Here is a 115,343-nt window from a genome sequence, read left to right as displayed (position 1 = left end):
CCCCGATCCGCCCGTGGCCGATGGCGGTGGTCAACAGGTGCGGCTTGACGATGTCGCCACCGGCGAAATGCTTGTCGCGCCCCTTGACCTTGTAAGGCCCCTCGATGTCGATGAACCCGCGTTCGTTGGCGAACCCCTCCAGCCCGCTGAAATCACCCATCTGGCCGATCGCGGCGATTATGATATCGGCCTCTATCTCAAATTCCGTGCCTTCCACCGGCTCGGGCACCATCCCCTTCATGGTGCATTCGCACATCCGCAACCCCGTGGCGCGGCCTTGCGCATCCTTGATCACCTCCAGCGGCATCACCCCGCCGCGCAGGTCGATCCCCTCGCGCTTGGCGTCGTCGCGCTCGCGCTCGGCCGCCGTCATCTGATCAATCGGAAACAGCGAGGTCAGCGTCGCCTGCATCCCCTCACGGGTCAGGCTTGAGGCCACATCATGGCTGGTAAAATCAATCACCGTGCCGTCATTGCGCTCGGGAATCCCCGGATGGGTGATATGGCCCAAACGGCGCGCCACGCTGGCCACGTCGATCGAGGTATCGCCCCCACCTACAACCACGACTTTCTGAGCCGTCCCAAATACATAGCCCTCGTTGAACGCATCGAGAAATTCGATCCCGTTGATACAGTTCTCGGTGCCTTCCCAGCCCGGAACAGGCAGCGGGCGACCGTTCTGCGCGCCAATCGCCCAATAGATCGCATCAAAGGCCGCTTCCAGCTTCTCGATGCTCACGTCCTCACCGATCCGCGTGCTCAAATGCACATCGACCCCCATGTCGATGATCCGCCCAATCTCGCTCTCAAGCATGTCGCGCGGCGTGCGATAGCCCGGAATACCATAGCGCATCATCCCGCCCAGATGCTCATGCGCCTCGAAAATCGACACCTCATGGCCATCAAGGCGCAGGAAATACGCCGCCGACAAACCCGCCGGCCCGCCCCCGATCACCGCCACCTTGCGCCCCGTCGCCACCCCCGGCGCACCCATTTTCACGCCATTCTGATTGGCCCAGTCGCCGACATATTGCTCGACCGCGTTGATCCCAACATAGTCATCCACCTCGTTGCGATTGCAGCCTGCTTCGCAAGGCGCGGGACAAACCCGCCCCATGGTGGCCGGAAACGGATTGGCCTGCGCCATCCGCTGAAACGCATATTCCTGCCACGCCATACCCTCGACCGGCGGCTTGTCCATGCCGCGCGCAATCGCCAGCCAGCCGCGAATTTCATGCCCCGAAGGACAGGCCCCCTGGCACGGCGGCGTCTTGTGCACATAGGTCGGGCATTTATAGGAGGTGTCTGCGACAAAAATCTTCTCTTCCAGATCCCAATCCGCCGGAGTCTCGCCCTCCTCAAAGCGGCGAAAAGTCAGCTTGCGCTCGGTGCTCAGGTCATTCATCTCTCTCTCCTCCAACGGCCGTGCCGCTCTTACGCGGCCTCGGTGTCGTCCTCATTGTCCTCGTCCCCGGTTTCCTGCCCGGTCAGAATGATCGCATTGGAAACCAGCTGATGCACCGAAACGATGCTGTCCATTTCATAGCCATAAGCCGGCATCACCTTGGAAAACTGGGTTTTGCAGATCGCACATATCGCCGCCATGTGGGTGACCCCATGATCCTCCGTCACCTGTTGCAGCGCCGTCATCCGTGGGCTCGCGCCCTTCTTGCGCAACTCCATCAGATCGTCGGTCAGCAATCCGCCGCCCCCGCCACAACACAGGGTCGACTCGTGCGTGGTGTCGCGGTCCATGTCGAAATAATGGTTGCACACCGCCTTGATCACATTGCGCGGCAATTCAAACTGCCCGCCGGGCTCGTCCCCCATCCGGCTGCCCCGCGCCACATTGCAACTGTCGTGATAAGTCAGGCGGATATGATCGTTGCGGGATTTGTCGAAAACGAATGTACCCTTCTCGATCTCGCCCCAGGTAAACTCCATGATATGCTGCGGCACAGGGTAATTCTGATCAAGAAAATCAAACGGTCCCGCCAGCGTGTTGAGGAAGCTATACGCCACCCGCCACGCATGCCCGCATTCGCCAAAAACGATCCGCTTGACCCCCAGATCCTCCGCCGCCTTGCGAATCCGCAACGCGATCTCGCGCATGTTCTCGTAAGAGCCAATGAACAACCCGAAATTCGCCGCTTCCGAGGCATAGGACGACAGCGTCCAGCTCACCCCTGCCTCGTGAAACACCTTGGCATAACCCAAAAGCCCCTCGATATGCGGCTCGGCAAAGAAATCCGCAGACGGCGTGATCAATAGAATATCCGCGCCCTTTTCATCCAGCGGCAGGCGCACCGAAATCCCGGTGTCCTCCTCCAGATCTTCCTCCAGATCCTCCAGCGTCGCGCGCAGCGCCTTGGGGTTCAGCCCGAGGTTGTTGCCGACATCCTTGACCTTGCCGATGATCTCGTTGGAGTATTTCTGACCGATCCCGACGCAATCCATGATCTCGCGCGCCGCCATGGTTATTTCGGCCGTATCAATGCCATAGGGGCAAAACACCGAACAGCGGCGGCATTCACTGCACTGATGGTAATAGGAATACCATTCGTTGAGCACATCCTCGGTCAAATCCCGCGCGCCCACCAGCTTGGGGAAATATTTGCCCGCAAAAGTGAAATAGCGCCTATAGACCGAGCGCAGCAAATCCTGACGCGCAACCGGCATATTTTTCGGATCGCCCGTGCCGAGAAAATAGTGACACTTGTCGGTGCAGGCCCCGCATTTCACACAAGTATCAAGATAAACCTGAAACGCCCGGTTTTTCTCGCCCAGATCCTTCATCTTGGCCAGCGCGACCTCATGCCAGTTTTCCACCAACTCACCGGGAAAGCCCAACTTCTCCTGATGCTCGGGCGCCGCGCGAAACGGCTCCAACCCCGCCATTGCCCCGCATTTCAGCCGCGGAATCTCCAACGGATGGTTCATTTTGACAGGATCCTCGCCACCATCCGCCATTCGCCTAACCCTCCAGCTTCTTTGCCCAGGGCGCGATGTGGCGCACCTCGCGCGAGTTATCGACCTGGTTGCGCGTCGGGCTGAAGAACACGCCCGGCGCATGCAACAGCTTGGAAATCGGGAAAACAATTATCAACAACGCCACCGCACCGAGATGAACCAGCAAAATCGGATCACCGGGCAATGTCTCGATACGTAACCGCAACAGCCCCAACATGAAGGCCTTCACCGCCAAAATGTCGGTATGCACCACGAACCGCATCATCATGCCCGACCCGACGATCAACACCAACAGCGCCAGCATCAGATGATCGCTCGGCGCGGTGATATAGCGGATCCGCTCGACCGATAGGCGCCGCGCCCACAGGCCCAATAGCCCGATCAGCATGGCAAAGGCGCCGTAGGTGCCGATGGGTTGCGCCAGCGCCACCCACCACCACACATCAAAGGTGAAATAACGGATATGACGAATGAGAACTAACCACATCCCCATGTGAAACAGCCAACCAAACAGCCAGATCCACTTGTTGCTTTTGAACAGGCTCTCAAAGAACACCACCTCGCGAAACATCCGCAAAACCACGCCGCCCGTGCTTGTCGGTGCCGGCGTGGTGGGGATTTTCAGCGGCGCGGGCGTGCGCGCATATTTGCGGATTTTCGCCCCCACGCCCACGACCAAAACCACGGTCGCGACCCAGAATAATATGGCGTAAAGCACAGAAATCACGCGGACTCCTCCCGTCCAATTCACGCAAGACCCTGAATTTCAAAGCCTTTTACCTGGTCAGCCTCCCAACTGACCAGACGTGCCCATCCCCTCAGACACAGCCCGTCGGCTTGGGCAGACCGGCAATCTTGCAGGCTTGCTTGGCCGGGCCATAGGGGAAAAGTTCGTACATATACTTGTTGTTGCCCACGTCCGGCCCCATCGACTTTTTGATCGCCTTGATCAGAACCCGTACCGCAGGCGCGATCTGATATTCCTCGTAATACTCCCGCAAGAAATTCACGACGGCCCAGTGTTCCTCGGTCATGTCTATGTCTTCACTGTCGGCAATCACCTGCGCCAAATCCGTGCTCCAATCGGACAGCGTCGTGATATAGCCCTCTTCGTCATGCTCAATGGTCACGCCGTTTACGTCGTATGACATGCTTTTATTCTCCTCACATTCGCCCCCGCGGGGCTGTTCCTTCAAAGCCAGGATTGCGTCCGGTCCGTTTCGGCCACCAGATCGACAAATCCATCATATCCCACAGGCGCAACGCCCTCTATAAGTCGCCCTGCGTTAAGCCCGCGCGCCGCCAGATCCTCGGCCAGCACATGAATCCGCACCGCCCCGGCCCGCGCCGCGACCGCCTCGGATAGGCTGGTGCCCGCCAAGCCGCCATAAACTCCGTCTTCGATCATCAAAATCGCATCGCCGTCCTGCGCATGCCCAAGACAACTCAAAAGCGTCTGTGTGGCGAAGGGCGATTTGTTCACCGTATGAAGCGTTGCCATGTCCCGTCCCCCCTCTAAAAGCTCAGCACGACATCTTGATCGGCCATCACATCGGCCATCTCGGCGCGGCTGATGATGCGGATACTAGGCTTTTCAGCCCAGTCATCATCTTCATCCTCATACATGATCTGCTGAAGATCATCTTCGGACAGCCCACGTTCCTCCAGGCTCTCTTTCTCGACGAAAAACTTGGTCACGTCATAATCACCCAACGCCCGGAACGTGGGCGAGAAGTTCTTGACGCCAATGCCCTCGGTGTTCTGCCCGCGGGTCAGCTGAAACACCCCGTCATCAAGGAAGGCCAGCGAAACATCCTGCTCAAACGCCGCCCCGATCAACACCACTTCCAGAGATTCCAGCGCATAGATCGTGCCATAAGGCGCCTTGCGGTTCACATAGAGGAATTTCTTGGTCGTCATCGCTCTTCCCCCTCAGTCACCGAACGTCACCAGACGGTCCGTCTGGATTCCCATTTCAATCAATTGCCCCAGCCCCGAAATCCGAAAACCCTCGGCGATATTGTCGGCGTCCTTGCCCTGTCGCTTGGCCTCGTTTTCGTCCAGAACCCCACGGCGTTGCGCAGCAGCAATGCACACCACCAGATCAGTGCCATGTTCCGCCGCCAACTCGGTCCAGTTCTTCTGGATATTGCGCTCGTCCTGCGGCGGCACCGACAGGCGCGTGCCGACATTCACACCGTCATGATAAAAGAACACGCGCGGCACCTCATGGCCCTTCGCAATCGCGGCTTTCACAAAGCGATAGGCCGTGTCCGCCGCCTGATGCGTATACGGCCCCTCGCTGATCACTACTCCAATTTTCACCTGTATTTTCCTCGTCTCAGAAGTGGACATGCGCCGATGTATTCATCGTTTTGCGCGCTCCGGTCCAGGTGTCGATATGATGCTTGGTAAAGGCCAGCCCGGTCATCTCGAAGAACCGGTTCCAACCGATCCGCTCGATCCATTCGCCCATCCGTTCCCAATGCTTGGCGTCCTTCTTATAGGCCTGCACGATGGTCTTGACGACCTCAACAACCTCGGGCCAATGCGGCGCGTTGTTGGGCAGGTTGGCCACGGCCAGCTTGTGGAACGTCGGCTTCGAGCGTGCATTCGAATGCTTGCCCCCCACCCAGATCGCAATCTTGGTGGATTCGTCGCTGTTGATCTGCATCGGCGGGCATGGCGGATAACATGCCCCGCAGCAGACGCATTTCTTTTCGTCGATCTCAAGCGAAGGCTTGCCATTCACCATCGCCGGCCTGATCGCCGCCACCGGGCAGCGCGCCACGACAGCAGGGCGTTCGCAGACATTGGCCACCAGATCGTGGTTGATCTTTGGCGGCTTGGTATACTGCACGTTCACCGCGATATCGCCCTGCCCGCCACAGTTGATCTGACAGCAGGACGTGGTGATACGCACCCGGTTGGGCATCTTCTCCTGAATGAACTCTTCATGCAGCAGGTCCATCAGCCCCTTGACCACGCCCGACGCATCGGTGCCCGGAATGTCACAATGCAGCCAGCCTTGGGTGTGGCTGATCATCGTCACAGAAGCCCCGGTGCCGCCCACCGGAAAGCCCGCTCCGGTCAACGCCTCCACCAGTGGTGCCACCTTCGCTTCATCCGCCACCATGAATTCAATGTTTGAACGGGTGGTAAATCGCACATGCCCATCGGCATATTCATCGCCGATGTCACACAGCTTGCGAATGGTGAACACATCCATCTGCCGCTGTGTCCCGGCGCGCACGGTCCAGATTTCATCGCCCGATTTCGAGACATGGTGCAGCACCCCAGGGCGCGGCCTGTCATGCCAGTCCCAGTTGCCATAATTCTTCTTCATCACCGGATGCATGTAAGAAAACGGGTCGGGAACCCCCACCTCGTCGGGCATCCGCGGCTTCACTCTCTCGGTTGTCGTCATGTTCTTTCCTCCCACGTACCCGTCCGAACCTCCCGGACCCGGCAACGCCTCCTCATTCCTCTAACGAACCCGCCTAATCGGCGCCGATCTGAAGCCCGGCCTCACGCGCCTTGCGCTCGAACCATTTCGCGGCCTCGGTGTCGAAATCATCGGTGCGCACATAGCTCGACGTGCGCGGGTGGTTGACCATGTTGGGATCAACATCAATGTCCAGCGCATCCAGAAACGCCGGTAGCCCGATCCGGTCAATCGTCTCACCCACCCGCTCATGCTCCAGCGCGTTATCGGCAAAAAACTCAACCACGTTCTCCGCGAACTCTTCCAGCTTCTCAAAATCCTCGTCACTCTCAAGCTTCATGAACGGCACCACCATGATGCCCATCAGATCGCCGATCTTCAGGCTCCGCTTGCCGCCGATCATGATCGAAACGCCGCGATCGTCGCCGGGCGAAAGCGCCTTGGTCATGACGTTGATGCAATGCATACAGCGCACGCAGCTGGGGTTGTCGATTTCCAGCGTATCATCATCATTCAGCGAAATCGCCCGCGTCGGGCACATGTTTACAACCGTGTCGATGGTATATTTGCGGCCCTTCTCGGCCACATGTTCCTTCACCTTCTCCTGATTGATCTTGATCTCGTCGCGCCATGTCCCGATCACCGCGAAATCGGCCCGATGCACCGCGTTCACGCAATCATTGGCACAGCCCGAGAACTTGAACTTGAACTTATAGGGAAGCGCCGGGCGATGCATCTCGTCCAAGAGCTTGTTGATGATGGTGCGGTGCGCGCGCACCTCGTCATAACAGCTCTGCTCACAACGCGCGTGGCCAACGCACGACATCGCCGTGCGAAGCGCCGGACCCGCCCCACCCAGATCAAAGCCGATCTTGTTGAGCGCATCAAACGCCTTCTGGGTGTTTTCGGTGCTGCACCCCTGAAACATGATATCGCCCGACTGGCCATGAAACGCGATCAGCCCCGAGCCATGCTCCTCCCAGATATCGCAAAACTTGCGCAGAATATCGGTGTCATAGTGGTTCCCCGCCGGCGGCATCACCCTGAGCGTATGAAACTCGCGTGATTCGGGAAATCTGTCGGCCACTTCGGAAAACCGCGGGATGATCCCACCGCCATACCCGAATACAGAAACCGTGCCGCCCTTCCAGAATCCCAGCCGCTTTTCATAAGAATGGTTAAGCTGCCCCAACAGGTCATTCATGATCTTGCGGTTGTTGTCCGAGCCCTCATCGCGCAGCTTTTTCAATCCGGTGACAAAGCTCGGCCAAGGGCCATCTTCCAACTGATCAAGTTGCGGCGTCGGATGAACATCCTTGCCATCTACGGTTTGTTTCGCGTCGCTATCCTTCATGGAATCCTCCCAGATTGACCTCAGCGCGCAGCGGCGCGGCCTTTCCCCGGGGTGCCGTTGGTTTGAGCCCCTCCTCGAACCCAACCACAGGCCTCTCCCCGAAGCCGCGTCAGCATAGCATGTGCTCTTTCTATCTATACATTAGGATAAACGAATGTAAAAAATTATTGCACATAAGGTGTAGAATATTCAGCAACCACCGCCCGGCTTGGGCATCAATATTCGGTCAAAGCACAAGGAAACGCCAGCCAGATGCAAACACAACCCGTTGAAAACACAAGTTTTAACTGGAAGGCGTTTGAGGATGACCATAGCTACCGCGCATGGCGTGCGACAAAATTGACCAATGCGGAAAATTGCCTCTCCCTGCCGCCCGTAGAGGTGGGTGACCTCTCAAATCCCACCGAATCTGAGCATCGCGAGATCATCGCACGCTGCCAAAACAACAATTTCGCGCTCTATTCCAGCCCGTCTTTCAACGACGATTCCGCCCAGCGCCGCGCCCTGCGCCGCTTCGCCGACGCGTTCGGGATGCGCATCGCCGAGACCCACCGCTCGGGCGGCGATCACGGCATCGTCGCGCTTCGGGTTTCGGATGCTCCGTCGCAGCGTGACTATATCCCCTATTCGACCCGCGCGATGAACTGGCACACCGATGGCTACTATAACGCGCCCGAAAACCGCATCTCGGGTTTCGCGCTGCATTGCTTCGCCCAAGGCGCGGATGGCGGCACCAACGACATTCTCGATCCCGAAATCCTCTATATCCGCCTGCGCGACAAGAACCCCGAATGGCTGGCCGCACTGATGCACCCGCAAGCAATGTCGATCCCCGAAAATGTCGAAGCCGACGGCGCGGTGCGTCGGGTCTCAAACGGCCCGGTATTCTACCCCGATCCGGACACCGGGCGGATGCAAATGCGCTATACCGCGCGTACCCGCTCGATCAACTGGCGCAACGATCCAGCCACGCTTGCCGCTGAAGCCTGGCTGCGCGACACTCTGGCCCAAGGCGATCCGCTGGCAGTACGCGTGCGCCTCGCCCCCGGCATGGGCGTGCTCAACAACAACGTGCTGCACAATCGTACCCCCTTCCACAATGGTCCCGACGCGGCACAGGAACGCGTTATCTTCCGGGTCCGCTTTCACAACCGCATAGGAGAGAAATGATGGCACGCCTTAGCGACCTCATCATCGGCCACCCCGAAGTCACCAGCTTTGCCGAGCTGGAAAAGCTGGTGCAGCATCTCGGTGGCTCGGGCGAAATGTTCATGGAATTCGATCTCAAACCCGACTACCGCGACACGCCCAAGAAGTGGGAATGGAAGCTCGAAGCCGCCTTCACAAGGGGCCTCGACTATGACTGATTCCGAAAGCTACCGCGACATCGCCACACTCGATCTGCCCTATTCGCGCAAGGCAGTCGTGCGCGAGGTGCGCTTTGAAAGCGGCATGGTCATGACCCGGCTGATCTTGCGCGAAGGCAAACGCATCACCCAAGTCGATCTCGATGGCCCAAGCGCAAAAGCCCTCGCTGCTGCGTTATTTGAGGGTGCAGAAATATCCGCGACCGATCAGTGACCCGCGCGTGCGAGCGGCCCTTGCCGCAATCAACGGATCGTCATCACCACACTCGAAGAGCCACAGATCTTGTGCCCGCTTCCGCGTCGTCCGGCAGCCGTTTTGGATGATGATCAGCCACTCCCGCCGCGCGCTGCGTTAACCGAATTGCGCGCGGCACCATACGCCAGCGTATGTCATACGCTTGGCAGCCGGGCGACAGCCGGGGATCACCCCGCCAAATCGCCCGCCTTTTCCCTGTTAACCCGTCGGGACGGTGCCCTTATAAACAGGCCATAATCAGCGCTTTGGTATTCTCAGCCGTCATCTTTACCGGGTTTCCGCCAACGCTCGGATCTGCCAACGCCGAGGCAGTCAACGCGTCGAGATCGGGACCGTTCACCCCCAATTCGGATAGGTTGCGCGGGATGCCAAGCGCGCTGTTCAGCTCGCCAATAAACCCGTGAAACCCGTCAAAGCCCCCTGATATTCCAAGGAAATTCGCCAGCTCCTCAATCCGACCCTCAATCGCTGCGCGATTGAATGTCAGCACCTGCTGCATGACCACCGCATTGGTTGTGCCGTGATGCGTGCCAAACACCGCCCCGATGGGGTGCGAAATCGCATGAATCGCACCCAGGCCTTTCTGGAAAGCCACCGCCCCCATCGCCGCCGCCGCCAGCATGTTGGCACGCGCGTCGAGGTCGCTGCCATTCTCGTAAGCCCTTGGAAGGTAAGTCTTTACCAGCCGCATCCCTTCAATCGCAATGCCCTGACTCATCGGGTGGAAATGGGGCGAGCAATAGGCCTCAAGGCAATGAGCAAAAGCATCCATCCCGGTGCCTGCCGTGATCGGCTTCGGCATCCCCACGGTCAGTTCCGGATCGCTGATAACGATGCCCGGCAACACCTTGGGATGAAAGATGATTTTCTTCTCATGGGTCACCGAATTGGTGATCACGCTGGCCCGGCCAACTTCCGAACCTGTGCCTGCGGTCGTGGGCACCGCGATGATCGGCGCAATCGCATCACTGTCTGCACGGGTCCACCAATCACCAACGTCCTCATAATCCCAAACAGGCCGCGTTTGCCCCGCCATAAAGGCCACCATTTTGCCCAGATCAAGACCTGAACCGCCGCCAAAAGCAATCACGCCATCATGGCCACCCGCCTTGTAAGCCTTTACACCGGCCTCCAAATTTTTCTCGTTCGGGTTCGGGTCAACCTCGGAAAACATCGCGCGCCCCAGGCCCGCGGCCTCCATCAGATCAAGCGTTGCCGCCGTGATGGGCAGGCCCGCCAACCCGCGATCCGTCACCAAGAGCGGGCGCTTCATCCCAAGCGCCGCACAAGCCGCGCCAATCTCGCCAATACGCCCTGCGCCAAAGCGGATAGCCGTGGGGTAGGACCAGTTTGCCGTCAACGTCATGTCAGTTTCCTCAGATGATAAGATTTGGGCCGTGTCAGATTGTGATAGCCGATCACGGAAAGCCCGCCGCCCCGGCCTGTATTCTTACACCCCGTCCAGCACAAGCCGGGATCGAGATAATCGGCACGGTTCATGAAAACCGTCCCGGTTTCAAGGGCTTGGCCAATGCGTTCGGCGCGGGCGATATCGTTGGTCCACAGCGAAGCCGTCAGCCCGAATTCGCTGTCATTCATCAGACGCAGGGCTTCGTGATCATCCTTAACCGGCATGATGCCGACCACCGGGCCAAAGCTTTCCTCGCGCATCACCCGCATGGAATGATCCACGTTCACAAGGATCTGCGGCATCAGATATGCGCCGCCATCCTGCGGGAAAAGCGCCGGATCAATCAGCGTCTTCGCACCTGCCGCTACTGCCTCTTGGGTCTGCGCACGCACCTGATCGGCAAAGCGCGCCTGCGCCATCGGGCCAAGGGTCGTGGCCTCGTCCAACGGATTGCCCAGCTTATAGCCAGAGACGATCCCGACCGCCTTTTCGACGAAGGCATCAAACAAGCTCTCAGCCACGTAAATCCGTTCGATCCCGCAACAACATTGCCCGGAATTGAACATCGCCCCGTCGATCAGCGTCTCGACCGCAGCATCTAGATCGGCATCCTCCATCACATAGCCCGGATCCTTGCCGCCCAATTCCAGCCCCACAGCGGTAAATGTGCCCGCCGCCGCGCGCTCGATCGCACGGCCCCCACCAACAGAGCCCGTGAAGTTAACGAAGCCGAAACTTCCCTCGGCGATCATCTCCGCAGTCAGATCATGAGACAGGAAAACGTTCGAGAATACATCTTCGGGTATGCCTGCCGCGTGAAACGCCTCGGCCATACGTTCACCGACAAGCGGCGTTTGGCTGGCATGTTTCAACATCACGGCATTCCCGGCAATCAGCGCCGGAGCCACCGTGTTGATTGCAGTCATATAGGGATAATTCCAAGGCGCCACCACCAGCACCAAGCCATGTGGTTCACGCGCGATATAGCGTTTGAAATCGCCTGAATCTTCCAGCTCGATCGGCGCCAGCGCATCTTTCGCAATATCGGCCATATAGCTGGCGCGTTCGTTGAACCCGCCGAACTCACCGCCATAGCGAATGGGCCGCCCCATCTGCCAAGCCAACTCGGGAACGATCTCGTCGTTCATCTTGCCAACCAACTCAACGCCGGTACGCACCAGCGCAATCCGCTCTGCAAGCGACCGCGCCGCCCAGGCCTTCTGCGCTGCCTTGGCGCGCTCAACCGCAGCACGCGCCGCATCTTGGTCCAACACCGGGCGCTCGGCGTAGACCGAGCCGTCAATCGGTGAAATACACTTGATCGTTTTCGTCATCTTCATGCCTTCTCAAAGCCGCGGGCGATTTCCCAATCGGTCACCACCCGGTCGAATTCTTCCAATTCCCAAGCTGCACATCGGGTGTAGTGATCTACCACACCATCGCCCAAGGCCTCGCACAACATCTTGGATTTACTCAATGTTTGCATAGCATCGCGCAGCGAAGTGGGAATTTCCCCTGCCCCCTTCGCCTCATAGACATCCCCCTTGGTCGGCGGGGCAAGCTCAAGCCCTTCCTCGATCCCGGCCAGCCCCGAGGCAAGCTGCGTCGCCATCGCCAGATAGGGGTTGATGTCTGACCCACCAATCCGGCATTCCATCCGCACCGCCTTGGTTCCCGCGCCGCATACCCGGAATCCGGCGGTGCGATTATCGACAGACCAAACTGTTTTGGTCGGCGCAAAAGTACCTTTTGCAAAGCGCTTATAGCTATTGACGTAAGGTGCCAGAAAGAAGGTCACGTCCGGTGCATATTTGATCAGCCCCGCCATATAGCTCTTCATCATGTCCGACATGCCGTATTCGCCTTCGGGGTCATGAAACGCATTCTTGCCCTCCTTCCAAAGCGATTGATGCACATGGCTTGATGAGCCAACTCTGTCACGATGCCATTTCGGCAGGAACGATGCCGAAACGCCATTCTGCCAAGCGATCTCCTTCGTCGCGTGTTTGGCGACGGTGTGATACTCGGCGCAATCCATCGCAGGGGCGTATCTGATGTTCAACTCCTCCTGCCCGGCCTCGGCCTCGCCCTTGGAGTTCTCCACTGGAATGCCTGCTGCATAAAGATGATTGCGCAAAGGGCGCATGATGCGCTCTTCCTTGGTGGTCTGTAGGATATGGTAATCTTCGTTATAGGCGCTGATCGGGGTCAGGTTGCGATATCCCGCGCGCCCGTTTTCTTCATAACTCCCTTCAAACAGGAAGAATTCCAGCTCGGTCGCCATCATCGGCGTCAGGCCCATTTTTTCTGCCCGCGCCACCTGTTTCTTCAAGATTGCGCGCGGCGAATGCGGCACCTCTTCATGGGTGTGGTGATCAAGCACATCGCACAACACCATCGCCGTTCCCTCAAGCCACGGCATCGGGCGGATCGTCGCGAGGTCAGGCTTCATTACATAGTCGCCATAGCCAGATTCCCAACTGGTCGCGGCATAGCCGTCCGGCGTCGCCATCTCCAAATCGGTCGCCAACAGATAGTTGCAACAATGGGTCTCTTCCCAGGCACTCTCAACAAAATGCTGCGCCAGAAAACGCTTGCCCAAAAGCCGCCCTTGCATATCAACCAGACAGACCAGAACGGTGTCGATCGTGCCGTCGGCCACTGCCGTTTTCAGTTCATCAAAACTCATCGCACCGGGCATGTGCCGCGCTCCCCATTGTCATCTTTCACACTGCGGCCCCGGGCTTGAACCGGGGCCGCAGCCTTGTCTCTCACAGCCCCAGCACAGACGCCAGAGCCCTTATTTCAAGGCCTCAGCCGTAACGATACGGGCGGCCCGACTTGGCCATCACTTCGTTGTATTCCTTGATCTTGCCGACAACCTTGGCCTTGGTTTCCGACTCGGCCGCGATTTCATCCCAGAATTCCTTGGCCGCCTCTTCAACCTGCGCCCATTCTGCATCAGGAATCGCCGTTAGCTGCATTTTCGGCCCATTGACACGAAGCGCAGCTTCCCCGCCCCAATACCACCATTGACGGTAATAATGGCTCGACTCCGAACAGACCAAGAGCAGCTCTTTTAGGTGATCCGGCAACTCATTCCAGCGCTCCATATTGGCAAAGAAATGTCCGATCCACGCACCCGAAATATTGTTGGTCAGGAAATAGTTGGTCACATCGGCCCAACCCACAGTGTAATCCTCGGTGATGCCCGACCATGCGATTCCGTCAAGTTCGCCAGTCTGCACCGCGACCTCAATATCCTCCCAAGGGAGGGTCACAGGCACCACGCCGAATTTCGACATGAAACGCCCGGCAGTCGGAAATGTGAACACCCGCTTGCCCTTGAGATCCGCGAGGCTGTTGATCGGCTCTTTGGTCGCAAAATGGCACGGGTCCCAGGCACCTGCCGAGATGTGCTTGACGCCCACTTTGGCGTATTCTTCCTCCCAGATTTCCTTCAGCCCGTATTGGTTGAACAACACCGGCACATCGAGGCTGTAGCGCAGGGCGAACGGGAAATAGCCGCCAAACACGGTCACTTCCGTGGGCGACGCCATGGAATCGTCATCCGATTGCACCGCATCAATCGTGCCCTTCTGCATGGCGCGGAAAAGCTCACCTGTGGGCACCAGTTGATCGGCGTAATAGAGTTCGATCTCCATTTCGTCGCCGGCAATCTTGTTGAACTGGTCAATCGCGGGTTTGCACACATGCTCGCCCAGCGCGGCGCCAGCATAGGTCTGCATCCGCCACTTGATCTTGGATTGCGCCAATGCGGGCGTGGCCAAAGCTACTGGCCCGGCAACCGCCGCACCTTTGAGAAACTTGCGTCTGGTAGTCATCACTTTTCTCCTTGTCAGTTCTGTCGAAGATTATCTGCGTCCCCTGCGTTAGGGATCTCTTGGTTATTTTCCATAAATATAGTTGGGCAGCCAAAGCGCGATCTGCGGGAACACCATGATAAGCGTCAACGCCAGTACCATGACCATCACGAAAGGTGTGATTGAAGCGTAGATATCGCGCAGTGTAATCTCGGGTGGTGCCATCGCCCGCATCAAAAACAGGTTATAGCCAAAGGGCGGTGTCATATAGGCGATCTGGGTGGTGATCGTATAAAGCACACCATACCAGATCAGATCAAAACCAAGCGCGTCCACCAGCGGAATATAAAGCGGCGCAACAATCACCAGCATCGCGGTATCATCCAGAAACGTACCCATCAGAAGGAAGCTCAACTGCATCAGGATCAGGATCATCCAAGGATCAAGCATCAGGCGCTCGGTAAACAGATCCTCAATCGCTTTCACCGCACCCAGCCCATCAAACACCGCGCCAAAGCCCATCGCGGCCAAAATGATCCACATGAACATGCACGAAATCGCCAGCGTTTGACGCACCGATGTTTCAAACACTTTGCGCGTCATCCTGCGCTTCAGAACAGCCGCCAGGAAAGCCGTCATCGCCCCAATGGCCGAGCTTTCTACGAGCGAGGTCCAGCCATTCACGAAAGGCACCATCATTGCCGCAAAAATGGCCAACGGCAAAAGGCCCGCGCTCAACAACCGCAGCTTTTCTGCGGTGCTTACATCCTCGCGATCCTCCGGCGGCAGAACCGGTCCCAGCTTTGGATTGATCCGGCAACGGACATAGATATAGAGGATGAACATCCCCGCCATCATCAGGCCCGGCACGATCCCGGCCAGCCACAATTGTCCCACCGGCTGGCGTGCAATCATCGCATAAAGCACCAGAACCACCGAGGGCGGCACCAGGATGCCAAGGCTCGATCCGGCCTGAATCACACCCGTAACCATGCGCTTGTCATAACCGCGTTTAAGCAATTCCGGCAAAGCGATGGTGGCCCCGATGGCCATGCCCGCCACCGAAAGGCCGTTCATCGCCGAAATCAGAACCATCAGGCCAATCGTGCCAATCGCCAGTCCACCGCTTACCGGCCCCATCCAGACATGAAACATCTTGTAGAGGTCGTCGGCGATCCGGCTTTCGCTCAACACATAGCCCATGAAAATAAACATCGGCAGGGTCAAAAGCGGATACCATTTCATCAGCTTCATTGCCGAAGAAAACGCGATATCGCTACCGCCCGTACCCCAGAGCATCAGAGCCGCCGCTGCCCCCACGCCACCAATCGCACCAAACACACGCTGACCGGTAAACAGCATCAGCATCATTGATGAGAACATGAAAATGGCAATCATCTCATAGGACATCAGGCTTCCTCACCGCGCAGACGCAGGATGTCCTTGAGAAGCTCAGATACCGCCTGCAACAGCATCAGAAATACACCGATGCACATCACCAGTTTAATTGGCCATAGCATCGGCCGCCAAGCTGTAGGGCTTCGTTCCAGATAGCCCAGCATCTCTTTGGCGCCCTCGATCCCGCCGGTAAGAAACGCCCAAAGAAATTGCCCCCAGAATGCAAATGGAGCGTCGCCGAAATAGCCCAGAGAATAGGCCGTGGACCCCACCGCGCCATAGAAAAGCACGCCAAGATAAAACAGCAAAAACAAAACGGTAAACGCATCGAACCAGGCTTTTCGCCGGGTCGTCCAGTTATGATAGAACAGGTCCATACGCACGTTCGCGCCCAGCTGGATCGAATACGGCCCGCCTAACATGTAATAGGCCACCATCGCGAACTGGGCGATTTCCAATGTCCAGAAGGACGGCAGGAAAAAGGTCTTGGAAATCGACGACCACAGCAGCACTGCAATCATCAGGAATATCCCGTACATCACCATCCGGCCAAGACGATAGTTGACCGCATCGACGACCCGAATATAGCCGCGCATTACGCTCATGACAGGGCCTCGCCCTCGGCATGACTATGCGCAGCAGATGTTATCCATTCGCCCAGCAATCGGGCCAGTTCCGCGCGATCCTGCGGCGCTGCCAGCAGATCATTGCGCACTTCGATCATCACGTTCAGTAATCCATTTGGCAGGGCATGTCGCTGCAATGTATGGGTGACCCCATCCTCAGGCCCATAGGGTGAATTGCGCACAACACGCCATCGCCCCTGCCGCCCCGCAGATGTCAGCATTGCATCCGCCATGCGCGCATCCTCGTCGTGCAGGATGCCGATCTCGGTATCACGCACTTGTCCATTATAGACTGGCGTAAAGCTATGCACCGTCACCAGAACCGGCGCTTCATCCCGCCCACCGATCAACTCCTCCAGCGCCGTATGAAACGGGTGGTAAACTCCGTCAGCCCGGTCTTTCAGCGCCTGTTCCGACAGCTTCGCGTTGCCCGGGATGTCGTAAATTTCGCTCTTTTGTGGCACCGCACCAAGGGAATCGGGCGGTCGATTGCAATCATAAACCAACCGCGAAATCCCCCCCGCCAGCAACGGCGCATGCAGCCGTTCTGAAAGGCACCGCGCCAATTCCAAAGCGCCGGGGTCCCAAGCGATATGGGCCTCGCGCAACGCCTCAGACAGCCCCAAACCTTGGAATACTTCAGGGATAAGGGCGCTTGCATGTTCGCAAACCAACACAAAGGGGCTTCGCGCAGTTTCCCGCTCGATAAAATAGGCGTTGTCGCTCCACTCGACCGTCAAGACCAGCCCCTCCATTAGCACCGATGCAAATCAATCCGCGGGTCTTGTCCAGGCACCGCATCGACTCACATGCTTCGCCAAAGAGTCGGACAGGCGCCCAAAGCTGTCAACGGAATTCTGTAAAATTTGCTTCACTCAGTTTTGTTTCGTCACTATTGTTCCAGAAATGGACAATTCAACAGAAACCATCCCGGAAAAGCTTGCGCGGCTCGATGAAAGCCTGACTCGCGCAGAACGCCAGCTTGCCCAAAGCATTCTGGGCAATTTTCCGTTTTCCGGACTTGGCTCGATCACCAAGGTGGCTGAGGAAGCCGATGTCTCCACCCCAACGGTTGTAAGGATGGTCAAGAAACTGGGGTTCACAGGCTACCCCGAGTTTCAAAAACGCCTGCGCGAAGAATTGGAAGCAATCGTCAGCACGCCGATCACCAAGCATGACAGCTGGGCCAGCGGAGCGCCACAAGAGCATATCCTCAACCGTTTTACCGAGGCCGTCTTCGGTAATATTCGCAGCACGATCGAACAGGTCAAGCTGGACGATTTCGAGCGTTTCTGCTCGTTATTGGGTGATCCGGACCGAACGGTTCACATTGTTGGCGGACGGATCACCCGCACTCTGGCGGATTACCTCTTTTTGCATCTTCAGGTGATGCGCCCGGAAGTGATTTTCATCCCTTCCAATGCCAACACCTGGCCGCACTACCTTCTCGACGTGAAGCCCGAGGATGTGGTCGTCGTCTTCGACGTTCGACGCTACGAGAACACAACCCTCAAGCTGGCCGAAACCGCGGCGGAAAAGGGCGCAAAGATTCTATTGTTCACCGATCAATGGCGCTCGCCGATCCATGCGCATGCAGATTGCACACTTTACGCACGCATCGCGGTGCCATCGGCCTGGGATTCGAACGTAACTTCGCTCTTGCTGCTCGAAATTCTACTTGCCGAATTGCAACAGCGCGATTGGGAAGGCTCACGCGAGCGGATGACCAATCTCGAACAGATGTTTGACAAGACGCGGTTCTTTCGAAAGTTCCAATAGCGCGACGGAGAATCAATAACTTCCTCGCAGACCCTTCAAAACGAAAAGCTGTTTCATGAACCTGCTGAAATCGGCAAAAAGTTTTTCAACGCGATAAAAGCCCGTAGGTATTTGGCAATGGTTGAAGCGAGTATGTTGTCACGGGCGGTCCGTCGCCCGTACAGATCGGAGAGCCAAATCCTTCTCTTTGAATTGCCTGGATCCGGACCCCAAGCCCCGATGGCAAGCAAAACGCTCCCCGTGCGAAACCCCTTCCAGGGTTGCCTATATTCAGGGTTTCGATCACTCTAAACTGCCAGCTCGCCTCGGTCATGTGGCTTTGCGGCCTCTTTGGTTTGCGCAAGACTGTGAGGCAGCGGTTTTGAATACCTAAAAACCCTCTTCTATGAGACGTATGGAACAGGGTACTTCATCGTGGGAGAAAGACGCCTTGTTTATCCAGGTAGCAATTCAAGGCAGCACCATCCCATCCGAGGTTTGCAAAAATGTCTTCGATGCGCTCAGGAAATCAGGTTTGATCAATTCATCAAAACATACAATAGCCGAACAGCGACCCAACTTGGTCGGCCTTATGATTGGGCAAATCGGTAGGAACATTCCATGGCGCCGTTAGTTTTCCGGAGCGTGAATTCCAAGTCTTGCCGACAACCTTTGTGCAAGGTCGGCACCTAGCATGACCTTGAACATTTTCAGAGATCACAACGGCAACAGTTTCGACGTCAGGCCGGACTATGTGGCGCGCTTCTTGATTATTGCAGCTGTCTGCTTGATCTTTGCTTCATCGGGCCTGATCTTAAAGCCGCTTCATACCAGCCAGTATGAAATCATGCGTGGCGGGGGCGCGGCGATGGTTCTATTGCTGTTGAACGGTCGCCGCTATTGGCCGGCAGTTTTTCTTGGATTCGTCGCAGCGCAGTTGTTGCAGTATTGGCGGGTTTCGTTCAACGCCCCGGCGGACAAGCTGATCTACGCCAACCTCTTGATTGCGTTTTCAACAACCTTTCAGGCCGTTCTTGGCGCCACGCTGATGCGGCGCCTATTTGGATATCCACTCCATTTTCGCAATGCCCGAGAGTTGTTCTGTTGCCTGGCCTTGATCGGCCCGGTGATTTGTCTGATCACAGCAACGGTCGGCGTTGCCGTTCTGACCTATATCGGCATTGCCGTGGTGTCGATGCGAACATGGGTGACATGGTGGATCGGAGACATCATCGGCGTCTATATGGCCGCCTTTATCGTGCTGCTTGGCCCTTGGACCAATCAAACTTCCATTGTTTGGAAAAGCGAAGCCTTACCACGCTACCGCGCCACCGCCGCGGTCTATCTGAGCCTGTCGATCCTGCTGACTTTAGGTTCATGGACCACCCTCAATCACGCCATAACCCGTAATATCGAGGAAGAGTTCCTGTCAGAAGTAGAAGTCAAAGAAACCGAGTTACGCCATCGGATTGAACGCAATCGCCTAGCCGCCGAAGGTATGGTTGGGCTCCTACAGGCATCCGAGACCGTTACAGATGGTGAGTGGCGAACATTCGTTGATTTTCTTGACCTTCCGAAAGAGTACCAGGGTTTGGAAGCAATCGGCCTGATCGATATTGCCAACCAGAATGACCGCATGGTTTCGCGAAACGCCGGTCATTCCGAAGCGGTCGAACTTGAAACGTTGAGAATCAGACACAGCAGGCCGCGCGATTCCTCTCCTGGCACCGCAGACCAAACCATCACGCTTGATAAGACTCTGGCTCTGGCCGCCGCCGAGTCCCGCGACAGCGCAAAGCCCGTTATCATTACAACGAATACGAATAAATCGGGCACTGATAATGGTGCGAATTTCCTAGTTCTGCACCCTATTTACAAGATCAATTCCACACTCGACACAGTCGAGCAGCGAAGGTCTGCAAACAAAGGCTGGGTCTTCGCAAGACTTGACGCTGACGCGTTGATCAAAGGCCTTTCCTCAGCTCACGAAGTGGTTTCCGTGCTGTCAGTCAGCGACACAACCGGCATCAGTCGTCACAATTTGATATATTATGATCCTGACCAGCCCAGCGAGGGTACGTTAGCCGCATATCGTCTCACCCGCGCAATACCAGTGTTCAACACGAGTTGGACTATCACCTGGGGAGAGCAACCTGCCTTTCGTGGCCAACAGAATAAATATGAGGCGGCGATCATCGGGTTAAGCGGGATTGCATTCACATTGCTTCTCGCGGCTTTCCTGATGTCGCGCGAGCGGGTGACACAGACAGTTCAGAAAACCGTTCAACTGCGCACACAGGAGTTGGCCACACAGGTCAACGAGAACCTTTCGATCATCGAAAGTGCAATCGCCAATATCGCTGTGCTGGACGGGAACGGAATCATCCTGAGTGTGAACCAGGCGATTTCCCAGCTGTTAGGCCGCCCTCGCGATGAAATTATCGGTCGTTCCGTGACGCTCTTCATCAAGGGCGCACTCGACGAGCATCTTGCCGACGCCAAAGTAGGCTCCACAATCCGAAAAGCCGTCAGTATCAGAAACAACGATGGTCACGTGGTCGTGCTGGAACTGGAGGTAAATTCATGGACAACGGATACGGGAGAGCTGCGCCATACGATCCTGCTTCATGACATTACTCAGATGCACCATACGATGGAGCAGTTGTCGCGCACCCAGCAACGGTTGGATGTCGCTCTTTCAGGTGCAAACATCGGCATCTTCGAACTTGATGGCGAGATGGCAGTAGCCGAGGCATCACCAACTTGGGCAGCGGTAATGGGGTTCAGCCCGGAGGCAGCAGCCTTTTCCGTCAAGGAATGGAGCGACCGTGTGCATCCCGACGACCTTCCCATAGTCCAGGCCCGCTTCCGAGCGTGCGCAGAAGGGCTCTCCGAACGGTCCATCTCGGAATACCGGGTTCGCAATGCGGACGGCGCTTGGCACTGGATGCGCACAGAAGCCGTGGCAATAGATAGAGACAGCGAACACGCCACCGCTCGCATCGTTGGAGTGACAATGGACATCACGGAAATCAAGAAAATTGACGAAGCAAAGAAGAATTTCGTGGCGACGGTCAGCCATGAACTACGCACGCCATTGACGTCAATCAAGGGATCGATCCAGTTGTTGTTGGGCACCATGCAACGAGATCTTCCCGAGAAAGCCCAACACCTGATTTCAATCGCGAACAGAAACTGCGACCGGCTGGTCTATTTGGTCAACGACCTTCTCGATCTTGAGAAACTCGCGTCCGGCAAGACAGAGTTCCATATCCAAATCGCAGAGGCCCGAACTCTCGTTCAACGATCGATCTCGGAAAGCCAGCCGTATGCGGAAAAATTCGGGGTTCATTTCCAGTTCTCGCCACCCGATGCCGCTCTGCACGTGGCCGTCGACGCGGGCAGGTTTCAACAAATCATGGCGAACCTTCTGTCCAACGCTGCAAAGTTTTCCTCACAGGGCGCCACTATTCAAATCAGTATCAAACAACAACGCAAACGCGTTCGGGTTTCCGTAGCAAATACCGGGGCCGGCGTTCCCGTTGCCTTCCAAAATCGTATTTTTCGCCCGTTTTCTCAGGCAGACTCCTCTGCGGCGCGGCGCAATGAGGGCAGCGGTCTGGGGCTGAACATTTCCAAGCAGATAGTCGAACGAATGGGCGGCGAAATCGGGTTTGTTTCTGAACCGGGAAAAATGACAACCTTCTGGTTCACCTTGCCGTTGGTGGACACTGACGACAGCGCCATTGAACCGCTTTGAACGCAAGAACAGTATCGCGCTTCCCTCCTTTCGCTATAAGGCGGCTTCGCACCATCTGCTCAGGTTGACATAGCCCTCACCTCTCCATTCGAAAGAAACGCTTGGCCTCTCTTCGAAGTTCATGAAAGACATTTTCTAGCAATGAACGACTTTCTGCCGACGACCGGGAAGCCTAGTCAGAAATTTTGAAAAATCGTTTGTATCACCCAAACAGACCGAGATCCCAAGGTCTAGATCGTCACGCCTTGAACGACCATCAAGGCAGGCTCACCGTAGTAGGCCAAACCCGGACATGTCGCGACCCAAGGCTCCCGCCAGATCCTCTATCGAGTCATAGCCAAGTTCCAACGCATAGTGAGGATTATGCACATGGATGCCCGGATCGGCCTTGATAAACTTCCAATTGTAAGCCGCCTTGAGAAGTCGCGGCGTGAAATCGGAATATGCGACCGGTCGACCTTCAACTATATCTGGCCGGCCATCTGCGTTGGCATCGGCAAAGAAGTAAGGATAGCGCGAGCCATCATAAACGATGGGTTTACCGGCAACTTCCGCTGCATAATCCTGGATCAACATCATCAGAAGATCGGCGTTGGCGCTGATATCGTGGTAAATGCCCTTTTTAGTGTTCCCGCTGCCGTCATAGCTCTGACGCGCGATGCGGATCGTCTTGGGGTCGCCGGATTGGTGGCAGGTCAAACAGGTTTCCTCGGACACGCTAAGTTCATGCGGTTCATGACACGAGACACATGTGGCAACCGGTTTCGCATGATCAAAGCGACCGGAATAGGTCTTGCCCGGATACTGATAGCCAAGGCCCGCATAGCCGCCAAGATTGGTCGCCGCAGCAATCTTGTAGTGCGGGTTCACAAAGCGCAACTCGCTGCTTCCAACATCTTCCGCCTTGCCTGCGACGGCTTTCTCTACGCTCGCGCCGCTGGCCCGACCCTGATGGCATGTGAAGCAGGATGCCTCACCGCTGTTGACCGGATGCATACTTCCCGACGGAAGCGCGACTTCGGCAATCTGCGACATCCCCGCATTGTGGCATGTTTCGCAGTCGACAACCCCACCTATCGGAAAGGGCTCTTTTGACAAACCCTTCGGGTTACCGTCCAGGCCGTGGTACGCCCGAAAACCAACACCAGAATGGCAGATGGCACACTCCGGGGGTATCGCGCCCTCATCGTTCCAGTGCGTAAAAGCTTCTGATGCGGCGTCCGCATGTCCCGACCGTGCCCATGCTGCGATTGCCTTCGCATTCGGGATAGAGATGCTTTCGGGTGAAAACGGCCCGCTTTTCGGCATCTTGAACATCGGTTCGCCAGATTCGACAGACTGCTGGGCCGCACTTCCTCTGGGTTCAAGATTGATACCGATCCCGAACAGGGTGGCGAATGCGAAAATGGTGAGGATTACCTTTGCGGCGCGGCGCATCATGTCTCATACCTTCACTTGAAGTCGGCGTCCCGAAACGCCTACTATACTATTACGCGATCACGGGGCCACAAACAATATTGGGCTCCAGGTGGACTTTCGGCGGAGCTATCTTTGTGCTTTGGAGACGCCAGACAGGCTTGACAGTTGATGTCCGAGGCTCCGTGCCTGCGGCAGACAGCTTGGTGGAACGCATAACCACGGAAGAAGCAGCACTCGGGGCGTCGACAGACGACGATCTGCGCATAACGATGCTGGTCAAGGAAGGCCAACTCGTTGCGCAGGGCGCACCGATCTTGGGGCTGCGCCATCACCCCGAAATCGTCCAGGTGGCACCGATGGCCGGGCGCATCGCTTCGATTGATCTCGCTCCCGGCAGGCGATTGTCCGAAATACGATTGTTTCGAGAAGATGAAGCCGGACGCCACCAACATTCAATACAGGCGGCTCAAACAGACGATGCCGCGCTGCGCTCGCTTCTGATGCAAAGTGCGCTGTGGCTTACATTCCGGTCGCGCCCCTTCGGGCGTTCGCCGCTACCCGACGAGACGCCAGCAGCCATCTTTGTCATGGGGTTTGATACGAAACCGCTGGCACCCGATCCGACCCTTGCCGTCAAGGATCGCGAAGAGCATGTCGCGATCGGCATCTCTCACCTGCTGCGGTTGACCACGGGGCCAGTCTATCTATGTCAGGGCGGGAAAGCGCACGAAGGTTTCCGCGAAGTCGCCCCCCATGAGCGGCTCCAGAAGGTGAACGCAACCAAGCTCCACCCTTGGGGATTGCCCGGGTTTCTCGTCCACCGGCATCATCCGGCGACATTGTCGCGACCAATCTGGGACATTCACCTGGAAGATGTGGCAGGCATTGGCGCGCTTCTTGAAACCGGTCTCGTGCCGGAAACACGGCTTGTTTCCATAGGCGGGCCCGGCGTGACCGAGCCACGGCTTGTACACTGCCAACCTGGCGCAGATTTGCGCAGCCTCTGTCATGGCCGCATATCGCCCGGGCCGCACGCCGTGCTGTCTGGATCCCTGTTAGAGGGCCGAAAGGCGCGCTGGTTGGGAACGCGAGACCGCCAAGTCAGCGTGCTGAACGCTGCGGGAACCCAGCCGCCCATGCACTGGCTGCTATCTGCGCTGAAGCGCGCATCGCGTCCCCGCCCCATCATCCCGACGGCCGCCGTCGAACACGCCCTTGGTGGCGCCCTACCGGCCATGGCGATGCTGCGCGCCTTGGAGGTCGGCGACCGGGAAACGGCCGTGCGGCTCGGCGCGCTGTCCCTTGTCGGTGAAGACCTCACGCTCGCCGACTATGTGACCTGTGCCGAACCGCGCCATTCGACTCTTCTCCACCACATGCTGTGTGCAATCGCCGAGGAAGAAGCCGCATGATCCGAGGTGTCTGGGATCGGGAAACCGTGGCGCTGTTGCTGCTTTGTGCAAGTCTGCCCATTGCCATAACATGGCTTCTGGCCGATGGCTGGGGCGCGGTGGCAAGACTTGTCTTCGTCGCGCTTTGTATCGGCATGTGGCAACTGATCTGGATGTTGGCGCGCGCGCAACCGCCATCCATTGCCGTTTTGGTCACTGCACTGACCACAGCCATCCTCGCCCCGGAGCAGTTGAGCGCGCTGCAACTCGTGCTGGGTGTCAGCCTTGGGATCGTGTTTGGCGAGTTGGCCTTTGGCGGTTGGGGGCGCAACATTCTCAACCCGGCGACAGTGACACTGGCAATTCTTGGCTTTGGCTTTCCCGCGGCACCCTGGCCGGAACTGCCGATTCAGCTGGGTTGGGCGGCCATTCCAACAGCGCTTATCGCGGCCCTGTTCGGGGTGGCCTCAATACGCCTGCTGTTCGGTGCCGGCGTGGTTTTTGCCGCCGCAATGTATCTCGAGCCGGGCCTGCTGGCGATCTGGCCTGCGCTGCTTCTCGTCCTCATTCTGCTAGTTGCCGATCCTGTCGCCAGCGCATCAACGCCGTTGGGTACGTGGGCGAACGGCGCCCTCTACGCAGGGCTCGTCGTGATGTTTCACGCGACCTGGCAGGACTCGTCAGCCGTGCAAATGGCTGTATCCGCGGCGCTGCTCGTCTCGCTTGCCATGCCGCTAGTCGATGAAATCATCGTGTCCATTTGGGTCGCACGAAGGAGGCGCAAACTTGACTAATCTGAATCCGATTTCCGCTTGGCAACGCCTGCTGGCGCAACCCAACGAAAGCCGCGCCAAAACGATCGTAGTTGCCTTTCTGCTGTCTGCGGTCTGTGCCGTGCTGGTAACTGCGGCAACAGTCTATCTTCGCCCCATCCAAACACAGAACCGCGCGGCCGAAGAGCAGCTTCGACTGGATCGTCTGTTGTCGTCTATCCCCGGCATGGCAGATATCGTCGCCGACGCCGGCGGCAACGCACTGACCTCCGTAATCGTTGATCTTGAAAATGGGCGTGCAGCCGAGGGCTTGACGACACAAGCACTTCAGGGCGCTCTCGACGACCCGCAGAATTGGACGCAACTTGCCCCGGAACAGGACACCGCAGGCATCGGCGCGCGCCCCGACATCGCGCAGATCTTCATCTTGCGCCAAGACGACCGGATCTCGCTCCTGATCCTTCCGATCCTCGGTTCGGGTTACAATGGCCCGATCCGTGCAATGCTCGCTCTGCGCGGCGACATGAACACCATTGCAGGCCTGACAATCACCGACCAATCGGAAACACCCGGTCTTGGCGCACGAATTGAAGAGGCCGAATGGCAGTCCCAGTTTGCAGGCAAAAAGATTGCCGATGACAAGGGAACGCTCCGCTTCTCGGTGGCCCGCGCGTCGGCGAATACCGAATACGAAGTTGATGGCATTACCGGTGCGACCCGGACCAGCAACGCAATCACGCGCATGGTCCGATTCTGGGTTGGTCCCAAGGGCTATGGGCCGCTTATCGACGCCGTCCGACGCGGGGAGTTCTGAGCCATGGCGGAACAAGCGCGCTATTGGAAACGACTGACAGACCCACTAATTCGGCAAAACCCCGTCACGCTACAAATTCTCGGGATCTGCTCGGCGCTCGCCGTTACCACAACGCTGGACACGGCGTTGACAATGTCTGCGTCGTTGATCGTCGTGATCGTGGCCTCGGCGGGCATCGTCAGCCTGATCCGGCGACACATCCCGAGCACGATCCGCCTGATTGTTCAAATCCTGATCGTCGCGTCGCTGGTAATCGTAATCGACCAGATTCTTCAGGCGTATTTCTTTGATATCAGCCAACGCCTGTCGGTCTATGTCAGCCTGATCACCACGAACTGCCTCGTGCTTGGACGCACGGAATCTTTCGCGCGTAACAACCCGCCGCTGGCGTCGATGATCGACGCTCTGGGTAACGGCCTCGGTTACGCGCTGGTACTTACCATCATCGCGGCGATACGTGAGCTGTTCGGGACAGGTCGGTTGCTCGGTTATCAGTTCATTCCTACCGTAGATCAGGGCGGCTGGTTCGAACCGTTAAACCTGATGCTGCTGGCACCAAGCGCCTTTTTTCTACTGGGTGGTCTCGTCTGGGCGGTCCGCTCGATCTGGCGCGAGCAAGCTGAACCGCCCGCATTCGAGGCCCCGACAACCGAGGAGACACGGCCATGAGCGGCTCGGTCGAGATCTTCCTGCGTGCAATGTTCGTCGACAACATGCCACTGACCCTGTTTCTGGGGCTGTGTACCTTCCTGGCGCTTTCGCGGCGCACTGAATCGGCGGTTGGGCTCGGCGTTGCGATGATTATCGTCCTTGGCATCACCGTTCCGCTGAACAACCTGATCTATAACGGGTTTCTTGCCCCCGGCGCGCTAACCTGGGCCGGGTATGGCGCCCTCGATCTTTCTTATCTGTCTCTTATCGCTTTCATAGGCGTGATCGCGGCGACCGTTCAATTGATCGAGATGCTGCTCGACCGGTTCTTGCCCACTGTCCATGCTTCCTTTGGCGTCTTCCTACCGTTGTTGACCGTGCAATGCGCAATCCTCGCGGGTAGCCTGTTCATGGTCGAGCGGCGCTATGACTTCATCGAATCGGTGGCCTTTGGCCTTGGCAGCGGCGCGGGTTTTGCGCTTGCTGTCATACTCTTGGGTGCGCTTCGAGCACGGCTGGCCTATGCTGACATGCCCGAGGGATTGCGTGGCCTCGGCATCGCTTTCATCATGGCCGGCCTCATGTCCCTCGGGTTTGCGGCATTTGCACAAATGGTCGCGATATGATCGAAATCGCCGTCGGAAGCCTGCTGCTGATCCTGCTCGTCCTGCTGCTGACAGTGGGACTCTTGGTTGCACGCAATGCGCTCGTCCCTCAGGAATCGCTCGTCGTAACCATCAACGGCGACACCCGTATCGACGCCGCGCGCGGCGATGTCCTGTTGTCGGTGCTGCATAAAGCGGGCGTTGCGGTTCCCGCAGCCTGCGGCGGCAAGGGGACTTGCGGGCTTTGCCGTGTCGAGGTGACGGGCGGAGGCGCGGGCCAGCCAGTGGCGACCGAGCGCGGTATCCTGTCACCCCACGAGCGCAAGGTTCATATCCGGCTGGCCTGTCAGGTCAATCTGCGCGGGGCGGTAGACGTGTCAATCGCGGCCGGGGTTCTGGAAGCGGACAGCTTTAACTGCCGGGTGCGCTCGAATCGAATGCTGGCTCCGCTGATCCGCGAACTCGTGCTCGATCTTCCAGTGGGAAAAGAAATTGATTTCCGCGCGGGCGCCTACATGCAGCTGCGCGCGCCTGCCTACGATCTGGATTTCTCCCGGCTCGACATTCCCAACCGGTTTATTGAAACGTGGCGGGTGTCTGGCTGGAGCGAACTGAAGGGCAGCTCTGACACACCCGTCAGCCGCGCCTATTCCATCGCAAACCGGCCCGAGGACGCTGGCAGCCTCGTGTTCAATATCCGCCTCGCGGTGCCGCCCGCAGGTCAGGAAAACGAAATTCCTCCGGGTGTCGTGTCGTCCTACCTGTTTTCTCTGCAAGACGGCGATACCGTCGCCGTGGCCGGTCCATTCGGCGAATTCCATGCACAGCCTACGCACAAGGATATGGTGTTCATCGGCGGCGGCGTCGGGATGGCGCCTTTGCGCGCGTTGATCCACGAACAGATCGGCCAGGGATCCACTCGGCGGATGTTCTATTTCTACGGCGCGCGAACCGCCGCCGATCTGTTTTATGTCGACGAGTTCGAACGGATCGCCGCCAATCACCCAACCTTTTCCTGGACACCGGCCCTGTCCGATCCGGCGCCGGGGGATCGCTGGACGGGTGAGACGGGCTTTATCCACGAAACTGTGCGCAAAGGTATGTCTGCCCACCCTGCCCCGGAAGACTGCGAATACTACCTCTGCGGGCCACCAGTCATGATTTCGGCCGTTATCGCGACGCTTGAGCGGCTGGGTGTCGAACGCCGCTTCATCTTCAACGACGATTTCGGGACGTAAGCCATGACAATTGCCCGCCGATCCTTCACATCAACACACCCAATAGGGACGCCACGGTCGGCATCGATGCAGGCGTCCTTGCATGAGGCGCCCCAATGGAATTGATCCTGTCCATCGGTATCTTCCTTCTCGTCTTTGGCGGGCTGGCGCTTGGCTTGTTGATCAGGGGGCGTCCACCACAGACGTCGTGCGGGGGCCTTTCCTGCCTGCCCGAGAGCAGATGCGACGGATGCCCGCACCGCAAAAAACTGGAGCACGGAAATGACTGAGGAGCGAATCTCGTCTATCATGCAGACCGACTTCCTGCGCCTGACCCCCGAGACCCCGATACGCGAGGCCACTGCATACTTGGCATCGGGAAACATATCGGCGGCACCTGTTGTCGACACGGCGGGACAGCTGATCGGTATCCTTACCGAGAAGGACTGCTTTCGTCCCGCTCTGAACGCGAGCTATTACCAGCAGTGGAACGGGACCGTGGCCGAACGAATGAGCACCGAGATTGCCACGATAGAGTCCGAAACCGATTTCGTCACGGCCGCTGAAGTATTCCTTGAGCGGTCGTTCCGGACCTATCCGGTTATTCGTAACGGTGAACTCGTCGGGATGCTTGACCGCGCGGACCTTCTAAAGGTCTTCCTTCGCTTTGGCTAAAGCGTTTCAAGGCACCCCCCTAAGCGCAGTTTGATTGATACGCTTCAGGGTAACGTGCGTCCCGCATGCAACCAGAAATTAATTCTGGTCAGCTTTTGCCCTTCCATGGCACCAGAAGGTTCTCAGCTTTGCTCATCAAGATATCAATAGCAAAGCCGATAACGCCGATCAGGATGATCCCCATCAACACAATGTCGGTCAGTTGGAATTTCGAAGCGACCATGATCATCATGCCCGCCCCCTCCGACGCAGCAACAAGCTCAGCAGCAACAACGGTCCCCCAACATACCCCCATTGCCACCCTCGCCCCGGTGAAAATCTCGGGCAATGAATTGGGCATGATGACATAGCGCATGATCTGAAACTTGCTTGCGCCAAGTGAGTATGCTGCGTGGACTTTTGAGATATTCACGCCTGATACGCCTGCCCTGGCAGCAATCGCCATGATCCAGAGTGAAGCAAGGAACAACAGGATGATCTTGCCGGTTTCACCGATACCGAACCAGATGATGACCAAGGGAATCAACGCCAGCGGTGGAACCGGCCGCATGAATTCGACGATCGGTTCAAACCAGCCGCGAAACCAGTTGGACAATCCCATCGCGTAACCCAACGGGATACCCAGAAGCGCACCAAAGAAGAACCCGGCAATCACCCGAAACAACGAATAGCCCAGGTGCTTCCACAGGGTACTATTGCGGTATCCCTCGTCGGCAATCTCAACGAGCCGGGCAACCACCGCCTCTGGCGGAGGTAACCAGATGGGTTCCATTTGCAAACCTGAGGGTGGAGAAAAGTTGATTGCACCCTTGTCGGTCAGGGTGAAGCGGCCGGCAGGTGTCTTTATTTCACCATCCTGATTTATTGCCGTCCCGTCGATAGCCACAACATGCGCACCGTCCTTACGCGAGACCTCGTCGTTTATATCAAACAGGATTGTTGTCGAGCGCGAGGCGTTCATCGCCACAGCGTCGTTCTTGGCGATGCCGTCACCCGGATCGACATCGAATTTGGTGGCGGTTTCACCGAAATTGAAGACGCGGACCTGCACAGTGGCATCGTCGCGCACGCCGTCCGTCGTCTCTATCGTATATGTGAACGAGGTGTCACCCACGAACGGGCCAGGTGCATGAAGGAATCCCGGCACCCATGCAGAGCCTGTAAACGACCCCCAGATGAGAAAGATTGTCACGACCGACACGATTGAAGCGATCCGGTTCGATGTAACAGCGCTTTCATCGCCGAAAGTGACGGTTTTCAGCGACGTATAGTCGTGCACCGTACGCTGTACGAGGAAACGAACGACCAGAAATGAAAGCGCGAAAATCGCCAGATAGACGCCGAGGATGAATATCCCGATCATTGTGTGTCCCCCGTGCGGCCCATGATTTCTTCCTCCATGTCCCAGATCATTTCGAGGATTTCTTCGCGTGTTTCGGCATAGCCCTTTGCTTGTTTGACTTCGCGCAGATCTGCATCAACCCCCATGTCGGCAAAAGGTAGGTTGTATTCCTTGTGAATGCGTCCGGGGCGAGGCGCCATGACCAACAGACGTTCCCCGAGCAAAATAGCCTCTTCAACCGAGTGGGTGATGAGGATGATGGTTTTCCCGGTTTCTTTCCAGAGTTTGAGAACAAGCCCCTGCATCTTCTCTCGCGTCAACGCATCTAGCGCGCCAAGCGGTTCGTCCATCAAGATCACATCGGGATCGTTGGCAAGGCAGCGGGCCAAAGCCACGCGCTGTTGCATACCACCGGACAGTTCATAGATTGCCTTATCCTTGAAATCACCCAATCCAGTGACATCAAGCAAGTGATCCACATGTGCGCCCCATTGGGCCTCTTTCTGGCCCTTCATACGCGGCCCAAAGCTGACATTTCCCCGGACGTCCATCCATTCGAACAATGCACCTTGCTGGAACACCATGCCACGTTCAGCGTCGGGGCCGATAACCGTGTGCCCGTTCAGTATGATCTGACCTTCGGTCGGCGCAAGAAAACCGGCGACGATATTCAACAACGTTGTCTTGCCACAACCGGACGGACCCAACACGCTAAGAAGTTCGCCGGTATTGAGTTCCAACGACACGTCTTTAAGTGCCTGTACGTGAGAGCCGTTCGGAAGGTCAAACCGCATTGAAATATTTTCGATTGAAAGCGTGGACATGAGGCCTCCGGAGCTGCTCGTAAGGAACGATGGCACAAGCTTAAACCAACTTGTGCCATCGCCAATAGGGCTACTTACATGCCGCCGACAGCAGACAACGGACCCGTGTTCACAGCGTTCTCGTAAGTTGCAAGAGCACTATCGATAGACCCGGCTTCAACAAAAACGTCTGCGACGCCTTTCATGAAGTTCTGTGCATTGCCACCCAGCCAAGTGGCGCCCAGTTGCTCTTCGACGGTCGGGAAGTTGAAGGTCGACATTGTTTCCATGGTCGCAGTCTCGTCCATGCCGGCATCTTTGGCGATATGCGGCAGCATTTCGGCATGGTTGGCCGGATCGGCCCACATCGCGTTTGCGTCTGCCGTCACTTTAAGGAACTTGCTCACCATGTCGCCGTTCTCGGCCACCCAGCCAGCCGGTCCTGTCGTCGCATCGAAAACGAGAATACCGAGTTCGGTTTTCTCGGCACCGGTGATCAGGATGTTGCCATGTTCAAGCGCACGGCGCAGCGAACCACCCCAGCCGCAGAACATGTCGACCGCACCTTGCGCGATTGCCGCCGCGCCATCGGGCGGGTCCATGTCGACCACATCCATAGTGGCAACATCAACGCCGAAATGGCTCATCTGCTTGAGAAAGCCGTAGTGCGCGGCAGTGCCGAGCGGAACCGCGACTTTTTTGCCCGCAAGCTCTCCGGCGTTGGTTTTGTCGATCTCAAGCTCGGACCGCACGACGCAGTTGTCGTTGTCGGCATAAGATACCGCCACGTCGAGAATTTGCAGATCCTGACCGGCCGAAGTTGCCACGACAAAGGGCGGCACACCTTGGCTGACGGACAGATGAACGTCGCCGGACGCCATTGCGGCCGACATTTTGACGCCGCTTTCGAAACTAACCCAGTTGATGTCGACGCCGAGGGCTTCTTCGTAGGTGCCCATCTGTTTGGCGTATTCAAATGGCATTGGCCATTCAAGAAAATACGCAACGGTGATTTCTTCGGACATAGCCTGAGACGCGCCAAACAGCGTGGCCCCTGCCGATAGCGCGGCAATCATTGCATTTCTGGTTTTCGATTTCATAGTTTACTCCCTTTGGATTTGTTGAGCCGTCTACCTTGCTGGCAGTTTGGCTGTTATGTTCAGTTGGCCCAGTATCAACAGCGTGCCAGGTGCCCCAGGAGAGTCTCCTCTTTATCGCGGTTTTCAGACTTCCCTGAATGTGATAGCACATCTTGGCCTGTTGCGGTGTCCTTTCGATTGCGGTTCATGCGCGGTGCACTCTGGGCTGGAAGGCTTCCACAGTTTTCGGATCTGTTAGACGCAATTCTTTCAATTTCGAGTTTTTGAGATCATTATTCTCATGAGTTGCGAGAAATGCGACAACTTCGAAGGACATCAGGACCGCCCTCATGCCACAAAAATCCGCCCGCAAAGATCTGAGTCTGAAGTGGTTGGAACTGTTCCAGATCTGCGCGCAAAAAGGCTCCTTACAAGCAGCCGCTCAAGAGACCGGTCTCACCGTCAGTACCGTTTCACATCATCTTCGCAATCTTGAAGACCACCTGGGGGTCGAACTGTTCAACCATTCCCGCAGGCCGATGGTGCCAACCAAGAAGGGGCAGGTATTTCTGCGAAACATCGAAGATGCCCTGTATTCCATACGCAAAGCCGTGGCAGAAGCTTCTGCCGACAGCATTTCCGAAGCGAGCTATCTGAGGCTCGGCACGATCGAGGATTTTGACAGCGATATCATACCCGAACTGGCCGTATACTTGTCCAGAAACAGGCCGCTATGCGATTTTTTGTACCACACGGATTCCAGCCACACGATCATCGAGATGCTGCGCAACCGTCAACTGGATCTTGGTATCGCCAGTATCCCAAGCGAGCAGTTTCGCGACCTGCAAGATCGTCCGTTGCTGCATGATCCATATGTTCTGGTTCTTCCGTTGAACTTCGCGCAATCGATACCGGATATCATGGAAGGACGAGCGAAACTCCCGTTTCTGCGATTCTCCAGCAATCTGGTCATCGCCCGTCAGATCGAATCCCACCTAGGTCGCTCGGGCATTTCTGCGCCGCACAGGTTTGAATGCGCGAACAACCAGACATTGATGGCGATGGTGGCCGCAGGGGCCGGTTGGACGATTTCCACCCCACTGCTGTTTTCGCGCGCCAAAAGGTTTCAGACCTCGCTTCGGATGCACCGTTTTCCGAAAAAAGACTTTGGTCGCACGCTGGCGCTCATCAAGACACCCGATTGTTCCCGGTCGTTGTTCGAACTCGTCGATGACAAGGTGCGCACCCTGGTGAGCACGCACGCAATTGCTCCGATCCATCAGAGCTACCCGTGGCTTGCGGAAAGCTTCAAGCTTATCACCTGAAGTCTTAGCGCCCCGATATCTGTCGGGAATTGGCCCAGCTGCTTTGCGCGCGCGAATGGGGGCCAGGGCATTCGGCGATCAGGATACGACATGACCCGGTTTGTAAGAGTTATTGATATGTAACATGTGATTTTTTCTGAACACTAACTGCGAGATTGCGATAAACGGCAATGCGCGACCCTATCATCATTGATGCTTGCTGGAGACCAATTCAATGAAATCGCGCACCAAAGTTGTTGTCATCGGCGGCGGCATTGCCGGTTGCTCGACGCTTTATCACCTCACACAGGAAGGCTGGAGCGATGTCGTTCTGGTCGAGCGCAACGAGCTGACCTCGGGCACCACTTGGCATTCAGCCGCCCAGGTGACGAATTTCGGCGGCAACCAGACAATGGTGGGGCTCAAGACGCATTCGATCAATCTCTACAAGGAACTGGCGGACGACCCGGAATACCCGATCAATTACCACCACGGCGATGGTGGCATCCGGTTGGCCAATACCGAAGCGCAGATGCAGGGGTACCGCCACTTTGCCTCGATGGCGCGCGGGATGGATGTGCATCTTGAGGTGATTGATGCCGAGGAATGCGCCCATCGTCACCCGCTGATCTCAACCGATAATCTCTTGGGCGGGCTATGGGATCCTCTCGATGGCGATATCGACCCCGCGCAGCTTTGCCAGGCGCTGGCGCGTCGCGCCCGCAGAGCTGGAGCCGAAGTCTATCGTAACACACCGGTAACCGCGCTGACCCAGTACAAGGACGACACCTGGACCGTTCACACCGTACATGGCGACATCGATTGCGATATCGTGGTGAATGCCTGCGGCTACCGGGTGAACGAGGTGGGCGCGATGATGGGTGTGCATCATCCCGTCGCCTCGATGGAACATCAATATTTCCTCACCGAGGAAATTCCGGCGATCAAGGAGGCGGGCCATCGAATGCCGCTCTTGCGCTGTCCGATCTCGGACTATTACTGCCGTCAGGAAAAGAACGGCCTTCTGGTCGGTTTTTATGAGCAAGACTGCAAGACCTGGGGCATGGACGGGATCGACCCAAAATTCGTCAATGCCCTGTGCCCCGACGATCTCGATCGTGTCACCGACGTGTTGGAAGGCGCCTTCGAGCGGATGCCCGCGCTAATGGAGGTGGGCATCCACACCATCGTCAATGGCCCGATCACCTATACCATTGACGGCGCGCCGCTGGTCGGCCCGATTCCCGGCAAGTGCAACGCTTTCTGTATCATCGGTCTGCGCGCGGGATTGGGCGAAGGCGGCGGGCATGGCTGGCTTCTTGCGCAACAAATCGTGCATGGCGAAGCGTGCTTTGACACCTGGGTGATCGACCCGCGCCGCTTTACGGGTCACGCCAATGTCGAACTGACTGCGCTCAAGGCAATCGAGGACTATCAAAACGAGTTCCGCTTCCACTTCCCACACGAACACCGCCCAGCGGGCCGTCCGGCCAAAACCACGCCGCTCACGCCCATCCTTGCCGCCGAAGGGGCGGAATTCACAGTCGTGAACGGATGGGAGCGCGTCGAATACATCAAGCCCACTCCCGATTTTCACCCCACGCTCAGCTTCAATTTCGACGAAGCCTTCGACGTGGTCGCCGCCGAGGTCAGGAATGTGCAGGAGAATGTTGGCCTCTGCGAGGTCAATGGCTTCAACCGGTTCGAAATCACCGGCGCAGACCGGCATACGTTTCTCGACCGCATGTTCTGCGGCGCCGTGACCAAGCGCAACGGGCGCGTCGGGCTCGGCTACCTGCTTAACCATCACGGCATGGTCAAGGGCGAGGCGACGGTGGCCAACCTGCCCGCCAGCGACCGCGGACCGGAACGTGTTTGGTATGGCTCGGCCGCAGCGAGCGAATTCCACGACATGGATTGGTTGCAAACGCATCTTGAGGATGGCGAAGACGTCACGATCCGCAGTCTTACCAACGATCAGACCATCTTGGTTCTTGCGGGGCCCAAGGCTCGGGACGTGCTTGCGGCCTGTTCGCGCGGCGACTGGTCGCGCGAGGCTTTTCCCTGGCTCAGCGTTCGCGAATGCTACATCGGCTTTGCGCCCGCCACCGTGCTCGGCGTCAGCTTCTCGGGCGAATTGGCCTATGAAATCCACGTGCCCAATGCCTCGCTCTACGCTGCCTATCTGGCGCTGCGTAGGGCCGGCAAAACGCATGGACTCAAGCTTTTCGGGGCGCGTGCGGTTGAGTCGATGCGGATGGAGAAAGGCTTCATGCACTGGAAGGCCGACCTCATCACCGAATTCGACCCTTTCGAGACCTCTCTCGACCGTTTCGTTAAGGCCGAGAAGGGTGATTTCATCGGCAAGGAGGCCCTGCTGAAACTCCGTGAAGAGGGGCAGCGCAAGAAGCTGGTAACGCTCAAGGTCGATGCCACCCACGCGCCCGCCCATAGCGGTGCTTCCTTGATGCAGGGTAACACGGTGATCGGCACCGTAACCTCGGGGGATTGGGGCCATCGGGTTGCCCTCAATCTGGCTTATGCCTTCGTCGATCCGGAACACGCCGCTCCAGGCAAAACCATGCAGCTGGACTTCTATGGTAACCTGGTCGGCGTCGAAGTGATCGAACCCTCGCCTTACGATCCCGCCTATACCCGGATGCGTGGATGAGCGCGCCATGACGAGGAGTGAGGTCATCATGCCGGTCGAACAAACTGCCCTGCCTTCGACGAAGCCTCTATCGCCTGTAGCTTCGCCAGCCCCTCGGTTCTATCATATGTCCCTAAGTTCGGCATTTCACCTTCACGGCGTCGCACCCGGCTCTCAGCCGGTACTGCCTCTCGCATCCCGGCCCCTATAACCACAAGGATCCTACCATGCACCTCTCCCGTTTCCCGCGCGTTCACCTCGCCCATCTGCCCACACCGCTGGAGCCGATGAAGCGCCTGTCCAAGGAACTGGGCGTTGAGCTCTGGATCAAGCGCGATGATTGTACCGGGATGTCGACCGGCGGCAACAAGACCCGCAAGCTGGAATTCCTGATGGCCGAGGCGCTTGAACAAGGCGCCGACATGGTGATGACCCAGGGCGCGACCCAGACAAACCACGGGCGCCAGACAGCGGCCTATGCCGCCAAGCTGGGGCTCGATTGTCATATCCTGCTTGAAGATCGCACCGGCTATGGCGACGCCAATTACAATACCAACGGCAACGTGCTGTTGGATCACCTGCATGGCGCAACGACCCAGAAATTTCCTGGCGGCCATGATATGCCCGCAGAAATGGAGCGTGCGGCGGAAAAGAAGCGCGCCGAGGGGCGCCGCGTCTATGTCATCCCCGGTGGCGGATCGAACCCGACCGGCGCGCTTGGCTATGTGAACTGCGCCTTCGAGCTGCTTGGTCAGGTAAATGACGCAGGCCTCAAGATCGACCGCCTGGTGCATGCCACCGGGTCGTCAGGCACCCAAGCGGGCCTTGTCACCGGCATGTGCGCGATGAACGCGCAGATCCCCGTACTGGGCATCGGCACCCGCGCGCCGCAGCCAAAACAGGAACAGATGGTTTATGATCTGGCGTGCAAGACCGCCGAGAAGCTGAGTTGCGCCGGAGTGGTCAAGCGCGACGACGTGATGGCCAACACCGACTACGTCGGCGAAGGCTATGGCCTGCCTACCGACAGTGGTATCGAGGCGATCCGCATGTTTGCCGAGCTTGAAGGCATCCTTCTGGATCCCTGCTATTCGGCCAAGGGCGCAGCCGGCCTGATTGATCTGGCGCGCAAGGGCGCGTTCAAGGGCGAGCGGGTTGTCTTCCTGCACACCGGTGGCGCGGCGGCTCTGGGCGGCTATGATTTCGCCTTCGATAACGCCGACCGTTGGGTCACGCTGTAAGAATGGACGTTGTCGTGGTTCCCACGCTCCTCGACATGCGCCTGTCGTCAGGTGTGTCCAACGATGGCTGGGCGCTGGTCTGCAAATTGATCGTTGCAACGTTCAGCGAGGTCACGCCATGACCCGCAATGTCGTCGGCATTCTGGGGGGCATGGGCCCCGAGGCGACCATCCTGCTGCAGCAACGGGTATTGGCCACGGTAAAGGCAAGGGATGACGCCGATCACATTCCACTCCTGATCGATATGAACCCACAGGTGCCCTCGCGGATTGCACATCTGATCGAAGGCACCGGCAGCGATCCTGCGCCGGTCTTGTCCGATATGGCCCGGCGGCTCGAGACCGCCGGGGCCACAGCACTTAGCATCCCTTGCAACACGGCCCACCACTATGCGCGCCAGATCGAGGCGGCAGTCTCCATTCCACTCCTGAACATGGTCGACCTCGCGGTGGCCCGCGCCGCGCAATGCCTCCCAAGCGGCGCAAGCATCGGCTTTCTTGCTTCACCGGCGGTTCAACTGGCCGGCATATTCGACCAGGCCCTTGAACGGCAAAGGCTCACGGCTCTCTGGCCGGAAAACGCCGACCTGATGCTTGGTGCAATCCGCGACATCAAGGCCAACGGCGCCACGCCCGACGCACACCGCACTCTGACGAGCGCAGCAAACGAACTGGCGGACAAAGGCGCGGCGCTTGTCCTTGTCGCCTGCTCCGAATTCTCGCTGCTCGCCCCCAACCTGTCCTCTGCCGTTGCGATCATCGACACCATCGACGTGCTGGCCGACGCGATACATGCGCACTCCCTAATGAAATCGAGGTGACAAATGGCAATCACTTACCTGAAATCAGCCGATCCTCGCCCCGAAATCGAAAACAAGGATATTCGCGATATCGTCGCCATCATGCTGGCCAATATCGAGCGCAACGGCGAGGCGGCAGTGCGCGATTACGCCGAAAAACTCGATGGCTGGACCGGCGAGATCGCTCTGTCGCACGACGCCCGCAAAGCTGCATGTGAACGTGTGCCCGAAAGTCTCAAGGAAGACATCCGCTTTGCCCACGCCAATATCCGCCGCTTTGCAGAGGCGCAAAAGGCGACGATGGGCGAATGCGAAATCGAAGTAATGCCGGGCCTGATCGCCGGTCAGAAGCAAATCCCGGTGTCGAGCGCAGGGTGCTACGTGCCGGGCGGCCGCTATAGCCACATCGCCAGCGCGTTGATGACGATTACCACGGCCAAGGTCGCAGGCGTGCAGCACATCACCGCCGTATCGCCAACACGTCCCAACGTCGGCATCCCCGACGCCATTGTCTTTGCGATGGACCTGTGCGGTGCCGACCTGATCCTGAACCTTGGAGGTGTGCAGGGTATCATGGCAATGGCAAAGGGATTTTTCGGCGGTAAGCCAGCAGATATCCTTGTTGGCCCCGGCAACAGCTATGTCGCCGAGGCCAAACGAATGCTTTTTGGCGAAGTGGGTATCGACATGTTTGCAGGCCCCACAGATTCCCTGATCATTGCCGATCACACCGCCTCTGCCGAAATCGTCGCCTGGGACTTGGTCAGCCAAGCCGAACACGGCATCGACAGTCCCGTGTGGCTTGTGTCGACCGACAGCGCTTTGGCCGAAGGCGTCCTCAACCGCGTCTCAGCACTGATCGACAGCCTGCCCGACTCCAACGCCGCCGCTGCCCGCATCGCCTGGGACGAGCGTGCCGAAGTGATCCTCTGTGACAGCCGGGAAGAGGCTGCCGAGGTCGCGGACCGTTACGCCCCCGAACACTTGCAGGTGCAGGCCACTGACCTAGACTGGTGGCTGGGCCGGCTTTCGGCCTATGGCTCGCTGTTTCTGGGCAAGGAAACCACTGTGGCCTTCGGGGACAAGACATCGGGGCCAAACCATGTGCTCCCGACCAGCGGCGCTGCGCGCTATACTGGCGGCCTGTCAGTGCACAAATTCACCAAGACGGTGACATGGCAGCGCTGCAACGGGATCGCTTCGCACGAGTTGGCCCTGCGCACTGCCCGGATCAGCCGGGTCGAAGGAATGGAAGGTCACGCCCGATCTGCGGAATTGCGCCTACATTCCCAGGCTGCCAGAAAGAACACTGCCCAGCAATAACCGCTTGGGCAAAGCCACATTGTGCGCCACTTCATCCTTATCTCAGGTATGAACGGGAACGCCTTAGCGGCCAAGAATGCGCATGGTGAGCCGCGCAAGCCGTCCGAAAGGCGGCCCCAAGCGTTCGAAAGTGTTAAAAAAACCTGGCTTGTAAACCGCCCGGACATGGCTGAGACGGAGAAAACCATCTTTGCCATGATAAGCCCCGATACCACTTGCCCCAACCCCGCCAAAAGGCAGCGTATTTTGTGCAATGTGCAAAAGCGTGCCGTTCAACGTCACCCCACCTGAAATCGCCCCGTCAAGTATCTTTTCTTGCGTCGCTCGATCATTCGAAAATGCATAAAGTGCAAGCGGGCGGGCGCGCGCATTGATGAATGCGAGCGCCTCATCAAGATCTCGATAAGGCACTATCGGCAAGATCGGTCCGAAAATCTCCTCGCTCAACAGGAGCGAGTCTTCGGGTGTGTCCAGCACAATCGTCGGGACAAGCTTTGCCCCACCCTCTGCCCCCTTCGGCTGCAAAACCCGCGCACCAGCGTGCTGCGCTGCTTCAAGAGCCGCATCAAGCCGGTCGCGATGGCGTTGACTGATTATGTTACTGTATTGGGTATTGCTTTGCAGGCTGGGATAGGCCTGTTCAATCTTGGCAAGAAGGACGCGCGCAAGCTCGTCGACTGACGCGGCAGGTGCCAGAACATAATCCGGGGCGATGCAGGTTTGACCTGCGTTGGTAAACTTGCCCAGAATAATTGACCGTGCTGCCTTGTCGAGCGCGTAATTCGGCCCGACTATTGCCGGTGATTTACCGCCAAGTTCCAGCGTAACCGGAGTCAGATTTCGCCCTGCCGCCTGCATTACCTTTTGTCCAACCGCCGTCGAGCCGGTGAAGACGAGATGGTCGAAAGGCAAGGCGGTGAAGGCCTCGGCCACCTCAACACCGCCGGTCACGACAACAACCTCATCGTCGGCAAAGGCCACCGCGATCAGCCGCTTTAGCAACTCCGCGAATGCAGGAGTCAGTTCGGAGGGTTTGATGATGGCGCGGTTTCCGGCTGCAAGCGCATCGACCAGTGGGCCAAGGGCAAGCAATAGCGGGTAATTCCAAGGCGAAACGATACCGATGATACCCAGCGGCTCATGGCGCACCCAGGCCCGCGCCGGCTGAAATGTCAGCGCCACAGAGCGTCGCTTGTCGCGCATCCATCGCCCTAAATGGCGCGATGCGTGACGGACGGCTTGCAACAGAGGCACAATCTCCATCAGTTCTGTCTCTTCGCGCGCCCGCCCGCCGAAATCGGCATCAATGGCACGCGCGATCTCGGCGCGGTTTTCGACCACCAGTCGCGTCAGCGCGGCCAACCGCCGCCTGCGGGTCTCAGCATCGACAACACGCTCGTGCCGCGTCGCCGCATGCACCCGCTCGAAACTAAGTTGCAGGTCGTTGAACATGCGCTTGCTTCCTTTGATGTGGGGCTGACCATTTACTAGCTCGATAACAGCAACAGCGCCAGCAGGACTCGAAACGGCCAGCACCCTCAAAGCCGCACCGCCAGGAACATGGTTGGCAATGGAATCGGTGGATCATCCCATGGTCGGGCCCGTCATCGCAAACAGTCAGACAAGGCAGCGGCGGGCCACATCGCATCACTGCCCGATAGAAAATGCAGCATTGACACAAGCGGCATTCACAGAAAGACGAAGATTGAAATCTATCAAACCATTGGCTGCAAACCCTCGCTGCCCACTGGTTTCGATATCTGGTTTCCGGCGCGCCCCACTGTCGACCTGGGGCAGCTTGAGGCTGGCGCTGACATAGCCACGACGGGAGTGAACACGAGATGACGGGAAAAATGAAGGTTTATCAAGCGATTGCCCGTGCAACCCGCGACCAGGGGGTTGATACGATGTTTGGATTGATGGGCGACGCCAACCTGTTCATGGTGGACAGCTTTGTGCGGGACTGTGACGGGCGATTTGTCCCCTCGGCACATGAGGGTAGTTCGGTGCTAATGGCACTGGCCTATGCCCATGTCGCGGAAAAGGTTGGTGTTGCGACGGTGACACATGGCCCGGCGCTGACCAATTGCATGACCGCGCTGACAGAAGGCGTGCGCGGACATATCCCCATCGTGCTGCTTGCCGGGGATACACCGGTGGCTAACCCGCGTCATTTGCAAAGCATCGACCAACGTGAGGTCGTCAAGGCCACCGGCGCGGGATTCGAGCAATTGCGTACGCCTGACACCGTTGGCATGGATGTCGCGCGCGCCTTTTATCGCGCACAGGTCGAACGTCGCCCAATCGTGCTGAATTTGCCGTCCGATTTCATGTGGCAGGAAGTGAGTCATACATCTCAAGTACTCGACGTTTTCACCGCACCGGGCGGCGTGGCCCAGGGCGACATTCTCGACGAGGCCATCGGCATGATTGCCTCGGCGCGCCGCCCGTTGATCCTGGCCGGTGGCGGCGCTGTAGGTGCGCGCGATCAGCTGATCCGCCTCGCCGACAGGCTGGAAGCCCCGCTTGCCACGACGCTGAAGGCCAAGGGTTTGTTCAACAAACACCCCTACAACATCGACATTTTCGGCACACTTTCCACCCCGGCCGCTTATGAATTGATTGCCCAATCCGATTGCATTGTCTGTTTCGGAACCGGGTTGCATGACTTCACGACCGATCGCGGTAAGCTGATGAAGGACAAGCGGATCGTCCAGGTGGATATCGAGCCAACCGCCATCGGCGGTGGCCTGCATCCCGACGCCGCACTTGTGGCCGATGCCGGACTGACAGCCGAGACCATACTCTATTGGCTGGATCAGGCAGAGATCGCGCCAAGCGGCTTCACCCGCGAATTGGATATCGAAGTGCTCACGGCCCACCCCGTAGGAGCGGATAAGACAGCCGATGGCTTTGTGAACTTTGTCCAGGCTCTAGAACGACTTGAAAAGGCGTTGCCTAAGAATCGTGTCCTCGTCACCGATGGCGGGCGGTTCATGACCGAAGTCTGGTGCCGCATCTCCGCTCCCGATCCACAAAGCTTCGTTGTCACAGCAAATTTCGGTTCCATCGGGCTTGGCTTGCCGGAAGCCATCGGCGCGGGTGTTGCCGTTCCGGACAGGCCCGTGGTGGTCTTTTGCGGCGATGGCGGCTTCATGATGGGCGGAATCAACGAATTCAACACTGCCGTGCGCCTTGGGCTTGATCTCATTGTCATTGTTGCAAACGACTCCGCCTATGGAGCTGAACATATCCAGTTTCTCGACCGGAAAATGGACCCGAGCCTGACTGAATTCCACTGGCCTTCGTTCGCTGACATCGCCAGATCGCTTGGTGGACAAGGGATCGAAGTCCATTCGAATGCAGAACTCGAAACCGCGCTTGCAGCGATTGAGCACCGGAAGGCCCCTGTTCTCATCGAACTCCGGCTCGACCCGCACGACCTGCCACGTATGCGTATCTGAAGGGCGGTCGTAGGGCTACGCCACCCCTATGTTGAAAACCCTTGGCATGGCGGCCTAATCAATGGCTTTGTTGACGGCATGGATGCGGTAGAACGCAACCTTCGTAACTTACCTCGGCTCTGGTGTTGCGCTTGAAGGGCATCGTGCCGACAGGCTGCCTCAACGCCGGAACGGTTCGATCGCATCGGCCGAAAGCGCATACCCAATATCGGCGAGCCTAGTGCTGGTCGAGGCCGTCCCGAACATCCCGATGACGTTGACCGCCTCGAACAAATCCGTGCTTTTGTAAGGCGTGCCGGTGGTCACAAAAACCAGCTGGTTCGCCGGCGGTGGTGGCACGTGGATACATGCACCAACATAGGGCACCAAAATGAAGGCCGTGACCCCTGCCCCGGTCGTATCCAGCGGAACCATATACCCCGGAATGCGCACGATCTTGCCATTGTAATCGGTGCGGACACCGGAAGATTGCGGCTGCTGCGATCGAACCATCGCCATTTCGTCATGCGGAATGATCCCCATCCCCTGAAGCGTCTGGGTGATGTTCTCCTGTCCGGGCGGGATCAGATCGGACCAGTCGAGATCGATAAAATCTTCGCGGGCCATTGATGCAGCGGGAAGGCCCAACATTGCCGCGAGGGCAGTCATGAACAGGCGCCGATCAGAGTGCATCAAATCCATGGTCAACTTATTTCCATTCATAGAGTTCGATGAGGTCCGCGCGCATGCTATACCCGATGTCGGCCAGATTGGTGCTGATCGGGTCGACCATGATCGTCCCTGTCACCCAAACTGGTTCAAACATCACTTGCGCATTCCACGGGCGCTTTGACGTGACAAACACCAGTTGGTTCGGGGGCGGGGGTGGGACATGGATGCAAGCCCCTGCGTAGGGCACAAGGATGAATTCCGTGACGCCGCTGCCGCTTGTCTGAAGGGGCAACATAAATCCGGGCATTCGCACTTGGGCGCCGTTAAGCGCCGTGACAAAACGGTTGGCATTCTTGTCAAAAACAGGTCGCCAGATGTCATTTGCTTCATCCAACATCCCTTCGCCGATGATCTCGGCAGGCGGAACACCTTCGGGGATAAGGTCGGCCCATCCGATTTGTTGCACGGATCTCGCGGCAACAGGGTTGGCCAGCGCCAGAGCCGACAAGGCGACCAAGCCTGACATGGCCATGCGGCGTGTCGTTTGCATCTGTTCCCTCCTGCTCAAATCAGGTTCTGGCGGTCATCCCATCGCTTAGTGAAAGGCGATAGGCTCTGATTGCGGGAAACAGGCTTGTTAAGGCTGCGGCAACAATGACGCCCCCCACCACAAGCCCCTCCCGCGATGAAAGTGGCTCTATCGGCAAATATAGACCAAATGCGGCATCGACATAAGGCTGCATGACCCACATTCCCCCGTAGAGCAGCAAGATGCCGAACAAGGCTGCAAGGACCGCCATCAACACCGCCTCCAGCATGAGCATACCCATAATCGTCACCGGGCGCGCGCCCACCGCACGCAGGATCGCCATCTCACGGCGCCGCTCGTTCAGGCCCGAGAAAATCATCGCCGCCATGCCCAGCAAGGCGGTGGCCACTACCATACCCGAGACCCCGACAAGAGCCGTTTCCGCAATGCCAACGGTGCCCCAAAGCTCCTGCAATGCGACACCGGGTAGAACGGCCAATAGCGGTTCCTTCGAGTATTGGTTGATGCTGCGTTGCAGGGCAAAAATCTGAAGGCGGGATTTTACGCCGATCATGGCAGCGGTGATGGCGCCAGGGGTCAGATCCATCTGCCGGATTTCATCCGGGGGCGTCATCTGACCGGGAACCTGCGCACCGCTTTGCCAATCGACATGAATGGCCTCGATCGCCTCAAGGCTGACGATCACAGTCCGATCGACCGGCGTGCCTGTCTTGGCAAGGATGCCCGAAACCCGAAACGGCTGGTTATCGTGGCTCACGAAGGACGCAAGACCGTGTGCCACGACTAACGGCTCATCGACCGTATATCCAAGCGTCGCAGCCACGTCGGCCCCGATCACTGCATCGAACAGATCGTCGAAAGCACGGCCCTCGGCGAATTCCAAAGCCCTGCCGCCGCGGTATTTGTAGCGTTCGAAATATTCCGTCGTCGTGCCCATCACGCGGAACTGCCTGTGGCTGTCCCCCAAGGATATTGGTACGATCCAATCTACTTCCGGTCGCGCAGCGATGTCGAGATAGCTGTCCCACGTGACGTTATTGGTCGCGTTGCCGATGCGGAACACCGAATAAAGCAACAGTTGAACTGATCCAGACCGCGCGCCCACAATCAGGTCAGTGTCTGAAATCGTATCACCAAAACTCGCCTTGGCACCGGTACGCACTTTCTCCACTCCCAGGAAAAGGGCAACCGACAGGGCGATTGAAAAAATTGTCAGCCCGACGGTCAGACGGCGCGCGATGAGGCTGCGCAGAGCAAGATGCAACAGTATCATGCGGCGGCCTTGCGGGTGAGAGTCGCAATGTCTTTCATGGAGACACTGCGATCAAAGCGGGTGGCCAGCCGTTCATCATGGCTCACCATTAAAAGCGTCGATCCGGCGACCGCACATTGAGCAAAGAGCAGATCGAGGAAATTCGCCTGCGATCCGGCATCAAGCGCGGATGTGGGTTCATCCGCAATAATCAACGAAGGTGCGCCGATGAGGGCACGTGCAACCGCCACCCGCTGTTGTTGGCCGACGCTGAGGCGGTCCGCAGTGGCGGATGTCACAGCATCCCGCGCGAGACCAAGTGCATCGGTCAGGGTAAGGGCGGCAGCACGTGCATCTCCTGCCCGGGCACGCCGTTCGGGCGCGAAATGCAGCGGCAGCAGGATATTGTCCATGGGCGAGGCGTAAGGCAGCAAGTTGAACTGCTGGAACACGATCCCGATTTTCTCGGCGCGAAAGCGGTCCCGCGTGGCCGCGCGCATTGATGCCATTTCAATGCCGTCAACCCGGATTGAGCCCCGTTGGGCCGCATTGATACCACAGATCAGAGACAGAAGGGTCGACTTCCCCGACCCGCTTTCCCCCAGCAATAATACACGCTCGCCCCGTTTAAGGGCAAAGCCGGGAACGGTAAGGCCGAAAGCATCGCGTCCGGCCCAGAAAAACTCCACCTGATTGAGGCTCAGGGCGTCTTTTGTCGCTGTTGTGTCAGTCACCTCGCATCCTCGTCAGATCAGCCCCGAAAGGTCGACCATGGGAGCTTCGCGCACGACGTCAAAACCTTGCGAGCCTTTGTCAGAGATCATTTGCACATCGACCTCTAGCGCATTCGGGAAAGTTTCAAAGTAGGCGAATTCAATATGGTCGATGGCGCTTGGATCAGTGCAGCTCAACAGATACTCTGCGTGAAATTCGGTATGTTTCGCACCCTCGACTTCTGCGTGATCGTCAGGTTCCTCATGCGCGTGGTTTTCCTCAGCATGGTCCTCATGGGTATGGTCCTTGTGGGCATCGTCATGATCATGATCATGCGCCTCATCCTCCCCGTGATGCTCGTCAATCAGGCCCGCGCTCGCTGAGGTCACTGCGCAACCTGCCGCGGCAGGCAGAACAAAAAGCGACAGCGGCTTTGATAGTTCAGCAATCGCCGCGTCCAGTTTAGCGCGGTCTTCTGCCGTTTTGGCCTCATACTCAAAACCCACGATGTCAGCACCGGGCGCTTCCAGCTCCATCGCGACCTGTGTGCCCTCAATAGCAATATTGAGCGCGGAGTGTCCGTGCTCATGCGCGCCAAGCTCCCGTGTCTCCTGCGCAAAAACTGCGGTGGGAACCAAAAGTGCGAAGATCAATGCTGCGTTTTTCATCGGGGTATCTCCGTGCCGGGTGATGAGCGGAAAGTGGGAAATTAGGTGGACGTGCGAAGGCTTCCGACGATGCTGAGCATTGCAAAAACCAAGGCGGCAACACATACAATGGACGGCCCTGCGGGTGTATCAAATACATAGGCCGCCCGCAGCCCGACCAGTGCCGAGACACTGCCGATGGCTGCCGCCACCACGGCCATGCCTTCGGGTGTGCGGCTTAATGGGCGTGCGGCTGCGGCAGGAATGATCAACATCGCAGCGATCAGCAGAACGCCGACGACCTTGATCGCAACAGCAACAGTAATAGCAAGCGCAAGCGTCAGAACGAGCTGTTCACGCTTGGGGTCGATCCCGCTGGCATAGGCCAAGTCCTCATTCAACGTCGCGGTCAACAGAGCCGACCAGCGCCAGCCGATCAGCGCCACGACCAGCGCCGCACCGCCCCAGATCACCGCAAGATCAGTGCGCGACACGGCCAGGATGTCACCGAAAAGATAGGCCATCAGATCAATCCGGATGCCCGACAGGAACGACACTGCCACCAAGCCAAAGGCAAGCGCCGAATGTGCCAACACACCCAAAAGCGTGTCCATGGCATAGCCACGCCCTGTCAGCAGGTTCACCGTCAGCGCCATGACAAGCGCGATCACCAAGGCACCTGCGAATACCGAGATTGACAGCGCTAACGAGAGAGCAATGCCCAGGATCGCGGCATGTGCCGTCGCGTCGCCAAAATAGGCCATGCGCCGCCAGACGACGAAACAGCCCAGTGGGGCCGCGGCCAGTGCTACACCGACCCCGGCGAGAGTTGCGCGCATCATGAAATCATCCAGCATTATTCGGCGGCCTCTGTTTGGGTATGCCCGCATGTGTCATGCGAATGGTGTTCGTGATCATGATCATGGCGGTAAAGCGCCAGCGCGCCCATCGTGCCCGAGCCGAACAGCGCGCGATACTCGGGCGCAGACGCCACGACCTCGGGCGTGCCTTCGCAGCACACATGACCGTTAAGGCAGATCACTCGATCAGATGCGCTCATCACCACATGCAATTCATGGCTGATCATCAAAACTGCGCAACCCGTCTCGCGACGCACCGTTTCAATCTGTTGATAAAACGCGGCAGAACCAGGTTGATCAAGGCCTTGTGTCGCCTCATCCAAGAGCAATATCTGCGGCTTGCCGATCAGGGCCCGCGCCAGCAAGACCCGTTGAAACTGCCCGCCAGAGAGCCGCGACATCTGCGCCTTGGCAAGATCCGGCACTCCGGCTTGCTTGAGCGCAGCCTCAATCTCGACAGCTGCCACACCGCGCGGCAGGGCAAGAAAACGCGCGACGGTCATTGGTAGGGTCGGATCAATATGCAGCCTTTGCGGGACATAACCCAGCCGGACATTCGCGCCGTGTTTCACCCGCCCCTTTGCGGGCTTCACAGCCCCAATGATGGCGCGCAAAAGGCTGGTTTTACCCGACCCGTTTGGGCCGACGATGGTCACGATCTCACCAGCATCGACGCTCAGCGACACGTTTGAAAGCACGATATTGGCACCGTAGCGGATGCTCAGGTTTTCAACTTCAATAAGGCTCATGCGTCTGCCTTTTCAGCACAGCCGGGGCAGACGCCCTCCGCCTCGACCACTGTGCGTTCAATCCTGAAACCGGTTGCTTTTGCAGCCGATGTCAAAGCGCTGCGGCTGGTTTCCGATTGTGCTTCGGCGACAGAGTCGCAAAGGCGGCAAATCATGAAAGCCGGCGCGTGGATCTGGTCGGGATGTGCACAAGCGATAAAGGCATTAAGCCGCTCGATCTTGTGGGCAAGCCCGTGTGTCACCAGAAAATCAAGCGCACGGTAAGCGACCGGCGGCTGCGATCCAAAGCCTGCATCGCGCAACCGGTCGAGGATAACATATGCCCCAAGCGCCCTGTGCTCTTGCAGCAGTATTTCCAGCACCTTCCGACGCACAGGTGTAAACCGCAACCCGTCATCCGCACAGCGCGTTTCGGCGGCCAACAGCCCATCGGCAACGCAAGCCGCATGATCATGCCGCTCAAAACCGAGAGGGGCTTCGGGAGAAATATTCGAAGGGCCACTTGTCATGTTATTACGTTTCTCGTATGGAAGATGTAATGTTATATAATCACGTGGAAGTCACAATGTCCAGAACACTCCTGCCCATTTCCCTCGCTGCTGCTTTGATCGGCAGCACAGCCTTTGCCGAAGCGCCAAGCGTAGCTGTTGATATAGCGCCTGTCCATTCGCTGGTCGCGCGCGTGATGGAGGGCGTAGGAACCCCGAATCTAATCGTTCAACAAGGCGCCAGCCCGCATGAATACGCACTGCGCCCCTCCGAGGCAACCGCGCTGCAAGAGGCTGATCTGGTCTTTTGGGTGAGTGCGGACCTGTCGCCTTGGCTGGAGGGCGCGATAGATACGCTGGCCGCCGATGCTTCGGCAACCGAACTTTTGGAAACTGACGGGACGATTAGACTGGGTTTCCGCGAAGGCGCATTGTTCGAAAAGCACTCACACAGCGCAGAGGCGCATGACGACGCGGATCATGATGACCATTCCGAAGAGGACCATGATCACGACGACCATGCGGAACACGGCGACCATGATGACCATGATGACCATGATGACCATGAAGGACACGACCATGGCAAACATGATTCTCACGCATGGCTCTCGCCGCAAAACGCCTCTAACTGGCTGAATGTGATCGCAGCCCAGCTTTCGACCGCTGATCCGGACAACGCAGGTACTTACTTTGCAAATGCCGCCGCAGGCCGCGCAGAACTTGACGCGGTAATCACCGAAGTCAATGCGATGCTTGAACCCCTGCGCGGTGGTCGTTTCATCGTTTTTCATGATGCCTACCAGTATTTCGAAAATGATTTCGACTTCCCCGCTGCAGGCGCTATTTCGGTCAGCGATGCCTCTGATCCTAGCCCGGCGCGTATCGCTGAAATCCGCGAGAGAATTTCCGCCGAAGGCATCGATTGCGTTCTTGCCGAGCCGCAATTCAACCCAGGCCTTGTCACAACGGTTCTGGATGGGTCTGATGCGAAAACTGCGGTTATCGATCCCTTGGGTTCCGATCTGGAACTAGGCCCTGCGCTCTACCCCCGAGTCATCCGCAATCTCGCGGCATCGCTTGCGGAATGCCTATAATCCGCAACCTACACCTCTGCTTTAGGGGACGTGCCTCATCAATGACGCCAAGGCACGTCCCCCTTCAGCGCTCATCATCAGCATCGCCGGTGGGCTGATCACAATCCTCAGCATCGGCATATTGCTGCCACACCTGCGATGATTTGCTCTTTTTACACAATATCGTTATGTCATAACATTCTATAAGTATTTGCCCGTGAGTAGACTTCGAAATGACCTCTGACGCTTCACGCACCGATACCCGTTTACCTGTCACTTTGCTGACGGGATTTCTTGGCGCAGGAAAGACCACGCTCTTAAGTGCTGTTCTTCAAGCGACGGGCGGACCCAAGCTTGGCTCGATACGCTGGTCGCACTGCGCGGTCCCAACATTTTGAGAGTAAAGGGGATTGTGTTTCTTGAAGGGATTGGAACGCCCTTCGTCTTCCATGGCGTGCAGCATATCTTTGATCCACCCGTCCCCCTGCTCGACTGGCCCAGCGGCGACCGTTGCTCACGCATCGTGGTGATTGCCCGCGACATGACCCGCCCTGAACTGGCGCGCAGTCTCGATATGCTGCGCGGTCACGCGAGACGCGCTGGTGCTGGTTCTCGACCCGATTTCCGTCCTGAGGATGCAACATGACACGCAATCTTGGTGCAACGACAATAAAACGTCGCCAAAGGGCCGCCGATCCAATGGCGGCCTATGACGCGCTTCCACCTGTCCTGCGTCGTTGGCTCGCCGATGCTGCGTTGCCTTGGTCGCCTGTATCCTGCCGCCGCATTTGGCTCGTCGCACGCGCAAACGGCGACGGTGACGCGGAGGTGCTCGCCCGTCTTGACCGCGCAGAGCGCAAGACGCTCTCCCGCGATCGTTTCACTCAATCCCATCTTGCAAACACTTGATCACCACCCGGTAAAAGGAACACAAACACTCCTCAACTCGCCGCCGCCGTGCACGGTGCACTGGCTATTAACGCCGTGCCCGTCTGGGCCGACGATGGATTGGTCACATGGCGCATCTTCGTCGCAGACCACACCTCGCCGACAATCACAGCCATCGACCTCAATGCGCCAGACCAGTATTGGACGTTAAACGTCGCAGGACCGGCAAAGCTCTATCCGTCGGCAGACAAGGCGCTGGTCGTCGCTGCTCAATCTCACAACGAGCAGGTCGAATTCCTGAGCGGCGGTTTGTCTCCCGACAACCATGGCGATCATGCAGGTATCGAGGTAACCGAGCCAACCCATATCGGCACAATCCAATGGCCGCGCCCGTTCCATATCGTCAACCACAGCGGAGCGGTTGCGATCACCCTCAACAAGGGCCAGCCACGCATCCATCATCGGTGAAAACGCAATTATCAACGGCGATTTGGCCGGGCAGCAGGATCCCATGAGCGTCGCGTATCACGGTTTCGTGGCGGATATGGGGGGCTATCTCGTAAATTCCGTCCCCAAGCAAGAGTCGACGGAGGAAGACAAAGCACCGCCGCGCGTCGGTATCAGCAGCATCAAAGCCGACGGCGCCGATGGGCAAAACGCACCCATGCGCCGGTCCCTTCCGAAGGGAAATCAGGACCGGCGAGACCTATACGTTGTAAAGAGGTCCCAGAACGCCAGCAGTACCGTGAGAGCTATGACCGCTCCAAGATCCAGGCGCGGCACATGGAAAATGAGAATGCCGAGGAAACCTACCAGCACGAGAAACGCGAAGACCGCAATATTCTATTCATTTTTCAATTCCCGTCATCGAGGGTTTCAAGATGTGTCGCCAACCACCGTGCTGTTCGCAGCAGCCGTGCATCATCACCGAGCCGCCCGACAAGCTGCACACCCATTGGCATGCCGTTTTCTGCGGTAAACACAGGCAGTGTGACGGCAGGCATGCCGCTAAGGGTCCATATCCCATTAAACACAGAACTCCCCGTATCGTCCAACCCCTCCGGAGCAGGGCCAAGAGCCGCCGGACACAAGATTGCGTCGCAGCGGGCAAACACTGCATCCATCCCTGCATTGATCAGTTCGCGCCAGTCCAATGCAGCAATATAGTCGCGCGCAAGAACTGATTTCCCTTGGTCAATCGCGGTTTTCAGTTTGTCCGGCATCAGGTCGCGCCCGCGCCGCTCCAACCCATAGTAGCATTTTGCCATCTCGGCAAAATTGATACGCTCGCGGATAGCAGCAACCTCGTCCAGATCGGGCCAGGAGACCTCGAAGCATTGCTCCCCCAACAGGGCAACCAAATCCTCGGTTGCAGCGATCATCTGCGGGTCCGCCTGCTCCCAGCCCGGCAATTTTGCAAACGCAAAAACAGGGCTAACTGGCGCTTTGGATTGGGCGACATCCAGCAAACGTGGCATCGCCACAAGCTCGCTTGCCCGGTCCGCCGGATCATGGCCTGCCAGGATCTCCGCCAGAAGCGCACAATCCTCGACGCTGCGTCCAAACACCCCGACGGTATCGAGAAACGGCGATTGCGGAAGGATACCGGTTCGCGGAATCAAGTCGAATGTAGGCTTAAGGCCGACGATACCACAGAAAGCAGCAGGTCTGATACCCAGAACGCCAAAACGCTTGCTGGTGACCTGCCGTCCAACCATGAAATCGGGTGACCAGAACGTCCATTGTCCGGACCTTACCATCGCGTCACCCTCGGCACCGCGCCGTGCTGCTCCGAGCATGCACAGGATGGCAATCTCAGCCGTAGCATCGGACAGAACGTCTGGCGTGTTCGTAACCACGACCCCTGCCACTTTTGCGGCGGCAAGATCGACATGATCTGTACCCACCGAGTGATTCGCGATTATCTTGAGCCTTGGTCCAATTGCATCGACCACTTCGGCACTGAAGTGCTCTGAATGACAGGGCAGAACCGCGTCCACCTCACGGCATGCCGCAATCAGTTCGTCGCTGGAAACGACCCTGTCGTCGTCATTGAGCACGACATCATAATCATGCGCTGCCCTCTGTTCGACAATTGGTCGCAACCTACGCGTAATCAGCGGTTTGGCTTTGGCGATCTTCATGTCCTTGCATCGGCTGGGGTGTTGATCTGTTTCGGATTACTGATGGGCCAGTGCGTGTTAGCCCATGTATCGCAAGCGTTTGATAAGCGACGATGCACCCCAGCGCCCACCACCCATTTTCTGTACGTCCTTGTAAAACTGATCTTCCAGCGCCGTGACCGGCAGACTGGCCCCCGTTTCATCCGCAGTATCGAGGCAAATGCCCAGAGCCATGCGCATCAAATCTACTGCAAACCCGTGTTAGAATTGATCCGCCAGCATGGTCTCATAGCGGTTCGACATCTGCCAGCTACCTGCGGCTCCCTGGCTGATCACCTCGACCACTGCGGCCCCGTCCAGCCCTGCCTTCTCACCAAAGTGCAGCGCCTCAGACAGACCCTGCACCAAACCCGCAATGGCAATCTGGTTGCTCATCTTAGTGATCTGTCCAGCGCCCGACTCCCCAATCCTTCTGCAGATTCGGGCATAGGCTGCGATTGCCGACTCTGCTGCTTCATACTGCGCGTTGTCGCCACCGCACATCACCGAAAGCACTCCATTTTCTGCGCCTGCCTGCCCACCGGAGACTGGCGCATCGACAAAGCCGATTCCAAGCTTTTTCAGCCGCAGCGAACATCTCACGCGTGACTGCCGCAGGAACTGTGGTGTGATCTACGAAGATCGAACCGGTCGCCATGCCCGCAAAAGCCCCGTCAGGGCCGATGCAGACGTCGCGCAGATCATCGTCATTGCCCACACACGCCGTGACAAAATCAGCGCCCTCCGCCGCCTCCCGCGGCGTGGCGGCCATCGCACCTTGGCGCTCAGCCACCCAAGCTTCCGCCGTGGCCATCGTGCGGTTATAGACTGTGACCTCATGCCCATTGGCAGCTAGGTGCCCCGCCATCGAATAGCCCATTCCACCAAGACCCAAAAATGCCAATTTTTGCCATCGATCATATCCTCCCGCAAACCTCGTTCGTATGATTCTTGTCCAGCTACGGGGATGAATGCGAGCGGGTAGGATAAACTTCTCTGTAGCGACCAACACCTCCGCGCCTTGAAAATTAGGTGCAGGCAGTTCACAGTCCGCCACCACAAACACGTATCACCAAACCTCACGTTCCGCCTGTTTGCGCGATAAATACACTTAAGCCGTCGGGCTCAGGTTGGCTCGTTGTTCGACAAACGCATACCTGTCGGCCCGCAAAGCGGAGTGGCGCGCCATTTCTACAAAATCATCAAAGTCAGGTTTGCACGACGCAAGGCTGTCCATAGATTTGTTGCGCTTGCGTTCCAGCTCTCGACTTATTCAAGCAACTTTTCGTTCGAAGGCCGTGCGGACCCGTCACCGAAACCTTGAGCCGGGAGCGTTGCCAACGCAGCGCAACAATTAGATGTCGCGGACGCTTCGAGAAAAGCTCTTAACTCGTATTTACCTCGAAACGCTTTCATCAGACAATCTAATCAAGGTCGTGCGGAAATAGACTTCATCATGGCCGCATTTTCCCGGATCAATCGCTTGGACGCCATCCCTGGCTCGGAACCCCAAACCGCAATCCAGCGATAAAACACTGGTGTCAGAAACAGGGTAAAGACAGTGGCAAAACCAAGCCCACCAACGATGACCCAACCGACCGCGATACGCGCCTCCGCTCCCGCACCAGACGTCAAGATCAGGGGGAGGCCACCAAAAACAGTCGATACCATCGTCATCATCACCGGGCGGATGCGCAGACGCAGAGCGTCACGGATGGCGCTGTCGATATCCTGACCTGCCTCGCGCAGTTGATTGGCAAATTCAACAATCAGAATACCGTTCTTGGACATAACCCCGATCAGCATCACCAAACCAATCTGGCTATAGTAATTCAGCGATCCACCCGTCAGCGAAATTGCCAGAAGCGCCGCGGCGAGGCCAAACGGGACCGTCAACATGATGACAACTGCACTGGCTATGCTTTCAAACTGTGCGGCCAGCACCAGAAACACAACCACGAAAGCCATGCCAAACACCAGATACATACCCATCTGGCCGTCTGTCAGGGTCGCAGCTTCGCCAGTGAAAATGATACCCATCCCGTCGGGCAGCCGCTCCGCCGCAATATCGGTCAGGCGCGCCATTGAAGTTCCAAGATCAACACCTTGTCCAAGGTTGGCTTGAACCGAAACAGCAAGCGATCCACCCTGACGCTCGATTTCCGACTGACTGACGACCGGCACCAGCGTTGCAGCAGCCGAAAGCGGGATATAAGCGCCATCCGGCAAACGTAGAAAGATCGATTCAAGGTCTGAAGGGTCGTTGATCGGAGGGCCGCCCGGCACAACGTTTACGTCGGTTTCGGTGTCATCTTCAAACACTGTAACGGCGATATTTCCTTGAACCATAGCACTTACAGTCTGGGCGATTTCCGCCTCGCTCAAGCCAAAAACACGGGTCATATCCGGGTCCACCCGCAACTCGTATTGCGCCTGCACGCTGTCGTTGGAAAGTTGCGGGTTAATGAAGGTTTCGTCAGCCGACATCGCCGCAACCAGATCGTCGGCGGCATTTGTCATGGCCTCAACATCCGTACCAGTGACAGCAAATTGCAAGCCACGCCCAGCACCCCGGATATTCAGGCTGTTGGTCGATCTGGCACTGACCTGAACACCCGGCACATCTGAAAGTTGCTTGCTAACTTCTGTGATGATTTCTTGCTGGCTTCGCTCTCGCTCGCTCCAATCAGGCAGGCGCACGATGATAAGGGCGTTGGTCCCCCCCCAAATGCCAATGATACTTTGGACCGCCCTGACTTCTCCGCTTTCGTAGTAAGGTTTCAGGATCGCTTCGACCTGCGAAACCTGAGTTTCAAGATACTCAACCGTGGTGTCAGATGCACCCCGCGCCTGGATCAGGAAAAATCCCCGATCTTCATCGGGCGTAATGCTGGAAGATAGCGTTCCGGCGGCACCAACCGCAATGAATGCAAAGCCGGTAGCGACTGCCAGAACGATCAATGGCGTGCGAATTGCCCAATCCATTACCGCATCAAAGCCACGCGAAAGAGCGCCGGGTTTGTCTGGCACATTTGCTCGTTTCGGGTCGGGTTTACCGGGATCCAGGAACGCGGCAAGCACGGGCGTCAGTGTCAGCGCCGTAATGGACGACAAAGTCACTGCGAATGCCAAAACAAAGCCAAACTCGCTGAACACGCCGCCCGCCTGCCCCGGCAGAAAAGAGATCGGAATGAAAACAGCAGCCAGCGTCGCAGTGGTCGAGATGACGGCGAAGAAAACTTCATTTGTGCCGGCTGCGGCGGCAGCAAAGGCCCCCATGCCTTGCTTGCGTTTTCGCACGATGTTCTCGATCACGACAATGGCGTCGTCCACAACCATGCCTGTGGCAAGAACCAATGCCAGAAGACTGATAGTATTAACCGAAAACCCGGCCATCCAAATAGCCGCTATCGTCCCGACGAGCGCCACCGGGATCGTAACCGCCGGGATCAACGTGGCGCGGGGTGAGCGCAGGAAAGCGAAGATCACCGCGATAACGATCACAGTGGCCAAACCGATGGATTTGACCACTTCGTTGAGTGAGCCCTCGATGAATACACCATCATCGGACGTGATGATGAGATCCACATTTTCGGGGAGTTCGGCACGAAGCTCTTCAACGGCAATACGCACCGCCTTTGAAATTTCGAGCGTATTGCCCACCGACTGGCGGCTGATGTTCAACCCAATGGCCGGTTGGCCGTTGACGCGGGCAAAAACATCGCTGTCCTCTGGAACCACCTGAACGAAGGCTACGTCGGATACGCGGGTCGTGGCATTGATGAGGATCTGACCAACCCTATCAGTGGTCACTTCGGCGTTCCCTACACGCAACGCCACAGTTTGTGAGGATGTCTCCAACTCACCAAGTGGCGTGTCGTCACGCAAGGACGACAGCGCGTCTGCGACGTCGAACACCGTCAACCCACGACTGAGCAGCGATGGCATATCAAGGGTCACACGAAACTCGTTGGCCCGGTTTCCGCGCAAAGTGACTTCGGCAATACCGTCGATCAGGGACAGGCGATCATAAATGATCCCCTCGGCCAATTCGGTCATCTCATCAAAGGTGGCATCGCCCAATATAGCGATACGAATTATAGCATCTGCGTTGCTGTCGCTTTTGGTCACGATCGGGTCATCAATATCTTCAGGAAGCTGGCGCAGAGTAGCGGACACAATTTCACGCGCTTCATTCGCAGCGATATCGACATCCGTGCCTTCGGAAAGGTCTATCGTGATGCGGCTTGAGCCTGTGGAGGAGTTCGACTCGATATAGGACAGGCCCTCAAGCGCACTCAACGCGTCTTCCAAAACCAGCGTCACCTGCTCATCAACCGTTGCCGGAACCGCGCCTTCATATGTGGTTCTGACCGACAGCACAGGTCGGTCAACATCCGGCATTTCGCGCACATCCACCGCGACCAGAGCAGCAAGACCCGCAATCAGGATCAATAGACTGAGGACAATGCCCAACAAGGGACGTGCAACAAAAAGTGCAGCCATGCCGCGCCGGCCGCCTTGCAGTTTGGGGCTGCTCATGTTGGCTCCTCGGTCTCGGGTGATGTCTGGGTATTGAGTTGGCCAACATCAGGAGATGCAGATTGAGGTTCGGCTTCGGGCGCATTGTTTTCGGGTTCGCTTACCGGGCTATTTGCGGCAGTGATGCGCGCGCCCGGCCGCAACTTATGCGCACCTTCAGCGACAACCAGAGTTCCAGGGGCAATATCCCCTTCGATCCAAACCTGATCACCACGTCGAAACAGAATTGTCACCGCGACCGGTTCGACAACACCATCATTGCTGATCCAGATGCTCGATCCACTACGTGACCATGTGATTGCAGTTGAAGGAAGAACCGCCAGCGGTTCACTTTCGTGGAAAATACGAACAGAAAAGGTCATTCCCGGCCAAAGCAGAGCATCGGGATTTTCGACAAGCGCCTTGACCGTCACGCTACGCGTAACGGTATCGATACGGCTGTCGAAGGCCACGATTTCGCCTTCAAATGTTCGCCCGACAAATGACGGCGTGTTCGCAAGAACCCGCTGTTCCCTTGCCAATAGCCCGACAGATCGTTCTGGCAATTCAAACTCAACCAGCAAAGATTCGGAATCATCGATGGTCACGACGACGCTTTCCTCGTGCACCACATCGCCGATTTCCACATCGCTCAGACCCAGCTTGCCCGAAATCGGTGCGCGGATCGTTCGATCTCCCAACGCCACTTTGGCAAGCCCTACTTTCGCTTCCGCCAGGCGTTGCGCCACCCTCGCCTGCGAAAGCGTGACATCCGTGACCGTTGAGTTTCCTGTGGCCCTCAACCGTTCATACCGCTCCATGGTCTCGTTGGCCTGTTCAAGTTCTGTCTGTGCAATCTCAAGATTATAAACTTGTGCCCGCGCATCGAGTTGCACCAACACGTCACCAACCGAAACCAGCCGATTGGCGGCAAGGTTGGTTGCGACCACCTCACCCGAGACTCTCGCGATTACGTTGGCACTGCGCAAAGCACTGGCGCTACCAACGGCACGAAGGATGTCTTCGTAAGGTTGCATTTCCAGAGGGGTCAAAACCACTGCCGTTGCGTTGGCACCTTTTGCGCCCCCAGCCTTCCCCGCCCCTTGTTGAGAACCGCCGGTTTTGTCAGCTTGCTCACTGCCACCGGCTTGAAGACCGACAACATCCTCAAGATAAGCCGGAACGCCAAAGGCGGCATAATATGCTCCGGCGAGTATCAGGAGTGAAGCAACCAAAGTGACAAGCTTACGCATCCGAAAAATACCTTCATGCAGTTCCGGTTTGGCCATCTCGCCTGCCGGGTGACTTTAAATCGTTCGTCCGACCATGCGGCTCAGAGTTGTGTCTTTGTCGACGAATTGATGTCTAAGCGTTGCACCGACATGTAGGATCAGCAATCCGATAAGCGCCAAGGCAGTAAAATGATGCCCTGCACCCGCAAAATTCGCAACCCATTCCACCTTCTCCTGCGCGGGAATGATCACTCCAAAGGCGTTCACGTCTCGTCCACTATAAATCGACATCACGATACCGGAGAGCGGCATTGCGAAAACCGTGCCAAGCAATGCCCAATGCGTCACCTTTGAGCCAAGGGATTGCCAGCGCGGCATGGCTGATGCTGCGCGGGGAAAACCTTGCGCAACGCGCCAGCCAATCCGCCAAAGACCATATGCAAAGACCAGCACACCAATCGGTTTATGCCAATCCCGGATGGCGGCCACTACCTCACGAGAAAACGGGCCGTATTCCATTATCAGGCCAGAGATCAGCATTCCGATCATAGCGACCGCAACAATCCAGTGATTGATCCGCGAGATTAGACCATAGGTTTTGGGGCTATCGCACAGGTCTTTTGTGTCTGTCTGCTGTTGCATCTACCGATTTCCATTGTGCAGCGGGCACTGCTCTAAATCACGTTTTCATTGCCGTCGTGGTTTTCACTAGAATGGTTGCGGCGGAGGCTATTCAGCCCCCGCCACATCCTCGTCAGCCTCGGCGATCACCTTTGCGGGGGCCGTCGTGCCCTTTACCATTGTGACCTTTATGGTCACGTCCGGGCCGATCTTCACGGTCCAGCTGGCCGTCATCATTGCGGTCCATCCGCTCAACGATGTTGCCAAACCGTTTGTCCATCTCCGCCTGTGTCACCGCCCCGTCACCGTCTGCGTCAAGGTTTTGGAAGGCATCGACCATACGATCACGCGTCAAGTCGAGATAGATCGTCTCAAACTCATCAAGCGAGATGTCGCCCTCGCCCGACGCATCGGCATTGCTCACCAACCCATTGCGGAAGGTATCGACTTCCGCCTGCGTCACCGCGCGGTCGCTATTGGCGTCAACTTTTTGGAGGATCTGACCCATCATTCCGCGCCCGCCACGATCACCGTGACCTTTACGAAAATCGGCGCGCGTGACTTCAGGTGTTTGCGCTGTTGCTTCAACCTGAGCAGGTGCAGCTTGGGGCGCAGTCTGTGCGGTAGCAACCGTCAGACCAGACAAGATGGCGGCAACGGCAAGAAAGCTGCCGGGGAGGATTTTTGAATTTTTCATGTCGTATCCTTTCGGGTTTCTGCTGAGGCATTCGTTGCCTCGGTGAACCTCACTTAGGGGCTTTTGCGCCAAAAGGTTTGTCAGCGCCAATGCCACTTTGTCGTTATCTGTCGCAGGGTCGCGACCTGATACATCTTGCGACAATTCAGCTTCGAAACAGCCTGTCAGTTGGTTGATTTCCAGAGGGAAAAGAGCGCTATTGAGGGCAACGGAGTCAGAGCAGGCCTCCGAGGAGACACACAATGACCGACCCGATCGCGCCCCAAATCCTTATCGTCGACGATGCCCGCGACATACGCGAACCACTCGGGCAATATCTGCGCAAACAAGGTTTCAGAACGCGGCTAGCCGCACATGCCGCTGAGGCACGCGAGATTCTGGCCGAGGCCGCCATTCATCTTGTCGTTCTCGACATCATGATGCCGGGCGAAGACGGGCTGAGCCTTTGCCGTTATGTCGTCGCCCATGACGGCCCGCCCGTACTGCTGCTGACGGCCATGGCCGATGAAACAGACCGCATCGTCGGGCTTGAGCTTGGCGCGGACGACTATCTCGTCAAGCCCTTCAACCCGCGCGAGTTACTGGCGCGGGTACGCGCAATCCTGCGCCGCGCACCGCCCGAGATTGCCGCGCCACCAAGCGGGCGGCGGGCGTTTTCTGATTGGGTGCACGACCCTGACGCACTGAAACTGATTCACACGGATGGTCAGATCGTCGATTTAACCACCGCCGAGAACCGCCTTCTGGGTATTTTCCTCGACCAACCGCGCACAGTGATGAGCCGGTCGACCTTGCTCGACCTAACTTCTGGGCGCGAAGCAAAAGCGTATGACCGCGCCATCGACAATCAGATCAGCCGACTGCGCCGCAAGATCGAAGCCGACCCCAAAAACCCACAGATCCTCGTGACGGAATGGGGCGGCGGTTACAGACTGGTAGCGGACGTTGCAGAGGTCGAATGATGAACCGTCTTAAACGCCTGTTCCCGGATGCTTTGGCATCTCGCATCGTCCTCTTGCTGGCGATCACAATTCTTGTTGCCAACCTCATCGCGCTGGCCCTTCTCAGCTTTCAGCAGCAACGCTTTGATCGTCAGGCCAGCGAGGATCGTGAGATCGAGCGGATTGCGTCCCTCATCCCGGCTATGGAAGCCGTTGACGCACAAGTCCGGCAAGTGATCGCGCGAGATGCTTCGACAAGGTTCGCGAGGGTGCGTGTGGAAGATGCACCATTGTTGACGAAAACCGCCACAGACAGCCGTTCACGATATATTGCACAGGCGCTGAAAGAAACGTTGGAGCGAGAAGACGTGAATGTTGCTATCATTGATCGCCCGGTCCGGCCCGACGCGCCAAATCGAGGGGGCAGCTTTAAGACCGATCGTGTGATTGCCATTACCTTGCCACTCACGGCGCGAGATGAGAGGGCCGAATGGCTCAACGTCGTGACAAGCGGTGCGTCCGCGCGTCAGGGTCGTTTTGATGCAAAACCCTTTTTCACTGTCCTCGCCGCTTCTCTGGTTGGTGTGCTTGGCGTCTCAATCGCCCTCGCCCGTCATCTGACCAAACCACTCGGACAGTTTTCTGAGGCCGCGCGCGCCGCCGGCCGCGGCGACCGCACTGCAAGGGTTCCCGAAGAAGGCGCGCGTGAAATGCGCGAGGCGGCGCAAGCCTTTAACGCGATGCAGGCCGAAATTTCGCTATTTGACGCCGAACGCATGCGCATGCTCGCTGCCGTGGGTCATGACCTGCGCACCCCAATGACCAGCCTGCGCATCCGCGCTGAAATGATCGACGATGAAAGCCAGCGCGACGCGATGGTTCGCACGCTCGACGAAATGGCTGTGATGGCCGATGGCCTTGTCAGCTATGCAAAAGAAGGTCAGGACGGTGAAAAGACAACCACCCTCGACCTCGCCCCCCTCCTCAAGCAGCTTTGCGATGATCGCGGCGCTGTGTTCAATGCCAAATCAAAAGTCCAAGTGTCAGGTCGCCGCGTTGGGCTTGGCCGCGCTATTGGTAACCTGATCGACAACGCCAAAAGGTACGGAGAAGGTGCTACCCTCACGCTAACCCAAGACAAGGAAAACGCGATAATCACCATCGAAGACAATGGCCCAGGCATTCCGCCTGATCAACTCGAAGATATGTTTCGCCCATTCACACGCGGAGAGGGAAGTCGCAATGCTGAAACTGGTGGCGCTGGCCTCGGACTTTCCATTGCCCGCACAATCATCATCGCACATGGCGGTGGAATCACGCTTGAAAACCGTCAGACTGGCGGACTACGTGCGATAGTAACCCTGCCAGCAGTTATCACCTGATGCGGCATTGATGCCCAACTAACATGCGAAAGGAAATGCGTCAGGCTTGGTCAGGTTCTCACGCGACCTGCCCTGCATTCGGCTCTGGAAAACAAGCAATACCGCATCGCAGAATATGCCTGCCCATGGAGCACCTTGACGCCCATCCCATCTGCCAATACGCAGGCGCCTTCCCATTCCGAGGTCAGTTGGTTTCGTCATGTCTCATCACAGTCAAGTTCTGGGCATCGACTTTGGCACCTCCAACACGGGCGCTGCCTATTTGCGCGATGGATGTCCTCAACTGATCAAGTTTTCGTCGGGAAAAACAACTATTCCTTCGACATTTTTCTTCGATTACGAAACGCGGAAAACCTTGATTGGTGACCCCGCAAACCAAGCCCTACTGGACGGTGCCGATGGGCGCTTCATGCGAGCGTTAAAGCGTGTGCTGGGCACAACATTGATGCATCAGCCTCGTCAAATCCTGAACGAGCGCGTGACCTTCGTCGACATCATCGCGCGTTTCTTGCGTCAGATCAAAACCCAAGCCGAGGCTGAGACCGGCTTGATCTTTGATCAAGCCCTCGCCGGTCGTCCGGTGGTCTTTCACGCCACAGGTGATCCGCGAGAGGCACAAGCCGAAGCAGACTTGAAAACCTGCTACATAGCTGCGGGCTTCAAAGAGGTTTCATTCATCGACGAACCCGAAGCCGCTGCAATAGCCAGCGGCGCATTGGATCAATCTGGCGAAGTTGGTTTGATCGTAGATATCGGCGGCGGCACTTCAGACTTTTCAGTGTTTCGCTCAGAGCGCTCTGGCGTCGAAATTCTGGCCAATCACGGGGTTCGGATCGGTGGGACCGATTTTGATCGTGCCATCAGTATTGATCGGGTGATGCCCCTCCTTGGCAAAGGCGGCGAATTGCGAAATGCCATGGGGCCCGGCACATCACCTGTGCCCAACGCGATTTTCAATGACCTTGCAACATGGGAAAAGATCCCGTTTCTCTACACGCCCCAAAACCGGCGAATGGTTGACGAAATGATCGGCGTTGCCGTCGAAGCCCATAAGCTCAGCCGTCTCGGAGAGGTTTTAGAACACGAACTTGGGCACGAATTGGCCTTTTCTGTCGAGCAGGGCAAAATCGAGGCGAATGCGGGAAATGAACACTCGATGATTGCCCTCGATCAGATCGAGCGCGGCCTGTCGTCGCCGTTGCAACCCGAAACTCTAACGTCCATTCTCGCCCCCTTTTCCAAGACCTTGCAATTGGCCGCTCAAGACACTTTGTCCCTCGCAAGCTTGGACGCAACGCAAATCGAGCGGGTGATCTATGTCGGGGGGTCTTGCCTGATGACAATGGTAACACAAACCATGACGACGCAGTTCCCCCAAGCTCAGCATTCATTCAGCGAAGTTTTCACCGCCGTGACCGATGGTCTGGCGCTTGCTTCTTCGCACAAGTCACGAAAGAACTAGGGCCGTGACTAATCTTTATCGTCACCTATGTGAATTGGCATGCGAAATTGACCCCCTTGGGGGGTTATGAGCGCGCAAAACCGTGCCACCTGCCACGTTTGCATCCGCGCAGAATAGAGCGGAGGAAAGAGCAGGAAAGATTGATGGAAAGTGTATTGAAGATCCGGCGTTGGATATTGCGGGAGGGTCGCAGCAACGGATCTGTGGCGTGAGGAGACGCCAGCAGATTTTTGACGCACGACGGAGTATGAATCAATCTTGAGGTTTTCTCAGATCTCAGAGCATGTCTCGACAAACGCCAAGCGCTTGCGCACCCGTCACTTCAAATACCACGTCGTCCCACACAAAACAGCTTTGGACATACCATTTTCCAGATCGCCCAATGTAGAAAAAATGTGGCGCAAACAACGTAGCAAAACAAGGCTGCCCGAGCGGCTCCGAAGACAGCCGACACCTCAAGCGACGGAGATTAAGCGCAAAATTTGATTTCAACCGCAAGCGTGATGGCGGAGGGAACGCGACTGGTCGCGAACCTTCTCTACCTCCTAACTAATTGACTTTAAGTAGTTCTATATTCGATCCCCCCGAAGATCGATTGCGTTGAACTTCAAACGTGACACTTCAAGACTTTGACGTCGCGCCGCTACTGCTGATGTCAACACCACGTTCATGCAGTAGGCCCTCGACGTTCCAATGCGAGAGCGGAAACCGGACATACATCATCGCCAGACGAATGATCTCCAGATTGGTCTTGAAATAGCGAAATGGAGAGCGTTTTGTCATCCCGCAACGCTAGGTCACCGCCCTGCCCGCCTCAACTCGGTTTCCTCTGACAATGCCAGCATTATTGCCAGACGGATGATTTCGGGAGAGGTATTGAAGTTACGGAAGGGGCTGCATTTTGTCATCCGACAAAAGTAAACGGGTGCTCTTCCCGTCTCAGCCAACTTTCCTCCAACAGCGTCACCCAACGCTTGACCGCTCAAGTGTACCTATTGTTTTTCAAAAAAGTGGAACTTGTTACTGGGGCGTTTGTCCACTTAGTCTCCTGTGCACGTTCAAGAACCAGAGACCAGCAAATGGGAGAAGAACAATGAAAAAACTAGCAACACTCGTTGCGACGGCATTTATCGGCGCGACTTCTATGGCAGCAGCACAGGATGAGCCGCGCCACGGCGGTACACTACAATCGGTTTTATGGCCGGAACCTCCAGGGATCATGACCGGTATCTACACTCAATCGTCTGCCCTTCGACCGACGACCAAGATATTCGAAAGCTTGCTGACATATGATTTCAATCTAAACCCACATCCTAACCTTGCATCGTCTTGGGATATTTCACCTGATGGTCTCAAATACACGTTCAAACTCCGCGAAAACGTTCGCTGGCACGATGGAGAGCCCTTCACTGCAGATGATGTCGTCTTCACCTACGGTGACTATCTATTAGAGGTTCATCCTCGAGCCCGTACAGTTTTTGAGCGCACCGAAGTCAGCAAGGTCGACGATTATACAGTCACCTTTGATCTAAAAGAGCCATTCGCACCTCTAATCCGTAGCTTTGATCTGTGCTGCCTCATCGTGCCCGAACACCTCTACAAAGGCACCGACTACCGCGAAAACCCAAACAACCTTGCTCCTATCGGGACTGGCCCGTTCAAATTCGACGAGTGGAAACGAGGAGAGTATATTCATCTAGTTAGAAATGAAAACTATTGGGTCGAAGGCCAACCCTATCTTGATGACATTTACTACCGGTTTGTCCCGGATGCGGCATCACGTGCCCTTGCTCTAGAGACTGGGCAGATGCATCTGGCAACTCAAAACGATCTTGAAGTTTTGGACACCATGCGGCTTGTCGAGATGCCTCATCTTGACATGACAACCAAAGGTTGGGAGTGGGGTTCCCCAATTGTCTGGATCGAGATGAATCTGCGGAAAGAACCGTTCAACGACAAACGTTTCCGTAAGGCCATGAGTTACGCCCTAGACCGAAATTTCTTCCGTGACGTGGTTTTTCAGGGCATGGCAAGTGTTGCCACCGGGCCTGTACATTCTGCATCACCCTTTTACGAAGCTGACGTAACAGACTATTCGCAAAACCTTGATAAAGCGAAAGTTCTGCTTGATGAGATGGGTCTTACACCTGACGCAAATGGTGTTCGCACGACAGTCAAGCTCCTCGGTCTGCCCTACGGCGAAGTTTGGAACCGTGCCGCTGAGTATACACGCCAAGCGCTACGCGAAATCGGTGTAGAAGTCATCCTAGAACCCTCTGATCCAGCTGGTTGGGCCGCCCGAACACGCGACTGGGATTTCGAAATGACCATGTATTACCTGACGACTATGGGTGATCCGGCGCTCGGAGTTACGCGAACCTTCCTCTCCGACAATCAGAAGCAGGGTGTGTTGTTCACAAACCATGCCGGGTATTCCAACGCTCAGGTGGACGAATACTTCAGAAAGGCCGCTGTTTCGGTCGATGAAAACGAACGTCGGGAATTGTATTCGAAGGCACAGAAAATTCTCGTAGATGATGCCGCCGTTCTGTGGCTAGTCGAGCTAGAGTGGCCTACCGTCTTTAATACAAAGCTGAAAAACGCAGTGACCACCGCATCGGGACCGAACGGTAGCTTTGCAGATACTTGGCTCGCTGAATAGGATCTCCTCAAGATGCGGTTTGCCTACACGATCTTGGCATGGTTGCCACGAGCACTAATGGTGCTCGTGGCCATCGGGCTGCTCAACTTCACGCTCATCAGAATGGCCCCCGGTGATCCAGCTTCCGTAATAGCTGGCGAAACGGGCGCATCTGATGCGCGCTACATCGAAGATATCCGTAGGTCCTACGGGCTTGATCAGCCAATGTGGAGGCAAGCAGCAACCTATCTAGGAAATCTGGCTACATTCGATCTAGGCAAAAGCCATCGAATGCAGCGCGACGTTGTCGATATCATATTTGAGCGTGTACCTGCCACGCTTTTTCTGACCGCGACAGCACTGACCCTAGCGATTATCGTCGGGACGTTACTAGGAATTCGGGCGGCAACTCGTGTCGGTACTTGGCAGGACACTTTGATAAGCGCCTTCGCCATGCTCTGCTATGCGACGCCGGTGTTCTGGGTCGGGCTGCTGCTTGTGCTGTTGTTTTCCGTTCTGCTAGGCCTGCTCCCACCCTTCGGAATGTCCGGCTTTATCCCCAAAAGTGGGTTTGCAGCGATCCTGGATACGCTTCGCCACCTCATCCTTCCGGTGATAACACTGGCACTTTTCTACTTCGCTGTATACGTCCGACTAGGTCGCGCAGCTACGCTCGAAGTGCTTGGCAAGGATTTCGTACGCAGTGCCCGTGCCAAGGGGCTTTCGGAAAACCAAGTTCTTTACCGTCATGTATTGAGGAATTCCATCGTCCCAGTGGTGACCATGGCCGGACTTCAGACAGGTCAATTGATTGGCGGAGCTGTCATCGTTGAATCAGTATTCGCCTGGCCGGGTATTGGCAGGCTGGCGTTCGATGCTCTCATGCAGCGCGATTACAATCTAATCCTTGGCATTTTCTTTGTCTCATCGATCATGGTGGTACTGGCAAATCTGATAACCGATCTCGTGGTGCGGACTGTGGACCCACGAATTGGTCGAATGTGAGCATAACACAATGACACGAAAATCTCCTTCCCTGCGCATCATCATCGGTGGCGCTTTACTCGGGACGATTGCATTAATTGCTGTGTTCGCACCAATTCTTGCTCCTTTCGACCCGATGTCGATCAGCGGCCCTCCGCTCCTTCCTCCCAGCCAAGGCTTTCTAATGGGAACCGATATGCTTGGCCGTGACGTCTTGTCCGGCATGATCCATGGCGCGCGGGTTTCGCTGGTCGTTGGCTTGGCTTCCGCCTTCTGTTCTGCAGGCATAGGAATTACTATAGGAGCTCTCGCTGGATATTTCGGAGGCACTGTCGACCGGGTCTTGGTGCGCTTTACCGAGTTCTTTCAGGTCATCCCTGGTTTCATGTTTGTGATCCTACTTGTCGCTATCCTGACTCCACACCTGACTAGTATAGTGTTCGCGATCTCAATTGTTATCTGGCCCCCAGTCGCACGGCTCGTCCGGAGCGAATTCATGACCCTGAAGACGCGGGAATTCGTCGAAGCGGCGCGTACTCTCGGCTTGTCGCATTCAAGTGTCATCGTTCGCGAAATTCTACCCAACGCAATGCCGCCTGTCTTGGCCGTAAGTTCCCTTATGGTAGCCACAGCCATTCTTACAGAAGCATCGCTCAGCTTTCTGGGTCTCGCTGACCCGAACATGATTAGTTGGGGCTATATGATAGGAACTGCACGACCGGTGTTTCGCATGGCTTGGTGGTTGAGTGTTTTCCCGGGGCTGCTGCTGTTTTTGACCGTGTTTTCTATCACGCTGCTTTCAGAAGGATTGAGCGACAAATCCAATCCAAATTTGCGCGGCAAAGAACCGGGGCTGTGAAACTATGAGTCTGCTAAGTATCAAGAACCTGAGCATTGCTCTGCCTAAAGGTAGCGATAGATCACTTGCGGTTAATGACGTGAGCATCGATCTCGCCCGCGGGAAGACGCTATGTGTGGTTGGCGAGTCGGGTTCTGGAAAATCACTCACAGCAAGTTCGATCATCGGGCTTCTCCCGTCAAACAGCCTTAAGATCACCAACGGCCACATTCTTTTCGAAGGCATGGACATTCTAGCACTGTCTGAGCGTGAAATGCAGAAACTGCGTGGTGGGAAGATCGGTTTCGTGTTCCAGGATCCTCTGTCGTCGCTCAACCCCTTGGAAAGGATCGGCAAGCAGATCGGAGAGGTATTGCGCCAGCACCGTTGGCCGGGAAACCATCGTGAGCGAGTTCTTGAGATGTTAGCCGCGGTAAAGCTGCCCTCGCCTGAAACAATCGTTAACGCCTATCCTTGGCAGTTGTCTGGCGGACAGCGACAGCGTGTTATGATCGCCACCGCTTTGGTTGCTGATCCAGTGCTTTTGATCGCAGACGAGCCGACAAGCGCCCTAGACGTCACCACACAAGTGCAAATTCTAGGTCTCCTGCGCGATCTGACGAGCCAGCGCGGGATATCACTATTTTTCATTACACATGACTTCGGCGTGGTCGCAGAGATGGCAGACCATGTGGCCGTTCTAAAAGAAGGTAAGTTGATTGAATACGGTACACGCAATGACGTTCTCGGTACGCCGAAGCAGGACTATACCAGAAAGCTTCTAGCTGCCGTTCCGCCGCTCAAGGCTCGAGCTCCGCGGAATGGAAAAGATCTGGTTATGCGAGCAAACGGCCTGTCCAAGTCTTGGGTCACACGCGCAAACCTGCTCCGATCTGGCCGCACAGTTGCAGCCCTAGACAACGTATCTTTCGAAATCAATCATGGAAACACACTCGCCGTAGTCGGTGAATCCGGTTCAGGGAAGTCGACGCTCGCTCGTGTGATTACACGGTTGACCGAAGTCGACGCAGGCCAAGCCGATCTGTCGGGTGTCGTAAACGACTATCTAAAACTACATTCACAAGAGCTGTCACTCATACGACGCAATGTACAACTTATCTTCCAAGACCCATATGCTTCTCTCAATCCCAGACGAAAAATCGGTGCTGCAATTGCACAGGGACCTCTTGCCCAAGGGGAGCCAGCGGACGAAGTCGCGCTTCGCGTAAGAGAATTGCTTCGGCGCGTCCACCTCGATCCTTCTGCGGCAGATCGTTATCCCAACGAGTTTTCAGGAGGTCAGCGCCAGCGGATCGCAATTGCGCGTGCGCTTGCCATGAGGCCGCGATTGTTGATAGCAGACGAAGCGGTATCCGCCCTTGATGTCTCAGTTCAAGCAGAGATACTCACACTTCTGGAAGACATTCAGCGTGATGAAGGTTTGTCTATGATTTTTATCACCCACGATCTGCGTGTTGCTGCAAGGATTGCAGATCAGGTTATGGTGATGCAGTCGGGGAGAGTAGTTGAAAGCGGATCGATGCAAGAAGTCCTGACAACTCCAAAACACCCTTATACAGCTGCGCTGATTGAAGCGGTGCCACATCTTTCAATGACCCAAGTGTAAGCCTAGTTGATACCAGACCCATTCATACTTTTCGACCGACTGTCACCCTTGCAATTGACGGGTCAGCCCAAGAACACGGGTTTTTCACCGGGACATATCCAAACTATTTGGGGTTGGACAGTCAAGCCATAGAAACTTTGGCAAACTGGGTCTCAACAACTGCAAATTAGTGCCGCCCCCAATTTATGGCACAGTTCCAAGACAAGCGTTCAATGCTCAATGCTCAATGCTCAATGCTCAATGCTCAATGCTCAATGCTCAATGCTCAATGCTCAAACAAAGGTTGCCTCAGGAGAATTCACTGTCCATCCAATTCATTTTTTTCAAGCTTAGGAGGCAGCGCTTTCTCCCTCTGAGACATCGCTTAGCCATGACTGTGGGTCCATTTTCTGGAATGCATGTGACACCGCGAGCACCAAATCGTCACGGAACCAAGGCGCAACAAGTTGCATGCCGATCGGGAGGCCAATTCGATCAAAGCCACAAGGTACGCTCGCAGTCGGTTGGCCTGTCATATTGAAGGGGTAAGTAAAAGGCGACCATTCGGTCCAATCTGACATGGCTGAACCGGGGGGGACATCATGCCCGACGGCAAACGCGGTGATCGGCATGGTTGGCGTCAACAGCAGATCGTAATTTTCATGAAACCTACCCATGGCTGCCTTCAAACGACCGACGGTGAGGCGTGCTGCAACATAATCTCGCACTGTCAAAGACGAGGCGGATTCAACAAGGTTAATGAGTCCTGGATCCATCAACGCCTTTTGTGAGTCGCTCAAAGACATAGAATCGACAACGTCGGCGAGCGCGGCAGACCAAAGTGTGCAAAGATCACAATGGGGGATCTCGAAGCCGGGTTTCGCCTCTTCTACTATGCAACCCATTTCTTCAAGTTTGCGTGCCGCACTATCAAGCGCATCCGCCACATCACGGTCTACACCAGCAAATCCCAATGTCCGACTATAACCAATTTTTAGTCCCGTTACGTCCCGGTTCAGCTCTCTCGACCAACTAGGCACGCGGTCCGGACAGTAGGCGAATGCGCTATCAGGCGAATAGCCCGATATGGCTTCCAGAAAAAGCGTTGCATCCATTACGTTGCGAGCAAGCGGGCCACGATGAGCAAGCTCAAAATGAGGTGTAATCGCGGCAAGCGGCACCCAACCATATGTCGGCTTAATGCCAAACACGCCGCAGAACGACGCGGGAATACGAATTGAACCAGCCCCATCTGAGCCTTCATGAAGCACGCCCATATTCAAAGCAGCAGCAACTCCAGCCCCCCCCGATGACCCGCCAGAAGTCCTTGTCGTATTCCACGGGTTCGCGGTGGAACCGATCGCAGGACCATGCGTCACCCCTTTCCAGCCAAACTCTGGCGAGGCCGTCGTTCCAAGTATCGTCACCCCTGCTAGGCGCAATCGCTTAACCGCCTCGGGCTCGGTTCGCGAGGGTTCAAGATCTCCCAACGCTGATCCTTTTCTCGTGCAAATTCCGATCACCGGAGTAAGTTCTTTTATGGTGCTGGGAATGCCATCAATAGGGCTTAATGGCGCCTTTAGGCGCCATCGCTCTTCTGATTGCAAGGCCATCTCCAACGCCATTTCATGAGCAACATGTGAGAATGCGTTGACCGCAGGATTGAACTTCTCGATGCGCGCGAGCGATGCTTTTGCCGCATCAACCGGCGAGGCCTCGCCGCTCTCGAAGAGACCACGCAACTGCGTAGCATCCATTTCACCCAGATCGGTGGGAAAATCGTTGTTCGATGACATTTCCAAAAGTTCCTGACGGTTGTGACAAACCTAGTTTGCCGAGGTGCAGATCCAAATTGTCTTGGTTTGGCAATATTGTTTGAGTGCTTCGGTACCGTTGTCACGCGCCAGAGATCCAGAGCTCTTGAACCCACCGAAAGGTGTCTTAACATCGCCTTCACTAAATCCGTTCACTGATACGGTTCCGCATGGTAGGCGCCGTGCAAAATGCAACGCACGATCGATATCTCGCGTGTACACCGACGCGTGTAACCCAAAATTTGAATCGGCAGCCAACGCCAGAAGATCGTCTGTGTCCTTGTATCCGATCACACCAAGGACTGGCCCGAAAATCTCTTCTCGCGCGACACGCATATCTTGTCCGACATTGTCGAATAGCGCAGGTGTGAGAAAGTAGCCATCCTCGCCCTGCAAGGGCTCCCCTCCCCTTACTAATCGGGCGCCCTCCTCCAGTCCGCTGTCGATATAAGCTAGTATTCGACTTCGATGGTCCTTTGTTACCATCGCGCCGATATCAGTGTCAGTCAGCAACGGATCACCAACCTGGATAGCCTCAATTCGTTCCGCCAAACGAGACACATATTCGTCCTGTAGCCCACGTGGCACGTATTGGCGCATGTTGGCTGAACAATTCTGGCCACCGTTCCATAAAGCGGCCTGAACTGCGTTTTCAATCAAGTCATCAGTGATCTCCGCATCTTCCAGAATAAGGAAAGGACTCTTCCCCCCCATTTCAAGGCCAACTGACTTCAGATTACTCTGGCCGGCATATTGTAGAAAAAGTGCGCCGGTTTCGGTCGATCCTGTAAAGGAAACAACGTCAATGTCCATATGACGCCCAATTGCTTGCCCCGCCGTTTCACCGAACCCCGGGACAACATTCAACACACCGTCCGGCAGCCCAGCCTCGCGAGCCAGTCCCGCAAGACGTAAAGCGGTCAATGGAGTCTGTTCCGCCGGTTCTAGCACAACACTGCAACCGGATGCCAAGGCCGGTGCCAGCTTCCATGCCGCCATAAGCAATGGAAAGTTCCACGGCAACACAAGCCCTACAACTCCAACCGGTTCATCCAAGATGAATGCAAATGCATCCTCACCAGTTGGGGCGACCTTGCCAAAGTTCTTATCGGCAAATTCGCCATACCATTGAAAGAACGTGGCGACCTCATTTCCTATTTCGTTGCGGCAGTCTGTGATAGTCTTTCCCGCATCTAGGCTTTCAAGTATTGCAAGCTCCTCAGCGTGTTCTCGTACCAATTCTGCTAGACGCAGTAGCACGGCCTTGCGCTCTTCAGGAGCGCAACGCGACCATCCGCCACCATCGAACACCCTTCGGGCAGCCCTTACGGCAAGATCAACATCCTCTGCGTCGCAGGACGCAACCGCACCAAGACTACGAGCCGTGGCCGGATTAAGGTTGTCAAATGTCTTACCGGACAATGCAGGACGAAACACTCCACCGATAAATGCCTCCCCCGGTATATCAAGAATGGCGGCTAATGCGTGCGGATCAGTGGTTGGGTTCGTTTCCATCATAGCACTCCTTGGCCGGTTGCGACTGCATAGCGGTCAACGAAGTCATGATTGATAGTGAGGCCAAGGCCCGGGCGGTCAGGTATTTCAATCATCCCATCTTGTACGTCGAAGGACTCCTCGACCAGATCATGAAGCAGCGGGTTGGAACCTAAGGAGTATTCAAGAATCCAGCCAGACGCCGTGGCTGCAGTAACAGCCATTCCCGCCGAAAAAGCCAATGCGCCGGTCCATAAATGCGGTGCCAAACGCAGATTCCAGGTCGAGGCAATGGCGGAGATGCGCATGGCTTCGGTTATGCCACCGCAAATCGCAAGATCAGGCTGTAGGATATCGACGGCCTGCAAGGTAACCAGATCACGAAAATCGAAACGGGTAAATTCGCTTTCGCCGACTGCAATTGGTATCGACGACGATGCTCTGACCTGCGCTAATCCTGCCTTGTCGTCAGCAGAAACGGGTTCCTCGAACCAGAGTAAACCGATATCCTCAACCAAACGGCAAAACCGCTTGGCTTCCGACACGGCGAAGGTGCCGTGCGCATCGCAAGCAATACCTATATCCGGTCCTAGTTCTCGGCGCGCCGCAGCCACCCTGCGTGCGGACGCGTCGGGACTGCCATCAATGACGCCGACCCGCATTTTGACTGCTTTGAAACCACCGCGCTCAACATAGTCAGCAAGTTGCGCACCTATCCCGGCTTCGTCCGCCCAACCACCTGATGCGTAAGCCGACATAGCAATAGCCTTGCGACCACCCAGCAACCGCCAAACTGGCGCATTGAAATGCTTGCCCAACAAGTCCCACAACGCCATATCGATGCCGCTTATCGCCGACACGTTCACACCGCGGCGGCCAAGCATTGGAAAAGCGCGTCCATGTTTCAGCGCATAATGGCCACGCACTCCACTATACATCATCTCCCATAACCTAGAGATATCGCGGGCATCCTCACCAACAAGCATTGGGGCGAAAAGCTCATTAACTGAGGTGACCAATGTGGCATGGTTACCCGCGCTGCCGACGGCCTCTTTCGCCTCTCCCCATCCGACTAAGCCGGAACGCGTCTCGATCCTAACGAGAACGCTGTCGAAAGAACTCGCTTTGCCAAAATCGGAAACATGTTGTTGTTCAAGCGGAATGGGCACATGTAGCCAGCGCGCAGAAATGGATTTGATTTGCATTGGTGGTTTTCCTCCGGCCACAGGCACGAGCAATTTTGATAGAATTTTGGTCAGTCGATCAGTTCGCCTGAAGCGATTCCAGCCCGGTGAATTGTGACGAAGTCCTTGTGGTAATCATGTGGTGCAATCTGAGCATCAATCAGCACCGGAATGCCCCGACTATTGCATTCTCGCGCCTCAGCGAACGCTGCATCCACATCCTCTGGGTTTTCAAGACGAATGCCCCGACACCCCTGTGCCTCGGCGACAGCTGCAAGATCCGTTGCCTGTTCGAATTTGGTACCAACATAGGGTCTATTCGTGAGTGTCTGGTTGTATTGAACCCAGCCGAAACTCTGATTATTGAGTACCACCCATGTGATGCCGCAATGATTTTCAGCGGCGGTCGCTAATTCGACCATAGACATTTGCATAGCACCGTCGCCGACAAAGCAAACCACCTGCTTATCAGGCCGCGCGAGTTTTGCGCCTATTGCTCCGATCGCGCCCATTCCCATAGCCGTCTGTTCGCCCATAGCGACGCAATCGCCTGTATCCAAAACACGATAATACGGCCAGTAATAACACCAAAGGTCTGCGGCACCGTTCTCCTTCATGAGGATCGTGTCTTTGCCGAAAATTCTGTTCACCGCATCCAAAAGTTGCGGGGGACGAATAGGTGTGGAAGTATTGCGAGCATCAACCTGCGCCGCCGCAATCGCATCCTTGTGGGCTGTTTCAATTTTTTCACATCTTTCGGTCTGCTGTTCATAACCCTCAGAAAGAAGCGCAGCCTCGATATCGTTTAGTGCGAGAGCAGCATCTGCAACGAGATTGACATTTGCACGCCAGTTGAGACTCAACGCCTCTGGGTCAAGGTCGATACGTATCTGCTTTGAGGATTTTGGGTGAAACGCCCAGTTATTCGTGCTGAAAGCTTCCAGTCTTGAACCGACAACGATCACGAGATCGCTTTCCTCGCAATAAGACTTGCCCGGTTCAGTAAAGTAGAGCCCGGTTTGCCCGAACGACAATCGCCCGTCTTCAGGGTAAATTCCACGGCCACTGGGTGTGGTCAAAACCGGTGCTCCAATAAGTTCAGCCAATCGGGCAACTTCACCAAAGGCGCGTGCCACGATTGCGCCGCCGCCGCAGATCAGAACCGGCTTTCGCGCCGATCGGATCATTGTGACGGCCGCATCGACAGAAGCTGCATCAGGGCGGCTCCTTTGTCTCGGCACAGATACCTGATAATCCGGCATTGGATTGCTTACCCCGGTAAGATCCGACGGGATCTCGACATAGGTTGCTCCGGGGCGGCCATTTCTTGCGATAGTAAAGGCGCGCTGCATAACCCATGGAGTGCGACTAATTTCTTCAATTCTTTCAGACCATTTGGTAACGGGCTTCATCAGTGCCCTAGTATCGAGTTCCTGAAACGCCCCCATACCGTCATGTTGCTGCACTACACCGTTCGAAAGTGCAACAATTGGAACTGACCCCGAAGTCGCTTCAAGCAGACCAGTTACCAAGTTTGTGATCCCCGGGCCTGGGTTTGAGAAAGCGACGCCAGGCTCGCCAGTTAAGCGACCCCATGCGTAGGCACAGGCTATCGCCGACTTCTCATCTCGTACCAGCACGAAACGTATATCCGAATGCTCAACGAGATCGTAAACGAAATGCTTAGGATTACCCGGAAGGCCGAAGACATACCGAACGCCCTCCGCTTTGAGTGCTTCTACAACGGCGCGCCAAGGGCCAATCGGTTCATTCATTACATGCTCCATACTGAATGCAGTTACCGGGAACGAGGTGGATTGGTTGGACTCTTTGCTGAAATTGATTTACACACAAGTTCCAGTTTTTCAAAATTTGATAGGTACAGTTTGGCAAACCCTACGATAGAAAACTTGCGCGACGGCGGTGACCCGACCGGAGGCAATCCGATTTATCAACAGATTTATACCCAATTGCGTGAAGCAATCATGTCAGGACTGATGCCAGCGGGTGCCAAGCTTCCTTCAATCCGTGTGTTGTCAGCGCAACGCGGAATTGCCCGCAATACCGTGGTGCAGGCCTATGAGCAGTTGCTCGCCGAGGGGTGCGTGGAATCGCGCCCAGGTTCTGGTCACTATGTAGCTGATCTTTCACCAGAGTTCTTGCGCTCTCGCCCTGTGCCTTCCGAAATCAACCTTAGCACCAAGAGCCCCTTACCCTCGGTCTTGCACGACTTTAGTTTCGTCCATCCTGGTTTTCGAACTGCAATGCCCATGCGCCCGTTTCGACCAAATATGCCGGCAATCGAGAGCGAGCATCTTCGCAGCTGGATTCGGATTTATACCAAAGTGTTACGAAATGCCCGGCGTAAACCAGGTAGCCACGGCTTGTTTGGAGAAAGCGATGCACAGGGCGAATCTATACTTCGTGAGGCAATTGCCGAACATGTCTCTTACTCGCGCGGCGTAAGCTGCTCTTCCGATCAAGTCATCATCACATCGGGCGCCCAGCACGGAATGAATCTGTTGTTGCGCGTTCTAGGGCGACCTGGTGACCACGCCCTTATCGAAGACCCCTGCTTTTTGGGCGCGTTGGCAGTGCTGAAAAGTTCGGGGGTCGAACCGATTCCCGTACCCGTCGACCGCGAAGGCATGGACCTCTCACGTGCGATGGAATTGGCACCTGATGCTCGCCTTGCGCTTGTATGTCCATCACATCAGCATCCATTGGGCTATATCATGTCGGCTAAACGACGCTTAGCCCTGATCAAATGGGCGCAAAAGGCCCAAGCTTGGATTATAGAAGACGACTACGACAGTGAATACCGATATTCAGGTCAACCTATCCCATCATTGCAAGGATTGGATGGCGGCAATCGTGTCATCTACGTCGGAACTTTTAGTAAGGTGTTATTTCCAGCCTTAAGGATCGGATTCATTATCGCGCCAGAACCATTAATTGCGCCACTGGTAGGAGCGCGCGCAGTTTCGGGCCGACACGGAAGTGCCATCGATCAGGAGGTGCTAGCTCAGTTTATTCGCGAAGGGCATCTGGGGCGTCATATTCGCAAGATGCGACGTCTCTATCGCGAACGGCTCGAAGCCCTTCAGCAAAATTGCAAGACATATCTAGGTGGGTTTCTTACGCTTGATTCCGTTGTTTCAGGGCTTCAAGTGGTGGGTTGGTTACCCAGACATGTCAACGATTTAGAATTCAGTCAAGCTGCGGCGCAGCTTGGCATCACACTACCCAATCTATCGCGTTACTGTATTAGCGCTTCCCTGCCGCCCGCCGTCTTATTCGGTTTTGGTGCGTTCTCGGAAAAGGAGACAATCGCCTCTTTCCAAAAGCTTGCCAAGCTCGCAGACACGCTGCGGTCGCCCTAAATGGAGGGAAGTGGTCCTGCTTTTTCAACCAATTTTCCGCCTGTCTAAGCTATAGCATCAGTTTCATTTCAAGTGGCGGCATTCAGATATTGGATCTGGATATCATAGCCCACCAGCCGGTGCTGTCATGTGTGGACGCCCCTGTTTTGCAAGGATTGATTTGAGCTGACGGTGATCGTTCCAGGTTGCGGTCATGTGTCCGGCCTTTGTGCGCGGTGCATGTAACCGCTGGCCCTCCCTCTCAGCGATGCAAGCATCGCCTGCCGGGCAATGGATGAAGTCCGCACATTGGGTCCCAATCAGACGGACAAGCTTGTGAGCCCAGACAGCACCACGGGGTGTCCCAACTGCGGTCCCTTTCGATCATCATCACTCACTTCTGCCCTTGCGTTCGTTCACGGCGACACCAGACTCCGCTTGTATCTCCTGTATTCAGATGGCCGGGGTGGCCTTGAAGCTTACTCCCTTCGCGAGCAGTGCCCATGCGGTACGGGCGGTCTTGTTGGCGATTGCCACGGTAACGACCCGAGTCGGCTTGCGCTCCAAGAGAGATCGGACCCAAGCGCCCGTTCGGCTGTCGGTGGTTGGCGTCTGGCGTGTGACAGAAGTGACCGCATTGGGAAATGGCTTACGCCCTCACCGCGCCATCACCCCAACCACTCGTCAAGTTCGGCGAATGGATTTGGCCCGGCGTCCCTGGATCCGGCCACACGGGTGACTGGCCTACCGCATCCAGGAGCTGACCTATGGCGGTCTGAAGCCGGGAACAGTGAAGCGGCTGGAAACCCTCGGAGAACAACTCGACGGCGGCGACCGCAAGAAAAGTCGCATCCGCGCTGACCTGATGCCAATTGCGGGCACACAACTGATCCGCAAATGGCAGGGCGTCGAACATCTCGTCACCGTCACATCTGACGGCTTCGACTGGCAGGGCCGACCTTACAAATCGCTATCCGCCATCGCGCGCGCGATCATCGGGACGCGCTGGAACGGTTGGGTGTTCTTTGGCCTGAAAAATCATCGGAGGGACGCATGAGCAAACCCATCGTCAGAAAACTACGCTGTGCCGTTTACACCCGCAAATCCTCCGAGGAAGGTCTTGAGCAAGAGTTCAACAGCCTCCACGCCCAGCGAGAGGGCTGGGTGCTGGTTCGCGATCAGTATGACGACGGTGGTATCTCCGGCGGCACGCTGGAACGACCCGGCCTGAAAAGGCTGCTCGCGGACGTCGAGGACGGCTTGGTGGGCCTGGTCATTGTCTACAAGATCGACCGCCTGTCGCGCTCGCTGATGGATTTTTCCAAGCTGGTTGAAGTGTTCGATCGAACCGGCGTGACCTTCGTATCCGTCACACAGTCCTTCAACACCACCACCTCCATGGGGCGGTTGACGCTGAACATCCTGCTCAGCTTTGCCCAGTTTGAGCGCGAGCTGACCGGCGAGCGGATCAGGGACAAGATTGCCGCCTCACGCCGGAAGGGCATGTGGATGGGCGGCGTCCCGCCACTGGGCTACGAGGTGAAGGACTGCAAGCTGATCATCACGGAGGCCGATGCCGCCAATGTCCGCTGGATATTCGACCGGTTCCTCGAAATTGGCTCGGGAACTGCCAGCGCGGGGCGTCCAGACTAGCCGAGGCAACCGGATCGATAAGAAATACCTGTATCGCCTGCTAAATAGCCGCGCTTACATTGGCGAGGCGGTCCACAAGGGCAACAGCTATCCTGGCGAACACGACGCAATTATCGACCGCGCGATCTGGGACAAGGTCCACGCCATCCTGAGCAAAAGCCCCCGCAAGCGCGCTGCGCGCACCCGCGCCGAGACGCCCGCGAAAGGGCGGCAAGCTTTACCTCTATTATATCAGCTAGTCGGTGCTGAAGCATGGTGCCGGATCATGCCCGGTTGGCCGGGTTCCAGCGGGCGAAATTGAGACCGCCGTCATCGATCAACTCCGCGCCGTGTTCCGCCAGCCCGAGATAGTGGCCGGGACATGGAAGGCGGCACGCGCGCAGGACAGCGAGATCACCGCGGCCGACGCCCGTGACGCCCTGACCCGCCTCGATCCGCTGTGGGACGAGCTGTTCCCGGCCGAACAGGCCCGCATTGCGACACTGCTGGTCGAGCGGATCGATATCGGCACCGATGGCCTCAACCTTCGCCTCCGCATCGACGGACTGACCGGGCTAGCGCAAGAAATGATGGCTGACCTCGGAACGGCGGCGTGACCCGCGCGAAGCCAGTGCCGGAAATGGTGACAGTGCACATCCCGTTTCGCCTCGTTAAGCGCGGCGGGCGGAAGGAGATGCAACTGCCGGACGGAACATCAAGTCACCGAAAGATGGACAACACGTTGGTCAAGGCGCTGGCGCGGGCGTTTCGCTGGAAACGGATGTTGGAGTCGGGGGAGTTCACGACCATCGCCGAGCTCGCAGAACGCGAGGGCATCGCACCGTCCTACATGACGCGGGTGCTGCGGCTGACGCTACTTGCGCCCGACGTCGTCGAGGCAATCCTGGCCAAGCAGCACAGTTTGGAAGTGATGCTTGCGCAGATTCTGGAGCCGTTCCCACTAAGTTGGACGCATCAGAGAGAGTTGTTCGACTAGCGCTACCGGCCCTTCACTTACCTTACGCATTCTCGGTCGTGCTGCGGTGCGGCCCATCATTCCGGACCTTCTCTGCAACCCCAAAATCAATTGATGGGCGAACTCACACAACGCGGGTTTTGCTGACCTGTGCGGGTGCCGCTATTGCTCACGCAGCACGTCTTCGCATCTGCAGCAGGCTTTCTTGCTGCAACGCAGCTGTTGTCGCCAAACCGGCCATTGGACATCGCTACTGGACGCCGAACTCATACTGTTCTTTCGTTGTGTTCTGGTCAAACCGGAGTGGAGCGGACCCTTTCCACCATTCGCAACAGGTCTATTGAAAACTCGCCAGGAGGCTCCTTCAACTCGGTTGCCAGCGTGCGTTCTGCCAACGCACAAACCTCAGGATCGCTCCGCCCGTAACAATACCCACTGACGAATACGTCTACGTCTATCGGATGGAAATCAGATCGGGCAATATCTGAACATGCGGTCCCCGAATATCGCCGACCACGTGAACTGTCTGCAAGGTTAGATCATCACCTGCGCAGGTCTGACGGCGTCTTTTCAAATCGCCGATAGAATGTCCTGTTGAAATAGGAAACGTCACCGAAACCCGAAGCAAAGGCGATCTGGCCGATCTGCAGCCCGTCAAATCGCGCATCAAGCAGCTTGTCGCGCGCCAACACCAGCCGCGCTTCCAGCAGAAGCGATGAAAAGGTCTGGCTGACTTCGGCAAACAATTTGCGAAGGTAGCTTTCGGAAACCTTCAGCTCAGCCGCAAGTTCAGCGATACGAAAGTCGGCGCGGCTTGCATTCTTTCGTATGGCACAGATCGCGGCCAGCCGTCGCGCCGCGCGCACCCCCCGGTTCTGAGCGACAAGCCATGCGTCGCGATTGGCCCCGATCGCTAGGGACGCCAAGTCAAGCAAGTGCTTGCTCATCATGGACCGCGCAGGTGCAGAGAGGCCACCGCGCCGTGCCAGAATCATCTGGCAATACCCTGCAAGCAGCCCCAGCGCTTCGTTGTCTTCGCGGATGACGGTCATGCCCAGCCGATCAATGTCGGCCACGCGCTCGCTCAGTTGCGCGACCGGCAGATTTAGCGTCAAAAACTTGCCGGAGCGCGATACCGTCCGACCGACTTCATCGGAGCGACGGACCAGTGCTTCGCCAACAGAGAGGCTCTGTTCATGTCGGCCCTGTTCAGCGCACATCAACCCGTCTTCCTGGATCAGAACGACGATGTCGGCATTGCCATCGGTCACCATTGCCTTGCTTCGTGTGCATGAGATCGCACTGATATCGCCCCTGGCAATCATGGTATCGCCAATATTCAGAAACGACGCGTCATACTCCAGCGGGGAATCGCCCAGTGGTTCAAGATCCAACCGTACGAACCGTCGGCCAAATTCTTCGCGCCAGACATCCAGCCGGTCCTTCTTGGGCAGCCAGCTTGTCGAAAATCGCATCGGCGGATCGTGAGACCCTAAATTGGTCTGCTCACAATTCAAAGAGAGTCCCTCGCATGGAGGTCAATTTGCGTGCCAAGCCTGCGCCTGACACGCCTAGTTGTCAAGATTTGCGCTGGTTTGCGTCCTGATTTGTCCTAGTGACTATCCTATCTGGTCCAAGGCATCTGCAGAGCGCGTCGTTACCCTGACGCTATTGGAAACAACCCAGCAGAGGTTAATATGAGCACCATCAGTTCTTTTGAATCCCGCAGACATTTTTTGCTTTGCACCACTGCGATCGTGGCAATGTCCAGTATATCACGGATTGCGGTTGCCAAAACACCATTCAAACCGCCCGAAACTGCGCCGGGTGAAAATGGTTGGGAAAATTACATCGCCCCCCCGATGATAGATCGCGCCGCCGCGACGAACCTCAGGCCAGAACCCAATTCGCCCGAGGCAGCGGTCGTATTGTTTCTCGCGAGCCGCATTCGAGGGGATCGTAGCTGGCAGGACGCAATGACAGACGACCTTGATCGCAAGGGCAGCAAAGCTGTGAAGCAATGGAAACATTGGAAACTGAACGCTGCACAAATTCGGGCGCGCAAGCTCCGTGGTGAAGATCGCGGTTATGTAAGCGTTTGGATGGACTTGATGATCGACGGCGACGCGGAAACGGGGACGGATGACTTCAGCGTGAGGCGAGAAGCAGACGGTTGGAGGATATCAGGTCTGCCATCCTGAAGTGCTTTCGCAAAAAACTGAATTTCTACGGTTCACCTTGTGTCGTGTCTCAATCCTTGGGAAATAGTATGTCGGGCAGCGCTGGCAACGGCTTATCCGATACGCCCCAAGTCATCAGTGGCATCTGCCCTTGGTCTTCCAGCACGACAGCAGGGCGTGGCGCGGCCCCAGGGCGAAACAGGACATAACCCTCCGCCGAAATGGTTCCGCTTTCTTCGGGAAAGACCGTGTCCCGCGAAAGCCCCACAACGAGACCATGTTCGTCCGCGAGTTTCTGAAAACATCTCATGGGTATTGGCGACAGAAACTCAAGTTCCACGATGAAGCCGATGTCACCTGTGCCGGACAACTCACGAATGAGGATCGTGTTGCATCTTCCAAGGTCGGAAAAATAGGAACCGGATGTGTCATGCGGTGACGGGCTCTGTTCCCAGGAAAAGAATTTCGCCTGATAGATATGCGTCTGCTGGACGTCCAGTTCGGTGCAAAGGGCCGCGGCAAGAACATCGGCATTCTGCGTGCCCCCGACCAGAAGATCTGTCCCCAGCATCGTCATTCTCCGCAATTCGAGGTCGGCCCCTTTTGCGTACCGGGGGCGATGCGGGCAATTTTGACACTTCCCGACGGCAGCCCCTGCACCTCATCAATCCAGGCGAGGGCGGCGGTAATGCCGGCCAGTGAAAACCCGGTATACAGGAATTCATCGCGGCAACCGCCAAATTCGAAATCCAGAATATCCCCAAGGCGCAGCCGCGCCATCACTGTTTCCGCGCTGGAGCCCGAAAGATACAATTGGTGATTGCCTGCAAGTCCGTTCCCAATTCGCACGCCACGCAACGAAAGCCCACTCTGCTGAAACTCGGGAACCGGCGTTTGATCATGATGGCCATAGCGGATCACACTGGCTGACAAGCCGAGCGTCAGCTTGGGTTCCACCTCGTCAAAGGCGATCGACATCAACCACCCCCCGCCAGTGGGCAGCCTTCGCAATGCGAACACATCGCCAGAACTGGGGTTTTGTGACGATTCCCAGCCCGAATAGGTGTAGGCGTCACATATATTTTCCTTGTCACAAAAAGTGTGCCAGTCCCCGAAGGAGGCGCTTGAGATATCCTGTGCGCTGGCGGCATTCAGCCACGCAGAACAAGACAGGCCAAGGCAGATGAGAACACGTTGTGCGGTGTGGGAAAATGATCCGGGCATATCAGAACTTTCCGCCTTCCTTTAATCAGACAGAATAAAACGGCAATTGTGAAGATCAACACGGTCAGGTCGGCTGTGAGCGGTCAAGGCGACCTTGCCTTCGATCACCGTGTTCTCGCGGTTGTCCTGAACCGATTGCGGTGCATCGACCTTGCCGTTTTGAAAACAGCCGATGGGTTTGGGGCCAAGAAACGCTGCGGTTTGCTGGATGTCATGGCGGGATTCGTCGCTGGCAGCCGACCATGTACTGCCCCAGTAAAACCCCCGGACGCGGACGGTCTTGCCCACAAGATCAAACACCGCCTCATGCAGCGCTGCAATCGCCACCGGGGTGGTGGTGATTGTCCAAGGATCGCCCAGCTGCGGAATCGCGCCACCAACGGCAAGAATCACGCAGTCGGCCAGCGCGATCTGATCCGGCACCTCGGCCGACCAGGCCGGTTTGCGTCGCACGAACCTGCCGCGCAAAATGACCAGATCGGCACTGGTAATCCGGTCCCCATCCGGCGGCGTCAGGCTTTCGCAAACCACCATGGCCGGGTCCTGCGCTATCGGATTTGCGCCAAATTCCATGCTCTTGGTCTTCCAATCCCCCGGCGACATGAAAAGCGCAGGATAGGCCGCAATGGTCACCTGTTGATCTTGCCAATGCATGTAACGGGCAAGCAATTCATCGGGTGCAAAGACGGCGTTCTGTGCATGGGTTGGCGCGGCGCACAATCCTGCAAGGGCAAGACAAAGCCACATGAAACTTTTGGCCATGACCCTACCTCCTATTCGCCCGGATCGACGTCGCTACAGGCCTCCAACGCGGCGACTAGCGTTGCGGTGTCATCTTCGGTCAGTTCGTCGTCGCTGGCTGTAAACAGGCGTTCAGCGTCATCGCCAAGCTGTTCGACCATACAGTTCGCCATCGCGGCGGGTGCCCCTTCGGCTATCATCGCATCAGCGACTGCGGAATCCTGCGCCATTACCTGCGTCGTAAGGGCGAAAAGCGCGAACGCTCCTGTGCCAAGTTTGAAGAATGTAGCCATGACGAGAAATCCCTTCGTTATCAAAAATTTGTGGTTCATATGTGCTTGAACGCGAACCTCTGCACATGCTGTTCAGCATGCCCAAGGCGCTAATTTCCGTCTTGGACTGATCAGTTTTGCCGCTTGGACAGAACGCGACAAGCCCGTGACAGACGAGCGGTGTCGCGTTTTCGACAAGCCGTCAAAGCGCTGAGTCCAAGCCCGGGGAAAAACAATTGACTACGCTGTCGGGTATGGAGCCGTTTGAAAAACTCCATTTCACACCAACCGATAGTTATTACGGAGAGATTTCATGATGAAACGCCCCCTCACAACAATCCTTTTTTGCGCCCTTGCTGCCCCGGCCCTTGCCGATGACGCGGATACATACCCGCATTGTTCCTACACCCCTGCGTCCGCAATCGGACCGATGTTTGACACTAAAACAGCCGCAGAATGCGAAACAGCCTGCAAGGACAATGCGGGCGAAGGTTGCACCGCCTGGAGCTACATGACCCCCTCCGATATGTTCCCTGACAACCCCGGAAAATGCCGGATGATCAAAGAAGTCTGGAAAGAAGAGGAATCGGACAGATCCAGGTGTGGCAAGATCTGAAGCACAAGACCGGGTATTGGTGGACACAGGACATGATCCCTATCACACGTCCGACGAAGAAGCTGTTTGCGCGTGCATTTCTGGCAGGTCTGCTGGCATGTTCTGCGGCCACTGCTGCGACCCGTCCCGATTGCAGGGATTTCAACAATAATGACCGGATGGAGTCCCATGCCCGTCAGTGGTGTCAGGCGCTTGCCTTCAAAGAGAAGTACCTGGAGGATGGTTTCGTCGAAACCGTGCCGGGCAGAGATGGCCGCGCCCGCGATGTTTCATCCCATCTGTCCACCAGCTTTTCCAGCGGACTTTTTGGCGATTCCTCCAGCGTCGGCGGCACGATTACAATTGGCGAGATCAAAGGACGCTTCCGCCTGAAACTGGCCCGTACCAACAACACAACCTATTACGGCAGAGACATAAAAGTCACCGGAACCGCGAGTTCGGGCGAAGGTCGGCTGGAGATTTACAGTCGCGTCGATGTCGATCTGTGGAATCTGGCCGCCGTACTGGTGGACAAGCCTGTTCGTGGTCAGGAACCGCCCGAAGAGGGATTGGTCCTCAAGGGCTATCTGAGAACCGAAGTCCTCCCTGGCGCGAAAGAGAAGTTTACGGCGAACCTTATCCCGCTTGGCGGTGATTTCCTTTTGTTGCTCGCGGCACCGGATGGCACTGCCCGCGACATTCGGCTTGAGTTCGAAGCGCCGTAGTCAAGTCGCAAAAGTTCAATCAACCCAACTGTCGAACGGCATGCCAAGCGACTGCGAGCGGTGAACAAGATGGACGATATCGCGCAACATCTCCGCGTGTGACGTGTTTGGCATCGGTTCCGGTATGACAGCGGGGTCGACCTCTTCGGGCGTCAGTGGATCGGCATCCAAAACCGCCGTTGCCAGCGTTTCGAGAAATGCCACGAACCGCGCCTCACCCGCAGCACCGAGGAATTCTCCATCGAGAATGGACGCACGCTCAAGCAGGGCGGCCGGTATCGGGTCAAAACCTCGGGCAAAGGCCATGATCGCTTCCCAATGCTCCATCGGAATGCGTACCTGCGACGGAAAGCTCCACGGTGAAGCGTGGTCGTCGTCCGGCAGGGATTCTAACTCGTCCGGGCCGGAAAAAACCTGCCACATGCGGCTGTTTGGTGTCGTTGTCATTTCGGGGTATCGTCCGTATCACCAATCTGCTGGACAGGTGGCCGGGTGAACCTGAAACAGTTTATCATCCGGTTCGGCCGACAGATAGTAGGGCGTCTCGTCCTCGCAATCCGTCAACGTCATTCCGCCGAATACCAATTCCACCAACAGTGCGCCTTCGGTTCTGGATTTGCGGATCGTCAAAGCGCCGCTGTCGCAATCTCCTCCGCATCCCACCTGTTCCGGGCTCTCTTGGGAACACAGCCCACCAGCCGAGCCTTCACGCTCGCGGGTGGTGAAGTGGATCGAGAACGAATAGCTTTTCTCATCCGCCTCCTGATGCTCCTTCACGTAATGGGCGAGGCCAAGAAGCACGGCAGTAACCTTCTGCCGGGGATGTTTGGCCAGATGGGCGTCGGAATAGCTCCGTTGCCAACAGGCAGCATCGCCCGCGCGCTGCGGAAGCATGTCATTCAGGGTTTCTGCATTGGCCGGATTGGACATCGACAAAATCGCAGCTATGGCGGCAGCTTTAAATATGGTGATCTGCATGTTCCTCAATCTCCGCGATGGTCAAGATAGGGTTTGAAAGGCTGTACCGTACAGGTGCGCGTAGGTGTCGGGTGGAGCAAAAACAGCTTATCATCCGGTTCGGCCTCAATCAAAAACGGGACAGCGCCACCGCTGCCCTTGCATCGTGCGTTGACCTGCAAAGCGCCTGACGCGCCAATTTCCAGCAAGATCGCACCATCGCCCCCGGAACGTTGCAGGATCACGTCACCGCCACCACAGGACAGGGTGCAAATGGATGTTCCAGTTGGACCGTTGCTGCAAGACCCGGTTACCACGCCCGCACGTTCGCGCGTGGCAATGTCGATGGTGAAGTCATAGCGACCCTGAAAAGGTTGTATCAAGAATCGCAGTTCAGTCACCTTTTGGCGAGGATGGCGGGAGAGATGATCGTTGTCATATTCGCGTTGCCAACATGCCCCGTCCGTGGGTGGCTGCGGGACGATACCCTACAGAATGTCGGCGGTGGCAGAACCTGTGACCAGCAACCATAATACGCCTGGGATCAACGCGCCAACCGCGCTGCTGCGGTTCAACAGGGACTTAAACACCGAGCCGATCAGCCTCATCCGGCGCCTGTTTGCGCAGCAGGTCAAAAAAGGCATATTGCGTCAGGATGTTCAGGGACTTGATCTTGCCAAAGAAGTCCTGATCGCCGCTGACATAGGCTTTCCAGACCGCTTGGTAATCCGCGTAAACGTTCTTGGTGTCGGGATTACGGTCAATTCCCGATACTGACATCCTCACTGTCCTTTCGACCTCTGCGCGGTCGGCCTCACTCATCGCGGCGATGTCATGCCCCAACGCAACCAATTTGGTCACCGAAGCCTCCTTGATCGCGTCGAGTCGTGCGCCCAATTCCGCGGACGGCTCAGGCGATCCGGCCAGTGCGGCATTGGTTTGCACCATCGAGTCCACATAAATCTGGTAAACCTGCTTCCCGGTTTCTTTCGGATCTGCGGCCAAGGCCCCTCTCGCACCGAAGACCACCGCGCTGGCTGCAATCGAAGTCAACAAAACACGTCTTGTCAGAATAGCTTTCATTTGAACATTCCCTTTTCATGGAACTGAATGATCAACAATCATTGCCGGACCGCCCATGCAATGTCTTGGACTGTGCGGTTTATTAGAATGGACAAAATGAGATGACAGGCATTGTGAACGCTTATCGACCTACAGGAAATGACCAGTGAGCGAACTTCGCCGTCACCAGCAGTCTATGGCGACATGTCGGGTCTTGGAAAGCGCACGCTACCAAGCCGTTTGCCCATTACCGACTAAATGTTGATCTTCTTGGCGATGCTCAGCGCATCATCGAGTTCAACGCCATAGTAGCGCTCTGTGCTGTCGACTTTGGTATGGTCGAGCAACAGTTGAACTGCACGAAGGTTGACAGTTTTGCGATAGATTTCGGCTAAGCTATGCCTCTACAGATATTTCCAAGAGTTTCGATTTCAATTCCATCTGGCCGAATGAGACTGGCGTCGAAGTAGCGTTCGAGCCGCCAGAAAATATAATAAATATCATATACTTACAAGCCACTCACCAAATCGGCGAAGTCATCAGGTCCGGAGAATACCAGCCTGTAGAGAACGCTTTGGGCCTCTTGGCACAAAGGTCGGTGTTCAGCCAATCCCGCATAACCCTTTAAAACAACGGAAAAATCCAGCTGCAGCCGGATCGGGAGAACAGTTTTTCAAGGGCAAGTGGCGGAGACGATGGGATTCGAACCCACGAGACCCTTCCGGGCCTACTCCCTTAGCAGGGGAGCGCCTTCGACCACTCGGCCACGTCTCCGCCGACCCGTTTAGAGAGATAGCGCCAGAGAAACAAGGAGAAAAACGTGCTCTATCGATCGCTTACTACACATTCGCACAATTGTATATGTTTGCCAGTATTACCGTGAAATTCCGAGGTGTTTGGCAATAGAGCGCGCAACGAAGCGGTGCGATCCTCGAACTACCTGGGTCGCGCTCTGTGGTGAAATCTGACCGGGTAACGGCGCTGCAATTTGTCCATCTGGACCTGAAAAGTATCGAGTCCGAACAGCTCTACGAAATCCTACAGGCTCTTCCCCGAAGCGATGAAGCTGAGCGGGGAGCATCCTCGATGGATCGACATTCCATTGAGGAGGTGTTCAAGATCCTCAATTCGCGCGGCACAATTAGTCGTGAGAGGATGGCGAGTCTCGAGTTCTTGTATCTGGAGGTCTTCAGGTTTGATAGGGGGCGTATTCCTAACCTTGAGGCCGAGGTAAACGACAACCCGTCTCTTTTCTGCGAGGCCATTCGCATGGCCTACAGGGGAAAGAATGAACCCAGGGATGTTGAACCTTCCGATGAGCGAAGGACGGCCGCCAGAAACGCGAACACCTTTATTGATGCACTTTCTTCAGTGCCTGGGGTTGATGAACACGGTGTCATCCAGGCTGAGAAACTGAAGGAATGGATTATCGAGGCAAGGCGCATTAGTGAGCCAACAGGTCATCGCGCCATGCTTGATTATCAGATCGGGGAAATCCTCGCACACACTCCTTTGGCAGACGATGGATCATGGACTTGTGAACCTGTACGGGAGGCTGTCAATGATCTGTATAGCGTCGAGATTGAGCGCGGCATCACAATCGGGCGATACAATGCTCGCGGTGCGACTTGGCGAGGTGAAGGCGAAGCGCAAGAGCGAGAGTTGGCGGATCAGTACGAGGGCTGGGCTAAAGCTTGCGAGATCGAGCATCCACGCATGGCGAGAATCCTGCGTGAGATGGTTCGCAAGTACATCGCTGAGGCGGAGTGGCACGACAATGAGGCGATGATCCGTAGGCGCATGCGATACTAACATCCGAATGGAAGTCTGTTCACAAGCGCGCTTGTCAGGTGGATGGGGCGCTCGTGATCACCAATGTTGTATGACTTGGCGGCATCTCTTGAGCGAGCGGAAGGGGCACTTCCTACACCACCATTCGCAAACCAAAGTGGTTGAATTCAGGGGGTAATCCCGTCAAAAGAGAAACACCAGGTGGGGACTTGCCCGACCTGGTGTTCCAATCTGATGTCGACGGCGCGTAGCAAGAGCCAGTGGGGCCAGTTCGACTGCTCTGAAAGGGTATGTACCGCCGCGATGGCTGAGAGTCAAGTTCCATACCCGTACGATGCGGCGACGATCGCTTCACTCAAAGAGTCGCTTTCTGAGCCAAGATTCGCCACCTACCTCGCGAAAGCCAGTGGAGATGAGGCTTTCGCGTTCGCCCTATATCTATACAACGCAAGGCTTGCGAAATCGTTCCTTTTCCCGCTTAGCGTGGCGGAAGTGACTCTGCGCAATGCTGTGGACGGCGTCCTGCTGCAGCTTTTTGGGGCTGCTTGGCATCAAAATGCCAACTTTCGCGATACCGTTCTGACGCCAGAAAGCCTGGGCGCCTTGGATAAGGCAATGCAAAGAGCGCGCTCAAACGAGCGCGGCAAAGTGATCGCGGAACTCACCTTTGACTTCTGGTCCAACCTATTTCGCAACGAGTACGCAAGCATTTGGCGAACCAAGGCTAATATCGCGTTTCCGGGGCTTGCCCACCGTGAGGGGCGGCATGAGATCCAGATTCTTGTGAGAGAGATCAACCGCCTGAGAAACAGGGTCGCGCATCATGAGCCTATTCTGGATATGAACGTCCCTGACCTGCATTCGAAAATCATCAAACTGGTGGAACTTCGATGCGAAGTCACGGCCAACTGGATGCGGCATCATTCAACCGTAAGTATTGTGATGCGTTCCCGGCCAAATCTGGAGGGATCCGCGCCCGTTACCTTGGCGAGCAGAGCTGATCACAGGTTTGAGGTCGTCGATCAGACATCCAAGCTGGTTAGCCTTGCGAGGGAAGAGGCCCAAACATGCGCAGCATTCGTTTGCGTGGAGAATGACGTCGTCTTGGGAGCAATCACGCACCAGCAACTGGCGCTTTATATGACAAACAAAGCGTCGGAATTGGATGGCATGATCGATTTGGATGACCACACCATCTCCGACATCTTGGATAGTCCTGCAGTCGCGGACGGCTTTCGGACAATGCCAGCAGGTTCATCATTCTTGGATGCCGTCAAAATACTGAAAGAACCGAAGACCCGTGTCGTCGTTGCCCTGAACCCAGATGATGGAGCGCCTGTTGGAGTAGTACTGCGGGCCCACAGGCGATACTGATTTACAGATTGGTCGAGTTTCGTGTTCCGTTGGATTGCGTCCAACGGCGTCAATCAGCGAACGACGGCTTCTGGGAAGCCGCACTGCAGCGTTGGATGCGCTGCTCAATGTCCGATGCGGACCGTTCGCGTCGATCGGGACTAAGGGCGGGAAGCAGAGCTTCGCCGCAGTTGCGAAATATGGGCTCACCGTATGAGAAAGCAGACGTTCGGCAGCACGTAGCGCATTCAACCGCAGCGAACGGCAGTTATGAGCCGATTCTGCCGATTAGCTGCAAAGCAGCTAAAGTCTGCTTTCGGGAAATAAACTAATATGATCCTGAAGCCACGGCCCAATTAGCCACCCGCCGAGGAGCGGGGAGGTCACGGTGCGGCACCCCGGAGCGGCCGTTCGTTGCAGGTCCAAAAGAGAACCTATGGTGCCTTGGCCGTGAGCAGGCAGATGGTAGGCAGTGGTCGCTTTTCCGCGCAAGCAGATAAAGGACAAACAGTGAAAGCAGTGCAAGGGCCAACCCTTTCGCCAGATCGACGACTACGGCAGGACCCGGCGAATAGGGTTTGGCTCACGAAGTCACCTTAGGCCGCTGCACGCTGACGGCGGCGCGATTGGGTTGACCAGACGCGGTAGATTTCCAGCAGAACGAGCGGTGTAAAATGCACAAGGGCCGACCCTACCCCGCCCCACTCATGCAGTGCGGCCCAGTGAACGAGGGTCATCACAGCGGCACCATAGACGAATTGCTGGAGCGTTTTCCAGTTTCGGCCAAGTTTGCGCACCCAACCGTCTGTCGATGTAATGGCCAGCGGCACGAAGATCAGGAAGGCCAGCCAACCCGTCCAGATATAGAGTTTAGAGATTTCCCCACCGGTGAAGGACACCGCCCCCTCGTCAACAAGGTACAGCACTGTATGCCCAAGCGCATAAAAAAACGTAGCCACGCCGAGGTGACGACGACGCTTCATCAGCCAACGCGGCCAGCTTGCGTTGCGAAACAGCATCATCAGCGGTGTGATCATCATGGCGATGATCATGAACCGCGCCGCGAATTCTCCAGAGGGGTGCAAGACGCCAGCAACCGCATCCGGATCGTCAGAAGTTAGCCCCAGGATCATAGGAATAGCAGGAAGGCTGAGCAGCGCCCAGAAGGTGTAGGGATGATCCCAGATAGATTTGAGTGTGGACATGGGGTTTCTCCGAAAGGTCGAAAATTTTACGAAGCGCGGCTATGGTTCCGTCGCGTCTATTTCGCGAGGGACGAAAAATAATTTTCCCAGGTTTGATGCGGCCTGTCAGCCACTGCCTCGAAATCGCCTATACGGTCATAGGTGCCTTTGCTGATGCCATCGTAGATACCGCCGATGATGGGGCCGATGAAATCGCCGAGCTCTGCTGTGCGATCCGCGACGAACTCTGCCGATGACATCGCGCGATAGGTCAGCTCAGTGCCGAAGGCAGTGTTCAGGTATCCGGCCAGCTGTTGTTGTGTGATCGGCGTGCCGTTCAGGTTGACTGTCTGGCCGTTCAACCCGTCCTGCGCCACCAATGCAGCGTAGGCATAAGCCAGTTCCGACCGTGTGGTGTAGCCGCATTTGCCGTTGCCTGCGCTGTTGGCGATCTCGCCTTTGGCGCGGTAGCTGTCGATGTATTCGACATCCGGTTCAATATAGATGCCGTTGCGCCCGATCGCCCAATCTAGGCCACTGTCGCGAACGTCTGCCTCGGTCTGGCGATTGCTTTGAACAACTGGTGAAAACGCGGTGTCTTCATCGGGGCCTTGAATGCTGGTGTAGACAATTTTGCGCACCCCTGCTGCCTTGGCGGCCTCTATCACGTTGCGATGCTGCTGGATGCGGTCTTCGGGCGGGGCCATGCCGGACACGAGGACCAGTGCGTCGATACCGCCTAACGATGCATGCAGATCGTCAGGTTTATCATAGTCACCGGGGCGAACCTCGATCCCGAGACCTTCGACATGGTCAGGCGTGCGGGCCAGTCCAATGACGTTGTTGACGCCAAATTGGTCGATGAGTTTATGGGCGATCTCCCGGCCCAATTGTCCGGAAACGGCTGTTACGGCATAGATCATAAGTCTCTCCTATAGGGCGAGGTTGGAATGGCCCGACAATCAGGCCATTCCAGTCAGTTGGATATCAACCGTGGTAGGCTTGGCTGATTGCGAAACTGTCTTCAAACCAGTGCCACAGGACGACCTGACCGTCACGGACCTTGGCGCGCAGGGCGAAGGTAAAGTCACCTGTCTCTTTGCCCGAATGTGTTGTGACACCGTTCATCACACCAAAAACGGCGACGGTATCGCCCGATGCAAAAGCGTCAGTGTTTTCCCATTTGGTCGTTTGCAGGTTTTCAGAAAAGACGCCGAGGAAGGTAAAGATGTTCTCTTTGCCACGGGTCTCGCCGATCCACGGCAAGCTCTCGTCGCCTTCATTGTGCCAGACCATATCGTCTGCCATCAGAGCGTTCATAGCCTCCATATCGCCGGACCCCATCGCGCCCATGAAAGCCATGACCGTGTCAAATGATGCTTGTGCTTGTTCGTCCATGTTCTGTGCTCCTGCGTGTGTTCCAAGAATGATCGCCAGCGATGCGCCGAGCGATGTTGTGAGTAGTGTTCTGCGGTTCATTGTTAGCTCCTGTTTGGTGCGCCGCGGGCGGGCCGCGGCGCGTTGAATTAGAATTTGCTGGCTTCGTTGTGCGGCGCGTCTGCCGCTGGCATTGGTGCGATGACGTCCCAATGCTCGACGATCAGCCCGTCTTCGACGCGGAAGAGGTCGTAGAATGCAGTGGCATCCGCACCCAGCGTGCCTTCGGACAGTGTCAGCACAAAGTTGCCCTCGCCGATTACGTTGTGGACTTCGGTGTAGTCCATGCTGATGCCCTGTTCGGTCATCTGCGCCATGAAGGCACCAAAGCCATCAAGGCCATCAGCGACCATCGGGTTGTGCTGCGCGTAGTTGGTCGGGTTGATGTACTGGGTGAAATCGACCTGTTCGTGGTTGATCAGGACGCGGGTGAGGAAATCCTCGACGAGGTCCTTGTTGGCAGCAGTTTGGTCGAGGTCGGTGATCTCGGTCGCGCCGTCGATTTGGCTGCGGCCTGACGGGTTAAGGGGCTGCTCGGCAATCAGGTTGTCCCAGTGTTCAGCGATCTTGCCCTCCTCGACGCGGAAGACGTCGAAACCGATGACAGGATCTGGGCTAAACCCTTCGTAGCGGGCATGCACGGCGACGATGTCATCATCAGCAATCAAACGAATATATTCGGCGCTGAAGTCGCCATTGCCGGACAGGAAGGCGACAACGCCTTTTTGTGCTTCAATGCCGTCGGCGAACATCTCATTGTGCTGGATGATGTCTTCGGCAAAATACTGGTCTACTGCGTCGACATTGCCAGCCAGCAGGGTGTTTTCCAGTGCCTCAAGAATGAACGCCTTGTTTTGCGCGCTGTCGGCCATTGCGGTGAGGGGCAGTGCAGCCGCAATAGCGGCAGTGGCCATAAGTGTTTTCATAGTCATGTTAGATCTCCAGATTTCAGGGGTGATTGGGTCGGGTCGAAAGGAGGGCGTTCGCAGCGCTCAGTGCCATTCTATCTGCGGGTTTTCGCGGAAGGCGAAACGTTCGAGGTGGCTGGCGATGACCTGCGCGACCTTGTCGAGGTCGGCTTTGGTGTCGGCAGACACTTTCATATCCAGTGCGTCGTCATTCGCGGCCAGTTCACATTGGCCAAACGGAAGGTCGATCCGGCCTGTATTGCCGTCCAATTCAACCGGAACCTTGTGACCAAAGTGCTTGCATAGGGTGCCGAGGTAGCGCTGCGCCTGCTCTGTCTTGAATGTTGTTTGTGCGTTCATCGGGGTGCTCCTTCAGTGTTGAAGACACATCTAGCCCCTCGAGACTGTTTCGAATATTGTATGAATACTGATTTGATAGTTCCGGAAAACAGAACAATGATTGACCACTTGAAGCACATGGCCGTCTTTGCGCGGGTCGTCGATAAAGGGTCGTTCCGCGCGGCCGCGCAGGATATTGGCGTGGCCCCCTCGCGCGTTAGCCAGACGATCACCGATCTTGAGAGTTTTCTTGGCACGACGTTGCTTTACCGCACGACACGCAAGCTTGCGCTGACCGGAGAGGGCAGAACGCTCTATGCGCGCGTCACAGAAATGCTGCGCAGCGCCGAAGCGGGCTTCAATGAAATCAACGCCAATATGCAAGATCCGGTAGGTGCGCTGCGCGTGACCGTTCCTGCGTTTCTGGCGATGTCCGATCTTTCAACTGCCATCGCCACTTTTATCAAGCGCTACCCGAATGTGGCCCTGTCCCTGCATTACAGCGACCGCAGGGTCGACATCATCGAGAACGGGTTCGATCTGGCCATTAAGGCCGGCACGCTTGCGGACTCAGCGATGATGTCACGTAAATTAGGCGCGATCTCTCGCACGCTGGTCGCTGGTGCCGGATATGCCGGAGCCCGTCCTGTGCCTGCGCGGCCCGCCGATCTGGAAGACTGGGACTGGATCCAATACCAGCAGCGGTCCGACACGGTCGATCTGATCTCCGAAAAGGGCGAAACTGAAAAGTTAAGCGGGCAATCGCAGATCGAGGTTGATAGCGTCAACGCGCTCTATCACTTCGCTCTGCAAGACGTGGGCGTGACGGTCCTTACAGAAAATCTGGCAGCACAGGGTGTCGCATCCGGCGCACTCGTCCGGCTACTGCCCAAATGGCGGCCGCCCGATATCGACCTGCATGCCATCTGGCCGGACACCTCAAGGCGGGAAAATTTGACGCTGCTTTTTGTTCGGTTTCTGGCTGATGAACTCGGTCGCTGAGAGGAAGAGCCGGAGTTCGGACCGCTGCGCAGCACTGGGCGGAAAACTGCCATCTCGGACTATTCGGCGTCGAAGAGTGTAACCCAGTTTCAGGGTCTTCTGGATGCCCGCTTTCTTAGTTATGGACCAATTGGCTTGCACGTGCAGCAATTCTCCGCTTCCCGCCCTTGACGCTTTTCGCTGCATTTGCAGCCCCAAGAAACCGGCCATTGGTCGAGAATATTCAAAGGTCGGAAAAGTCCGCATTGCTGCCGTCCATCAGCCGAAAATGCTGCATTTGCCCGCCAATGTCCGCTTCAGCGAAGCTGCAGCGCGCCGATGCCACACTTGGTGGATGTCCGGTTTGGGCCGTTCGCATTGAGTCAAGAATGGGCCAGGAGGAGCCGCGCTCCATAGAAAACTGCCATGGTCAGCTTTCTGGGAAAGACGTGCGCAGGCACATAGAGTCTCGGGGTTCAAGATCAGGCGATTTGCGCCTATCGATCATCGCATATGGGATTGATCAAATCCCGCAGCGCGCTGCTTTTTGGCGATGATCTATGAATGTCTTGCTTTTGTCAGGCCGTAACCGGCCAACCAAACCGAACGCCTCCTTTCTGCATGCAAGAGATTTTCCCGAGACAGCTGCGAAATGCTTACATCAATCTTGATGCGTAGATGAATACGTTTGGTTCAATGCGGAAACATTTTTTCGACCGAAACACCCTATGCCCTCCGGACACGCCGTCCCATATAAAGGGCAGACCCTCCAAGTGCCCCCTCGAACGACAATTCTCCTAAAGGTGCACAAGTGAACTGTGCGGATCGTATTGGTCGGCACACTGCATCCTGATGGTATTAGACGGCAGAAGAATCGTCTCAGGGAAAGCGAGTTTCCAATTTTTTTCAGAAACTTCTTCGTCTTGGGAAATTTGGCCAATCTTTTATTCAGAAGCCATCAAGAAGGACGATACGCAATGAAGGGCAAATTAACATACACCGCCATCGACTGATTTTCGCGCCCATAAATTGAGACGCGCAACTCAGTCGATGACGATCACATGAACCTCCGAAGAATCCTGACAGCCAGGACGAAACCTGGCAACTTTTTTAACCCAGGAGGCAACATGTACTACAGTAAGATCACTAGCGATCCCAAATTCACCCATTGCGAAGTAAACGAACACGCATTTCGGGCGTATTTCCAAGTCCACGATGAAGCCATCGGTCATGCCGCAGTGATGCTCGGCGGGCGTCGCGGCGCGCGGCTGATCAATGCCGTTCGCGAGGCGATGGACTGCCATGGGCCATTTACCCGTCGCCTGCGCCGTCAATTGCTTGAGCTGCGGAACCTTCTGTTTCTCGAATACGCTTACAATGACGACTGGAGCGATGGGCCGGACCTTGCACTGCTCGAACCCGATGATCCGATTGTTCCGGAAATCTGCCTCCTCGCGGATGGATTGGAACAGGCCCTTCATGACGCAGGGGTGGTCGGGATGAAGGATACTCAAGCAGCGTGATATATCACCCCGCGCCCCGTCACCTCGGCGGCGGCGTGGGCTTCTCGCAAGAAAAGTTGGAGCGCGAGCAGTTTTCTTCTTCGTACTTTCGCAAAACGACCAATCTCATTGATACCAGCAAACAATCTCTTTCCGATCCAAACAAAAGGAGCACACCGTCAGACCTACCACCTCCTCTCATGCAGGATTTTGTGACGCCGCAGAATGGCACTCACCCCAAACAATCCAACTACATGAACAGGAGGTCCCCCATGGACATCACCACCAATGAAAACATCGCACAGGCCGCATACGACAGGATCGCGGATACCGAGCGGCATTTGCGCCGTCACGGCCCTGCCCTGTGCAATTTGTTCGACGCTTTCGACGCGCTTTGCGATCTGCATGGCATCTTCGGGAACCAGCACCCGGACGCCAAAATGATTAAAACAGCGCTTCAGGAGATTGAAACATTTCTGGCAAAGCAGACATCGCAAGCTGCAGATGCTGCTACGCGGGATCGGAATTTCGATGCCTCTGGTGCCCTGCGCTGGCATGGCGCTCGTATCAGTGAACTGCATTCGCGGTTCTGTAATGCCGACTGACACCGTCGCGGGCTGTCAGCTGCAGCACGCTCGTCGTCGGGGTTCCGACCCCGATGAGGGCAACCTTCTCCAACAAGATATCTGCGACATCTCAATGTGGCTTCTACAGAAGTTTCGGGTGCCATTCGTCCACCTTTGGGTGGACAGGCACCCCTTCCAGCAAAGTCGGGAAATCGCATGCCTCTCGGTGATGCAATGGCAGCAGCACCTTGATCTATTGGCTGCTGCAGCAAGGGAGGCATTCCTTGCGCTCGGATATCAGATCCAGGACCTTGGAGATGCTTTGATGCCTTGCGCTTGCTGTGATGGCAGACATTCTCATCACGAGGCCCTCATAGCCTATACGCGGATAGAGGCCGCGCTAAGCGCACGAACAGCAAGCCGTACGTAAACCATACATAAAGTGACAAAAAAAAGTGGGGTGGCCTTTGGCCGCCCCATTTGCGTTTCAGGCCATGAACCTCAGATAGGGGGCCACCGAATATGGTTGCCCCCCTGAGACGATCCAGTGCTCAAAGAGCAACAGCATCCCATCCATCGATGAGCAAAGAGCTTGCCCTTGCCCTTGCCCTGGAGATTTCAAAACGGAACAGAAATTTCTCCTAATTCGGTTTTGGGCGGCATTCCTGTCGCACCATATCCCTTGGGACAGAGTCGAACCTCGGGCACTATGCTTCAGGGGCCAAAAACAAGAAAATCGGGCGTTCCCGCCCGATAGACTTCTTATGCTTGCAAAATGGCCATTCTAACCCGGCCGGTGGCCATTAATTGGCAGTCAGAACAACACAAGTGTCGACGCGGGCATAGTTATGCCAAGCTCAATTTTAGCTCACAAAAATAGCATATAAAATCAGCCACTTGCGGATAGGCCAAAATTGACAGCCTGAAAAGAGCGGCTGCTTTTGCCAAGCGGTCGGGCAAAGTATTGCCAGCAGGATCGGGGCGAGTTTTGCCAACACAGGCACAAAAAAGGCCGCCCCGAGGGGCGGCCTGTGTTTCGTAATGACAATTTTTACTCAAAGGTCTTTTCGGCGGAACACCTTTGCCCCCAGAAGGCTGCGATCCACTATAGGTTCGATGCCAGCCCGAGTTAGCTTCAAGGACATTGATTTTGTGCCGACACCATTGCGGTCTGCAATTTCCTGGAGCGTGACATACTTTGCACGAAATTCGTCCAGATCCTCTTTGGCATAGCAGTATCGGATCGTGCCGCGGGCATTGGTGATCATCGTTGCTTTGAGAAAAGGTTGGCCAGCGACATCCATCGCGGTCCGGAGGCGCTCGATTGCCAGCAGCCTCAAGCCAATACGATCTGCTGCTTCCTTGGCCGACAACCCTTGCTCCGCAACCATATCTCCGGCAGCTGACCGAACCTCGTCGGCATCGACAAACACGGATCGAAAGCGCAGATCGTCATCCCCGACCTCGACCTTCGACAACCGCTCTTCAAGCACGAGGGCCACAATGTCTGCGGCAGGCACGCGCGCAATTTCCGACGCTTTGATGACGTCGGTCATACCGGGGCTTGCGACAGCTACCCGCCGCCCATTGGCGCGAAACCTGATGAGAAACTCGTCAAGATCGTCATTCGCGACACTGGACAAGACGCCGCCCGTGATCGACGGGTCATCCGCCAGCTTCTTCAGGAGTCCAGTTTGCACCATCATTTGTGCCTGTGTGCGGTTGCAGTTCAGATAATCGGGTATCTTTTTGATAGGTGTGGAGTTTTTGATCCGGAGCGCCAGTGCTTCGCCGTCAACTGCGTCGAACGTCTTCCTGATTTCGATGTGCTCCGGGTCTCCGTCGGCCAGCAGCCCCGTGATGACCAAGGCCCGGTTCAAGATCTTCTGGTGTAATCTGCTCACCTTCGACAACGTGGCCACCGTATGCCGTTTCCGCTTCAAAACCTTGCCACCGAACAGTACCGTACCTGGCTCGACGGGCATATGATCAATGATGAAATCTCGCACGACGTCCTGGATAGGTCCAGGATCTTGCTTTGATTTATTGAGCTGCAACCAGTCATAAATCCGGCCCAGTGCTGACGGTGCTCCACCCCAGCGCTTGTCAATGATCGCTTCCTGCACGATGCTTTCCAATATCCTGTATATGCCTTCCGGCCCCTGAGATACGGCCTCCATGCCAACAGCGCCCGCTTCATCCCATTGCTGGATTGTCAGATCATCGATATCAGCGTGAGCCCCACGGATGCGACAGACTCCAAGCATTTCGCAGGCGCGCGCCGCTTGATCGATGCGCTGTCCGTCCATCCAGCGGGGGCCTTCCATGCCGGACAGCCGATCCACAACATACGTCTGAAGCGGCGACACGCTTGCTGTCCCAGCGTTTTCAACCTGTTCGGCAAGCTCCTGAACTGATGGCGCTACCCTATCCATGTCCTGGAAGCGCTCGAAATGTCCCACGTTCCTGCGCCGAGTGAGGATGATGCCATGGCGTGGGCAAACGCGGACCGACGCTAACATCCACGACAGGCGCCCTACCCTGTCACCATTGGCCTCCTCTGTGGCATCATCAATCAAACACGCCGGACAATAGGTGGTGTGGGTGCGCGTCATGAACGCGGGCCCAAAGGTTTCTCCCTGGTAGGTCAGAAGGCGATCACCGACTTTTTGCGGACCACATCCCAGGACCTGCTCTTCGGAAACGCCTGTCAGCTTTGACAGGCGTTCCACAGCATAATCGCTCAGGTCCTTCACATGGGCCTGGCTGATCTCCATCATATGAAGAAAGTCCGCGCAGGGCAGGCCAGTGTGGAAACGGGCAACGCGGGCGCACCATGAAACGGTGGTTTCATCGGCGTATGGGGGCAAGATTGGCAGCATGGACATGATCTCAGACCCTCTCCAGCTTTTTCTTCTGCCGTTTTGTACGCGCCTCGTCGTATTCTTCGGCTCCTGCATCGAGCGGAATCGAAAGCCAGTGTTCGCTCAAAAGACATTAGCACTGGGATCGCAGCCTTCCTGCATCGCCCATGCTTCGGCAAAATGATCGACGGTGAGGATTTTGTCGCCCCCCCCACAGCGCATATTCGATGGCATTGATGATCGTGTCGATGCCACGCCCAAAGCGGTGACGGCTGGCGGTAATCAAGCGCGCCATCACGTCGGCATCGACGCGCGCCTTGATTGCGGCCTCTTCGCAATAGTGTTCGACCAGAGAGATCAGCCCAGTTTCGTCAACGCCATGCTGCAGATTTGACGGCATGATCTTGGTAAAGCACCGCGAAACTTGAGGATCGAATGCGGCGACCTCTGCCAGACGCCGTGTCCCACTCAGAATCGGAATGGCCGCATTGTCGCCCTGCATCAGGGACTTGATCATGCGCAGCGAACTTTCGGTGTCATTGGCCGACCGCGCCATGATGAGATCCTGCGCTTCATCCAACCAAAGGACACTGATCCCGGCAGCCGTGAGCCGCTGTTTCACGGCTTCCCAGATCTCCCATACTTTCGCCCTGGACCCGACATGCTCCACACCCAAGGCCGCAAGGATCGCCAAACCAACGCTTTTCAAAGTCGCGGGGCTCGGCACCTGGATCTCAAGGTAGCGCGGCTCGCCAGTTTCGGGATTCTGCGCCAGGAATTTTGATTCACCGAGAATCGTGCGGACGGCGGTCGTCTTGCCCCCGCCGGGTTCTTCGATGAGAATAATTCCACGGGTTTCCTGTCCCGCCGTGTAGCGACAAGGCACTGAGGTCATTCCCCCGTCGTCATCGACTTCGAACAAGCGATAGAGGTGCTTCCTGAGCTCACTGTCGCGCTCGGTTGGAACATGGATCTTGCGCAGCTTTTGGATTTGCGCAGCGACACTGGTAGTGGCGTTCATGATCTATGCTCCCTGAAACTGTGTTGCGCTTGATGCGTAGCTACGCATCTCGAGGTTTTCATTGGTCATTCTGAGGTCCTCCGAACGGATGGTTTGCAAAAAGCCGGTGCCAGCACGCAGGCGGGTAACCGGTTCGTTTTCAGAATTTGCGCTCGTTGTTCTCACGGCAGAAATCGCTTGACGCTACGTCATGCTGATTTCTGTCGTCGAGTGCGCCGGGCCGCTGGCACAGCCACGGTCCAATTGAAGAATATCGAAATTAATTCAGTCGTTTGCGGACTTCCCGCCCCGAACTTCAGAACACGGCCGATTTTGGGACAATTGCGATAATTTCCAAATCCGGCAGCAGCCAAGCACCTGATTTCTGACCTCAATGAGGAGATTGGCTACCTGTCCGTAAGACGAAGTAAAAACTGGCTGGCAGGCCCATTTTCTTCTCGCGGTCTGTGAAGTGACGAACCGAATGAGCATCAATCCGAAATTTGGAACGACTGCCCAAATACCCTCAAGATCGAGATAAAAAGGTGGCAGCACGGTCCGCCACGAGGGACGAATGGCACCCATTCCGCAGCGGAATCTGCCAGCATTGCCGGTCATGCAAAGCCCTCCTAACCTTGCTGTCACCCGACCCTTTCAATCCGTCGGACTTCTGTCAGAATGCGTGAGCCTGTTTTCAAATAGGCTGCGTCCAGACCAAGGAAACGACATTTGAAAAATCGTTTGGAATTGTCGGCCGCATCTGCCCAGCCACAGTCAGGGCGAGGTGCAGGTCACAGGCTGCTTGGCGGCGCGCTGTTATCGGTCGGCCTACTTGCCGGGGCGTCGCCATGTGCGGCAGATATGGACAGCTCCCTGCCCGCCCTCGCCTTGCCCGATCCGATGACCGCGCCGCCCATGGCGGTGCTACTGTCCGTGCCAAAGGAACGGATCATGACAGCGGTCTCGACGCTGGATGATCTCGGTCAGAATGTCCTGACACACACCGGCATTCCGGGACTGGCTATTGCCGTCGTCCACGACGGACGCACCATTTATGCTCGGGGTTTCGGCATCCGTGCCGCTGGGCGCCCGGAGCGCGTCGATGCCGATACGGTCTTCCTGCTGGCCTCGCTTTCAAAACCGGTCGGTGCCACGGTCGTCGCGACGCAGGTGGATGCCGGTCGCGTGCAGTGGGATAGCCCGGTGCGCGATTTCCTGCCCTGGTTCGATATGGGCGATCCTTGGATCAGCGATCATGTCACCATTGGCGATCTCTACGCGCATCGCTCCGGCCTGCCGGACCACGCCGGTGACGATCTTGAGGATATCGGCTTTGACCGTCGCGCGGTGCTGGAGCGGCTTGCGCTACTGCCGAAAGGCGCGTTTCGGACGAAGTACGCCTATACCAACTTTGGACTGACCGCCGCAGCCGGGGCCGTGGCGGCGGCGGCAGGCATGGATTGGGCCACCCTGTCGGAAACCGCGCTCTATTCGCCGCTGGGCATGACATCGACCAGCTCGAAACACGCCGACTACATGGCGCGCGACAACCGCGCCTCAAGCCATGTCGCAGTTGGGGATGGATATGCGGTGGCCGACACACGCCAGCCGGATGCGCAAAGCCCGGCTGGCGGTGTCAGCTCCAACGCGCAGGACATGGCTCGCTGGATGGCGATGGTGCTGGGCCGTGGCATGGCAGAGGGGTCACGCGTGGTCTCCGAGGAGGCGCTCTTGCCGGCCCTGTCCGCGCAGATGATCCGGGGGGCGCCGATGGACATCTCAGCCCGGCCAGGTGCATACGGTTTCGGCTTCAATGTCGACACGCGGCTGTCAGGGCGCGTCATGCTCAGTCATTCCGGCGCTTTCGCGCTTGGGGCGTCGACCAGTGTTGCGATGGTGCCCGACCTCGATCTGGGCATCGTGGTATTGACCAGTGCGCCCCCCGTCGGCGCCGCCGAAGCTGTTACGGCGAGCTTCCTCGACCGGGCGGAACTCGGGGCCGACAGCCGCGACTGGCTGGCTGCCTATGCCCCGCTCATGGCGCCACTTTCGGCGCCGGTGGGGCATCTCGTGGGCGCAGAGCCGCCCGCTGACCCCGCCCCGGCGGGGCCGGTTGACCGTTATGTCGGCATCTATGACAATGCGTATTTCGGTCCCGTGTCGATTGCTATGACCAACGGGCCGCTTGTTCTGAAACTGGGGCCGGGCAACCGGGAGCTGCCAATGCGGCATTGGGATGGCGACACATTCGTGGTTTACCCGGTGACCGAGAACCAGTCGGCCGGCTCGGTCTCACTTGTCGAATTTCTCGAAGTTCCCCCGGAAGCAGGAATGGCACTGCAGATCGAACACCTGAACGGCGAAAGCCTCGGCGTCTTTCGACTCCGGGAATGACGCGAACGGCCCAAAGCTGCCATCCCGCGACCATCTTGGATACTGGAATACAGCTTGTCATAGCGGACCTTCACCGCAACTGAAAATACGCGTTTATCTGTCAAAAACGGTATCAACTGAAAGTGGAGAGGTCATTTTACACCAGCGGTCAAAAACGCCTGCACAAACTGGCGTTGAAAGATCAGGAACCCGATCAGCAGAGGTGCAATCATCATGATCGTCGCGGCGGAAATGATCGAGATATCAACCCCGTTTTCAGGCGCGCCAAACAGCGAAAGACCCACGGTCAAAGGCCGGGCGTTATCAGAGTTGGTCACGATCAACGGCCACAAGAAGTTGTTCCAGTGAGTAGAGATCGAAACCAGCGCGTAAGCCAGATAGGTCGGACGCGCGGCTGGCACATACACGCGCCAAAGGACACCAAGCGTGGAACAGCCCTCAATGCGTGCAGCCTCATCCAGGTCTTTGGGAACAGATTTGAAGGTCTGCCGCATCAGGAATATCCCGAATGCTGAGGCCATATAGGGCGCCCCGATACCCATCAGCGTATCAATCAGCCCCAGTGAGGCGGCAACGCGGTAGTTCTCGACAATCAAAACTTCGGGCAGAATAAACAGTTGCAGCAAGACAAGGACAAACACCGTGTCGCGCCCTTTGAAGCCGATTTGAGCAAAGGCAAAACCGGCAAGTGTGCAAAGGATGAATTGCCCGATCAGGATCAGCGTCACCAAAATAAAGGTGTTAAGAAAATAACGCAACCAAGGTGCGCCATCCCAAGCAGTTCGGAAGTTATCGAGCGTTAAAGGGGCGGTCAGCCGAAAATTTACCGCATCAGTTACGGTGTGAAAGCCTGCCCAAAAGGCAAATATCAGGGGGGATATCCACAGGATGGCCAGCACAATGGCCAACGCGGCTTCGAATTTACGGCTCATCGGTAGTGGGCCTTTTTGTCAAAGATAGCAAACTGAAGCGCAGCGAGGATGCCAAGAACCGCGAGGACCAGCGCCGTCATTGCCGCCGCTGTGGGGCGGTCGAAGTAGGCAAAGGCATGTTCCCAGATATAATAAAGGATCAGTTTGGAACTGTCGGAAGGCCCGCCTTTGGTCAGGATAAACAAGTGGTCGATCAGCTTGACCGAGTTGATCATCGCATTAACCAGTATGAACAAGGTGGTTGGCATCAACAGCGGCAGCGCGATGCAGCGGGTGTAGGTCCAGCGCGATGCGCCCTCGATGTCTGCGGCCTCTTTCAAATCGGGCGGGATGGTTTGCAGGGCCGCCAGATAGAAGATCATGAAGAAACCGGACTCTTTCCAGATGGTCACTACACAAATGGCCCAAAGCGCGGTGCTTGGCTGGCCAAGCCAGTTCACCGGATCGGCCCCGAATAGACCCGCGATCTGGTTCAGGATACCAAAGCTGGGCGTATAAAAGAACAGCCAAAGGTTTGCCGCCGCGATCATCGGCAGAACGGTGGGGGTGAAATAGGCGGTTCGCACAAAGCCGCGCGCCGGAAGTGTGGCATTCGCCCAAAGCGCCATTGTCAAGGCCATACCAATAGAAACGGGAATGGTTAAACCTGCATAAAACAAGTTGTTCTGCACAACGAGCCAGAAGCCGGGATCGTCGAACATATGGCGGTAATTCTCAAGCCCGACAAATTCCGACGGGCTGCGCCGTGTGCCGCGTGACCAGAGCGAGGTGAACACCGTGGCGACGGAGGGATAAAGGGCGAAGACGGATAGCATGACCAACGAGGGTGCCAGCAACAACCAGCCATTTATGGCACGGCGTCGGCGCTGTAATGCAAAGTGGTCTGTCATGCCGTTCTCCGGTTAAAGAATGGGGCCAGCCCGGTTAGGCCAGCCCTGCTTTATGACTTATTTGTAAGGGCGCAGTAGACGTTCGGCTGCGCCTTGGGCATCGTTCAATGCTTCTTCAGCAGTCTTATCACCCGTCAGAACCGATTGGATCGCGCCATTCAGGCCGTCCCGCACGCGTGCGGTCTCGAATGTTGAGAATTCAGCAACGGCATGTTCAAGCTGGTCACGGGCAACCAAAGCCGGTTTGAAGTCCTCAACATAGGATTTCAGTGCATCGGTTTCGTATGCCGCAGGAGAAACTCCCATGTAGCCGGTCGAGATCGACCATTCGGCCGCTTGCTCGGGCGCTGTCATGAACTGGATCAGATCAAGGGCGGCTTGCTGTTCTTCGTCACTGGCGTTCTTAAATACATAGAAGTTGCCGCCCCCCGTGGGCGAACCAAGACGTTTGTTTGCAGGTAACATGGCCACGCCAAAATCAAACTCCGCCGCGTTTTTTACAGCGGTCAAATTGCCGGTAGAATGCCACATCATAGCCGTCTTGGATTCAAGGAATGCCTGACGCAATGTGCCCCATTCAACCGTGCCTTCGGGCATGATCTTGTGCTCTGTGCTTAGGGATTTCCAGAATTCCAAGGTTTCAATTGCGACTGGGTCGTTGAAATAGGTTGTGACCCCATCGTTCGACATCAATTCCTTGTCGTTCTGGATCGCCAGTGCTTGGAACATCCAGTAAGGATAACCCGTCGAGGGGATCATTATACCATAATGGTCGTCATTGGTCAGCGCCTTGCCCATGGATACCATTTCGTCCCAGGTTGTTGGGGCTTTTTCAGGGTCCAGACCTGCGGCGCGGAACATGTCCTTGTTGTAATAGGCAACGATTGTTGAGCGCTGGAACGGCACGCCCCATGTTTTGCCTTCAACTTGGCCGTTGGCCATCAAAGCGGGATAAAAGCTGTTGAGCCATCTGGTGTCTTCTTCGCCCTCGATCAGGTCGTCAAACGCAACAATATGTTCTTGCTCAAGCAGGTCATAGGCATCGATGGAGAACATGACAGCAAGATGCGCAGGCTCGCCTGCGTCAAGGGCGGCAAGTGCTTTGATGCGGGCATCGTCATAATTGCCGGCATAGATCGCGTTCACTGAAACGTCTGGGTTTTGCGCTTCGAATTTGGCGACAATACCGTCAACGACTTCGGTCAAGGCACCGCCAACGGCGATGGGGTAATACATGGTCAACTCGGTTTCGGCAGTCGCCGGGTTGACGAGCGCCGTTGAAGCGGCCAAGAACGCAGCTACAGTCGTAATTCGGGTCATTTTAATGTCCTCTTTGACAAGTTTGGTTGGAGATGGAGCCTTACGGCCAGCCGATGGCGCAGGATTTTGGCGAATACGCGCCATAGGATTCTTTGTGGTTACTTCTGGGGTTCCTTTTCAATTTTACCGGTGACGGCATTGAAAAGGAGCCTGCTTTCTTGCGGGAGTTGAACGCCGATCTTATGCCCTAATTCAAAGTGGGCATCGTCGTTCGTAATCGCGGCCAGTCCTTTGGTGGCCGGATGGCTTAGGGCAAGTTGCGTCTCACTGCCCATAAATTCGAAATCGTCGACAACAACGTTTAGATGGCCGTGACCCGAGGGGACAACTTTGACAGCTTCGGGGCGTATCCCGACTGTGTACCCACCGTCATATCCCAAAGCGGCCCCGTCGATCAGCGACATAGGCGGCTCACCAATGAACTGTGCGGCAAAGGTTGTAGCGGGTCGGGTGTAAAGTTCGGCGGGTGTGCCTACCTGTTCAATCCGGCTGTTGTTCATCAAAATGACCTTGTCCGACAAACTCATCGCTTCGCCTTGATCGTGGGTGACATAAACAACCGTAAGGCCGAGTTTGCGCGACAGCGTGCGAACGTCGCGCCGCACAGAGTTGCGCAGTTTAGCATCGAGGTTCGAGAGCGGTTCATCCATCAGACAAAGCGGCTTTCGCGCAACGGCTGCGCGGGCAAGGGCAACACGTTGACGTTGCCCGCCCGAAAGCGCGGAAGGCTTGCGCCGCTCAAGCCCTGTTAGGCCTGTCATCTCCAGAACTTCGGCAAGCCTTGTGTTACGCTCGGTCTTATCAATTCTGCGGACTTTGAGGCCAAACAAAATGTTTTCGGCAACGCTCAGGTGAGGGAACAATGCGTATGACTGAAACACCATCGACAGGTTGCGCTGTGCGGGGGGCAGCGCGGTTACATCGCGCTCATCGATCAAGATCCTGCCCGCTTCGGGATGTTCCAACCCTGCGATCAAGCGCAACAGGGTGGACTTGCCGCAGCCGGAGGGGCCGAGGATAGACAAAAACGCGCCTTTGGTCAGCGTTAGGTCAATGCCGACGACGCCACCTTGATCGTCCCATTGACGTGTGATGCCCTCAAGCGACAAAAAGCTCATATCGGTTCTCCGGCGACAATCAGGCGGCCATCCAGCACGTCAAGAAGGGGACCGAAATTATCGGCAGGGCGCGCGTTGGTTACGAAATGGGAAACATCGGCGAGGTTTCCGCCGAATGCCGCGGCACGGCGGCCAAACTTCGTAGCATCGGCAACAAGTACACTTTGGTGTGCATTCGCGTGCATTGTTTGCCGGATGCGCACTTCGGCCTCGTGGAAGTCGAGCAAGCTGCCATCGGCGTCAATCCCGCCCACGCCGTAGATCGCATAATCGGCACGGTATCCCTCGACGAGGGCCAACGCCTGTTCTCCGAGGATGTCACTATCTGGCAACCGCAATTCGCCACCGGGCAGGATAATTCGTACATCAGACGCTTCGGATAAAATCATCGCAACATTCAGATTATTTGTAATGACGGTGAGGCCTGTGCGGCCCGTCAATGCTCTGGCGACAAGGGCGGGAGTGGTTCCGATTGAAAAGAACAATGTTGCCCTGTCTGGAATGAGGTGCGCCGCCCGACTTGCAACCTGCCTTTTCGCCGCGATGTTAAGGGATGTACGCACCGAATAGGGCAGGTTTGACGCGTCCTCAACAAACTCGGCGCCGCCGTGAAACCTGCGTAGTTTTCCTTGTTCGCACAACGCTTTGATGTCCCGCCTGATTGTATGGGGCGAGACCTTGAGGGCGTCGGCGAGTGTATCGACGCTTACTCGTCCTTTGGATTGTGCGTGTTCGAGAATCATTCGATGTCTGTTCATGTGGGCTCCTAAATGTTCGTATGAGCACTCCATGTTACATTGACATGACAGCCATTGTCCGAAGCGGTGAATTTTTGTGTGCATTAGAGCAACGCGGCACACAGTATGCGCGGCGTTTGATGGTTTCCGAACCACTGCACGAAACATGCCTATTGCTGGTTGGAAACCATATGTAGATATGCTGTTACTCGCGAGACATTTCCCTTTGCCTCCCTACGCGCCTCATAGGGCGCTACAAAAGCGTCGCCCTGCTAAAGAGATTATCCACCTCTTTCAGACGTGATCACTTTCAACTAATGGTGGATGCTCTGCCAGCTTTCCCGCATTGATCCTGATGGGAAATACCTGGGAATTGGTGTGTTTCTATCAAGCCGTTTCCAAGCGTATGGAATGGACCAGTGCCGATACAGCACCTTCTTGTAATATATCTTCGGCCAGCGACAGGTCCCGCAGGCCCGCAGCGAGCGCCGCAATCAGCCGCCCCGATCCAACCGTATCACGCGGTCAACCTCCTGAACGACGGCTTAGTCCGGCACACCGGACCTCGGGGCAAAACGCATCAAAGGCCTTCTCTAATTGTGTGTCTGGGTCAAGCTCGTTTTCCTTCTTTTGAATGATCAAGGATCGTTTGTCCGGGTCACGCTTCTCTTCGCAGTCTGGTTTGGCGTTCGAAATGGCGCCGCTGCATGCATGTGTCGGATTGGAAGTGGAGAGCCACGCTTTCCGGCGCGCTTCAAATTGCGCAGCAGACATTTTCGGCTTAATCCACGAACCTCGTCCGGATTGGACGATCCCGTCAGGTTAGGTGGTAGGCTACTTGTTCATGCCGTGCCTCCAACTTGTTCCTGACGGAATTCACTGCCGTCGATCCACATACGGTGGAGCAGAACGGCAAGTTTGCGAGCGACGGCAACAACTGCGCGTCGGCGACCTTTGGTGCGCATCAATCGCATGCCCCATGATTTAATCTGTGACCCTGCCATCGTTCGCATCAGCAATGCGTTGGCAGCGGCGTAAAGAGTTGCGCGAACAACTCTATCCCCAGCCTTTGATATTCTGCCAGGATTGTCATGCTTTCCAGACTGAAATCGCCTTGGGGTCAGGCCAAAGTGTGCTCCAACTGTACGCGACCGCTTAAAGCGACTCGGATCATCAACTGCCGCCTTGAATGTCAGCGCTGCAATCGGCCCAACACCTGGAACGGTCATCATGCGCATGCAAACTTCGTCTTGAGACGCCGCACGTTTCACGCGCCGGTCCAGCTCGAGGTAGTGTTGGAGCAAAACCGCCCGCGCGTCGAGCAATGGAATGATCGCATGCGCAAGGACGTCATCGATCTCGATCATCGGCCTTACCAAGCCATCAAAAGACCCGTGTTTCACTGTTCGGGGCAATCGCACGCCGAAGATTTTCAGCAGGCCACGAACCTCGTTGGCCAGATCCATTGTCTTCTTGAGCAAAGCTTTGCGCGTGCTCAATAGCGCCCTCAGCCCGTGGGCTTCTCGGCTCTTCATATGAACCGGACTGAACCAGCCTGTTCGTAGGATTTGGGCAATGCCCTTTGCATCTGTCTTGTCGGTTTGGTTTCGCATCGCAGATAAGGCGGCACTTACTTGCCGAGCTTCCATGCGTACGACTTCGAAGCCTTTTGATTGCAAGCCAAAGAACAGATGTTGGCTCACTGCTCCGGCTTCAAAACCAACGCGTTCTATTGGGTGCTCAAAAGCTGCGAGATAGTCGGCGATGTCCTCAACTTCGCATGGCAGCTCTCGCTCAAGGTAAACCTTGCCTTTGCTATCGACGATGCACATCGCACAAGACCGAAGCGACACATCTAAACCAGCATAGTATTCCATCATCTGTCTCCCTTGTTCACAGCTATGCTGTGATCCTATCGGGAGCTCGACCAAAGTGCAGGGTCAGCCCAATTACGCATGCTTCCCGCCCATTCTGTTCTCTAATTCGTCAATGCGGGTTTCCAAATGTCGCATTGTGATGTCAGAGGTTGCCTTTGTTCTGTTCGAACTCTTGGGTTCATAATGGGGTTGGCTGGGTGTGGGTCGGCAAGGTGGAAACCGCAATCATACCGTTGGTGTTGGTTGTTGCTACAGAATCGACGCCGTGTCTCACGCCCTCCCTCGGGCATTGTCCCAGATGGGAACTTTGATTTTGGAATCCTCGTAATTGTCGCTCTGGTGATCCTTATGCGAACTGGAATTCGGTTTGGTCGCGCATCATCGCGTGCAGGATGATAGCGAGGCGTCTGGCGAGGGCCACACGTGCCTTCCTCATTGTTGAGCGCGTACCAATCGCAAGCGCCCATTCCTTCAATTTGAGCGGGCCAGCATACCTCGTCAGCATGACATTGGCCGCCTCGTACAGGAGCGTTCGGACCCTGGTATCACCCCGTTTCGAGATGCTGCCGACATAGTCCACTTCTCCGGACTGATGCCGCCTTGGGACAAGCCCAAGGTACGGCCCGACATCGCGCGATCGTCGGAACCTCGACGGATCATCTATTGCGGCCGCAAAAGCCAGTGCCGTGATCGGCCCGACACCTGGGACGGACATAAGACGTGAGCAGGTTTTCGATTTACGGGCCATCTTCTTAATATCGGCATCAATTGCAGCAACGGCCGCCAAAATTGCTTCGCGTGCTGCAAACAATCCGTTCAATGCAGCATGAAGACCTGGAACCCCATTACTCACTTTCAGAGCGGCATCTTTGAACGCAGGCGACAGTGCCCGTGGCAACCGTACACCAAATACGACCACCAGCCCACGGATCTGATTGTCGATTGTCACGCGCTGCCCGACCAGTTTCTTGCGTGCTGCGATCAGTGACCGTATCGCATGAGCAGACAGCGATTTGACGTGGGTAGGTTTGTAGAACCCGGTCCGCGCCAGATGTGCCAGGCCGCGCGCGTCATTTCGGTCTGACTTGTGACCGGCCAGTGATTTGAGGGCCTGATAGGCTTGTCTGCTTTCAATGCATTGGATTGGAATGCTGCGTTCAGTAAGCCCGTGGTACAGCATCGGTGCCATTCTGCCGGTCTCAAACACAACGCCTGCACAAGTTGGGCCAGCCGCGAGAAAATCACTAATCGCATCTGGTGACGAACGTGTCTTTCCTTCTCGGATCAACACGCCGTCACGATCCAAAACACAAACGTGCGTCTCTTCCATCGAGACATCCAATCCAGCAAAATACTCCATTTTTCACTCCTCCATAGGGTTGCGAATACAGTCTACCAGACGAGTTGCAGAGCCAGATTCAGATTACACCATGTTGAAAAACTCTTTTCTGCACCTCCAAATTTCGGAAAAGTGGAAAACCGTTCCCCGACGAGCTGATTGCGGCCTATGATGCGGTTGGAATTTGGGTAATTCGGAATTTTGTTCTTCCAAATTTGGTGCCAACGCGCTGTATTGGAGTTTTTCAACACAATCTGCCCTTCGAGTAAAATAAGCCAAAATGAATGGCCGAATTTCCATCTGCCATCGTGCAAGTCATCTTATGCTCTGCACAACTGATTTAAAGCTCTCCATCGCGGCTCCCAAATTCTCGAGAATTTCTTCCGCCAGGACCTCTGGATCAGGTAGGTTTTCGAGGTCGGTCATCGAAGCATCGCGCAGCCAGAACAAGTCAAGGCTGGCCTTGTCACGTTGCAACAGATCTTCGCGGGGGTAGGCCCGCCAGCGACCATCCGGGGTGGCCTCGCTCCAGGTTGCTTCCCGCTCATGCCGGTTGGCTGGATTGTAGCAGGCGATGAAATCTTCCAAGTGCGCGAAGGTCAGGGGCTTTTGCTTGAGCGTATGATGCACATTCGTGCGGTAGTCGTAATACCAGATCTGTGACGTCTGCGGATCTGGGCTGGCGGCGCGGTTGTCGAAGAAGATGACGTTGGCCTTCACGCCCTGAGCATAGAAAATCCCGGTAGGCAGACGCAGGATCGTGTGCAGATCGGTATTCTGCAAAAGCTTGCGCCGGATCGTCTCGCCAGCACCGCCCTCAAAAAGCACGTTATCGGGCACGACGACGGCAGCGCGGCCGGTGGTTTTCAGCATCGTGCGGATGTGCTGCACAAAATTTAGCTGCTTGTTCGAGGTGGTCGCCCAGAAATCCTGCCGGTTGTAGGTCAGATCGTCGGTTTCCTGCTCCCCCTCGGCATTGGTAAAGCTCATCGAGCTTTTCTTGCCGAAGGGCGGGTTCGCCAGAATATAGTCGAAAGTCTCGGACGGTGGTGAAATCAGCGCATCGGCGGGCGAGACCAGAGAGTCGCCGGTCATCTCGCCGATCCCATGCAGGAACATGTTCATCAGGCACAGCCGCCGTGTACCGGCGACGATTTCGTTCCCGAAGAACGTCTCGTGCTTCAGAAATGCCTTCTGGGCCTTGTCGAGTGCGAAATTCTCATCGTCTGTCAGGAAATCATGGGCGGCAAGGAAAAAACCGCCAGTGCCGCAGGCCGGGTCGGCGATCGTCTTGCCCGGCTCGGGGCGCATGCATTCCACCATGGCGCGGATCAGGGCGCGCGGGGTGAAATACTGGCCAGCGCCCGATTTGGTGTCCTCGGCGTTGCGCTCCAGCAGGCCCTCGTAAATGTCGCCCTTCACGTCGGCGCCCAGCATCACCCATTGTGTGCCGTCCACCATGTCGATCAGGCGGAACAGCTTGGCGGGATCGGTGATCTTGTTCTGCGATTTGGTAAATATCTGGCCCAGCATGCCCTTCTGCTCGCCCAGCTTGCGCAGGAGGGCGACGTAATGCGCCTCCAGATCGGCGCCACGGCGGGTGGTCAGGCTGGTCCAGTCATAGCCCGCGGGAACACCCACATCACGGCTGTAGGGCGGCTTGGCGTATTCATCCGCCATCTTGAGGAAGATGAGATAGGTCAGCTGTTCGAGGTAATCACCATAGCCCACGCCGTCGTCACGCAGCGTGGTGCAGAAACTCCAGACCTTGGAGACGATGGGGGCGGTGTTCATGTCCAGTGTCCTTCTTTGAAGGGAATTTCAGAACTCTTGCAAAGGTCGCGCAGGGCGGAATAGGTCAGCCGGCCGTCGCGGACAAAGGCGTCGCGGGCGATGAGGGCAAGGAACGCCTGCG

102 protein-coding genes, 1 tRNA gene and 7 pseudogenes (2 of these 110 running past the window's edge) are annotated in these 115,343 nt (G+C 56.4%); 42 read left to right on the top strand and 68 right to left on the bottom strand.

The window, feature by feature from the left end; translation table 11 throughout:
- From LZG00_17895 to dsrA, 9 genes are all read right to left on the bottom strand, one after another.
- Window positions 1–1,405, bottom strand: the 5' portion of a protein-coding gene (locus LZG00_17895) for an NAD(P)-binding protein (GenBank protein MCF3595860.1). 545 nt of this gene lie to the left of the window's left edge; the window shows 1,405 of its 1,950 coding nt (coding positions 1–1,405); the start codon lies at window positions 1,403–1,405; the stop codon falls past the left edge of the window.
- Window positions 1,406–1,434: 29 nt separating this feature from the next.
- On the bottom strand, window positions 1,435–2,940 hold the full coding sequence (locus LZG00_17890) for a (Fe-S)-binding protein (GenBank protein ID MCF3595859.1): 1,506 nt from the start codon (window positions 2,938–2,940) through the stop codon (window positions 1,435–1,437).
- Between the two features lie 34 nt (window positions 2,941–2,974).
- On the bottom strand, window positions 2,975–3,697 hold the full coding sequence (locus LZG00_17885) for a respiratory nitrate reductase subunit gamma (protein ID MCF3595858.1): 723 nt from the start codon (window positions 3,695–3,697) through the stop codon (window positions 2,975–2,977).
- 91 nt (window positions 3,698–3,788) lie between these two features.
- Window positions 3,789–4,121 carry a TusE/DsrC/DsvC family sulfur relay protein gene (locus LZG00_17880; GenBank protein MCF3595857.1) on the bottom strand — a complete coding sequence of 111 codons (333 nt, stop codon included), beginning with the start codon at window positions 4,119–4,121 and terminating at the stop codon, window positions 3,789–3,791.
- 41 nt (window positions 4,122–4,162) lie between these two features.
- Window positions 4,163–4,471: a sulfurtransferase complex subunit TusB gene (gene tusB / locus LZG00_17875; protein MCF3595856.1), complete on the bottom strand. Its 309-nt coding sequence runs from the start codon at window positions 4,469–4,471 to the stop codon at window positions 4,163–4,165.
- 14 nt (window positions 4,472–4,485) lie between these two features.
- Window positions 4,486–4,890: a sulfurtransferase complex subunit TusC gene (gene tusC, locus LZG00_17870; GenBank protein MCF3595855.1), complete on the bottom strand. Its 405-nt coding sequence runs from the start codon at window positions 4,888–4,890 to the stop codon at window positions 4,486–4,488.
- A 12-nt stretch (window positions 4,891–4,902) separates the two neighbouring features.
- A complete protein-coding gene (gene tusD / locus LZG00_17865; protein ID MCF3595854.1) occupies window positions 4,903–5,295 on the bottom strand; it encodes a sulfurtransferase complex subunit TusD in 393 nt (130 codons plus the stop codon).
- A gap of 16 nt (window positions 5,296–5,311) precedes the next feature.
- On the bottom strand, window positions 5,312–6,397 hold the full coding sequence (gene dsrB, locus LZG00_17860) for a dissimilatory-type sulfite reductase subunit beta (protein ID MCF3595853.1): 1,086 nt from the start codon (window positions 6,395–6,397) through the stop codon (window positions 5,312–5,314).
- 73 nt (window positions 6,398–6,470) lie between these two features.
- Window positions 6,471–7,769 carry a dissimilatory-type sulfite reductase subunit alpha gene (dsrA, locus tag LZG00_17855; protein ID MCF3595852.1) on the bottom strand — a complete coding sequence of 433 codons (1,299 nt, stop codon included), beginning with the start codon at window positions 7,767–7,769 and terminating at the stop codon, window positions 6,471–6,473.
- Between the two features lie 252 nt (window positions 7,770–8,021).
- Between dsrA and LZG00_17850 the strand changes: the two genes are divergently transcribed.
- Genes LZG00_17850 through LZG00_17840 form a run of 3 tightly spaced genes read left to right on the top strand, consistent with a single transcriptional unit; the run spans window position 8,022 to window position 9,350 of the window.
- Complete coding sequence (locus LZG00_17850; GenBank protein MCF3595851.1) at window positions 8,022–8,939, top strand: TauD/TfdA family dioxygenase; 918 nt, start codon at window positions 8,022–8,024, stop codon at window positions 8,937–8,939.
- Window positions 8,939–9,136: a hypothetical protein gene (locus LZG00_17845; GenBank protein MCF3595850.1), complete on the top strand. Its 198-nt coding sequence runs from the start codon at window positions 8,939–8,941 to the stop codon at window positions 9,134–9,136. The genes LZG00_17850 and LZG00_17845 overlap by 1 nt, the downstream gene beginning before the upstream one ends.
- Entirely contained in the window at window positions 9,129–9,350 is a 222-nt protein-coding gene (locus LZG00_17840; GenBank protein MCF3595849.1) for a hypothetical protein, read from the top strand. The genes LZG00_17845 and LZG00_17840 overlap by 8 nt, the downstream gene beginning before the upstream one ends.
- A gap of 262 nt (window positions 9,351–9,612) precedes the next feature.
- Here LZG00_17840 and LZG00_17835 read toward each other — a convergent pair whose 3' ends face one another.
- From LZG00_17835 to LZG00_17805, 7 genes are all read right to left on the bottom strand, one after another.
- Window positions 9,613–10,758 (bottom strand): iron-containing alcohol dehydrogenase, encoded by a 1,146-nt coding sequence (locus LZG00_17835; GenBank protein ID MCF3595848.1) that lies wholly within the window; start codon window positions 10,756–10,758, stop codon window positions 9,613–9,615.
- A complete protein-coding gene (locus tag LZG00_17830; protein ID MCF3595847.1) occupies window positions 10,755–12,137 on the bottom strand; it encodes an aldehyde dehydrogenase family protein in 1,383 nt (460 codons plus the stop codon). Before LZG00_17830 ends, LZG00_17835 begins: the two co-directional genes overlap by 4 nt.
- A gap of 2 nt (window positions 12,138–12,139) precedes the next feature.
- On the bottom strand, window positions 12,140–13,504 hold the full coding sequence (locus tag LZG00_17825; GenBank protein MCF3595846.1) for a glutamine synthetase family protein: 1,365 nt from the start codon (window positions 13,502–13,504) through the stop codon (window positions 12,140–12,142).
- 112 nt (window positions 13,505–13,616) lie between these two features.
- On the bottom strand, window positions 13,617–14,648 hold the full coding sequence (locus tag LZG00_17820; protein ID MCF3595845.1) for a TRAP transporter substrate-binding protein: 1,032 nt from the start codon (window positions 14,646–14,648) through the stop codon (window positions 13,617–13,619).
- A 63-nt stretch (window positions 14,649–14,711) separates the two neighbouring features.
- The gene (locus tag LZG00_17815; GenBank protein MCF3595844.1) at window positions 14,712–16,037 is read right to left on the bottom strand and encodes a TRAP transporter large permease subunit; all 1,326 of its coding nucleotides are present in this window, start codon (window positions 16,035–16,037) and stop codon (window positions 14,712–14,714) included.
- On the bottom strand, window positions 16,037–16,630 hold the full coding sequence (locus tag LZG00_17810; protein ID MCF3595843.1) for a TRAP transporter small permease subunit: 594 nt from the start codon (window positions 16,628–16,630) through the stop codon (window positions 16,037–16,039). The genes LZG00_17815 and LZG00_17810 overlap by 1 nt, the downstream gene beginning before the upstream one ends.
- The gene (locus LZG00_17805; protein MCF3595842.1) at window positions 16,627–17,391 is read right to left on the bottom strand and encodes an N-formylglutamate amidohydrolase; all 765 of its coding nucleotides are present in this window, start codon (window positions 17,389–17,391) and stop codon (window positions 16,627–16,629) included. The genes LZG00_17810 and LZG00_17805 overlap by 4 nt, the downstream gene beginning before the upstream one ends.
- Before the next feature lie 166 nt (window positions 17,392–17,557).
- Here LZG00_17805 and LZG00_17800 point away from each other — a divergent pair, with 166 nt between their 5' ends.
- Together LZG00_17800 and LZG00_17795 are read left to right on the top strand one after the other, a co-directional pair.
- Entirely contained in the window at window positions 17,558–18,430 is an 873-nt protein-coding gene (locus tag LZG00_17800; GenBank protein ID MCF3595841.1) for a MurR/RpiR family transcriptional regulator, read from the top strand.
- A 673-nt stretch (window positions 18,431–19,103) separates the two neighbouring features.
- Window positions 19,104–22,169 carry an ATP-binding protein gene (locus tag LZG00_17795; protein MCF3595840.1) on the top strand — a complete coding sequence of 1,022 codons (3,066 nt, stop codon included), beginning with the start codon at window positions 19,104–19,106 and terminating at the stop codon, window positions 22,167–22,169.
- Window positions 22,170–22,436: 267 nt separating this feature from the next.
- On the opposite strand, the gene LZG00_17790 is transcribed toward LZG00_17795, so the two are convergent.
- Window positions 22,437–23,204, bottom strand: a complete 768-nt coding sequence (locus LZG00_17790; GenBank protein ID MCF3595839.1) for a hypothetical protein — start codon at window positions 23,202–23,204, stop codon at window positions 22,437–22,439.
- Between the two features lie 587 nt (window positions 23,205–23,791).
- Here LZG00_17790 and LZG00_17785 point away from each other — a divergent pair.
- From LZG00_17785 to LZG00_17755, 7 genes are all read left to right on the top strand, one after another.
- A complete protein-coding gene (locus LZG00_17785) occupies window positions 23,792–25,000 on the top strand; it encodes a Na(+)-translocating NADH-quinone reductase subunit A (GenBank protein MCF3595838.1) in 1,209 nt (402 codons plus the stop codon).
- Window positions 24,997–25,773 (top strand): RnfABCDGE type electron transport complex subunit D, encoded by a 777-nt coding sequence (locus LZG00_17780; protein ID MCF3595837.1) that lies wholly within the window; start codon window positions 24,997–24,999, stop codon window positions 25,771–25,773. Before LZG00_17785 ends, LZG00_17780 begins: the two co-directional genes overlap by 4 nt.
- Window positions 25,766–26,566: an NADH:ubiquinone reductase (Na(+)-transporting) subunit C gene (nqrC, locus tag LZG00_17775; protein MCF3595836.1), complete on the top strand. Its 801-nt coding sequence runs from the start codon at window positions 25,766–25,768 to the stop codon at window positions 26,564–26,566. Before LZG00_17780 ends, nqrC begins: the two co-directional genes overlap by 8 nt.
- A 3-nt stretch (window positions 26,567–26,569) precedes the next feature.
- The gene (locus LZG00_17770; protein ID MCF3595835.1) at window positions 26,570–27,235 is read left to right on the top strand and encodes an NADH:ubiquinone reductase (Na(+)-transporting) subunit D; all 666 of its coding nucleotides are present in this window, start codon (window positions 26,570–26,572) and stop codon (window positions 27,233–27,235) included.
- Complete coding sequence (nqrE, locus tag LZG00_17765; protein MCF3595834.1) at window positions 27,232–27,843, top strand: NADH:ubiquinone reductase (Na(+)-transporting) subunit E; 612 nt, start codon at window positions 27,232–27,234, stop codon at window positions 27,841–27,843. The genes LZG00_17770 and nqrE overlap by 4 nt, the downstream gene beginning before the upstream one ends.
- Entirely contained in the window at window positions 27,840–29,060 is a 1,221-nt protein-coding gene (gene nqrF, locus LZG00_17760) for an NADH:ubiquinone reductase (Na(+)-transporting) subunit F (protein ID MCF3595833.1), read from the top strand. Before nqrE ends, nqrF begins: the two co-directional genes overlap by 4 nt.
- Before the next feature lie 261 nt (window positions 29,061–29,321).
- Window positions 29,322–29,714 (top strand): CBS domain-containing protein, encoded by a 393-nt coding sequence (locus LZG00_17755; protein ID MCF3595832.1) that lies wholly within the window; start codon window positions 29,322–29,324, stop codon window positions 29,712–29,714.
- Between the two features lie 88 nt (window positions 29,715–29,802).
- On the opposite strand, the gene LZG00_17750 is transcribed toward LZG00_17755, so the two are convergent.
- From LZG00_17750 to LZG00_17740, 3 genes are all read right to left on the bottom strand, one after another.
- Window positions 29,803–31,068, bottom strand: coding sequence for an ABC transporter permease subunit (locus LZG00_17750; GenBank protein MCF3595831.1), 1,266 nt, complete (start codon window positions 31,066–31,068; stop codon window positions 29,803–29,805).
- A gap of 5 nt (window positions 31,069–31,073) precedes the next feature.
- Window positions 31,074–31,880 (bottom strand): ABC transporter ATP-binding protein, encoded by an 807-nt coding sequence (locus LZG00_17745; GenBank protein ID MCF3595830.1) that lies wholly within the window; start codon window positions 31,878–31,880, stop codon window positions 31,074–31,076.
- Between the two features lie 74 nt (window positions 31,881–31,954).
- The gene (locus LZG00_17740; GenBank protein ID MCF3595829.1) at window positions 31,955–32,959 is read right to left on the bottom strand and encodes an ABC transporter substrate-binding protein; all 1,005 of its coding nucleotides are present in this window, start codon (window positions 32,957–32,959) and stop codon (window positions 31,955–31,957) included.
- Between the two features lie 329 nt (window positions 32,960–33,288).
- Between LZG00_17740 and LZG00_17735 the strand changes: the two genes are divergently transcribed.
- The 5 genes from LZG00_17735 (at window position 33,289) to hisD (ending at window position 40,255) form a co-directional block, all read left to right on the top strand.
- Window positions 33,289–34,263, top strand: a complete 975-nt coding sequence (locus LZG00_17735; GenBank protein ID MCF3595828.1) for a LysR family transcriptional regulator — start codon at window positions 33,289–33,291, stop codon at window positions 34,261–34,263.
- A 214-nt stretch (window positions 34,264–34,477) separates the two neighbouring features.
- Window positions 34,478–36,913 (top strand): FAD-dependent oxidoreductase, encoded by a 2,436-nt coding sequence (locus LZG00_17730; GenBank protein ID MCF3595827.1) that lies wholly within the window; start codon window positions 34,478–34,480, stop codon window positions 36,911–36,913.
- 206 nt (window positions 36,914–37,119) lie between these two features.
- Complete coding sequence (locus LZG00_17725) at window positions 37,120–38,133, top strand: D-cysteine desulfhydrase (protein MCF3595826.1); 1,014 nt, start codon at window positions 37,120–37,122, stop codon at window positions 38,131–38,133.
- A 118-nt stretch (window positions 38,134–38,251) separates the two neighbouring features.
- A complete protein-coding gene (locus tag LZG00_17720) occupies window positions 38,252–38,953 on the top strand; it encodes an amino acid racemase (protein MCF3595825.1) in 702 nt (233 codons plus the stop codon).
- Between the two features lie 3 nt (window positions 38,954–38,956).
- On the top strand, window positions 38,957–40,255 hold the full coding sequence (hisD, locus tag LZG00_17715) for a histidinol dehydrogenase (protein MCF3595824.1): 1,299 nt from the start codon (window positions 38,957–38,959) through the stop codon (window positions 40,253–40,255).
- Between the two features lie 63 nt (window positions 40,256–40,318).
- Here hisD and LZG00_17710 read toward each other — a convergent pair whose 3' ends face one another.
- The gene (locus LZG00_17710) at window positions 40,319–41,707 is read right to left on the bottom strand and encodes a coniferyl aldehyde dehydrogenase (GenBank protein ID MCF3595823.1); all 1,389 of its coding nucleotides are present in this window, start codon (window positions 41,705–41,707) and stop codon (window positions 40,319–40,321) included.
- Window positions 41,708–42,108: 401 nt separating this feature from the next.
- Here LZG00_17710 and LZG00_17705 point away from each other — a divergent pair, with 401 nt between their 5' ends.
- Window positions 42,109–43,719: a thiamine pyrophosphate-binding protein gene (locus tag LZG00_17705; GenBank protein MCF3595822.1), complete on the top strand. Its 1,611-nt coding sequence runs from the start codon at window positions 42,109–42,111 to the stop codon at window positions 43,717–43,719.
- A 159-nt stretch (window positions 43,720–43,878) separates the two neighbouring features.
- Here the strand turns inward: LZG00_17705 and LZG00_17700 are convergent, their stop codons facing one another.
- From LZG00_17700 to LZG00_17665, 8 genes are read right to left on the bottom strand one after another with little or no spacing between them, the layout of a single operon-like run.
- Window positions 43,879–44,391 (bottom strand): DUF3299 domain-containing protein, encoded by a 513-nt coding sequence (locus tag LZG00_17700; GenBank protein MCF3595821.1) that lies wholly within the window; start codon window positions 44,389–44,391, stop codon window positions 43,879–43,881.
- A 16-nt stretch (window positions 44,392–44,407) separates the two neighbouring features.
- A complete protein-coding gene (locus tag LZG00_17695; GenBank protein MCF3595820.1) occupies window positions 44,408–44,920 on the bottom strand; it encodes a DUF3299 domain-containing protein in 513 nt (170 codons plus the stop codon).
- A 19-nt stretch (window positions 44,921–44,939) separates the two neighbouring features.
- Window positions 44,940–46,190 (bottom strand): ABC transporter permease, encoded by a 1,251-nt coding sequence (locus LZG00_17690; protein MCF3595819.1) that lies wholly within the window; start codon window positions 46,188–46,190, stop codon window positions 44,940–44,942.
- Window positions 46,190–46,906 carry an ATP-binding cassette domain-containing protein gene (locus LZG00_17685; protein MCF3595818.1) on the bottom strand — a complete coding sequence of 239 codons (717 nt, stop codon included), beginning with the start codon at window positions 46,904–46,906 and terminating at the stop codon, window positions 46,190–46,192. Before LZG00_17685 ends, LZG00_17690 begins: the two co-directional genes overlap by 1 nt.
- A 12-nt stretch (window positions 46,907–46,918) precedes the next feature.
- The gene (locus LZG00_17680; protein ID MCF3595817.1) at window positions 46,919–47,554 is read right to left on the bottom strand and encodes a DUF2796 domain-containing protein; all 636 of its coding nucleotides are present in this window, start codon (window positions 47,552–47,554) and stop codon (window positions 46,919–46,921) included.
- Between the two features lie 41 nt (window positions 47,555–47,595).
- A complete protein-coding gene (locus LZG00_17675) occupies window positions 47,596–48,390 on the bottom strand; it encodes a metal ABC transporter permease (protein MCF3595816.1) in 795 nt (264 codons plus the stop codon).
- Window positions 48,390–49,142 carry a metal ABC transporter ATP-binding protein gene (locus tag LZG00_17670; protein ID MCF3595815.1) on the bottom strand — a complete coding sequence of 251 codons (753 nt, stop codon included), beginning with the start codon at window positions 49,140–49,142 and terminating at the stop codon, window positions 48,390–48,392. The genes LZG00_17675 and LZG00_17670 overlap by 1 nt, the downstream gene beginning before the upstream one ends.
- On the bottom strand, window positions 49,139–49,651 hold the full coding sequence (locus LZG00_17665) for a transcriptional repressor (protein MCF3595814.1): 513 nt from the start codon (window positions 49,649–49,651) through the stop codon (window positions 49,139–49,141). Before LZG00_17665 ends, LZG00_17670 begins: the two co-directional genes overlap by 4 nt.
- A gap of 56 nt (window positions 49,652–49,707) precedes the next feature.
- Here LZG00_17665 and LZG00_17660 point away from each other — a divergent pair, with 56 nt between their 5' ends.
- From LZG00_17660 to LZG00_17640, 5 genes and pseudogenes are all read left to right on the top strand, one after another.
- The gene (locus tag LZG00_17660; GenBank protein MCF3595813.1) at window positions 49,708–50,724 is read left to right on the top strand and encodes a zinc ABC transporter substrate-binding protein; all 1,017 of its coding nucleotides are present in this window, start codon (window positions 49,708–49,710) and stop codon (window positions 50,722–50,724) included.
- Window positions 50,725–50,936: 212 nt separating this feature from the next.
- A pseudogene (locus LZG00_17655) lies at window positions 50,937–51,035 on the top strand (hypothetical protein).
- A 62-nt stretch (window positions 51,036–51,097) separates the two neighbouring features.
- Window positions 51,098–51,349, top strand: coding sequence for a GTP-binding protein (locus LZG00_17650; GenBank protein MCF3595812.1), 252 nt, complete (start codon window positions 51,098–51,100; stop codon window positions 51,347–51,349).
- A complete protein-coding gene (locus LZG00_17645) occupies window positions 51,346–51,612 on the top strand; it encodes a DUF6525 family protein (GenBank protein MCF3595811.1) in 267 nt (88 codons plus the stop codon). The genes LZG00_17650 and LZG00_17645 overlap by 4 nt, the downstream gene beginning before the upstream one ends.
- A 48-nt stretch (window positions 51,613–51,660) precedes the next feature.
- On the top strand, window positions 51,661–52,059 hold the full coding sequence (locus LZG00_17640; protein ID MCF3595810.1) for a hypothetical protein: 399 nt from the start codon (window positions 51,661–51,663) through the stop codon (window positions 52,057–52,059).
- Window positions 52,060–52,445: 386 nt separating this feature from the next.
- On the opposite strand, the gene LZG00_17635 is transcribed toward LZG00_17640, so the two are convergent.
- The 6 genes and pseudogenes from LZG00_17635 to LZG00_17610 all read right to left on the bottom strand — a co-directional run bounded on the left by LZG00_17635 (window position 52,446) and on the right by LZG00_17610 (window position 60,824).
- Window positions 52,446–53,735, bottom strand: a complete 1,290-nt coding sequence (locus LZG00_17635) for a hypothetical protein (protein MCF3595809.1) — start codon at window positions 53,733–53,735, stop codon at window positions 52,446–52,448.
- A 57-nt stretch (window positions 53,736–53,792) separates the two neighbouring features.
- A pseudogene (locus LZG00_17630) lies at window positions 53,793–54,633 on the bottom strand (NAD(P)-dependent oxidoreductase).
- A gap of 548 nt (window positions 54,634–55,181) precedes the next feature.
- Window positions 55,182–58,295 carry an efflux RND transporter permease subunit gene (locus tag LZG00_17625; GenBank protein MCF3595808.1) on the bottom strand — a complete coding sequence of 1,038 codons (3,114 nt, stop codon included), beginning with the start codon at window positions 58,293–58,295 and terminating at the stop codon, window positions 55,182–55,184.
- Complete coding sequence (locus LZG00_17620; GenBank protein ID MCF3595807.1) at window positions 58,292–59,563, bottom strand: efflux RND transporter periplasmic adaptor subunit; 1,272 nt, start codon at window positions 59,561–59,563, stop codon at window positions 58,292–58,294. The genes LZG00_17625 and LZG00_17620 overlap by 4 nt, the downstream gene beginning before the upstream one ends.
- A gap of 18 nt (window positions 59,564–59,581) precedes the next feature.
- Window positions 59,582–60,148 (bottom strand): cytochrome b, encoded by a 567-nt coding sequence (locus LZG00_17615; GenBank protein MCF3595806.1) that lies wholly within the window; start codon window positions 60,146–60,148, stop codon window positions 59,582–59,584.
- A 112-nt stretch (window positions 60,149–60,260) separates the two neighbouring features.
- Window positions 60,261–60,824: a hypothetical protein gene (locus LZG00_17610; protein MCF3595805.1), complete on the bottom strand. Its 564-nt coding sequence runs from the start codon at window positions 60,822–60,824 to the stop codon at window positions 60,261–60,263.
- Window positions 60,825–61,066: 242 nt separating this feature from the next.
- On the opposite strand from LZG00_17610, the gene LZG00_17605 reads away from it, so the two are divergent.
- From LZG00_17605 to LZG00_17595, 3 genes are all read left to right on the top strand, one after another.
- The gene (locus LZG00_17605) at window positions 61,067–61,786 is read left to right on the top strand and encodes a response regulator (GenBank protein ID MCF3595804.1); all 720 of its coding nucleotides are present in this window, start codon (window positions 61,067–61,069) and stop codon (window positions 61,784–61,786) included.
- A complete protein-coding gene (locus LZG00_17600) occupies window positions 61,783–63,147 on the top strand; it encodes an ATP-binding protein (protein MCF3595803.1) in 1,365 nt (454 codons plus the stop codon). Before LZG00_17605 ends, LZG00_17600 begins: the two co-directional genes overlap by 4 nt.
- A gap of 199 nt (window positions 63,148–63,346) precedes the next feature.
- Window positions 63,347–64,609 carry an Hsp70 family protein gene (locus tag LZG00_17595; GenBank protein ID MCF3595802.1) on the top strand — a complete coding sequence of 421 codons (1,263 nt, stop codon included), beginning with the start codon at window positions 63,347–63,349 and terminating at the stop codon, window positions 64,607–64,609.
- Window positions 64,610–65,257: 648 nt separating this feature from the next.
- Here the strand turns inward: LZG00_17595 and LZG00_17590 are convergent.
- Window positions 65,258–65,392: pseudogene (locus tag LZG00_17590) on the bottom strand (IS6 family transposase).
- 310 nt (window positions 65,393–65,702) lie between these two features.
- Here LZG00_17590 and LZG00_17585 point away from each other — a divergent pair.
- Genes LZG00_17585 through LZG00_17570 form a run of 4 tightly spaced genes read left to right on the top strand, consistent with a single transcriptional unit; the run spans window position 65,703 to window position 70,699 of the window.
- On the top strand, window positions 65,703–67,271 hold the full coding sequence (locus LZG00_17585) for an ABC transporter substrate-binding protein (GenBank protein ID MCF3595801.1): 1,569 nt from the start codon (window positions 65,703–65,705) through the stop codon (window positions 67,269–67,271).
- Window positions 67,272–67,283: 12 nt separating this feature from the next.
- Window positions 67,284–68,255 carry an ABC transporter permease gene (locus tag LZG00_17580; GenBank protein ID MCF3595800.1) on the top strand — a complete coding sequence of 324 codons (972 nt, stop codon included), beginning with the start codon at window positions 67,284–67,286 and terminating at the stop codon, window positions 68,253–68,255.
- A 10-nt stretch (window positions 68,256–68,265) separates the two neighbouring features.
- Complete coding sequence (locus LZG00_17575; protein ID MCF3595799.1) at window positions 68,266–69,093, top strand: ABC transporter permease; 828 nt, start codon at window positions 68,266–68,268, stop codon at window positions 69,091–69,093.
- Between the two features lie 4 nt (window positions 69,094–69,097).
- Window positions 69,098–70,699, top strand: a complete 1,602-nt coding sequence (locus LZG00_17570; GenBank protein MCF3595798.1) for an ABC transporter ATP-binding protein — start codon at window positions 69,098–69,100, stop codon at window positions 70,697–70,699.
- A 329-nt stretch (window positions 70,700–71,028) separates the two neighbouring features.
- On the opposite strand, the gene LZG00_17565 is transcribed toward LZG00_17570, so the two are convergent.
- Genes LZG00_17565 through LZG00_17550 form a run of 4 tightly spaced genes read right to left on the bottom strand, consistent with a single transcriptional unit; the run spans window position 71,029 to window position 76,945 of the window.
- A complete protein-coding gene (locus LZG00_17565; GenBank protein MCF3595797.1) occupies window positions 71,029–72,474 on the bottom strand; it encodes an amidase in 1,446 nt (481 codons plus the stop codon).
- Between the two features lie 30 nt (window positions 72,475–72,504).
- A complete protein-coding gene (locus tag LZG00_17560; GenBank protein ID MCF3595796.1) occupies window positions 72,505–74,007 on the bottom strand; it encodes an aldehyde dehydrogenase in 1,503 nt (500 codons plus the stop codon).
- Window positions 74,007–75,191 carry a mandelate racemase/muconate lactonizing enzyme family protein gene (locus LZG00_17555; GenBank protein ID MCF3595795.1) on the bottom strand — a complete coding sequence of 395 codons (1,185 nt, stop codon included), beginning with the start codon at window positions 75,189–75,191 and terminating at the stop codon, window positions 74,007–74,009. The genes LZG00_17560 and LZG00_17555 overlap by 1 nt, the downstream gene beginning before the upstream one ends.
- 50 nt (window positions 75,192–75,241) lie before the next feature.
- Window positions 75,242–76,945, bottom strand: a complete 1,704-nt coding sequence (locus LZG00_17550) for a thiamine pyrophosphate-binding protein (protein MCF3595794.1) — start codon at window positions 76,943–76,945, stop codon at window positions 75,242–75,244.
- Between the two features lie 42 nt (window positions 76,946–76,987).
- Here LZG00_17550 and LZG00_17545 point away from each other — a divergent pair, with 42 nt between their 5' ends.
- On the top strand, window positions 76,988–78,553 hold the full coding sequence (locus LZG00_17545; protein ID MCF3595793.1) for a PLP-dependent aminotransferase family protein: 1,566 nt from the start codon (window positions 76,988–76,990) through the stop codon (window positions 78,551–78,553).
- A gap of 432 nt (window positions 78,554–78,985) precedes the next feature.
- Here LZG00_17545 and LZG00_17540 read toward each other — a convergent pair.
- Window positions 78,986–79,117: pseudogene (locus LZG00_17540) on the bottom strand (IS110 family transposase).
- A gap of 154 nt (window positions 79,118–79,271) precedes the next feature.
- Here LZG00_17540 and LZG00_17535 point away from each other — a divergent pair.
- The 3 genes and pseudogenes from LZG00_17535 (at window position 79,272) to LZG00_17525 (ending at window position 81,161) form a co-directional block, all read left to right on the top strand.
- Window positions 79,272–79,589: pseudogene (locus LZG00_17535) on the top strand (DUF2924 domain-containing protein).
- Window positions 79,586–80,781: pseudogene (locus tag LZG00_17530) on the top strand (recombinase family protein). Before LZG00_17535 ends, LZG00_17530 begins: the two co-directional pseudogenes overlap by 4 nt.
- Entirely contained in the window at window positions 80,778–81,161 is a 384-nt protein-coding gene (locus LZG00_17525; GenBank protein MCF3595792.1) for a hypothetical protein, read from the top strand. The pseudogene LZG00_17530 and the gene LZG00_17525 overlap by 4 nt, the downstream one beginning before the upstream one ends.
- A 521-nt stretch (window positions 81,162–81,682) precedes the next feature.
- Here the strand turns inward: LZG00_17525 and LZG00_17520 are convergent.
- Window positions 81,683–82,615 carry an AraC family transcriptional regulator gene (locus LZG00_17520; GenBank protein MCF3595791.1) on the bottom strand — a complete coding sequence of 311 codons (933 nt, stop codon included), beginning with the start codon at window positions 82,613–82,615 and terminating at the stop codon, window positions 81,683–81,685.
- 222 nt (window positions 82,616–82,837) lie between these two features.
- Between LZG00_17520 and LZG00_17515 the strand changes: the two genes are divergently transcribed.
- Window positions 82,838–83,341: a hypothetical protein gene (locus LZG00_17515; protein MCF3595790.1), complete on the top strand. Its 504-nt coding sequence runs from the start codon at window positions 82,838–82,840 to the stop codon at window positions 83,339–83,341.
- A 49-nt stretch (window positions 83,342–83,390) separates the two neighbouring features.
- Here LZG00_17515 and LZG00_17510 read toward each other — a convergent pair whose 3' ends face one another.
- From LZG00_17510 to LZG00_17495, 4 genes are all read right to left on the bottom strand, one after another.
- Complete coding sequence (locus tag LZG00_17510; GenBank protein MCF3595789.1) at window positions 83,391–83,891, bottom strand: hypothetical protein; 501 nt, start codon at window positions 83,889–83,891, stop codon at window positions 83,391–83,393.
- A gap of 2 nt (window positions 83,892–83,893) precedes the next feature.
- Complete coding sequence (locus LZG00_17505) at window positions 83,894–84,298, bottom strand: DUF1176 domain-containing protein (GenBank protein MCF3595788.1); 405 nt, start codon at window positions 84,296–84,298, stop codon at window positions 83,894–83,896.
- A gap of 267 nt (window positions 84,299–84,565) precedes the next feature.
- On the bottom strand, window positions 84,566–85,306 hold the full coding sequence (locus tag LZG00_17500) for a hypothetical protein (protein MCF3595787.1): 741 nt from the start codon (window positions 85,304–85,306) through the stop codon (window positions 84,566–84,568).
- 11 nt (window positions 85,307–85,317) lie between these two features.
- Window positions 85,318–85,578 (bottom strand): hypothetical protein, encoded by a 261-nt coding sequence (locus LZG00_17495; GenBank protein ID MCF3595786.1) that lies wholly within the window; start codon window positions 85,576–85,578, stop codon window positions 85,318–85,320.
- Window positions 85,579–86,205: 627 nt separating this feature from the next.
- Between LZG00_17495 and LZG00_17490 the strand changes: the two genes are divergently transcribed.
- The gene (locus LZG00_17490; protein MCF3595785.1) at window positions 86,206–86,877 is read left to right on the top strand and encodes a hypothetical protein; all 672 of its coding nucleotides are present in this window, start codon (window positions 86,206–86,208) and stop codon (window positions 86,875–86,877) included.
- A gap of 15 nt (window positions 86,878–86,892) precedes the next feature.
- On the opposite strand, the gene LZG00_17485 is transcribed toward LZG00_17490, so the two are convergent.
- The 6 genes and pseudogenes from LZG00_17485 to LZG00_17460 form a co-directional block, all read right to left on the bottom strand.
- Window positions 86,893–87,324, bottom strand: a complete 432-nt coding sequence (locus LZG00_17485; GenBank protein ID MCF3595784.1) for a hypothetical protein — start codon at window positions 87,322–87,324, stop codon at window positions 86,893–86,895.
- An 18-nt stretch (window positions 87,325–87,342) separates the two neighbouring features.
- Window positions 87,343–87,855 (bottom strand): hypothetical protein, encoded by a 513-nt coding sequence (locus tag LZG00_17480; GenBank protein ID MCF3595783.1) that lies wholly within the window; start codon window positions 87,853–87,855, stop codon window positions 87,343–87,345.
- Window positions 87,856–87,860: 5 nt separating this feature from the next.
- Window positions 87,861–88,217, bottom strand: coding sequence for a hypothetical protein (locus LZG00_17475; GenBank protein MCF3595782.1), 357 nt, complete (start codon window positions 88,215–88,217; stop codon window positions 87,861–87,863).
- 199 nt (window positions 88,218–88,416) lie between these two features.
- Window positions 88,417–88,917, bottom strand: a complete 501-nt coding sequence (locus tag LZG00_17470) for a hypothetical protein (GenBank protein ID MCF3595781.1) — start codon at window positions 88,915–88,917, stop codon at window positions 88,417–88,419.
- Window positions 88,918–89,150: 233 nt separating this feature from the next.
- Window positions 89,151–89,288, bottom strand: a pseudogene (locus LZG00_17465) (integrase).
- Window positions 89,289–89,580: 292 nt separating this feature from the next.
- Window positions 89,581–89,670 (bottom strand) — tRNA-Ser (locus tag LZG00_17460).
- A 180-nt stretch (window positions 89,671–89,850) separates the two neighbouring features.
- Here LZG00_17460 and LZG00_17455 point away from each other — a divergent pair.
- Both LZG00_17455 and LZG00_17450 read left to right on the top strand, forming a co-directional pair.
- A complete protein-coding gene (locus LZG00_17455) occupies window positions 89,851–90,708 on the top strand; it encodes a hypothetical protein (GenBank protein MCF3595780.1) in 858 nt (285 codons plus the stop codon).
- Window positions 90,709–90,921: 213 nt separating this feature from the next.
- Window positions 90,922–92,061 (top strand): Abi family protein, encoded by a 1,140-nt coding sequence (locus LZG00_17450; protein MCF3595779.1) that lies wholly within the window; start codon window positions 90,922–90,924, stop codon window positions 92,059–92,061.
- A gap of 575 nt (window positions 92,062–92,636) precedes the next feature.
- On the opposite strand, the gene LZG00_17445 is transcribed toward LZG00_17450, so the two are convergent.
- The 5 genes from LZG00_17445 to LZG00_17425 form a co-directional block, all read right to left on the bottom strand.
- Window positions 92,637–93,245, bottom strand: coding sequence for a ferric reductase-like transmembrane domain-containing protein (locus tag LZG00_17445; GenBank protein ID MCF3595778.1), 609 nt, complete (start codon window positions 93,243–93,245; stop codon window positions 92,637–92,639).
- A gap of 56 nt (window positions 93,246–93,301) precedes the next feature.
- Window positions 93,302–94,147, bottom strand: coding sequence for an NAD(P)H-binding protein (locus tag LZG00_17440; protein ID MCF3595777.1), 846 nt, complete (start codon window positions 94,145–94,147; stop codon window positions 93,302–93,304).
- Window positions 94,148–94,211: 64 nt separating this feature from the next.
- Window positions 94,212–94,703, bottom strand: coding sequence for a nuclear transport factor 2 family protein (locus LZG00_17435; GenBank protein ID MCF3595776.1), 492 nt, complete (start codon window positions 94,701–94,703; stop codon window positions 94,212–94,214).
- A 47-nt stretch (window positions 94,704–94,750) separates the two neighbouring features.
- Complete coding sequence (locus LZG00_17430; GenBank protein MCF3595775.1) at window positions 94,751–95,575, bottom strand: nuclear transport factor 2 family protein; 825 nt, start codon at window positions 95,573–95,575, stop codon at window positions 94,751–94,753.
- 78 nt (window positions 95,576–95,653) lie between these two features.
- Window positions 95,654–95,929: a DUF2218 domain-containing protein gene (locus LZG00_17425; GenBank protein ID MCF3595774.1), complete on the bottom strand. Its 276-nt coding sequence runs from the start codon at window positions 95,927–95,929 to the stop codon at window positions 95,654–95,656.
- A gap of 60 nt (window positions 95,930–95,989) precedes the next feature.
- Between LZG00_17425 and LZG00_17420 the strand changes: the two genes are divergently transcribed.
- From LZG00_17420 to LZG00_17410, 3 genes are all read left to right on the top strand, one after another.
- Window positions 95,990–96,910, top strand: a complete 921-nt coding sequence (locus LZG00_17420; GenBank protein MCF3595773.1) for a LysR family transcriptional regulator — start codon at window positions 95,990–95,992, stop codon at window positions 96,908–96,910.
- A 1,106-nt stretch (window positions 96,911–98,016) separates the two neighbouring features.
- Entirely contained in the window at window positions 98,017–98,412 is a 396-nt protein-coding gene (locus tag LZG00_17415) for a hypothetical protein (GenBank protein ID MCF3595772.1), read from the top strand.
- A gap of 251 nt (window positions 98,413–98,663) precedes the next feature.
- Window positions 98,664–98,996, top strand: a complete 333-nt coding sequence (locus tag LZG00_17410) for a hypothetical protein (protein ID MCF3595771.1) — start codon at window positions 98,664–98,666, stop codon at window positions 98,994–98,996.
- Between the two features lie 1,016 nt (window positions 98,997–100,012).
- Here the strand turns inward: LZG00_17410 and LZG00_17405 are convergent.
- Window positions 100,013–101,845, bottom strand: coding sequence for a TniQ family protein (locus LZG00_17405; GenBank protein ID MCF3595770.1), 1,833 nt, complete (start codon window positions 101,843–101,845; stop codon window positions 100,013–100,015).
- A gap of 109 nt (window positions 101,846–101,954) precedes the next feature.
- Complete coding sequence (locus LZG00_17400) at window positions 101,955–102,842, bottom strand: TniB family NTP-binding protein (protein ID MCF3595769.1); 888 nt, start codon at window positions 102,840–102,842, stop codon at window positions 101,955–101,957.
- A gap of 708 nt (window positions 102,843–103,550) precedes the next feature.
- Between LZG00_17400 and LZG00_17395 the strand changes: the two genes are divergently transcribed.
- Window positions 103,551–105,215 carry a serine hydrolase gene (locus LZG00_17395; protein MCF3595768.1) on the top strand — a complete coding sequence of 555 codons (1,665 nt, stop codon included), beginning with the start codon at window positions 103,551–103,553 and terminating at the stop codon, window positions 105,213–105,215.
- A 131-nt stretch (window positions 105,216–105,346) separates the two neighbouring features.
- On the opposite strand, the gene LZG00_17390 is transcribed toward LZG00_17395, so the two are convergent.
- The 9 genes from LZG00_17390 to LZG00_17350 form a co-directional block, all read right to left on the bottom strand.
- Window positions 105,347–106,147, bottom strand: a complete 801-nt coding sequence (locus tag LZG00_17390) for a carbohydrate ABC transporter permease (GenBank protein ID MCF3595767.1) — start codon at window positions 106,145–106,147, stop codon at window positions 105,347–105,349.
- Window positions 106,144–107,037, bottom strand: coding sequence for a sugar ABC transporter permease (locus LZG00_17385; protein MCF3595766.1), 894 nt, complete (start codon window positions 107,035–107,037; stop codon window positions 106,144–106,146). The genes LZG00_17390 and LZG00_17385 overlap by 4 nt, the downstream gene beginning before the upstream one ends.
- Before the next feature lie 57 nt (window positions 107,038–107,094).
- The gene (locus tag LZG00_17380; protein ID MCF3595765.1) at window positions 107,095–108,357 is read right to left on the bottom strand and encodes an ABC transporter substrate-binding protein; all 1,263 of its coding nucleotides are present in this window, start codon (window positions 108,355–108,357) and stop codon (window positions 107,095–107,097) included.
- Window positions 108,358–108,455: 98 nt separating this feature from the next.
- Window positions 108,456–109,475 carry an ABC transporter ATP-binding protein gene (locus tag LZG00_17375; GenBank protein MCF3595764.1) on the bottom strand — a complete coding sequence of 340 codons (1,020 nt, stop codon included), beginning with the start codon at window positions 109,473–109,475 and terminating at the stop codon, window positions 108,456–108,458.
- Entirely contained in the window at window positions 109,472–110,233 is a 762-nt protein-coding gene (locus LZG00_17370) for a DeoR/GlpR family DNA-binding transcription regulator (protein ID MCF3595763.1), read from the bottom strand. Before LZG00_17370 ends, LZG00_17375 begins: the two co-directional genes overlap by 4 nt.
- Window positions 110,234–111,054: 821 nt before the next feature.
- Entirely contained in the window at window positions 111,055–112,092 is a 1,038-nt protein-coding gene (locus LZG00_17365; GenBank protein MCF3595762.1) for an IS110 family transposase, read from the bottom strand.
- Window positions 112,093–112,435: 343 nt separating this feature from the next.
- A complete protein-coding gene (locus LZG00_17360; GenBank protein MCF3595761.1) occupies window positions 112,436–113,449 on the bottom strand; it encodes an IS110 family transposase in 1,014 nt (337 codons plus the stop codon).
- 294 nt (window positions 113,450–113,743) lie between these two features.
- Window positions 113,744–115,222, bottom strand: a complete 1,479-nt coding sequence (locus LZG00_17355; GenBank protein MCF3595760.1) for a type I restriction-modification system subunit M — start codon at window positions 115,220–115,222, stop codon at window positions 113,744–113,746.
- On the bottom strand, window positions 115,219–115,343 hold the 3' portion of the coding sequence (locus tag LZG00_17350; protein MCF3595759.1) for a hypothetical protein. The gene runs 196 nt beyond the window's last position; 125 of the gene's 321 nt are visible here — the last part of the coding sequence; the start codon falls outside the window, past its right edge; the stop codon is at window positions 115,219–115,221. The genes LZG00_17355 and LZG00_17350 overlap by 4 nt, the downstream gene beginning before the upstream one ends.

This window comes from Rhodobacteraceae bacterium LMO-JJ12 (assembly GCA_021555075.1).
Classification (GTDB): Bacteria; Pseudomonadota; Alphaproteobacteria; order Rhodobacterales; family Rhodobacteraceae; genus JAKGBX01.
Note: the sequence above shows the minus strand (reverse complement) of the source record. Positions and strands in the feature narration are given on the sequence as shown.

Coding starts and splice junctions, on each gene's coding strand:
- LZG00_17890 (MCF3595859.1), bottom strand. CDS start 2,940: ATGAACCATCCGTTGGAGATTCCGCGGCTGAAATGCGGGGCAATGGCG.
- LZG00_17880 (MCF3595857.1), bottom strand. CDS start 4,121: ATGTCATACGACGTAAACGGCGTGACCATTGAGCATGACGAAGAGGGC.
- tusB (MCF3595856.1), bottom strand. CDS start 4,471: ATGGCAACGCTTCATACGGTGAACAAATCGCCCTTCGCCACACAGACG.
- tusC (MCF3595855.1), bottom strand. CDS start 4,890: ATGACGACCAAGAAATTCCTCTATGTGAACCGCAAGGCGCCTTATGGC.
- dsrB (MCF3595853.1), bottom strand. CDS start 6,397: ATGACGACAACCGAGAGAGTGAAGCCGCGGATGCCCGACGAGGTGGGG.
- dsrA (MCF3595852.1), bottom strand. CDS start 7,769: ATGAAGGATAGCGACGCGAAACAAACCGTAGATGGCAAGGATGTTCAT.
- LZG00_17850 (MCF3595851.1), top strand. CDS start 8,022: ATGCAAACACAACCCGTTGAAAACACAAGTTTTAACTGGAAGGCGTTT.
- LZG00_17845 (MCF3595850.1), top strand. CDS start 8,939: ATGGCACGCCTTAGCGACCTCATCATCGGCCACCCCGAAGTCACCAGC.
- LZG00_17840 (MCF3595849.1), top strand. CDS start 9,129: ATGACTGATTCCGAAAGCTACCGCGACATCGCCACACTCGATCTGCCC.
- LZG00_17835 (MCF3595848.1), bottom strand. CDS start 10,758: ATGACGTTGACGGCAAACTGGTCCTACCCCACGGCTATCCGCTTTGGC.
- LZG00_17830 (MCF3595847.1), bottom strand. CDS start 12,137: ATGACGAAAACGATCAAGTGTATTTCACCGATTGACGGCTCGGTCTAC.
- LZG00_17825 (MCF3595846.1), bottom strand. CDS start 13,504: ATGCCCGGTGCGATGAGTTTTGATGAACTGAAAACGGCAGTGGCCGAC.
- LZG00_17820 (MCF3595845.1), bottom strand. CDS start 14,648: ATGACTACCAGACGCAAGTTTCTCAAAGGTGCGGCGGTTGCCGGGCCA.
- LZG00_17815 (MCF3595844.1), bottom strand. CDS start 16,037: ATGTCCTATGAGATGATTGCCATTTTCATGTTCTCATCAATGATGCTG.
- LZG00_17810 (MCF3595843.1), bottom strand. CDS start 16,630: ATGAGCGTAATGCGCGGCTATATTCGGGTCGTCGATGCGGTCAACTAT.
- LZG00_17800 (MCF3595841.1), top strand. CDS start 17,558: ATGGACAATTCAACAGAAACCATCCCGGAAAAGCTTGCGCGGCTCGAT.
- LZG00_17795 (MCF3595840.1), top strand. CDS start 19,104: ATGACCTTGAACATTTTCAGAGATCACAACGGCAACAGTTTCGACGTC.
- LZG00_17790 (MCF3595839.1), bottom strand. CDS start 23,204: ATGTCGCAGATTGCCGAAGTCGCGCTTCCGTCGGGAAGTATGCATCCG.
- LZG00_17780 (MCF3595837.1), top strand. CDS start 24,997: ATGATCCGAGGTGTCTGGGATCGGGAAACCGTGGCGCTGTTGCTGCTT.
- LZG00_17770 (MCF3595835.1), top strand. CDS start 26,570: ATGGCGGAACAAGCGCGCTATTGGAAACGACTGACAGACCCACTAATT.
- nqrE (MCF3595834.1), top strand. CDS start 27,232: ATGAGCGGCTCGGTCGAGATCTTCCTGCGTGCAATGTTCGTCGACAAC.
- nqrF (MCF3595833.1), top strand. CDS start 27,840: ATGATCGAAATCGCCGTCGGAAGCCTGCTGCTGATCCTGCTCGTCCTG.
- LZG00_17755 (MCF3595832.1), top strand. CDS start 29,322: ATGACTGAGGAGCGAATCTCGTCTATCATGCAGACCGACTTCCTGCGC.
- LZG00_17745 (MCF3595830.1), bottom strand. CDS start 31,880: ATGTCCACGCTTTCAATCGAAAATATTTCAATGCGGTTTGACCTTCCG.
- LZG00_17740 (MCF3595829.1), bottom strand. CDS start 32,959: ATGAAATCGAAAACCAGAAATGCAATGATTGCCGCGCTATCGGCAGGG.
- LZG00_17735 (MCF3595828.1), top strand. CDS start 33,289: ATGCCACAAAAATCCGCCCGCAAAGATCTGAGTCTGAAGTGGTTGGAA.
- LZG00_17730 (MCF3595827.1), top strand. CDS start 34,478: ATGAAATCGCGCACCAAAGTTGTTGTCATCGGCGGCGGCATTGCCGGT.
- LZG00_17725 (MCF3595826.1), top strand. CDS start 37,120: ATGCACCTCTCCCGTTTCCCGCGCGTTCACCTCGCCCATCTGCCCACA.
- LZG00_17720 (MCF3595825.1), top strand. CDS start 38,252: ATGACCCGCAATGTCGTCGGCATTCTGGGGGGCATGGGCCCCGAGGCG.
- hisD (MCF3595824.1), top strand. CDS start 38,957: ATGGCAATCACTTACCTGAAATCAGCCGATCCTCGCCCCGAAATCGAA.
- LZG00_17710 (MCF3595823.1), bottom strand. CDS start 41,707: ATGTTCAACGACCTGCAACTTAGTTTCGAGCGGGTGCATGCGGCGACG.
- LZG00_17705 (MCF3595822.1), top strand. CDS start 42,109: ATGAAGGTTTATCAAGCGATTGCCCGTGCAACCCGCGACCAGGGGGTT.
- LZG00_17700 (MCF3595821.1), bottom strand. CDS start 44,391: ATGCACTCTGATCGGCGCCTGTTCATGACTGCCCTCGCGGCAATGTTG.
- LZG00_17695 (MCF3595820.1), bottom strand. CDS start 44,920: ATGCAAACGACACGCCGCATGGCCATGTCAGGCTTGGTCGCCTTGTCG.
- LZG00_17680 (MCF3595817.1), bottom strand. CDS start 47,554: ATGAAAAACGCAGCATTGATCTTCGCACTTTTGGTTCCCACCGCAGTT.
- LZG00_17675 (MCF3595816.1), bottom strand. CDS start 48,390: ATGCTGGATGATTTCATGATGCGCGCAACTCTCGCCGGGGTCGGTGTA.
- LZG00_17670 (MCF3595815.1), bottom strand. CDS start 49,142: ATGAGCCTTATTGAAGTTGAAAACCTGAGCATCCGCTACGGTGCCAAT.
- LZG00_17665 (MCF3595814.1), bottom strand. CDS start 49,651: ATGACAAGTGGCCCTTCGAATATTTCTCCCGAAGCCCCTCTCGGTTTT.
- LZG00_17660 (MCF3595813.1), top strand. CDS start 49,708: ATGTCCAGAACACTCCTGCCCATTTCCCTCGCTGCTGCTTTGATCGGC.
- LZG00_17645 (MCF3595811.1), top strand. CDS start 51,346: ATGACACGCAATCTTGGTGCAACGACAATAAAACGTCGCCAAAGGGCC.
- LZG00_17635 (MCF3595809.1), bottom strand. CDS start 53,735: ATGAAGATCGCCAAAGCCAAACCGCTGATTACGCGTAGGTTGCGACCA.
- LZG00_17625 (MCF3595808.1), bottom strand. CDS start 58,295: ATGAGCAGCCCCAAACTGCAAGGCGGCCGGCGCGGCATGGCTGCACTT.
- LZG00_17620 (MCF3595807.1), bottom strand. CDS start 59,563: ATGGCCAAACCGGAACTGCATGAAGGTATTTTTCGGATGCGTAAGCTT.
- LZG00_17615 (MCF3595806.1), bottom strand. CDS start 60,148: ATGCAACAGCAGACAGACACAAAAGACCTGTGCGATAGCCCCAAAACC.
- LZG00_17610 (MCF3595805.1), bottom strand. CDS start 60,824: ATGAAAAATTCAAAAATCCTCCCCGGCAGCTTTCTTGCCGTTGCCGCC.
- LZG00_17605 (MCF3595804.1), top strand. CDS start 61,067: ATGACCGACCCGATCGCGCCCCAAATCCTTATCGTCGACGATGCCCGC.
- LZG00_17600 (MCF3595803.1), top strand. CDS start 61,783: ATGATGAACCGTCTTAAACGCCTGTTCCCGGATGCTTTGGCATCTCGC.
- LZG00_17595 (MCF3595802.1), top strand. CDS start 63,347: ATGTCTCATCACAGTCAAGTTCTGGGCATCGACTTTGGCACCTCCAAC.
- LZG00_17585 (MCF3595801.1), top strand. CDS start 65,703: ATGAAAAAACTAGCAACACTCGTTGCGACGGCATTTATCGGCGCGACT.
- LZG00_17580 (MCF3595800.1), top strand. CDS start 67,284: ATGCGGTTTGCCTACACGATCTTGGCATGGTTGCCACGAGCACTAATG.
- LZG00_17575 (MCF3595799.1), top strand. CDS start 68,266: ATGACACGAAAATCTCCTTCCCTGCGCATCATCATCGGTGGCGCTTTA.
- LZG00_17570 (MCF3595798.1), top strand. CDS start 69,098: ATGAGTCTGCTAAGTATCAAGAACCTGAGCATTGCTCTGCCTAAAGGT.
- LZG00_17565 (MCF3595797.1), bottom strand. CDS start 72,474: ATGTCATCGAACAACGATTTTCCCACCGATCTGGGTGAAATGGATGCT.
- LZG00_17560 (MCF3595796.1), bottom strand. CDS start 74,007: ATGGAAACGAACCCAACCACTGATCCGCACGCATTAGCCGCCATTCTT.
- LZG00_17555 (MCF3595795.1), bottom strand. CDS start 75,191: ATGCAAATCAAATCCATTTCTGCGCGCTGGCTACATGTGCCCATTCCG.
- LZG00_17550 (MCF3595794.1), bottom strand. CDS start 76,945: ATGAATGAACCGATTGGCCCTTGGCGCGCCGTTGTAGAAGCACTCAAA.
- LZG00_17520 (MCF3595791.1), bottom strand. CDS start 82,615: ATGCGATTTTCGACAAGCTGGCTGCCCAAGAAGGACCGGCTGGATGTC.
- LZG00_17515 (MCF3595790.1), top strand. CDS start 82,838: ATGAGCACCATCAGTTCTTTTGAATCCCGCAGACATTTTTTGCTTTGC.
- LZG00_17510 (MCF3595789.1), bottom strand. CDS start 83,891: ATGCTGGGGACAGATCTTCTGGTCGGGGGCACGCAGAATGCCGATGTT.
- LZG00_17505 (MCF3595788.1), bottom strand. CDS start 84,298: ATGTCGATCGCCTTTGACGAGGTGGAACCCAAGCTGACGCTCGGCTTG.
- LZG00_17500 (MCF3595787.1), bottom strand. CDS start 85,306: ATGGCCAAAAGTTTCATGTGGCTTTGTCTTGCCCTTGCAGGATTGTGC.
- LZG00_17495 (MCF3595786.1), bottom strand. CDS start 85,578: ATGGCTACATTCTTCAAACTTGGCACAGGAGCGTTCGCGCTTTTCGCC.
- LZG00_17490 (MCF3595785.1), top strand. CDS start 86,206: ATGATCCCTATCACACGTCCGACGAAGAAGCTGTTTGCGCGTGCATTT.
- LZG00_17485 (MCF3595784.1), bottom strand. CDS start 87,324: ATGACAACGACACCAAACAGCCGCATGTGGCAGGTTTTTTCCGGCCCG.
- LZG00_17480 (MCF3595783.1), bottom strand. CDS start 87,855: ATGCAGATCACCATATTTAAAGCTGCCGCCATAGCTGCGATTTTGTCG.
- LZG00_17470 (MCF3595781.1), bottom strand. CDS start 88,917: ATGAAAGCTATTCTGACAAGACGTGTTTTGTTGACTTCGATTGCAGCC.
- LZG00_17450 (MCF3595779.1), top strand. CDS start 90,922: ATGTCGACGGCGCGTAGCAAGAGCCAGTGGGGCCAGTTCGACTGCTCT.
- LZG00_17445 (MCF3595778.1), bottom strand. CDS start 93,245: ATGTCCACACTCAAATCTATCTGGGATCATCCCTACACCTTCTGGGCG.
- LZG00_17440 (MCF3595777.1), bottom strand. CDS start 94,147: ATGATCTATGCCGTAACAGCCGTTTCCGGACAATTGGGCCGGGAGATC.
- LZG00_17435 (MCF3595776.1), bottom strand. CDS start 94,703: ATGAACCGCAGAACACTACTCACAACATCGCTCGGCGCATCGCTGGCG.
- LZG00_17430 (MCF3595775.1), bottom strand. CDS start 95,575: ATGGCCACTGCCGCTATTGCGGCTGCACTGCCCCTCACCGCAATGGCC.
- LZG00_17425 (MCF3595774.1), bottom strand. CDS start 95,929: ATGAACGCACAAACAACATTCAAGACAGAGCAGGCGCAGCGCTACCTC.
- LZG00_17420 (MCF3595773.1), top strand. CDS start 95,990: ATGAATACTGATTTGATAGTTCCGGAAAACAGAACAATGATTGACCAC.
- LZG00_17415 (MCF3595772.1), top strand. CDS start 98,017: ATGTACTACAGTAAGATCACTAGCGATCCCAAATTCACCCATTGCGAA.
- LZG00_17410 (MCF3595771.1), top strand. CDS start 98,664: ATGGACATCACCACCAATGAAAACATCGCACAGGCCGCATACGACAGG.
- LZG00_17405 (MCF3595770.1), bottom strand. CDS start 101,845: ATGTCCATGCTGCCAATCTTGCCCCCATACGCCGATGAAACCACCGTT.
- LZG00_17400 (MCF3595769.1), bottom strand. CDS start 102,842: ATGAACGCCACTACCAGTGTCGCTGCGCAAATCCAAAAGCTGCGCAAG.
- LZG00_17390 (MCF3595767.1), bottom strand. CDS start 106,147: ATGAGCCGTAAATTCGAAGCCGCGTTGGCCATTGTGCTGGCCATCCTG.
- LZG00_17385 (MCF3595766.1), bottom strand. CDS start 107,037: ATGACAGACCACTTTGCATTACAGCGCCGACGCCGTGCCATAAATGGC.
- LZG00_17380 (MCF3595765.1), bottom strand. CDS start 108,357: ATGACCCGAATTACGACTGTAGCTGCGTTCTTGGCCGCTTCAACGGCG.
- LZG00_17375 (MCF3595764.1), bottom strand. CDS start 109,475: ATGAGCTTTTTGTCGCTTGAGGGCATCACACGTCAATGGGACGATCAA.
- LZG00_17370 (MCF3595763.1), bottom strand. CDS start 110,233: ATGAACAGACATCGAATGATTCTCGAACACGCACAATCCAAAGGACGA.
- LZG00_17365 (MCF3595762.1), bottom strand. CDS start 112,092: ATGATGGAATACTATGCTGGTTTAGATGTGTCGCTTCGGTCTTGTGCG.
- LZG00_17360 (MCF3595761.1), bottom strand. CDS start 113,449: ATGGAGTATTTTGCTGGATTGGATGTCTCGATGGAAGAGACGCACGTT.
- LZG00_17355 (MCF3595760.1), bottom strand. CDS start 115,222: ATGAACACCGCCCCCATCGTCTCCAAGGTCTGGAGTTTCTGCACCACG.